The sequence below is a fragment of the Yersinia massiliensis CCUG 53443 genome, from assembly GCF_000312485.1.
GTDB lineage: Bacteria > Pseudomonadota > Gammaproteobacteria > Enterobacterales > Enterobacteriaceae > Yersinia > Yersinia massiliensis.
In genome coordinates this window covers 894,834-1,010,176 of the sequence record NZ_HE997643.1, presented here as the reverse complement: position 1 = coordinate 1,010,176, position 115,343 = coordinate 894,834, and the positions used below count along the sequence as shown (strand labels likewise).

Genomic DNA, 115,343 nt, shown 5'->3' with positions numbered 1-115,343 from the left:
CCTGGTGCCGTGATAGGTAACTAATGAAACGCCATTTCATGTCATAATTGCTACCGAGTTCCTTACCGGCAAACTCTTTATAGGCCCATTAAAATAATGTAGCGGAGATTTATGGAGACATTTTTTATTGATCGGATGGCAACCCCACAGGGTGAGCTGATACTGATCGCAGATGAAGAAAACCGGTTACGCGCCATTGATTGGACTGACCATTATGAACGTCTGATGAAGTTACTACGCAATCATTATCGCGCGGAGTCCTTCACGTTAGTGGAAAAACGCAACCCAGGCGGACTTAGTGAGAGTATGCAGCGCTATTTTGCCGGTGAGTTGGACATTATTGATCGTTTACCGGTGAAAACCGCGGGTACAGATTTTCAACGTCAAGTCTGGCACGAACTGCGGAAAATACCCTGTGGTGAAACTATCACTTATGGCGAATTGGCAAAAAGAATAAACCGCCCCACGGCTTCGCGAGCGGTCGGCATGGCGAATGGCCTCAACCCAATTTCGATTGTTGTCCCCTGCCATAGGGTGATCGGACAACAAGGAGCATTGACCGGCTACGCGGGGGGTGTCGAGCGAAAACGCTGGTTATTAATGCATGAGGGTTATCTTTTAGCACACTAACAATTCTTGCACTTATCAGAAGCAAGAAAAGATGTTAAAATTGACGCATATCAATATTAATGGGAATACCCTATGATCCCGGAAAAACGCGTAATCCGACGTATTCAGTCTGGTGGATGTGCAATTCATTGTCAGGATTGCAGTATTAGCCAGCTCTGTATACCGTTTACCTTAAATGAGAACGAGCTGGACCAGCTCGACAATATCATTGAAAGGAAAAAACCTATTCAGAAAGGACAGGCGCTGTTTAAAGCAGGTGATGAGCTCAAATCTCTGTATGCCATTCGTTCCGGGACCATTAAAAGTTATACCATTACCGAAGAAGGCGACGAGCAAATTACCGGCTTCCATCTGGCAGGTGATTTGGTCGGTTTCGATGCTATCAGCAATTTACAGCACCCAAGTTTCGCACAGGCGTTGGAAACTTCCATGGTCTGTGAAATCCCGTTCGATACGTTGGATGACTTATCCGGCAAAATGCCAAATCTGCGCCAACAGATGATGCGCCTGATGAGTGGTGAGATCAAAAGCGATCAAGACATGATTTTACTTCTCTCTAAAAAGAATGCTGAAGAACGTTTGGCTGCTTTTATCTATAATCTTGCTCGTCGGTTTGCTCAACGTGGTTTCTCACCGCGTGAATTCCGCCTCACGATGACTCGAGGTGATATCGGTAACTATTTAGGTCTGACGGTAGAAACGATCAGTCGTTTGCTGGGTCGTTTCCAGAAAAGCGAAATTTTGAGCGTGAAAGGTAAATATATCACCATCGAAAATACCGAAGCCTTAGCGAAATTAGCCGGCAATCCAAGACCTGGCCTGTAATGTCTCCGCAAACCAGATCAATTTAATTGTTCTGGTTTGTTCTCCCACCTATCCTCTTTCACTTTCATGGTTTACTCTTTAACTAACATACGGTTAATTCACTGTTGTAAGGAGACTCTATGGCAAAGTATCAGAATATTCTGGTTGCTATTGACCCAAATCAGGATGATCAGCCTGCATTAAGACGTGCTGTTTATCTTGTGCAGCGTAATGGCGGCACAATCAAAGCATTTTTACCTATTTATGATCTGTCATATGACATGACGACTTTGCTGTCACCTGATGAACGCACCGCAATGCGTAAAGGGGTTATCAGCCAACGGTCCGCTTGGATCAACGAACAGTGCCGTTTTTATCTTGATGCCGGTATTCCTATCGAAATCAAAGTGGTTTGGCATAACCGCCCCTATGAAGCCATTATTCAAGAAGTCCTGAAAGCCAAACATGACCTTTTGCTCAAAATGGCCCATCAGCATGACCGCCTTGAGTCCATTATCTTCACCCCAACTGACTGGCATTTATTGCGTAAATGTCCGTGCCCAGTTTGGATGGTAAAAGACCAACCTTGGCCGGAGGGTGGCACTGCACTGGTCGCCGTCAACCTTTCCAGCGAAGACCCGCTTCATGACCCGCTCAATCTGCGATTAGTCAAAGAAACCCTCGAACTTGCCGAGAATGTAAACCAAACTCAGGTTCATTTGATCAGCGCCTATCCAGTGACACCGATTAATATCGCCATTGAGTTGCCTGATTTTGACCCAAGTGTTTATAACGATGCGATCCGTGGTCAGCATCTAGTCGCCATGAAAGCCTTACGTCAGCAATTCGGGATTGATGAGAAATTCACTCACGTAGAAAAAGGGTTACCTGAAGAAGTTATTCCTGATCTGGCTGAGCATTTGCGAGCCGGTGTAGTGGTTCTGGGAACCTTGGGGCGCACAGGGTTATCCGCCGCATTTATTGGCAATACCACAGAACATGTGATCGACCATCTTAAATGTGACTTGTTGGCCATTAAGCCTGAAGGATTTACCTGCCCCGTAGAAGGTAATGAAGATCAGGATGATACCAAATAACTCCCTTCCCCATAACACGTCATTAAGCTAAAAAAAGGGCCACATTATGTGGCCCTTAATCGTCTAATCAAAACAATGGCATGATTACAACGCGCGTAAAATCGCTTCAACGCTGTCTTTGGCATCGCCAAACAACATCTGAGTATTGTCTTTAAAGAACAATGGGTTTTGTACGCCAGCATAGCCGGTGTTCATTGAACGTTTAAAGGCGATAACACTCTGCGCTTTCCACACTTCCAACACAGGCATACCCGCGATTGGACTACGTGGGTCTTCCAGCGCTGCTGGGTTAACGGTATCGTTGGCACCAATCACCAGCACGACATCTGTGCTTGGGAAATCATCATTGATTTCGTCCATTTCTAGCACCACGTCGTACGGCACTTTCGCTTCGGCCAGTAATACGTTCATGTGGCCTGGCAAACGCCCTGCAACAGGATGAATACCAAAGCGGACTTTCACACCACGAGCTTGCAGTTTTGCCGTGATTTCAGCCACAGGATATTGTGCCTGCGCGACCGCCATGCCATAGCCTGGAGTGATGATTACTGAACTCGAGTTTTTCAGCAGATCAGCCACTTCTTCCGCTGTCGTTTCACGGTATTCGCCCATCTCTTCAGCATCACCGGTAGAAGAACCATCAGTACCGAAGCCGCCAGCAATGACGCTGATAAATGAACGGTTCATTGCTTTACACATGATATACGACAGGATTGCACCTGAAGAACCCACCAAAGCACCGGTGACGATCAACAGATCATTGCTCAGCATGAAACCTGCCGCCGCTGCCGCCCAACCTGAATAGGAGTTCAGCATTGACACCACAACAGGCATGTCTGCGCCACCGATAGAGGCCACCAAGTGCCAGCCAAAGCCCAGCGCAATAATGGTCATCAATAACAACGCGACGACTTGTAGAGCAACGCTATCGGTTTTGACAAACATAATCATCAGCAAGAATGAAACAACCAACGCCACCAGATTCAGCTTATGACGTTGCGGCAGCATCAACGGTTTAGAAGAAATAATTCCGCGTAGCTTACCGAAAGCAACAATAGAACCAGTAAAGGTGACAGCACCGATAAAGATACCTAAGAACACTTCTGTCAGGTGGATGTTCACCATCACAGCGTCCATGACGGCTGGGCCGTGATCCAGATAGCTGTTAAAGCCAACCAGAACCGCCGCCAGACCCACGAAACTGTGCAGAATTGCCACCAATTCTGGCATTTCTGTCATTTCGACTTTCTTCGCCAGATAAATACCAATGGCACCACCGATGACCATCGCAATGATAATCCAGGCAACATTGCCGGAATCGGGGCCAAGAATGGTCGCGATAAGTGCAATCGCCATCCCTGTCACACCGAAGGTGTTACCTTGTTTGGATGTTTCGTGGCGCGACAACCCAGCCAAACTGAAAATAAATAAAATCGCAGCAACTATGTACGCAGCTGTAACGAGACCACTAGACATCAGTTACCCCTATATTTTTTGTGTCTACCCTTCCTACGTTGAACTGCACCTGTGTTCGATGGCGTTCAGTCATTCTCGGCCATTTGGATGCAACAACAACTCTCTGGGTATCACATTGTTTTTATCAAATAATTATGTTTATTAACTTGGTTTTTATATTAGCCTTGCGGGTATAAAAACCTAGTTTTTACGGAACATTTTCAGCATGCGCTGGGTGACAGTGAAGCCACCAAAAATGTTGATACTGGCGATCAGTACGGCAATAAAGGATAAGAAGCTTACCCAGCCGCCATGGCCAATCTGCAACAACGCACCCACAACAATAATGCCCGAGATAGCATTAGTGACCGACATCAGCGGTGTGTGTAGCGCATGGCTAACGTTCCATACCACGTAGTATCCAACCACACAGGCCAGTGCAAAGACCGTAAAGTGAGATAAGAACTCTTTCGGGGCCACATTCGCTAACCAACCAAACAGGATGACGACCAGTGCCATAATGATGTATTTGGGCCATGGCGAGGTGGGTTTAGCGTCTTCTTTCACAATGGGTGCAGCTTTCGCAGCTTGAGGCTGTGCTGACACTTGGATTGGTGGCGCAGGCCAGGTGATTTCACCCGTTTTAACCACGGTGACACCACGAATAACGGTATCTTCAAAATCGATGTCAATCTCACCGTTTTTCTCTTTACAGAGCAACTTCAGCAAGTTAACCAGGTTGGTACCGTACAATTGAGATGATTGTGTCGGTAAGCGGCTAGGCAAATCGGTATAACCGATGATCTTTACGCCATTCTCGGTGATGGTCACTTTATCGGCGACGGTCAACTCACAGTTACCCCCTGTTTGCGCCGCTAAATCGACAATCACGCTGCCCGATTTCATTGATGCCACCATCTCTTTGGTGATCAACCGTGGCGCTGGTTTGCCAGGAATCAATGCCGTCGTGACGATGATGTCAACTTCCGCCGCTTGCGCTGCAAACAGTTCCATTTCAGCTTTGATAAAGGCTTCAGACATCACTTTCGCGTAGCCATCACCACTGCCCGCTTCTTCTTCGAAATCCAGTTCGAGGAATTCAGCACCCATACTTTGAACTTGTTCTTTGACTTCAGGGCGGGTGTCAAATGCACGAACGATGGCCCCAAGACTACCTGCTGCACCTATCGCCGCTAATCCGGCAACACCAGCACCAATAATCACGACTTTAGCCGGTGGGACTTTACCTGCTGCGGTAATTTGCCCAGTGAAGAAGCGACCGAATTCATGGGCGGCTTCAACAATGGCACGGTAACCTGCAATGTTCGCCATGGAGCTGAGGGCATCCATAGATTGTGCGCGAGAGATACGCGGTACCGAATCCATCGCTAATACGGTCACTTGACGCTCTGCCAGCTTTTGCAGCAAATCTGGGTTCTGTGCTGGCCAGATAAAGCTGACCAGTGTGCTACCGGCACGCATCAGCGCAATTTCTTCCTCAAGGGGCGCATTCACTTTGAGGATAAGGTCGGATTGCCACACATCGGTGGTATCCGTAATGGTGGCACCCGCTTCTTGGTACGCTGCATCGTCAAAACTGGCTAAATGCCCAGCTCCGCTCTCAATCGCCACGGTGAAGCCTAATTTCAGCAGTTGTTCCACCGTTTTCGGCGTTGCTGCGACACGGGCTTCATTGGCCAACCGCTCTCTTGGTACACCAATACGCATAATGTTCCCTTTTACCTGTCTTTGATGATGAGTATTGCCCTATCCCTCTTGATTGACACCGCCGGTTCACATTCAACAACACCCTTGAGTCGAATTAACTCATCGGGCTTATTTTCATGCTACCTGCCTGCAACGCCAATTCATTAGGATCTGCTTCAGTTCTATTTGGTTACTGACAAACCTGCTAAGTTACCGCTCCCTATAACCTACTGAAAATGTGACCGATGATCCATATCTGTATGTGCTTCTGCGACAGTTTTTGCACTAAAACTGGCTGACTGAAAGAACTCTGTATAATTCACTATAAAAATAATATTTACTAGCCGCTTGTCCTGCAACTTTGCGCAACAATAATAAGTCACGCGATAATATGGCAGCCCAGTCATGGCGCGGCATCAGGTTAGAAAAATGTAAATAACTCACGCTTATGACGTTAAAGCCATTATTCGTAAAGCTTATCCAGATTCTTAATGTAGTGTACTAGTGGCGAAACTTCAGCATTCATTGACTAAGTCATATAAATTGCTGAGACACCCGCCATTATTACATGTAATAATCATCCGCTATTCTGTTACACATCAATTGTTCCGCACGTATAAACGTTAATGCGCAAGGCGAAAGGATTTTTTATGAAGCTGAAATACACGATCATCGCGTCGGCATTGCTATCACTCACTGCGTTTTCTGCTGCACATGCGGCAAAAGAACTCGCACCAGAGCAAGCAGCAGCCATTAAGCCATTTGATCGCATTACCATTACTGGCCGATTCAATGCAATCAATGAAGCAGCTGACGCGGTTTCACGTCGCGCTGACAAGTTGGGCGCAGACTCCTTCTATATTCAGGATATCAACAGCAACAACAATGGCGGCAACTGGCGTGTAACAGCCGATGTTTATCATAATGATGCACCGGAAGTGAGCAAAGAAACCCAGTATCGCGTGTTTAACGGTGTTAAAGAGCTGCCAAAAACAGAAGCTTACGCGTTGCAGCCTTATGACACTGTTTCAGTCAGCGGCTTCTTCCGCAGCCAGCCTGATATTAGTGATGCCATTTCGAAAGCAGCAAAAGAGAAAGGCGCTTACTCTTTCTATATCGTTCGCCAAGTTGACGCGAACCAAGGTGGCAACCAGTTTGTGACGGCTTATATCTACAAACAAGATGCCGCTAAGCGTGTGGTTCAAAGCCCAGATGTTATTCCTGCGGATTCCGATGCAGGCCGTGCTGCTCTTGCAGCCGGTGGGGCAGCCGCCGCGAATGTTGAAATTCCAGGCGTGGCTTCTTCAGGTACACCAAGTGCCGATGTGGGTCGTTTCTTTGAGACGCAATCTTCAACGGGCAAGCGTTACACTGTAACCTTACCAGATGGCACTCAAATTCAAGAGTTAAATAAAGTCACTGCCGCTCAAATGGCTCCGTTTGATAGTATTAGCTTTAACGGCCACTTTAACAGCATGACGGACGTTTCTCATGAAGTCGCAAAACGTGCAGCGGCAAAAGGTGCGAAGTACTACCATATCACTCGCCAATGGCAGAACCAGAGTGGTGGTAACCTGAGTGTTAGCGCTGACTTGTTTAAATAACACGATTCTATGACTACAGTTCACTTCGCATAGCGACGAGAAAGCTTAGTCAAGACAAGCTTAACCACGATTAAGAGGGCAACGCTATGTTGCCCTTTTTTATCTTTCCACTCTGGCGTACTCCCTATCGGAGTTAACTGAATAATTTTTTGTCTATATCGCATAACCAATCATTGCATGATGCCCCATCACTCCGTAAAATCCCCTTCCAAATTTGGCCTATTATCTGTTAATTATTGATAAATTCGCCTCACATAATGCTAGTAACAAGCCAGTAACCACTCATTAAAACTCTTATAATCAGGAAACCTCATTGGAAAGAAAACTTGGCCTGACCGCGCTTACTGCGCTGGTTCTCAGTTCTATGCTGGGCGCAGGTGTTTTTAGTCTGCCGCAAAATATGGCAGAAGTGGCCAGCCCAGCGGCATTGCTCATTGGTTGGAGTATTACAGGCGTCGGGATTATCTTTCTTGCTTTAGCAATGTTGCTTCTGACCCGTCTTCGTCCTGATCTAGACGGCGGAATATTTACCTATGCTAAAGAGGGATTTGGCGATCTTATCGGTTTCTTTTCGGCATGGGGTTACTGGTTATGTGCCGTGATTGCCAACGTATCCTATTTAGTGATCGTTTTTGCCGCATTGAGTTTTTTTACCGATAAGTCGGGTCATGTTATTTTTGGCGAAGGTAACACTTGGCAGGCATTGTTAGGGGCTTCATTTCTACTGTGGTTAGTTCATGCTTTGGTGCTGAGAGGCGTTCAAACGGCTGCCAGCATTAATTTGGCTGCAACACTGGCAAAGTTATTGCCCATCGGCGGCTTTATTATTTTAGCCGGCTTAGCATTTAGTCTCGATACGTTCAGTTTTGATTTTACCGGCATTGCCCTGCACACCCCCGTCTGGCAACAAGTGAAAGACACCATGCTGATTACGCTATGGGTGTTTATCGGCGTGGAAGGTGCCGTCGTAGTGTCGGCCAGAGCGCGCAATAAGAAAGATGTTGGGCGGGCAACCATGTTAGCGGTCATCTCCGCACTTTGCGTTTATTTGCTGATCACACTTTTGTCTCTCGGGGTAGTGCCTCGGGCAGAATTAGCAGGCATGCGCAACCCATCAATGGCAGGCATCATGGTCGAAATGATCGGTCCTTGGGGTGAAGTCATTATTGCCACTGGCCTGATCATTTCCGTGTGCGGCGCCTATCTGAGTTGGACCATTATGGCCGCTGAAGTGCCTATGATTGCCGCTAAAAATGGTGCTTTCCCCAAAATATTTAGCCAACAAAATCAGCACAACTCCCCTTCAAAATCACTGTGGTTAACTAACAGTGCCGTACAAGTGGCGTTGATTCTGATCTGGTGGACTGGCAGCAACTACAACACATTACTGACGATTGCATCAGAAATGATTCTGGTGCCCTATTTCTTGGTTGGCGCATTTTTATTCAAAGTCGCGTTAAAACGCCAAGATTGGCGATTAATCGTGGCCGCAAGTGGTGCATGTCTGTATGGGTTATGGCTGATTTATGCTGCTGGGCTAGTCTATTTGCTGTTATCAGCGCTACTCTATGCCCCTGGATTACTGGTGTTTATTTATGCACGTAAAGGTCACGAAGGCCTTAGGATATTAAACACCGTGGAACGTTTTGCTATTGGTGTGGTGCTGATGGCAACGATCCCAGCGACTTGGTTCATGATGCACTGAGTGAAATGCTAAAGTCTGATGACTCAAATGGGCAAGCTGTCTGACCTTACTGCCTGCCCTTTGGGTATCGAATATCAGTGATTCTCGACTTCAACTAGACTCACTGATAAACATTCGTCTTTCTGGCTGAGCCCCATTGATGGCGGGAATTTTTGCTTAATCATCCCCAACTGCATGGTTTCCAAAGGATAAGGCAGTTGGATATCGAGCAGAGTTATGCCTTGCTGTTCTGCTAATCGAATCAATCTAATGATGTTGGTTTCATCACTAAGCTGCGTAGACAGCACCTGCAATGCGAGAGCCGTAAGTCTCTCTTGCGGCGTTTTTTCTAACGCATCCTTCGATCTAACGACCATGCCAAAAATAGGCATAACACCATAGATAGCATCAATAAAACTCCATCGTTTTTTACACGATGCTGCTAGAAAATCCGTGTAATCGAAGCAGACTTTTTCACTGTGCACAGACGCACTGGTGTTTTCGCCACTCATCCTTCAATCCTTAGCTGAACGCTACAGCTATTCATTAATCATAGATATTGATATATAAACGATTGGCGCAACCAAATAGAGATGACGATATAATCACTTATATTAATATAATGAAATGATTAACCGGTTGTCTAGCAGTCAGTCATCGGCATTAATAACAACTTTAATAAATTACGTGCATAGTATTGCGTCCAACAGCGCGCTATGCTGAATTCCGGCAACTTTTATAAACTGAAAAACATGACTAAAATTGTTTTTGTGGAAGATGACCCGGAAGTCGGGAAACTGATTGCGGCCTACCTTGGCAAGCATGACATTGATGTATATGTAGAACCTCGCGGCGATACTGCACAAGCGGTCATTGAGCACCAACAACCTGACTTGGTGTTGCTCGATATTATGTTGCCGGGTAAAGATGGGATGACGCTCTGCCGTGACCTACGGCCAAACTATGATGGCCCAATTGTATTATTAACCTCGCTGGACAGTGATATGAACCATATCCTGTCCCTCGAGATGGGTGCTAATGACTACATTCTGAAAACTACCCCGCCAGCCGTCCTGCTGGCAAGGCTGCGTTCGCACTTACGCCAGCATAATCAACAACAGCCGAAGGACACCATTAGTCCACCACTGACTGGGCATAATGCTATTCATTTTGGCTTACTTTGTATTGACCCTGTCAATCGACAAGTCAATCTCAGTGACGAAGAAATTACTCTATCGACCTCTGATTTTGATTTGTTATGGGAGCTAGCAACCCATGCAGGCATAATTATGGATCGCGAAGCACTGCTGAAAAATTTGCGTGGGGTCAGTTATGACGGCATGGATCGTAGTATTGATGTCGCTATCTCACGTCTACGCCGCAAACTCTATGATAACGCTCTTGACCCCTTCAGAATAAAAACAGTACGTAATAAGGGCTATCTATTCGCCCCAAATGCTTGGGAGTCTGTGCAGCAATGAGAAAACTATTTATTCAGTTTTTCTTATTGCTATTCGTCTGTTTCATGGTCATGGCCATGCTGGTTGGGCTGGTTTATAAGGTCACGGCTGAACGCGCTGGACGGCAGTCATTGGATGACTTGATGAAAAGCTCCCTGTCATTAATGCGCAGCGAACTGCGGGAGATACCGCTCAAAGATTGGAACAAAACTATCGCAACATTGGATTTAAATCTTTCTTTTCAATTGCATATAGAACCTCTCGATAAGCGAGATTTAGGTGAACGATTAAATAAGCGCCTACGCGCGGGCGAAATTATTGCTTTAGATGATGAATATACCTTTCTACAACGCATTCCCCGCAGTCATTATGTTCTCGCCGTAGGGCCGGTTCCCTATTTGTTCTATCTGCATCAAATGCGATTGTTAGATTTAGCGCTACTTATCCTAATTGGCATGTCACTCGCTCTACCCGTCTTTTTATGGATGCGTCCCCACTGGAAAGATTTACTTAAATTGGAAAATGCGGCCCAACGCTTGGGCGCGGGTCACCTTGATGAACGTACTCATTTTGATCCCACATCCAGTTTAAATCGCTTAGGATTAGCGTTTAACCAAATGGCCGATAACATCAGCAAATTAATTGTCAGTAAAAAAATGCTGATTGATGGAATTGCCCACGAACTACGCACCCCACTGGTACGACTGCGTTATCGGTTAGCCATGAGTGATAACCTTACCGATAACGAGCAACAGGCGCTAAATCATGACATTGGCCAGTTGGAGGCGTTGATAGACGAGTTATTAACTTATGCCCGTCTAGATCGCCCACAGGTTACCCTCCACCTTGAACCTATTGATTTACCCGGCTGGCTAACGACAAAAGTCATGGATATGCGCTTAATTCATCGTGAACGAGAAATTGCTCTCGATATTCCGCATCGTGGCGATTTTGGGGTCGTTGATCTGCGCCTATTTGAACGGGTATTAGATAATTTAGTCAATAATGCACTGAGATACTCCAATCAGCGTTTGCGAATTGGCCTATGGTTTGATGGCGACAGTGCATGTCTGCAAGTTGAAGATGATGGCCCAGGTATCCCACTCGAAGAGCGCGCTCGCGTTTTCGAGCCTTTTGTTCGTCTAGACCCAAGTCGAGACCGTGCAACGGGGGGATGTGGATTAGGGCTGGCCATCGTTCACTCCATTGCGTTGGCTTATCAGGGGAGTATTTCAGTCGATGCCAGTTCATTAGGTGGAGCTAGTTTCCGCTTTTGCTGGCCAGTGAAAAATGTTCACTCGCTGCCGATACCCCACAGTGAATAAAGCGATTAACGCGGTAACCGCCAATGAGAACGCCATTCACATTAAAACGGTTATTCGCTATAAAGCTGTTATCAGCAATAAAACGGTTATCCACAACAAAACCGTTATCAACAATAAAACCCGTTCCGATTTATGGAGTTTTCTATGACCACTGCTTATCAGCATCTGTGTAAGACTTTCACTCGCCTTTCCCGTTTCGAACATTTGTCGGCTATTGCTGGATGGGATATGCAGACCATGATGCCAGCTAAAGGCAATGTGGCTCGCGCTGAAGCGATGGCGGAACTGAATGTGTTACAGCATCAGATTCTGACGGCCAAAGAAGTCGGTGAATGGTTAAAACAAGCAGAGCATGAAGCTCTAAATGACATTGAACAGGCGAATTTGCATGAAATGCAGCGCCATTACCGCAATGCTGCGTTGTTACCTGAAGTGTTGGTTGAGGCAAAATCATTGGCTGGTGCCAAATGTGAACATGCATGGCGTCAACAACGTATTGCGAACGACTGGGCGGGCTTTGCAGAAAATCTTCGTGAAGTGGTCAAACTGAGCCGTGAAGAAGCCACTATCCGTGCTCAAGCTGCTGGCACATCAGGTTATGATGCGCTACTCAATTTGTATGAGCCTGGGACAAACAGTGCCGATTTAGACCGTATATTTGGTGATCTTAAACAATGGTTACCTGCACTTTTGCAAAAAGTTAGCGCAAAGCAAGCCAATGAATCTTGCTTGGTCCCACAAGGGCCATTTGATCTGACGAAGCAGCGCCAATTAGGGCTGAGTGTCATGAAAGTGCTGGGTTTTGATTTTGAGGGCGGCCGAGTAGATGTCAGTGTTCACCCCTTCTGCGGTGGCGTACCTCAAGATGTTCGTATCACTACTCGCTATAATGAACAGGAATTTCTTAGTGCATTAATGGGGATCGTACACGAAACAGGCCATGCACGTTACGAGCAAAATCTACCACGTGAATGGTTAGGGCAACCCATCTCTCATGCCCGTTCAACTGCCATTCACGAATCCCAAAGCTTGCTGTTTGAGATGCAATTAGCGCGCAGCAACGAATTCCTGCAAGTCATTCGTCCACTCGTGATTCAACAATTTGGTGAGCAACCAGCCTTACAGGAACAGAACTTCATTGCCTTGAACCAGCGCGTCAAGACAGGGTTCATCCGTGTTGATGCCGACGAGGTAAGCTACCCTGCTCATGTGATCTTGCGCTATGAGATTGAAAAAGCGTTGATCGGTGGTGATATTGAAGTGGACGATATCCCTGCACTCTGGAATGAAAAGATGCAGCAATATCTCGGGATAAATACGGAAGGTAACTACCGTAATGGCTGTATGCAAGATATCCACTGGACAGACGGTGCGTTTGGTTATTTCCCAACTTATACCTTGGGAGCAATGTACGCAGCGCAGTTATTCCAATCAGCCCGTGATGCTATCCCAGGGCTAGATCAGCACATCTCTAATGGTGACCTCAGCCCCCTATTCAACTGGTTACAACAGAATATCTGGCAACATGGCAGCCGTTATTCAACAGCAGAGCTGATTACCAAAGCGACGGGGGAATCGCTTAATCCACGATTCTTCCGCCAGCATTTAGAACGTCGCTATTTGTAATCCTCACGATATAGATGCCTACCTACCCGACTTTGAGCTTAAGGTCGGGCCTTTTCACACTGCAAAGCTCATATTATGTGGTACATCCAAACAACATCATTGTTGCATAGAGCGTTTTTATTAAAAACATATTATGTATGTTGTAACTAAAGTGACAAAAAAAGTACCAGCAACGTAACTATCTTCTTCTGTACAATCGGTTACAAGCCGAAACCAATGACTCACGGAAGCTATCACTGAATTCCTCTACTCTTATTTCAACGACCCAACGGGGCCGATATACAAACAGAACACTGAGGATTAAATCATGAAAACAGTACTCGCTCTGATTGTTGCTGCATCTCTGGGTATGTCTTCTTTGGCATTCGCCGCTGATGCCGTTGCTCCACCTTCTGCGCCAATGGCGACAGCACCAGCAGCGCATAGCGCCCCAGTAAAAACAATGCATCACAAAAAAGCTAAAAAAACCGACTCGATGAAAAAAATGGACAAAGCTGCCCCTGCTCAAAAAGCACAGGCCACCCAAAAACATCATAAGAAAGCGGCGCACAGCAAGTCTGCTCCGGCCGTTGTACCTGCCGCAAAATAACAGCACTGAACTTGAGAAAGCCGACATTTGTTTCTCAAGTCACCCGCAACAGCTTATTCACACGACACCCGGTTTACCGGGTGTTTTTTATCAGGAGTGCTGATAATGCTGCGTCGTTATTTATTCGAAATCACATTGGCAACATTAGTGATGTGCGGTTTGGTCACATTGTTTTTTTATTTATAGACAGATGAGCTAATGTCGTTAAAAAATTATCGAAAAATCAATTGCTGACAACACACAGCATGGTTAATTATGTCTATAGTTAGCGGGAGCAAAACCTGTGATGACACGCATTAGCTGCAAGATAGCAGGCGTGTTACTGGATATCCTCTTAGTCAGAACATAAAGGCAAGGCTAATAATTTATGCGTTTAACTTCGTTGTTACTTTTGAGCCTATTACCTCTTTCTATCTCCACAGCTTATGCCCTCCCTTCTGCGGATAAATCAGACAATGACAATTCGATTGCTGATCAAACCACACTCTTCTTCGGTAAAGATGATCGAACAGCAATAACAAGTAGCGCTGAATGGCCGTGGCAGGCTATCGGACAAATCGAAACTGCCAGTGGTAACCTTTGCACTGCAACATTGATATCCCCTCGGTTGGCGCTCACCGCAGGACATTGTGTGTTAGCCCCGCCGGGTAAGATTGATCCCGCCATTGCCTTACGATTTATTTCCCATAATGGACAATGGAAGTATCAAATAACAAAACTAGAGACATTAGTTGATGCTAAGTTGGGAAAAAAGCTTAAACCTGATGGTGATGGTTGGATAGTCCCCCCTGCGGCTGCGGCTTATGATTTTGCGCTTATTCGTTTAACGGCAAAAAAACCGGTTCCGATTAAGCCATTGCCACTGTGGAACGGCACAGCTAATGAACTCACTCAGGCACTTAAACAAGTGAAACGTAAGATAACTCAGGCGGGTTACCCTCTCGACCATCTTGAAACACTCTATAGTCATGAGGATTGTTTAGTGACCGGCTGGGCTCAGCAAGGTGTGCTGTCACACCAATGTGATACATTGCCCGGTGATAGTGGCTCGCCACTAATACTAAAGAACGGCGAAGATTGGTCTTTGATCGCGATTCAAAGTTCCGCACCCGCCGCTAAAGACCGCTATCTAGCCGATAACCGAGCATTGGCCGTCACTGCCATCAAAGGCCGGTTAAAGACGGTAATCGACAAAGCAGCCAAGGCTGCAAAGTAAATATTGCTATCAATAGGGCTAAGATAGTGAGTTTTTAGTATTACCCTTTACTGACAGATTGGGACTCTTGATTGAATTTAAAAACGAAAGTCCCTCCTAATGCTGCGGCATATCGACTTAACGTCGTTAAATTTGGCGAAATAATGCCTTTTTCCATTCGGCTGATATTTTGCTTTTTAAGCCCCGCCCGTTGAGCAACCTCTTCTTGCGTGAGATTACATTGCTGACGAGCTGTTTTCAGCTCAGTCATCATGGCTTGTCGAATCTGCAAATCACTATAGGCCTCATTAACTTGAGGATGATTTAGCGCGACAGCTTTAACTTTTGAAAATGGAATAAGGTCAAAATCATCTTGCTTCTTCATGGCTGCAATCTCCGTTTGAGTTCCTTCATACGCTGATAGGCTAGTATCAGTGTCCTTCTTGGTGTTTTTTGCGTCTTCTTTTGTAAAAAATGAATGATATAAACCTGCCGACCCGCCTGATGAAAGAAAAATCCCCGACCGAGCACCTCACGTGCACTGACGCGCAGTTCTTTTAACCCCCGCCCAATATCCCGAATCGCCGGTTCTCTAAGCTCATGGCTATAAGCTTCAAGTTCATCCATAGCCTTAATCAAGGCTGCCTGTATGCCGACCGGCAATTTAACTAACTCTCTCTGTGCTAATCTCAACAAACTAATGTCATACATAAGCCATCCATGCTCCGGAAAAAACTCTACCAAACTCACCATGGGTAATCAAATATGGTGACCTAAAATCAGACAAACTTTGAACAAGCCGCAAATTTTCAAAGGCAGATATACCGGTAAATCACGAGGCTGAGCAATGAGACTTTGGCTGTCAAGGAAAGTAATGTTAGAACACTCGATATGCTGCGCATCAAGAATGGAAAATTGCATCAGTTACATATAATCTGGATATATAACCGATTGGATTTATTAAGTTAACTTGAGAATTTAGGGCGGGATTTAAAGCATAAAAAAACCCGTATTCAGCTCAATTAATGGCACAAATACGGGTTGATACTCATCATTTATCAGGCTGAAAGTTGCTCGATCGTTTGGAGGATCCGCTTATCAGAAATAGGATAAAGCGTCCCGAGCTGTTGGGCGAATAAGCTGACACGTAGCTCTTCAATCATCCAACGAACTTCTTTCACATCATCATCTTGCTGGCGTTTGGGTGGTAGTTTAGTGAGCCATTGCTGCCACATCTGTTGTACATGCTCTATGCGTTGCATTTGCGCTCGATCACGATGGGGGTCAATCGCCAATTTTTCCATACGACGTTCGATGGCTTGCAAGTAACGCAAGGTATCCGGTAAACGCTTCCAGCCATTATTGGTCACAAATCCACGATAAATCAGCCCACCTAGTTGTGCTTTGATATCAGAGAGTGCCAATGCCTGCGAGATATCTACCCGCCCCTTCAACCGCTTATTAATGCTGAATACGGTGGTCAGGATCTGTTCAACTTGTTTGGCAATTTCGACGACTGTTTCATTAAGCTCAGCGCGAACCTTTTCCTGTAACCGAGCAAAATCAGCTTCTTGCCACACTGGCCCGCCATACTGAGCGACCAATTTATCCACCCCGCAAGCAATGCAATCATCAATCAGATCCATCACTTTGCCATAAGTATTGAAATAAAGGCCGAGTTTGGATTTGTTCGGCAACTTTTCATGTAAATATTTAATTGGCGAGGGAATATTCAGTAACAATAACCGCCGAGTACCTTGCCACATGGCCTGTTGCTGTTGGGTTTCAGTATCAAATAAGCGGATCGCGACACTGTCTTTCTCATCCACCAGTGCCGGATAGGCTTTGACCTCATACCCACCACGGCGCTGTTGATAACATATGGGAAGATCGCCAAAACTCCAGATATGTAAGTCGTTTTGCTCGATACCGTCATCAGCAACCGCCGAAAGGGTTTCCTGCACTTTAGCTTGTAGCTGTATTTTCAAGGCGGCCAAATCTTTGCCTTCGCGTAGTGTGCGGTTCTTATCATCCAATACACGGAAAGTTATTTTTAGGTGATCAGGCACCTGATCCCATTGCCAACTATCACGTGACACCGTCACACCGGTCATTCGCCGCAACTCACGTTCTAATGCATCTAACAGATCCGTTTCCAGTGGTGTGACCCGTGCAAGGAACGCTTCTGCGTAGTTAGGGGCGGGAACAAAATTGCGCCGCACTGGCTTTGGTAATGATTTAATCAATGCAATGACTAATTCACGGCGTATGCCTGGAATCTGCCAATCAAAGCCCTGTTCTTGCACCTGATTTAGAATAGGCAACGGAATATGAACCGTTACCCCATCAGCATCCGTGCCCGGTTCAAATTGATAAGATAGTCGCAGCTTGAGATCACCTTGATACCAAAAGTTGGGATAGTCCAACGGATTAACTTTGTTCGCACCATCCTTAATCAGCATGGTTTTTTCAAAGTTCAGCAACTCCGGTTGCGTTTGGCTGGTTTTTTTCCACCAATTGTCAAAGTGACGAGCAGAAATAACCTCCCGACCAATTCGCTGATCATAGAAGTTAAACAATGTCTCATCATCGACCAGAATGTCACGCCGACGAGATTTATGTTCGAGTTCTTCAACCTCAGCCAGCAACTTGAGGTTGGCGCGGAAGAAGGCATGGCGCGTTTGCCAATCCCCCTCCACCAACCCGTGGCGGATGAATAACTCACGGCAAAGTGGCGGATCTATCGGGCCATAATTGATTTTACGCTCAGTGACTATAGGTAAACCAAATAAGGTGACCTTCTCACTCGCCATTACTGCGCCCTGCGCCTTCTCCCAATGGGGATCGCTATAATGGTGTTTCACTAAATGCTGAGCCAAAGGCTCTATCCATTCCGGCTCAATACGCGCTGCAATACGGCCCCATAATCGGCTGGTTTCAACCAATTCAGCCACCATGGACCATTTCGGCGGTTTTTTGAATAGGCCGGAACCTGGGAAGATAGCGAATCGCGCATTACGTGCACCGGTGTACTCTTGCTTATCGACATCTTTCTGGCCAATGTGAGATAGCAAACCCGTTAATATCGCGGTGTGCACGCTACGGTAATCCGCAGCAACACTGTTCACCGGGATCCCCAGTTCCTTCACCACCTGACGCAGTTGGGTGTAAATATCTTGCCACTCACGTACACGCAAATAGTTCAGGAAATCGCTGCGACATAATTTGCGAAACTGTGCTGAGGACAGCTCTTTTTGCTGCTCTTTCAGGTAATCCCACAGATTAACAAAGGCAAGGAAATCAGAGTCTTTATCTGCAAAACGACGGTGTTTCTCATCCGATGCCTGCTGTTTATCCATCGGGCGCTCGCGAGGATCTTGGATCGATAATGCCGATGTGATAATCATCAGTTCGCGCACACTGCCACTTCGCTGCGCTTCCAGCACCATCCTTGCCAAACGAGGGTCGACTGGTAATTGCGCGAGCTGGCGACCTAACGGAGTCAATTGTTGATGCCCGTTTTCGGCAGTTTTTATCGCACCTAACTCTTCTAACAGCCGGACACCATCCTGAATATTGCGCTTATCTGGGGCTTCCACAAACGGGAATGCCGCTATATCCCCTAGGCCCAGTGACGTCATTTGCAAAATAACGGATGCTAAGTTAGTACGCAGAATTTCCGGATCAGTAAATTCAGGACGTGAGAGGAAATCTTGTTCGGAATAGAGGCGTATACAGATGCCGTCTGAGACACGCCCGCAGCGGCCCTTACGCTGATTCGCTGACGCTTGAGAAACCGGCTCAATTGGCAATCGCTGCACTTTAGTACGGAAGCTGTATCGGCTAATGCGTGCGGTACCGGGATCGATAACATACTTGATACCTGGTACCGTCAGCGAGGTTTCTGCCACGTTGGTGGCCAGTACAATTCGCCGCCCATGGTGAGACTGAAACACCCTATTCTGCTCACTATTAGATAAGCGCGCATAGAGTGGCAGTACCTCGGTGTGAGGCAGATTTTGCTTCATCAGCGCATCAGCGGTATCACGAATCTCACGTTCACCGCTCATAAAGATCAATATATCGCCAGGACTTTCATGGCCCAGCTCATCGACCGCATCAAAAATGGCTTGTAACTGATCTCGCTCAACGTCATCGGCATCATCCACGATGGGCCGATAGCGAACTTCAACCGGATAGGTGCGACCAGAGACCTCAATAATCGGCGCATTATTGAAATGCTTAGAAAAACGCTGAGGATCGATAGTCGCTGAAGTAATAATAACTTTCAGATCTGGACGCTTAGGCAATAACTCACGTAAATAACCTAAGATAAAATCGATATTTAGGCTGCGCTCGTGAGCCTCATCAATGATCAAGGTGTCATACTGCATTAGTAGACGATCTTGTTGTATCTCGGCGAGCAAGATACCGTCGGTCATCAGCTTAACCAGCGTATTTTCACCGACCTGATCGTTGAAACGGACTTTATAGCCGACGCAGCCACCCAACGAAGTGCTCAATTCATCCGCAATACGATTCGCCACGGTTCGCGCAGCCAGTCGACGAGGTTGTGTGTGACCGATAATACCTTTAACGCCACGCCCTAGTTCCAGACAAATTTTGGGCAATTGCGTTGTTTTACCCGAGCCCGTTTCACCTGCGACAATCACCACTTGATGGTCACGAATGGCATTGAAAATGTCTTGTTTCTTCTGACTGACTGGCAAGCTTTCAGGATAGGTGATAGCCGGACAAGCTGCACGGCGGTGGGTAACCCGTTGCGTCGCGTTGGCGATTTCAGCCTCAATCTCGCGCGTAATGGCCTCAACAGCTTCTGGATTATTGACTTTTCGTGCGCCTTGCAGTCGACGCCGCAGGCGTTGTTGGTCACGGAGCATCAACTCCCCAAGTTGGGAGGATAATGCTGCGAGAGAAGATTTCACGTTCAGTATTCCTTGTTACGATGTAGCTGAAGCCTGAAGCGCCAGCCCAATGAATTTATGCTATGAATTTGATTAGCGGATATTTTTTATTAATCAGCACCAATTATCATCCGCCGAAACTCAGCCATAAACTATGCGTTTTGATTTCATATACCTTTGCTCAATATGGTAACACAGGCAAGGTTTGTGCTGTAACCCAGCCTCTGTTTGCTAATGGATTAACATCATTCAATAAAATCGAACAAAGAACGCAAAATATTGCGCTATCCATGATAGAAAAATATGAATAGAGTGTATTCCATTGAAAGGGCGAATCGCCTAAGTCTCTGTTACCTGTTAAGGAATTACGATGAGCAAAGTTCTGGTTCTGAAATCAAGCATTCTGGCAACCTATTCTCAGTCCAACCAGTTGGCTGACTTTTTTGTTGAACAATGGCAAGCTGCCCACCCTGGCGACGAAATTACCGTGCGCGACCTGGCTGCTCAACCGATTCCTGTGTTAGATGGTGAACTGGTTGGCGCTCTGCGCCCTTCAGATGCGGCGCTGACACCACGCCAACAAGAAGCTTTGGCGTTATCTGATGAGTTGATTGCAGAATTGCAAGCCAACGACGTCATCGTTATGGCAGTACCAATGTATAACTTCAACATCCCAACTCAGTTGAAAAACTATTTTGACCTGATTGCTCGTGCTGGCGTGACCTTCCGCTACACAGAGAAAGGTCCGGAAGGCTTAGTTACCGGTAAGCGTGCCATTATTCTAACCAGCCGTGGCGGCATCCATAAAGATACCCCAAGTGACTTGGTTGTCCCTTACCTGCGTCTGTTCCTAGGCTTTATTGGCATTACAGAAGTTGAGTTTGTGTTCGCTGAAGGGATTGCTTATGGCCCTGAAGTTGCCACTAAAGCACAAGCAGATGCTAAAGAGCTGCTCGCTCAGGTTGTTAGCGCTTAATCAGTGACTTTCACGCACCGATGGGTGTCTCCGTTGATGCGTGACTGGAAGTAACCTTGTATTACCCTCGTTTTACCCAATAGTGTGATTATGTTAATGCCAGTCCGTTACCTAACAGGCTGGCATTTTTTATGTTGATGTTAATCAGGTAGCAGTGCCATCGCGCTTTCTTCATCCGTCACCAAAGCATTCACCCAATGCCCGCTGAGCGCAGCTTTGATAGCTTGATGTTTCTCTTTTCCACCCGCAATCGCGATGACAGGTTTGACTGGTTCGATATGCAGGCTGGCACTGGTTAAACGCTGATCTAAGTTATAAGCAACACGTTGGCCATTGATATCAATAAAGTTGCCGAGCATTTCGGCCACCACATTTGAAGCCAACAATGCCTCAACATCTTGCGCGGTGATAAACCCATCTTTGTGCAATGGGCAGTCATAACCCATCGAACCAATCCCAATGAAAGTGACATCCGCTTGTGCCGCTTTTTCAGTCACCATGCGATAAATTCGGTGGTTACACCATAAATCACGATCTACAGCGCTATCAGCAAACAAAGGCGCTGGCAAAATAAAATATCGGCCCTGTGTCTTCTCTGCCATCCACAGCGGAACGTCGTAGCGCGTGCAAGACCCATCTGCGGCGATAGCCCCAATCAGCGAAACACAACTGTGTTGCGGACGCTCGAAATCAGGTAATTCATCAATGGCGGCTTTCAAACTGCGCCCAGAACCCACCCCTATCACCAGCGGTTGCTCTTGCCGGAGAAATTGCGCCATCACCTCCGCGCCGGCGACCGCGATCGCCCGCTGAATACCGGTACTGTCCATGCCCAAACTCGGCACCACTTGGCACTGCTGCAACCCATAATGTTGTTTTACCCGTTCAGCTAACGCCATACAGCGACCGACTGGATGCGCAATATTCACGCTGACCAGCCCATTATCAATCGCACATGCCACCAGCCGCTGTGCTACCTGCCGTGAAACACCCAGCGCATCTGCAATTTCATGTTGGGTCTGCCCGGCAACGTAATACATCCAGGCCGCTCTGGCCGCTTGGTCTAATTTCTTGTCACTCTTTTGCATGGGTTATCTGCATGAGGGAATTGGATTATCAATGTTACTGAGTTTACGCCGCTATCGAGCAGATTTTTATCTTCGCTGTCGTTTCTGTGAGCTAAAGCTCAACTAAAGGGCAAAAGTTACACTAACCTATCGACATTAGGGCAAATGCTCACCAAAAGGGCTTATGCTCAAGAATAATCTTAATGCCTACTGTGACTGCGGAGAACATATGAATACTGAGACGAAATCGACCCCTGCTGTATGGCTACATATTGGTGCCGGTTCTTTCCATCGCGCCCACCAAGCCTGGTATTTACATCGCTTATTAGCTGCTGGTGATGATCGATGGACTATCTCACTAGCAAATATTCGCGATGATGCCGCCCCCTTATTGGCCGCTCTTCAAGCACAAAACGGCGAATACGTTCTAGAGACCGTGACCCCAGCGGGCGAGCGCAAATATGAAAAAATCACGTCGCTACGCAAGATAGTTCCTTGGGACAAGGAGCTGAGTCAGTTGGTGGAACAAGGGAGTTTGCCAGAGACTCGTGTCATCTCCTTTACCGTCACCGAAGGTGGCTACTATCTCGATAACCAATTTAACCTACAACAAGACAACGCCGATATTCAGGCGGACCTTAAAGGTGGCTGCCGAACGATTTATGGCGCGATCAGCCGTATCTTGCAGGAACGCCAAGAAAAGCACAGCGGCCCAGTCACGTTGCTGAATTGCGATAACCTTCGCCATAACGGTGAACGTTTCCGCCATGGTCTGCTGGCGTTTCTCGCCTTACGTGATCAACAAAGCTTGTTGCGTTGGGCGACCGACCAGACTCGTAGCCCCAATACCATGGTTGATCGAATTACCCCACGCCCTGCAGATGACATTGCCCCACGGGTGCTGGCACAGACCGGATTTGCCGATAAGGTACCGGTCATGGGCGAGTCATTCATCCAATGGGTGATTGAAGATGATTTTATTGCCGGTCGCCCCGCGCTAGAGAATGTTGGCGTTGAAATGGTGGCGTCGGTGCTGCCGTATGAAGAAGCTAAGATTCGTATCCTCAATGCTAGCCACAGTTGTATTGCTTGGGCTGGGAGTCTAATTGGGCAGAGCTACATTCATGAGAGCACGAAAACGGCATCGATCCGCCAGATGGCTTATGACTATGTCACTCAAGATGTGATCCCGTCACTGTCACCTAGCCCACTGGATCTGGCCAATTATCGCGATGTCGTTTTAGACCGTTTCAGTAATCCCTATATTCGCGATACCAACCAGCGAGTAGCCGCTGATGGTTTCTCCAAAATCCCCGGATTTATTACCCCAACACTAATGGAATGCTATCAACGAGGCTGCACCCCAACTGCAACGGCCATGTTACCGGCACTGTTCTTTGTCTTTATGGCGCGTTGGCATCAAGGCACCTTGCCGTATGAATATCAGGATGGCGTTTTAGATGCCCCTGCCGTACATGCCATGTTCGAATCCGCCGATCCGGTCGGTTTATTTGCCCGTGATAGCCAACTTTTTGGCTTACTCGCCCGTGATAGTCAGTTTGAAGCGTTACTGCGCCAATCGATTGATCAAGTTAACACTTGGGTTGCCGCTAACCGCTAATCTTCAACAAGGAATGACTATGTATCTTGGACTTGATTTAGGCACATCAGAAATAAAAGCCATGGTGATTGATGAGCGCGGCCAAATTGTGGCGAGCGAAGGCGAACCACTGACGGTGCAACGTCCTCATCCACTGTGGTCTGAGCAAAATCCAACTGACTGGTGGCAAGCGACGCAAAGAGTGATTGGCCGGTTGCACCATAAAATTCCGCAACGCTGGGGGGAGATCCTCGCCATTGGTCTTTCCGGTCAAATGCATGGCGCAGTATTGCTAAATCGTGAAGATCGCATTTTACGCCCTGCCATTTTGTGGAACGATGCCCGCTGCGCCGATGAGTGTGAAACGCTGACCCGTAATGCACCGCAGTTGCACGACATTGCCGGCAATCTGGCTATGCCCGGCTTTACCGCGCCGAAACTGCTGTGGGTCGCCCGCCACGAACCGGACGTGTTCGCTCAATTATCAACGGTGCTATTACCCAAGGATTATCTACGTTGGATGATGAGCGGCGATAAAGTCAGTGATATGTCAGATGCCGCGGGCACACTCTGGCTGGATGTGGCAAAGCGGGACTGGTCAGATACCCTGCTTGCCGCTTGTGGGCTAACGCGCGATATGATGCCACGTTTGATCGAAGGCAGTGAACCCAGCGGGTATTTAAAAGCAGATATTGCTCGCGAATGGGGCTTGTCCAATAAAGTCGTGATTGCCGGAGGGGGTGGCGATAACGCCGCCAGTGCTGTCGGTATCGGCGCGATTAATCCTGGTGATGGTTTTATCTCATTAGGCACGTCCGGCGTATTGTTTGCCGTTAACGATAGCTATCGCCCTAATCCGCAATCAGCGGTACATGCCTTTTGTCATGCGCTCCCCAATCGCTGGCATCAGATGAGTGTCATGTTAACGGCAGCCAGTGCGCTACGTTGGTTATGCCAATTATTGGGGACCAATGAAACCACCCTTCTGTCTGAGGTGGCTCAACTCAGCCGATCTGATCAGCGGCTGGCCCCGATTTTCCTACCCTATCTTTCCGGCGAACGTACCCCACATAACGACCCACTGGCAACGGGGGCTTTTCACGGTATGACGCATGCCACTGACCGCGCTGCACTGGGCTACGCGGTACTAGAAGGCGTCACATTCGGGATTGCTGACGGCCTTGCGGTATTGCAAGCCGCGGGAACGGTGCTCACCCAGGCGTCATTGATTGGTGGTGGCGCGAGAAGCGCGTGGTGGGGGCAATTGATGGCTGACACCCTCAATTTACCGATTGTGACTCACAGTGGAGGGGAATCAGGAGGCGCCTTGGGTGCTGCGCGTTTAGGGTGGATGGCCGTGGGCGGCCACGAGCAAATTGTTTGTACTAAACCACCGATTGACCAGCGTTTTATCCCCGATGTGAATCGGCAGGATGCCTTGTTCTCTCGCCTTGAACGCTTCCGACTGCTTTATCAACAACAGCGGCAGTTACGTCAACGCTGACCCTGTGACCGACAGACCTCACGAACCTAAAAATACGCTCGGGCGAGCAAATCGCCCTTTACATTCGCTGTCCCTACGCTCAGTTGCCGCGGCCACTCATGCGACCAAAGCATTGCCTGCCGCTAGCAACTCAACCAACCGGCGCTCGATCGCCAGAGGAAATGACCATGCAAAAAAAACCTAGCCATTGGTTTGGTTTGCCGATGAATTTGTTTTGGGGTTACATTGCCATCGCCATCTTTATGAGTGGTGATGGTTTTGAAATGGCCTTCTTATCCAAGCACATTACGGATATGGGCTTTACCCCAGCGCAATCCGCTTTTGTGTTTACCTTGTATGGCTTAGCCGCTGCGATTGCCGCATGGAGCTCAGGCGTGGTCGCTGAAATCATCACGCCACAACGGGCAATGCGGATTGGTTTCATTCTGTGGGTGGTGATGCACTGCCTATTTATGCTGTTTGGTTTAGGCATGAAAAGTTATCCGCTGATGTTACTGTTCTACGGCATTCGTGGTCTGGCTTATCCACTGTTTATCTATTCCTTTGTCATGCTGATCGTGCAAAACGTGCCAAAACAGCAACTCTCTTCGGCAATGGGTTGGTTCTGGGCGATGTACTCCATCGGTATCGGTGTGGTGGGTAGCTATCTGCCCAGTTTTACCATTCCAATGATGGGCGAAACGGGCACATTATGGTTTGCGATTGTTTGGGTGACTGTCGGCGGCCTGATGGCGTTAATACTGTTGCGCAATGTCGGCACCGCTAGCCCGAAAGCCTCGCTCTCCAATAAAGAGAAAATGAAAGAACTGTCGCGGGCGGTTACCATCTTATTTACTAACAAGAACATCTTCTTGTGTTGCCTGATCCGCATCATCAACACCCTGTCACTGTTTGGTTTCGCCGTTATCATGCCGCTGCTCTTTGTGGGCCGGCTTGGCTTTAGCATGTCTGAATGGCTACAGATATGGGCCGTCTTCTTCTTCGTGACTATTTTCACCAATATCATGTGGGGGATTTTAGGCGAGAAAATTGGCTGGATGCGCCAAGTCCGCTGGTTTGGCTGCATCGGCTGCGCTCTTTCTAGCTTGGCGTTCTACTATATTCCGATGCATTTTGGTCATAATTTCTGGGCTGCGCTGATCCCTGCGGTGATGTTAGGTATCACCGTGGCAGCCTTCGTACCGATGACCGCCGTCTTCCCTGTTTTGGAACCCGAACACAAAGGGGCGGCGATCTCGATTTATAATTTGTCCGCGGGTCTCAGTAACTTTGCCGCACCTGCAATTGCCTCGCTGGTGCTGCCGTTCTTCGATATCGTGGGGGTGGTGTGGGTTTATACCGCACTGTATCTGTTCGCTGCCGTGTTGACATTAATTGTCAAAGTGGAACAACCCGGTCATGAAGATACTTATTACCGTCAGTCATCCCGCGACAGTCTCGGCGGGCAACCTGCTGCGGCTAATTTACAGGCTGAGCGTTAAGTTCGAGGCGCTTTAATCTGAGTCAAACGCCTGCGTCAAAAGCGGGCGTTTGACCTAATCGTTTGACCTAAACCCTGCGGATAAAAATCAGCGTTTCATCCACTGACCATTAATACCACGGACATATTCCCCTGTAGCTGCACGGTTAACGAGTTTCTGCCCCGCCAACTTGGCCACATCTTCAGTGGAAATATGGTTTTTTTGCGCGACTTCCTGATATTTTTCAGCGCGAGCAATATTGATTTGTTCCACCAGTGCCAAGGTCTCAGGATCCTTTTTCACCGGAGCTAAATAACCACTCAGCGTTTCACCCACTCGACCTTGCTGCTTGGCCTGTTCTAATGACAGTGCGAAAGCCATTGAGCTGAAAAGCAGGCTCACACTCAGTATCACACAGCCCAAAATCGCCCGAACTCGCCCTTGTTTACCACCAATCCAGCCTAATGTTTGCTTTGTCATCTTGGCTCCTTAGAACAAGTTGGATTGATTTTTGAGCAGGTTTTCCACATCTTTATCCACTCTAATCTGAATTTCATGCTCAATCTTGACGTTCATATTAATCGTGATGGGTTTTTCGGGAGTTGCTACCTCGAGGCGCACACAGCCACTGAGCAGTAGAATACCCAGAGCTATCGCCATACATTCCCCTGTCAAGATCTTCATTCCTTCGTCCTCGCCTGTGTTGCTGCTGATTGTATTGTTGCTGATTGTGTTGCAGATGGTTGTGTTGCAGATGATGGTATAGAAAGTGTTTGTTGTAACCACTCTTGTAAATTGTCACCAAAACGCAGGCTACGCCAGAGTTGGAACACATTTTCTTGATGTTGATAATTCAAAATAACGGCGCGTTTAGCATTTTTCTGCGTATTCACACCATGAATCTTTGAACTTAGCGTTAATTGCCCCAGATTATCAAGATCCACTTTCGCATAGGATTGATAAATCTCCATATAACGTAGCCAATCTATCGCCGCGCCCGCGACAATATTGCTCTCCGCGATTGAGTTCGCTAAATCTTGATCCAAGCGTAACGTCACCATACCGTCGTTAGCCATCCAGCCATTACGCACGAGCCATTGCGGATTATTGAGATAGAGCGGAAGCTCGCCATTCACTTTACCTGACATCGCCAACTGCTTCGGTTGCAGCACCGTAAAAAGTTCACTGAGATCAATCGCACTTAACTTCAGCACTGCGGCATCATGCTGAGGTAAACGTAACGCAGACAAACTCATATGGCCGTTAAGAATATCCATACCGACATTGCTAAGTGTTAGCGGCGCATCTTCTGAGTAGGGATAACTGCCCTGCAAATCAGCGGTGATATTCTGCATCTCAAACAAATTGGTGAGCGAAGCAATGCGCAGCATAACTGGCTCTTTAGCACCTAACTGCCAACGATGATTCTCCAAGCGGTAAGACATGACAAAATCAAGCCCGCTCAATTCGCCGTCTTTTAGCCACATGCCACCATTATTCACCACCCAATGACCACCCGCCGTAAAACCTTGCTGACGGGCTGCTGAGAAGGCCGCTTGTGCATAAAAATGTCCATCACGTAATTTAATGCCGAGTTCTTGCGATATCAGTGGTTGGAATACGGCTAATGATTGTTTCGGCCACCAGCCTTCACCTCTTAAACGTTCACCATCCCAACGACCACGCAGCGAAATTGGCCCGATAGCCTGTGCTTGTAGCTGCCCCTGCCATAAGAAACTGTCCGGCTCGCGGCCATTCAGTTGCAATGATAATAGTGCTGGAGGTAAGTAACCGCCGCCATCACTGAACGATACTTTTTTCGCGCCTAACTCAAAACCAGCAATAAAGGCGGGATGATGGTTATCTCGCTGCCAAGTAAGAGGTTTAACCAAGGTTAACCGAGGGGCTTCGACTTTCACCAAACCGTACTGTAGACGATCAAACCCAGTCGATAATTTATCGACGGTGATCAACGTCCCCTGCCAATTTCCTGTACCACTCATATCCCAACGGGCAGCCAACGGCGGCAATTGACCATTCCCCCAGTAACGCCATTGCCATTGACCTTTATCTGGCCAAAACTCTTGCGCCTGACCATCTAGATGCACGTTGAAACGCCCCCAGTAACTGTCTTGAGCATCAACAATGGCTTGTAAACGCCCTGTGACACCTGCGGCAGTCACTTTGACACCGGCTAACGGCCATCGCGCATCTCGAATGCGTAATTCCGGCGTGACATTACCGTGCGCACGTAGCAACGCACCAGAACGTAAAACCCACGTGGGGTTCAGGACTGAGCCACTAAGAATGCCCGGTATCGTGGCATTTAATACGATATTTTCCAGATTAGCTTGCCCACTGATCTGGAATGCTAAGTCACTGTTTATCAGGCTCAGATTGCCGGGGCCGAGCGTCAGTACTGCATTGCCTTTGCCGCTCTGACCAGAGGTAATCACATTGATTCGAGCATCAACCGACGTTTGTTCTAGCCCTTGATCCCAGTCATGCAACGTCAGGTTAATGCCACCACTGAGGGGTTGCTGTGCATAGGGCCACTGCCATTGACCATTCACGATTTGAATTTGATTTATGGATGCATTCCAAGGTAAACGGGCTAGCGGGACATCATCGCCGCGCTCAGTCAGTGTCAACACCCCTTGCTGCTGCTGCCAACTTAAGTTCAATAACAGGGGTTTAGAGAGATAGCCGGTTGTCAGCACACCATCAAGCGCGCCCTGCTCAGGCCAATTATCCAATGACAGCGGAATTTTGATTTTGCCGCTCAGTTCGAACGGCTGCGAGGTACCGGGAACAGCAATCGAGAATTGATGTAGGCTAAGTTGCTGGTTTTCATCCAGTGTCGCGGCAAAACTCAATTGTTGCCCCTGATAATGCAACTCTTGGCTAAACTTCTTAGGTGGATTATCGCTACCGATACTCTGTGATGTCAGGGTCAATTTACCGGCGTATTGCTGCCATGGCGTTATCTGCAAATTGTCGATATTTAGACTCAGCACGGATAGCTGTTGTTGCCAATAGGCTAAATCTTGCGGAGTGCTTTCACCTTCGGAAGGGAATTGGCTAAGGCAGGCGGTATCCAATGCGACACTACCTGCCCCCACTTGCCAGCGTTTTTGATGATAACCCACACTCAAGTTATCAATATTGGCGATTGCACAGTCTTTTATTCGATAGCGCAGATGTGAGATACGCAACGCGCCATCTCGCCAGACAGGCGGTTTTTCGAGTGTTAATTGGCTACCAGCAGGTAACCAATATTGGGCGACTGGGGGTAACCATTGCGGCAGGGTTTTCCATAACACCATCAGTGAAATTGCGCTGACCAATAACAGCAAACTCACTATTTTTACGCATTTAGCCATGACTTGCCTTGTTTTAACACCGATCCAGCTCGGTATGTATGCTTTGATTTCATTCATTTAGACTACTGCAAGATAGCACAATAGAATCTTATATCCATGTCATGTGAATTTGGTTGCCACCCATAAAAAAGGACATAAAAACCTTTATTTTTATGGCAGAAGAACGTGACAAGTATGGCATTAGAACGTGACAGGTTATTTAGCTAACTTATTCTTGTGGCAAATTGTATGATTTATACAAATCTGTTAGATTGATCACATTATTTTGACGGAGATATCACGATGAAATTAGCCGTTTACAGTACTAAACAGTATGACCGTAAATACCTCGAATTGGTCAACAAAGATTTTGGCTTTGAATTAGAGTTTTTCGATTTTCTGTTGTCGCCGAGAACAGCAAAAATGGCGGCGGGCTGTGATGCGGTCTGTATCTTCGTTAACGATGATGCTTGTCGTGCAACCTTAGAAGAGCTGAAGAGCGTCGGGGTTGAAATTCTCGCCTTACGTTGCGCAGGCTTTAATAACGTGGATCTTGAGGCTGCAAAAGAGTTGGGCATTCCAGTGGTTCGGGTTCCTGCTTATTCACCCGAAGCCGTGGCTGAACATACTGTCGGTATGATGATGAGCCTCAACCGGCGTATCCACCGTGCTTATCAACGTACCCGCGATGCCAACTTCTCGCTCGAAGGTTTGATTGGCTTCAATATGCATAATCGCACCGCTGGGATTATCGGCACCGGCAAGATTGGGGTTGCCACCATGCGTATCCTCAAAGGTTTTGGGATGCGTTTACTGGCCTTCGATCCCTACCCAAGTGCTCAGGCACTGGAATTAGGCGCTGAGTATGTGGATCTTAAAACCTTGTATGCAGAATCTGATGTTATTTCGCTGCACTGTCCAATGACGCCAGAAAATCATCATTTGCTGAATAAAGCCTCTTTTGATCAAATGAAAGATGGCGTGATGATCATCAATACCAGCCGTGGCGGTTTGATTGATTCAGCGGCCGCGATTGAAGCGTTGAAACAGCAGAAGATCGGTGCGCTCGGTATGGATGTTTATGAAAATGAACGTGACTTGTTCTTTGAAGACAAATCCAATGATGTGATTCAGGATGATGTTTTCCGCCGCCTGTCTTCATGTCATAACGTGTTGTTTACCGGTCATCAGGCATTTTTGACCGAAGAGGCACTGACAAGTATTTCTGCTACTACTATGCAGAATATTGCTCAGTTGAAGAATGGCGAACCTTGCCCGAACATTATTACTGTTTAATGAGCCATTCCCGCAGCGCCGATACCCAATAGCTTTACAACCTGATACCCAATAGATTTCGAGTCGCAGGAAGGCGGCAAATAAGTGAATCCCGATGAGCTGACACTAGTCAGTGATTCGGGTGAGCGAATGCAGCCAACACACCTGCGGCTTGAAAGATGAAGGGTATCAGGTTGCTGGGCAAGCACCACGCAACAACGCCCACTCCTCACAACGCTTACCATCTGGCAACTGACACATCCCGACACTACTGCCATTGAGCTGCTTGGCTAAGGTCAATACCCCTCCGGCATTAGCGCAATTGACAGACGCCGGATTCGCCATCGTGACTTTAGCGTGGGCACTGGTCGCTTGCTGTACAGGCTCATATGTTTCGTTATTATTTGATGCGGTATTCGCTGAATCATTGCTGCTGCAAGCGGCTAAAAAGAACATGGCACCGCCCACAAACCATGATGATACTTTCATTCTTTTACTCCGGCATGAGAAATATATAGCGCTATAATGGCGTTATATAATATCGGTTAGAATTAAATTACAACAGAAATAGTATAATGACGATAATTTAATTTAACCGCGGCAAAACTACCGGCCTAATTATTGGCGTGCCTTGCTACTTCAAGCCTAGGAAAATAATTAAATTGATATTAATTTGGCGGCGTTCCCCTGGCCGATACTGCTGGTCACGCTACCCGAAAGGTGTTAACACGAGTTTTACTGCACAGTGATGAAAATGCTTGAAGATCATCATTTTGATTGTCAATTATTAGGATAAAATAATGGCGATACGTGTTCCTCGTATCGCTTAGTTGTTATTAATGTTAGCGGTTATTAATGCTAGACGTTATTCATGCTAGACGTTATTCATGCTAGTCGTAATTAGTGCATCGGGGTTTTAGACAATAAGTTAATCACCAATACGCCCGCGACAATCAGCGTCATGCCAACGATTGCCGCCCAATCCAATTTTTGTTGATACAAAAAAGTGGCTGCCACTGACACGATAACAATCCCTAACCCTGACCAAATGGCATAAGCGATACCTAATGGCATGGTTTTCACCACCTGCGAAAGTCCCCAAAAAGCAATACAATACCCAATCACCACCACAATAGAGGGGACTAAGCGGGTAAAACCCTCAGAGGCTTTTAACATCGTGGTTGCGACGACCTCAGCCACTATTGCCATCATTAAGTACATGAAACCGCTCATCGTTATCCTCTCATTTTGTTATTAAGTGAGCATTATGCCCGCCCAATGTTAAATCTTCATTCATTCTCATTCCACGTCACAATTATTTCACAAATTAACTTAACCGATGCGCAATAAGCGTTCTGCCATCATGTCAGTGACGGCTTTTCGTTGTCACAAATAGTTTTCTAATTGTAATAATGATTATCTAAATTGACGGATTATCTCCCCAAGCCCCCTGCTCACGTCATTCAATGTCAGTGACCGCCACACAAATGCGATAACTGGCAAAAATGCGCTCTGCTAGAATTTCGTCATTAGTTCAAATAGCCAGTTCATCCCCTAAGGCTGTTCATTATCCTTTTTCTGTGCGTAACGCGCGTTTATGCATAATAAGCAATGTGAAGGTACAATTTAATGATTACTACTGACGGTAACAGTGCCGTTGCTTCTGTGGCCTATCGTGCTAGTGAAGTGATTGCAATCTACCCTATCACGCCGAGTTCGACCATGGCTGAACAAGCTGATGCTTGGTCTGGTGATGGCAAAGTGAATATCTGGGGTGATATCCCCCGCGTGGTGGAAATGCAGTCTGAAGGCGGCGCGATTGCGACCGTCCATGGCGCGCTACAGACTGGTGCGCTATCCACCTCATTTACCTCCTCGCAGGGATTGCTGTTGATGATCCCAACACTTTATAAGTTGGCTGGCGAGCTCACACCTTTTGTGCTCCATGTCGCCGCGCGGACCATCGCGACCCATGCGCTGTCTATCTTTGGTGATCATTCTGATGTCATGGCCGTGCGTCAAACCGGTTGTGCCATGTTGTGTGCCAGCAGCGTACAGGAAGCACAAGACTTTGCTCTGATCTCCCAAGTGGCAACGCTGAATAGCCGTATACCTTTTATTCATTTCTTTGATGGTTTCCGTACCTCGCACGAAATCAATAAAATTGTTCCGCTGAGTGATGACACGCTGCGCCAACTGTTACCGCAAAAAGGAATCGATGGTCATCGCAGCCGCGCACTTTCCCCTGATCATCCGGTGGTTCGAGGAACCTCAGCTAACCCTGATACCTATTTCCAGTCCCGCGAGGCAACGAATCCTTGGTACAACAGTACCTATCAGCATGTCGCTGATGCCATGCAAGCCTTTGCCGAAGCAACTGGGCGTGAATATAAGCCTTTTGAATACTACGGGCATCCACAAGCAGAGCGAGTAATCATTCTGATGGGCTCGGCTATTGGTACCTGCGAAGAAGTGATTGATAGCTTGCTGACACGTGGCGAAAAAGTCGGTGTGCTTAAAGTGCGCTTATTCCGCCCTTTCTCTGCTGAACATTTATTAAGCGTACTGCCGCAATCGGTGACCAAAGTGGCGGTCTTAGATCGCACCAAAGAACCCGGCGCTTTAGCTGAGCCCTTATACCTTGATGTGATGACCGCCTTGGCAGAAGCCTATAGCCGAGGTGAACGTGAGACATTACCGAAAGTCATCGGTGGCCGCTACGGCTTATCGTCTAAAGAATTTGGTCCTGATTGTGCGTTGGCCATTTTCAAAGAGCTGAGCTTGGAAAAACCTCGCCCACGCTTTACCGTCGGCATTTTCGATGACGTGACCGGTTTGTCATTACCGCTGACCGATGAGAAAATCGAGCAACGCGCTACGCTGGAAGCCCTGTTTTATGGCCTTGGCAGTGATGGTTCGGTCTCCGCAACGAAAAATAACATCAAGATTATCGGAAACAGCACCTCGCTCTATGCGCAGGGCTATTTTGTTTACGACTCAAAAAAGGCCGGTGGCCTGACCGTCTCGCATTTACGCGTCAGTGAAACGCCGATTAACTCGGCTTATCTGGTTAGCCACGCTGATTTTGTTGGTTGTCACCAATTGCAATTCATCGATACTTACCAAATGGCTGAACGGCTAAAACCAGGCGGCATTTTCCTGATTAATACCCCGTTTAGTGCCGATGAGATGTGGTCACGTCTGCCACAGGAAGTTCAGGCAGTACTGCACCAGCGCAATGCACGTCTGTTTGTGATTAATGCCGCCAAAATCGCCCGTGAATGTAAGCTCGGGGCGCGCATCAATACCGTGATGCAAATGGCGTTCTTCCACCTGACGCAAATATTGCCTACCGAGATGGCTCTCGAGCAGTTGCGTGCTGCCATTGATCGCAGCTACAGCAATAAAGGGCCAGAAATTGTCATCCGTAACTGGCAAGCACTGGATGCTACCCTCGAAGCGCTAGTGGAAATTCCGCTGCAACCCATCGATGAGCATAGTCCGATGCGCCCACCGATCGTCTCGGATCAAGCGCCCGATTTCGTCAAAACTGTCACGGCAACCATGCTGGCTGGCTTAGGTGATGCGCTACCTGTTTCAGCCTTCCCTCCAGACGGTACTTGGCCAGTGGGCACCACTCAGTGGGAAAAACGCAACATCGCCGAAGATATTCCAATTTGGCAGCCTGATTTATGTACCCAATGTAACCACTGCGTAGCCGCCTGCCCGCATTCGGCAATCCGTGCCAAAGTGGTACAGCCCGACGCGATGTCTGGCGCGCCTGATAGCTTGCAATCACTCGATGTCAAAGCGCGTGATATGCGTGGTCAGAAATATGTGTTGCAAGTCGCGCCGGAAGATTGCACCGGATGTAACCTGTGCTACGAAGTTTGTCCGGCGAAAGACCGCCAGAATCCTGAAATCAAAGCCATCAACATGAAGCCACGGTTGGAGCATCTGGTGGAAGAGAAAGCGCACTATGATTTCTTCCTCAAACTGCCTGAAATCGATAAAACAACGATGGAGCGTATCGATATCCGCACATCACAATTGATTTCGCCGCTGTTTGAATATTCCGGTGCGTGTTCCGGTTGTGGTGAAACACCGTACATTAAGTTGCTGACCCAGTTGTATGGCGATCGTTTATTAATCGCCAATGCTACCGGTTGTTCTTCTATCTATGGCGGCAACTTGCCGACGACGCCTTATACCACTAATGCCGATGGCCGCGGCCCTGCGTGGGCTAACTCACTGTTTGAAGATAACGCCGAGTTTGGTTTAGGCTTCCGTCTAACGGTTGATCAACATCGCCAGCGAGTTACTCGCCTAATCAATGAACTCGCACCGCAACTGCCATCCGATTTGGTTAGCCAACTGCTCACTGAAGAAGCCACACCGGAAGTTCGACGTGAGCAGGTAACGCAACTGCGCCAGCTATTGCTTGATATTCCCGGCAATGATGCGCAGCAGTTAGCTACCGATGCCGATTACTTGGTGGATAAATCCATCTGGCTTATTGGCGGCGACGGCTGGGCCTATGATATTGGTTTTGGCGGCCTTGACCACGTGCTGAGCCTGACAGAAAACGTCAATGTATTGGTGCTAGACACCCAGTGCTACTCTAATACCGGTGGTCAGCAATCTAAAGCTACACCACTTGGGGCCGTCACTAAATTTGGTGAGCATGGTAAACGTAAGGCGCGTAAAGATTTGGGTGTCAGCATGATGATGTACGGTCATGTTTATGTGGCGCAGATTTCATTGGGTGCGCAGCTCAATCAAACAGTGAAAGCCATTCAGGAAGCAGAAGCCTACCCAGGCCCGTCACTGATTATTGCTTATAGTCCTTGCGAAGAGCACGGTTACGATCTGGCCTACAGCCATGACCAAATGAAGCAATTAACCGCGACCGGTTTCTGGCCACTTTACCGCTTCGACCCACGCCGTACCGATGAGGGCAAAGCCGCCTTGGCGCTGGATTCTCGCCCACCGAGCAGTGACCTGACCACTACACTGCTTAATGAGCAACGTTTCCGCCGACTCAACACCCAAGAACCAGAAGTCGCCGCGCAGTTGTACGCTGCCGCGGAAAAAGATCTGCAAAAACGCTATGACTTCTTGAGTTTGTTGGCCGGAAAAGCCGAGAAAACGGCCGCGGAATAATAAGTTAACCCATAACGTTAAAAGCCAGTCAGCGGATACTGACTGGCTTTTTTTATGATGGGCTATTAGAGATTTTCACCATTAGTTTCAATGACATTTTGATACCAATAGAAACTTTTCTTACGAGAGCGTTCCAGAGTACCTTTACCGTCATTATCTTGATCAACATAAATGAAACCATAGCGCTTGTTCATTTCTGACGTTGAAGCACTGATCAGATCGATAGGTGCCCAAGAGGTATAACCCATCAATTCAACACCATCTTTCACCGCTTCTTTCATTTCTTTCAAATGAGAACGGAAGAACTCAATGCGATAATCATCATTGATTTGGCCATCGTCATCAATGTGATCGACCGCACCCATACCATTTTCTACTACAAATAATGGGATTTGATAGCGGTCATACATATCATTAAGCGCAATCCGCAAACCTACGGGGTCAATTTGCCAATCCCAATCAGTTGTTTTCAGATGTGGGTTTTTAACGCCACCAGCAATATTCCCGCCCACTTTATCCATTTTGTCGGCATTAACACTGGTCACCAGAGACATGTAGTAGCTGAACGACAGAAAATCAACGGTGTGTTGTTGTAGGATCTCCTCATCACCCGGCTGCATAACGACCTTAATGCCCTTCTCTGCAAAACGCCGCGTCATATGACGTGGATAGCGACCCCGAATTTGGACATCAGAGAAAAAGTAATTTAGCTGGTTTTCTTGGTGGGCCAGTAACACATCTTCTGGTGCACAACTTTCCGGATAGGTCAGCAAACGTGTCAACATGCAGCCAATTTTTGCATCTGGTGAAATGCGTTTACAGTGTTTGACGGCTAATGCACTGGCAATAAACTGATGGTGCAGTGCTTGATAAATCACTGATTCAACTTCATCAACGGGGAAACGTTCGGTGACAATCCCGCCCGACGTAAATGGATGACGAATTAAACTATCAATCTCATTAAACGTTAGCCAATATTTGACTTTTTCTTGATAACGCTCGAATACAGTGATGGCGAACTTCTCAAATAAATCAACCGTTTTACGATTACTCCAGCCACCATAGTTATTAACCAAGTAGATCGGCATTTCGTAATGAGAAAGCGTCACGAGCGGCTCTATGCCATTCTTATGCATTTCATCGAATAACTCATCGTAAAAACGCAAGCCAGCTTCATTGGGTTGTTCTTCAATACCATTTGGGTAAATTCGGGTCCAAGCAATAGATACGCGCAATACTTTGAAATTCATCTCGGCAAACAAAGCCATATCTTGTTTAAAACGATGATAAAAATCGATACCCCGACGCTTTGGATATTGACTGGCATCTTGGGTAACAATCGCTTCTTCTATTTGTTGATTAGTGATTTTATAATGTTTTTCGTATTCTTCACGCTTGAGATCTTTTTTATGAATCGCCATATCGGCTGTCGATAACCCTTTGCCACCGACATTCCAGCCGCCTTCAACCTGATTCGCTGCGACCGCTCCCCCCCATAAAAAACCCTTAGGGAAACCTTTAATTACTGAATCTGTCATTTTAACTCTCCAACGTGTATTTAAATTGAGGCAGGAATAACCGTTATTAATATATTGCCACGATCAACACTAACTTTTTCCGTCGCCAAGATATTGCTATAACTTTCAGTATTGGCAATGACTATCGGAGTTGTCATATCAAAGCCTCTGGCAACCAGTTCATCCAGATCGAAGGTCAATAATAATTGCCCTTGAGAGACAATATCGCCTTCTTTAATATGACTCGTAAATAACTCACCATTTAATTTAACCGTATCAATACCAACATGAATTAATATCTCCATTCCATTATCTGAAACGATACCTAAGGCATGATGGGTATGAAATAATTTTGATACGACGCCATCTACGGGGGAATACACCGCACCTTCCGTAGGATAAATAGCAATTCCCTTACCCATTATTTCACTGGCAAATACACCATCTTTTACTTCTGTCAGCGGGATGACTTTGCCATTAAGTGGTGCTGATAATAAAAGCTCGCTTACCCCTTGAGCTGATTTATCTCGCCTAACCGGGTTATTATTAAGTGGTGAAATTGAAACATCCGAGACGTTATTTTCATTTTTTTGCTCATCGAACCCGAGGAGATAGGTCAATATCGTAGACAGAGCAAATGACATCGAAATTCCAATCACATAATAAGCAAAAGTATTTGTCATAAAAGCAGGTAGTGTGGTCAATGCTGGGAAAACATAAGCCATCACGGTGGTACCCATCGCACCAACAAATCCCCCTGCAATGGTGCCGGCAATAAGAGATGCGATCAGCGGGCGTTTATACTTAATAGAGATACCGTAAACAATCGGTTCGGTCACGCCAGCAAAAAGGGCTGGAACCATGGTAGATAGCGCAAAGGATTTTAATTTCTTATCCTTGGTTTTCAGGAAGACACCAAATGCGGCACCGGCAGAGGCAAATGTAGCGGTGGCCGCCGCAGGCTTAATGGTATCGAAACCATGTAATGCCAGATTATTGAGCATCACTGGGACTAAGCCCCAATGCAAGCCGAACATGACTAACAATGTCCAACCGCCACCAATGATCGCCCCAGTCAACATACCGCTCACACTGTTCAGATAAGCGATGCCTGCCCCAATACCATCACCTAAATACACGCCAATTGGCCCAACGGCGATAACAATAACCGGTACCATGATGAGCAAGCCCAACATAGGGACTGCAATCATTTCAATACTTTGATGGATAAATCGTTTCAAAAATCGTTCGAGATAGGAATAGGCCCAAACAGCAAGTATCGCGGGAATGAGCGTGGATGAGTATTTCATCAGCACGACTGGAATACCCATAAACTCAACAATATCGCCTTGGTTCTGCATCAATCCAGTAAACGTGGGTTCGAGTAAGGCCCCCACAATGGCGACTGAGACAAAGGGATGGGCATTAAAAGATTTAGCACATGAAAATGCCAGTAAGAGAGGCAAAAAGTAGAAAACACTGTTACTGGCCGCAGCAAGAATTTTATACGTGCTACCGGTAGGATCGACAAATTGATAAGTGGTTAGGATAACCAGTAACGCTTTTAACATCCCAGCACCGGCAAGAGCGGGAACAATGGGGACCAAAATAGAGGACATTTTATTAAAGACACGACCGACTATATTGCCTTTCTTTTCTGCCGATTGATGCGTATCCGCTGAGGATGAGTCACCTTTAATGCCAAAATCGTCAATCATCACGTTATAGATTTTGGTGACATCATTACCTATCACAACTTGATATTGCCCATTACTTTCCACGGCTAAAATAACACCATCAAGCTTATCTAATATCGTTTTGTTAAATTTTTTTGAATCCCTGAGAGAAAATCTCAAACGTGTAATGCAATGAGTGAGTGATATAACATTCTCTTTCCCACCGACATGTTTGATTATTTCCCCTGCCAGCATGTGATATGCATTCATGGGCTAACCTCAATTTAAATAATAATCGATTGAATCCATTTATTTTTATGGATAAAGTATTTTATTGCTTAACAACAAACCAATTAGATTGGTTTCCTCACATGCTCAATATGAATGGAGAGAAACATCATTTCATCATCGGTTAACGAACGTCCATATTCATGCTTAATGAATTTATTTATTTTCTTCGCACACTCATAAGAAATAGCATACTTTTCTGCAACAATATCATGGAGAGAATTATCGTCGGTAGAAACATAGGTATTGCTTAATAACCGATGTGAAAAGAACTTCAAATGAGTCACAAAGCGCTGGAAATTAATCGACTCTTCTTCATACTCTATATTGAAGTGATACTTCACAATATTTAATATATCTTGAATCACTTTTGACACATTCTCAATATCAGGCATCGTGCCATCTTTTTGTGAATTCAACAGGTGTAACGCAATAAACCCCGCTTCATCTTCAGCAAGTTCAATATTGAGATTTTGTTTAATACTTTCTAGTGCAGCAACACCAATAATGAACTCATTTCGGTAAAGCCGCTTAATATCCCAAAGGAGCATATTTCTGACATGAACGCCCTGCTTTGCTCTTTCAATAGCAAAACTGATGTGATCAAGTAATGAGGCATACACACTTTTATGAATTTTTCTGTCTAATTGTGTCGTGGCTTGTTTAACAATCTCTAAAACAATATCAAATAGTGCCTCGGGCACATCCTGAAAAGCATCATTTGCTTTACCGAAACTGTTATCTTCATCAAGGCGGAATATTTTTTGAATGCAGGCGTCATCGACAAGATCACTGGCTTTTTTATTGAATCCGACTCCTTTTCCAATAACAACGCATTCTTTCCCACTAAAATCGTGGGCAACAACAACGTTATTATTCAGAACTCTCTGTATTCGCATATTCCACCCAAAAAAAAAGGCAAAACGTAAAAGAGTTCATTCTCTTTTAGGTTTTGCCTGTTATTACACAGTAACAATCCGATAGGCTCAATAAATCATAATGGCTGGGTTGTTGCAAGTGACCTTCATTATTCTTCCTTTTTTTGTGAGCTATTTCACAGCCCATAGTCAATATGTTTTCCCCACGTAAGGTGTATCCTGCCACTACGCCATAGATGAAAACACTAATATATATGCTTGTTGAATGATAAACTGACGCCATAGCAGCCATGCCCTGTCATGCCATAACTGGATATGAGTCACGTACAAATGCAAGAGAAACAAGTGGTTAATCAAAAGAAACAATATGATTTGAATAAATTGCAAAAACGCTTACGCCGCAATGTGGGTCAGGCGATTGCCGATTTTAATATGATTGAAGAAGGTGATCGGGTCATGGTGTGCCTGTCTGGCGGCAAAGACAGCTTTACCATGCTCGACATTTTGCAAAACCTGCAAAAAAGCGCACCGATTAGCTTCACTTTAATTGCCGTCAATTTGGATCAGAAACAACCTGGTTTCCCCGAAGACATTCTGCCTGCTTATCTCGATAAACAGGGCGTCGAATACAAAATTGTGGAAGAGAACACTTACGGGATAGTGAAAGAAATTATCCCTGAAGGCAAAACCACCTGCTCACTGTGCTCGCGCTTACGCCGCGGAATTCTGTACCGTACAGCCACAGAATTAGGGGCAACCAAAATAGCATTGGGTCATCATCGTGATGACATTCTGCAAACACTTTTCCTCAATATGTTCTACGGCGGCAAGCTAAAAGGCATGCCACCTAAATTGATGAGCGACGACGGTAAGCACATTGTCATTCGCCCATTAGCCTACTGCCGCGAAAAAGACATTGAACGGTTCGCTGAGGCCAGAGAGTATCCTATCATTCCTTGTAATTTGTGTGGCTCGCAGCCTAACCTGCAACGTCAGGTGATCAAGGACATGCTACGTGATTGGGATAAGCAGTATCCGGGACGCATTGAAACTATGTATAGCGCCATGCAGAATGTTGTGCCATCGCATCTGAATGACCACAATTTATTTGATTTTAAAGGTATCCAGCACGGTAGCGAGGTGGTTGACGGTGGTGATTTGGCTTTTGATCGCGAAGAATTGCCGCTGCAACCTGTCGGCTGGCAACCTGAAAGTGACGATGAGAACGAAAGTCAGCCGTTAGTACGTCTTGACGTGGTAGAGATTAAGTAAGCTTAGTCGAATCTTCCGCCTCACCCCATGTCACACTTGGGATGGGGCAAACCACTCGTCTTTGCGCCATCTATGGTGTTTCAAAAAAAGCAAAAAAAATGCCGATGTTGATATAACATCGGCATCGTAACAATTATGTGCTATGCAGTAATTCAAAAATAAAAGTATTACAAATATGGAGCGCAACGCCCATCGCTTGACGTTGCATTCACCTGCAAAGTGATAATGCCTGAGTCATTACTGCCAATACTTGATATCGCTCAATTTTGCAGTGATTAACCTGATCGCAGCCCGACACTTTTGCTCATCTATACGTTACCAACTAGAGCCATTTACTGTGTTTTAACCACCAAGCAACACCTAGCACCAAAGCCACTAACATCATGCAGAATGTCGCAAAACCAAAAGCGTCAGTATTGCCGGGAATGCCCCCTAAGTTGACACCAAATAAGCCCGTCAAAAAAGTGGTTGGTAAAAACACCATAGCCAATAGCGACATGGTGTACGTCCGCCGGTTCATTGCATCGGCCATCAATGAGCTAATCTCATCCGACAACACCGCAGTTCGTGCAATGCTAGAATCTAAATCTTCTAAACCACGGCCTAGGCGTTCTGAAATCTCCTGCATGCGCCGACGATCATCGTCGTTCATCCACGGCAACCGCTCGCTAGCCAGTCGCGAGAACACGTCCCGCTGAGGCGCCATATAGCGACGCAAGACAATCAATTGTTTACGCAGTAACGCCATTTGCCCACGTTGTGGGATCTTTTGCTCCAGCAGGTCGTCCTCAAGATCGATAATTTTATCGTGCAAATCCTCGATAAACTCACTGGTATGGTCGGTCAGGCCATCAACAATCTCCACCAGCCAATTACCGCTATTTGTTGGGCCAGTGCCACTTTGTAGATCATTCAGCACATCATCGATGGAATAGACTTTGCGATGGCGAGTGGAGACGATCAATTTGTCCGTCATAAAAACTCTAAAAGTGACTAATTGGTCTGGGCGGGCGTCGTTATTAAAATTAATCCCCCGCAAGGTAATCATTGTACCGTCTCCCAGTCGGGTGACTTTTGGCCGTACACTCTCACCTGCCAGCCCATCACGGACGACTTCGGGTAACAATGGGGTGTTTTGTAACCAAGCGGCGCTTTCTGGGTGAGTGTAATCCAGATGCAACCAACAAGGTTGCTCCGCAGTGGCGACCGCATCAGTACTGATTGATGTCACGCCACCCTTACCGTCCAACTGATAGGCATATACGGCATCAGAAACTTGAAGCGCTTTCCCTTCTACTGCATCCACAACACTGTCCTCAATTCGACTTTTATCATGCAATTAGCTCAGTGTAGCGCTAGCTACCTGATCTTTAAAGGCGATAGCTCGGATAAGCCGCTCTAAGGAAACATAATGTTAAAGGCTGCGAGAGAGTCGACAGTTTTAGGTACAAAAAAACCGCCGGTAAATATCGGCGGCATATTTGCTTTATCATCACCGTTATCAAAAGATAGATAAAGGTCAATGCTTGATAATATACATTGTATGACTGTAAGCGACGTCTTCAGGATTGGTTATTGGATAGCCTTTCACCCATGGTTTAATTAATCGCCCATTGGTAAATTGATATATTGGGGCGATTGGCACCTGTTCTGCAATAATTTGCTCGGCCTTATTGTAATCATCATTTAATAACTTAGGATTTGTTTGTCTGCTGGCTTCATTCAGCACGTGGTCGTAATTTTCGCTTTTAAATTTCGCGATATTCCCACTGTGGGTGGAGGTCAGTAGAGACAAGAAGGTCGATGGTTCATTGTAGTCACCCACCCATGACGCACGTACCACATCGAAATTGCCGGTGTTACGGCTATCAATATAAGTCTTCCACTCCTGGTTAATCATCTGAACATCCACACCCAATGTTTTCTTCCACATGGAAGCAATGGCGATGGCTAACTTCTGGTTGTTGTCAGAAGTGTTGTACAGCAAGGATAATTTGAGTGGCTTATCTGGGCCATAACCCGCAGCATGCAACAACGCTTTGGCTTGTGCATTCAGCTCATCTTGATCTTGTTGCTGCAATGCATTGGCTACTGGGTGGTAACCTGCGGTGACATCCGGCGTAAAGTGATAGGCTGGCTTTTCACCTGTACCCAATACTTTTTCAGCGATAATCTTGCGATCGATAGCATAAGATAACGCTTTGCGGACACGGACATCATTCGTAGGCGCACGTTGCGTATTAAAGGCATAATAATAAGTGCCGAGTTGATCTGGCGTATAAACTTGGTCAGGAATATCTTTTAATAGTTTCTGATATAAATTCTTCGGGAAGGATTCGGTAATATCGATATCGCCAGCCTGATAACGTTTAGTCGCATTCGCTTCCTGATTGATGGGGATAAACGTGACCTTAGTCAGTACAGTATTGGCATGATCCCAATAATGTTCGTTCGGTACCAATACTAATTTTTCATTGACCACTCGGTCTTGTAATTTAAATGCACCATTTCCAACCAAGTTACCGACTTTCGTCCAATCACTGCCGTGCTTTTCAACCACAGATTGCGGCACTGGGAATAAACTAAAGTTTGCAGTCAAACTAGGGAAATAAGGCACCGGTCTATTGAGCTTAACTTTTAGGGTATATTGGTCAACCGCACTCACCCCCAAAGTATCTGGCGACATCGTTCCCGCAATTATTTGTTGTGCATTCTCTACACCGGCCAATTCAGCAAACCAGGCAAATGGAGACAAACTTTTGGGGTCAACTAAGCGACGCCAGCTATAAACAAAGTCCTGCGCAGTGACTGGATCACCGTTTGACCATTTTGCATCTCGGCGTAACGTAAAAATATAAGTTTGATTATCAGCGGTTTGCCAATGAGAAGCGACACCGGGAATCACCTCCCCTTGCGCATTCTGGTTGACTAATCCTTCGAATAAATCTCGGTCAACCTGCGCCTCAATCAACCCGACAGCTTTTATAGGATCAAGGGAAGCTGGCTCATCTTTAATATGACGTACAATTTCTTGTTTCTCAGCCAGCACGGTACCCGCAGGAACTTGTGCGGCATTTGCCGTGCCTAACGCTGTGCCAACTAATGCGGCACACAATGCAAAACGGAAATAGCGCATAATTAATAACCTTTTCGTTGTTGTTCCATTTCAGCGAAAGTAAAAAAGTCGAATAAACATAAACTAGCAGATTAAATGCCATCGTGACGATGAGAAAATAAAAATACTGCCATCCATTGCTTTACGGTATATCAGCCTGAGTTAACACCCTAACCAGCAGACCGAATTTAGCTGTATTTCTCTACCAATGACGATTTTATCTAGCGAAAATAACTTATCTTATTGATTCAAGATAATAATATTAGATGATATGTTAACGACAGTAATTATTGTTCAGGATCACGAGAAACGTCATGAATCAACATCGGCCCCGCTCAGCGCGTGGGAACCTAACGACTTTAGGCCAGTCCTACGGCATATCGGCATTAGGCGCACCACTACTCTATTTCCCTGCCTCTCATCCTTGCGCGGATACTGGGCTAATCATTGCCGGTACGCACGGCGATGAAAGTGCAGCAATCGTTGCTCTATCATGTGCACTGCGCAGTATTTCGCCGCAACAACAACGCCACCATGTTGTGTTAGCGGTCAATCCTGATGGCTGCCAACTAGGGCTACGGGCGAATGCCAATGGTGTTGATCTTAATCGTAATTTCCCTGCACAAAATTGGCTAGCTGGGGAAACAGTGTATCGTTGGAACAGTGCTGCTGATGCACGAGATGTCGTGTTATCAACAGGTGAACAGGCTGGTTCTGAACCAGAAACGCAGGCTTTATGTGAACTTATCAACCAATTAGCACCCTGCTGGGTTGTGTCATTCCATGAGCCTCTAGCCTGCATTGAAGATCCCGATAGCTCAGTGTTAGGTGCTCGTTTGGCCACTCACTTTAACTTACCGTTGGTCACCAGTGTGGGTTACGCTACCCCCGGTTCCTTCGGCAGTTGGTGCGCTGATCGTCAGTTACCCTGCATCACCGCTGAATTACCGCCGATATCAGCAGATGCAGCCAGTGAATGTTATCTCGCTGCATTGATTGATTTATTAACGATGAGTGACTTATAGCACTAACGGATTAAGCCGATAAATCAATGGCCCCAATTGAAAAGTGCAATCCGCCCTCAACATCTTGCGCTAACCATGTCGGGCCATCCAAATCGACAAAGCGAGCCCCCGGCACTAAAGGCAATGCGGCTTGAATCGCACGGGAGGTACACAGCATACAACCGAGCATAATAGCGAATCCCATCGATTTAGCCTGCTCGGCCAATAATAGTGCTTCGGTTAACCCACCCGCTTTGTCCAACTTAATGTTGACCATATCATAGCGATCCACCAAACCTGCCAAATCATCTCTGGTGTGGCAGCTTTCATCAGCGCAAATCGGCAATGGATGGATGAAATTTTGTAACCCCTCATCCTGACCCGCAGGCAAGGGTTGCTCGAGCATCGCTACGCCGAGATCAGCCAGTAATTGGCAGCGAGCCGCCAAACCTTCCGTTTGCCAAGATTCATTGGCATCAACGATCAATGTCACTTCCGGTGCGGCACTGCGGATAGCCACTAAACGCTCAGCAATCAGGTGGTCATCAAGTTTTATCTTCAGCAAACTGGCACCTTGCTGCGCCAACGCTTTGGCACTGTAGGCCATCGCTTCAGGGGTACCAATGCTAACGGTCTGGGCCATGGCAATATTCGTGACGGCTGCTATCTCGCTTCTGTTCCATATACTTTGCTGATGCTGTAAGCATTCCAACTGCCACAATGCACTGTCTACTGCATTTCTCGCCGCACCTGCCGGCAATATCAGTTGCAGCTCATCCCGAGAAACACCGGACTCTATGGCACTCACCACTAAGCCTAGTTGGGCCATCACAGAAGATTCACTTTCACCATAATGCGGATATGGCGTACATTCACCAACAGCCAGAATGCCGTTTTCTTCAATCTCGACCACCACTACTTTTGCTTCTGTGCGGCTGCCTCGCGAAATGACAAACGCTGAATGTAAAGGCCAAGCCTCAGGGTAAAAACGCATTATTCTCAATTATGGCTCCTTGGCAGGAATCAAGCATTGGCGCTCGACGTGAGTTTCTAACCTAAACAAAATCTTCGGTATTTGGCAAATTTCTGATACCCAAGCTGCCATTGTTACCTTAAACTGAACTTCGTGTTACACATCTGTAAAAATGGAGAAAATAATGACACAGACCGTACATTTTCAAGGCAATCCTGTGACCGTCGCCGGTCAATTGCCACAAGTGGGCGATAAAGCGAAAGACTTTACTTTGGTAGCGAAAGATTTATCTGATGTTGCTTTGAGCAGCTTCGTTGGCAAACGTAAAGTCCTGAATATCTTCCCAAGCATTGATACCGGTGTTTGTGCTGCATCTGTCCGTAAATTCAATCAACTGGCTGGCGAACTTGAGAACACCGTTGTTCTTTGCATCTCTTCGGACCTGCCGTTTGCCCAATCACGTTTTTGCGGCGCTGAAGGTCTAAGCAATGTGGTCACTTTGTCTACATTGCGTGGAGCTGACTTCAAACAAGCTTACGGCGTCGATATTACTGATAGCCCATTGGCAGGTTTGACCGCTCGTGCTGTCGTGGTTCTGGATGGTCAGGACAATGTTATTCACAGTGAGTTAGTTAATGAAATCACCACTGAGCCTAACTATGACGCCGCTTTGGCAGCGCTGAAATAAGCCAATAATTTTGGGTTATTAGCAAGCAAGAACACAAAGCTAAACGGCTGTTCCTTCTGGGTTCAGCCGTTTTTTTACGTCTAATTTCAACGTCAGCAGCTTAGTGAATGTTAACCCATCATTCTCAAGCTAATTTGCTGATTACTCTTCTTCACCTTCATCATTTGCAGGCCGCTTACTGCTCAAGCCATATTCACGTAGCTTATTTGCGATCGCGGTATGGGAAACACCCAGCCGTTTGGCCAGTTTCCGGGTGCTTGGATAATTGCGATAAAGTCTTGTCAGAACGGAACGTTCGAATCGCTTGCTGATGTCATCGAGCGAGCCATCAAGTACCTCATCCCCTAGTGCAGCTTCAATCTCAAACTCAGGTAAGATGATATCTTGCGGTCTTAGCTCTGAACCTTCCAACTGAGTTAAAGCACGATAAATGGCATTTTTCAGTTGTCGCACATTACCCGGCCAACCATAGTGAGTCAGGAAATTACTGAGTTCAGGGGCCAGTTTTGGCCGAGGTACACCTTGTTCGTCAGAGAAACGCGCCACAAACAACGCAGTAAGCGGCATGATATCAGCCTGACGTTCACGTAACGGCGGCAAAGTGATAGTCAGTACATTGAGGCGATAATATAAATCCTCGCGGAATTCCCCACGCTGAACCAACTCCACTAGATTTTTCTGCGTCGCGCAGATGACCCGCACATCGACATGAACTTCATGTTCTTCACCCACTCGACGGAAAGTGCCATCATTGAGGAAACGGAGCAGCTTAATTTGCATGCGTGGTGACATTTCGCCGATTTCATCGAGCAATACCGAGCCACCGTTAGCCTGCTCAAAGAAGCCTTTTTTGCCTTCTACTGCATTAGGGTAAGCTCCTGCCGCATAGCCAAACAGCTCGCTTTCCACGACATCGTCTGGCAATGAAGCACAGTTAAGACCGAGAAAGGGCATTTTCCCGCGCGGGCTACGCAAGTGGCAGGCTCGCGCTAAAAGGTCTTTGCCTGTTCCTGTATCACCGACTAATAACAATGGTGCATCCAGCATGGCTAGCTTGCGCGCTTGTTCAAGTACTTGCCGCATTTTCGTGCTGGTGGCGACAATTTGCTTGAATTCACTGTCATCGGTAACCGACAAGAATTGAAGTTGTTGCCCCATGCGAGCAGTAGACTTGAGCATCACAACAGCGCCAACAGTCTGATTTTGTTGGTTTTCATCTTCTAGTTCGATAGGGGTGATCTCCATCAGATAATCCTGATTGTTGATCAACACACGCTCGGTATGAGGAGCTGTTCCCCCCTCTTCGAACCAGCGAGCAAAGTTGTAGCCGCCCAGTAAACCAGCCGCTGTTTTATGGCGGATCTTATCCTCATTCAGGGAAAATAGATCACGTGCTGCGGGGTTGGCTAACTCAAGATTGCCTTTTAAATCGATGGAAAAGACGGGTTCCGGCATGGATTCAAGCAACGCACGTAGAGAGCGATGCTCGCGTTCTGATGGCATAAAAGAGACTGTCCGGACATCTGTTACACCGTCAATACGACGTATGTCCATCATTAGTGCACTGAATACGCTGAAATCTAATTGTGAGAAATTCAGGTAAATGCGACCAATTGGATCAATTTCGATCCCCCGTAAATCAATGCTGCGTAAAACCAAGAGATCAAGTAATTCTCTTGTGAGACCGATTCGGTCTTCGCAAAAAACTTCCAAGCGCATCAGTATCGACCTTATATATGGCAGGTGCGGAATTCTGCCTAAGATAATACCCTGTCCCTTCTCACTGATGAAGCAGTCTGTCAGCAAAAGTTGACAGGAATCGGCTTTTTGCTATTTTTTTACCCCTTTGTTGGAATAAATAGGAAATTATCAACTAACCATGCCAGATTATTTAGTTGCATATTATTTTTTCAATGAATTATTTAGAATAAAATAATGCTCAGTCACGTCAACTTCTTGCGTCAAGGTCCAGTGACACTTTGCTTTGTTTCGGCCAACTGGCTATAGTATAGGTAGCCATATGACCGAGGAGGTTACATGAGAGCATATCACCCCACCCCAACAGCCAAGACGGGCGCGCTATGGCGTGAAATCGGCCTGCCCGCCAGCCGCGGCACCGTCTTGGTCGACAGCATAAAATTAGGCTTTTCTGTTGATGTTATCGATAGCATTCACCTTTGGGCTGCGATACCTAAGTCTGAGATTCTACGCGCAACAGGGATCCCCAGCCGTAGCCTAACCCGCCGGCGCACTCATGATGGCCGTTTCACGCCGGAAGAGAGTGAGCGCATTGCGCGTTTTGTACGTGTCATGGATGCTGCTGTTGATCTTTTTGGTGGCGATAAAGGCAAGGCTATCACTTGGATGTCAACGCCGATTAAAGGTTTGGGTCACCGCAGTCCCGACTCATTATTAGAGACAGAAACCGGCGCCTTAGAAGTTTCTGATTTAATTGGGCGGTTAGAACACGGCGTATTCTCTTAATCGCGCAATCTGCGGGAATAGAGCGTGGGGAAGCGAAATAAAGGGGTATGGATACAATGACAGACAACTCGATGGACCGACATTTATGATGCTTTACCGCATAGTGATGCGCCGTTATTTGGCGTCAACTTGGACTGGTTATGGCGCTGAAATCTATGGTGGCCGCTGGAACCATAAGGGCCACTCCGCGATTTATTTAGCCAGCAGCGTATCGTTAGCAATGTTAGAAACGTTGGCGCATATTCAAGACAGTTCAACTCTCAGTGAGTTTGAGCTATTTCAAATTGAGATTGATGACAACAATATTATGCTGTTGCATCCAACAGATTGGCCCATTGATTGGCGCAACGACCCCGCTCCCGCCACCACAATGGATGTCGGCACTGAGTGGTTAGAATCAGAATCCTCCGTTGGATTACTGGTACCCTCCACTCTGGTGCCTTCAGAAAATAATATGCTGGTCAATCCGCGCCACAAAGACTTTCAGATTTGCTTGAACAGTGTCAAACCGCTTCCGTTCTCTTTTGATCCACGGCTGAAATAACCATCGCGGTAACCCTGTTTCTCGCCATTCTGTATCTCACTACTATTGGCTCGACTTGTCTTTCTTCGGCAACGTATTTTTCAACTGGCTGACCAATTGGCGGCGGAAATCGCCTAACTTGGGTTTATCTCCCTCAAGCCAAGGCAATGGGCGGCATAGTTCCATCGCTTTGATCCCCAATCGCGCAGTGAGTAGCCCTGCTCCGATCCCTTGTGCTGCACGAGCAGATAAACGTGCAGCCAGATCCTGCGATAACCAGTCCATCCCAACTTCTCTGACCAATTCAGAAGCACCTGCAAAGGCAATATTCAGCAAGACTAAACGGAATAAACGAATACGGCTGAAATACCCTAATTCGATACCATAAAGAGCAGCAATACGGTTAATCAGTCGAATATTGCGCCAAGCAATAAATGCCATATCCACCAATGCCAACGGACTGACGGCGATCATTAAAGCGGATTCGGCTGCATATCGGCTAATTTCAGCTCTCGCCTGATTATCGAGCGCGGGTTGCACCAATTTCGCGTAAAGCTCGACCACTTCTCTATCATTATGCGTTTCATGAAGCGAGGCTTGCCAGCGCTGGAGTGCCGGGTGTCCTTGATCCAACCCTGCTTGGCGAGCTAATTTTTCACAAAAAACACGCCCCTGACCGATCCCGTGGCTGACTAACAATTCACGCGCAATATCTCGCTCTTCCGCCCGCTGCCGTAGGCGGTATAAACGTCGCCATTCCGTTAGCACCGATCCCACGCCTGCCAGTACAATCAGCCCACCAGCGGTCGTCGCACCCAATGCTATCCAGTCCTGTTGTTGCCAGGCCTGATTAACCCACTGCACAGACTGCGCAATTACACTGACGCCAAAGAGTGCCAGACCTGCGGTCACCATTTTGCGCCACAGGCTGCGCCTCGGTTTTAACGCGGCATTGACCAGCCCTTCCACTCGGCCATCTTCAGCTTCCGCGTCCAACTCGGGGGCTGCAGGATAAAAATTCTCCGCAGCTTGATGATCAAAAGCTTGCGCGGCTTTTAGGACCGGCTCATCCAACGGTTGCAAAGGCTGTTCAAAATCGATCCGTGGTTTCAATGGTTCGCTCATCGCAATTTATCTCCCAATAAAAACTCCATCACTGCATCCAGCCGGATATGGGGTAATGGGCTATCGACATTCACCGCTTGTGGGCGAAATTCATCAAAATGAAATCCCTGCTGTTGCCAGAATGCAGGCCCCGGCAAGCGGGCTGGTACATCACCAGGAAAGACGGTCAGCGGCGCACCATCAAGCAAGCGGTTCCCTCGTAGCGCGGGTATTTTTTGTCCTTGATGGTCGACTATGCCACTTTCCGTTGCCTGTACCGAAGCCAACCCAACACAATCCATGCTGATGCCTTCAAATGCGGCATTCTGCCAAGCCTCCTGCACGAGTTGCTGTAATAGCGAAACCAGATTTGCATGTTGGTCAGCAGTAACATGGTCCGCTTTGGTGGCTGCAAACATTAATTTATCAATACACGGCGAGAATAAGCGTCGGAATAAAGTGCGCTTACCGTAATGGAAGCTTTGCATCAGTTGTGTCAGTGCCAAACGCATGTCATTGAATGCTTGCGGTCCGCTATTCAAGGGTTGCAGGCAATCGACCAAAACGATTTGCCGGTCAAAACGTACAAAATGTTCTTTATAAAAGCCTTTGACGACCGCGTTGCAGTAATAATTAAAACGAGTGCGCAACATGCCTAAATTGGAGTGTTTATCCGCCTGTGCTAGTCGAGACTCGCCTAAGCCATTCACGTCTGGCCAAGGGAAAAACTGCAACGCAGGCGCACCCGCCATATCACCAGGCAATACAAAGCGACCTGGTTGTATGAAATGCAGCCCTTCATTTTTGCAGCGAACCAGATAATCGGTATAGGCCTGAGCAATGGCGGCCAACTGATTCTCATCTGCTGGGGCGAGAGGATCACACTGCTGGCATAGCGTTAGCCAAGGTTGAGCCCAAGTTTCGCGATCCCCTTGTAACAGACCAGCCATCTGGCGCGACCAGCTTAGGTAGTCTTGTTCCAACATGGGAAGGTCTAACAGCCATTCGCCCGGATAATCGACAATCTCTAAATATAATGTCGATGTTTCTTTAAAATGGCGTAGCAAAGAATCGCCGGATCGAAAACGCAGCGCTAAACGAATCTCGCTGACACCGCGTGTCGGCGTCGGCCAATTAGGTGGAGTGCCATACAGCGCCGCCAATCCTTCATCATAAGTAAATCGCTGAATACCGAGATCGCGCTGCGGTACGCGTTTAACGCCCAGTAACCGCTCCTCACGCGCAGCAGAAAACAGCGGCAAACGTGCGCCGCTGTGAATATGAAGTAATTGATTCACTAAAGAAGTGATGAATGCTGTTTTACCGCTACGACTCAGACCTGTTACTGCCAACCGGAGATGACGATCCATCCCACGGTTAACCAATGATGTGATCTCATTTTGCAGTCGTTTCATGCTTCTCCTTAGCAAATTTACCCGCCGTTGCCGCCATTGCACGTTTTAGCATCGGTTCCAGCATGATTAGCAGCAACCAGCGCAGAGGCTTACGGCTGACATTCTTAACAATAAAACCCGCGGCGCCTGCTGGGCCATAGGTCAATGCAACAGTAAAAATAATCTTCATCAATGTGGTTAATACTACACCTGCTCGAGTACGGGCGGGATTATTGTTCATCGATTGCCCTCCGGCAGGGGTGATTATATTGATTTTGTCAGCATGGTACTTTCAGCATTACAACTGACGAAAACGGCGTTCCACCACAAATGTATCTGAAGTGACATAGCGTTCAACTTGACGTAAACGCTGCTCCCCTGCACCTAACTCATACTCGAGTTGATCTAAAAGTTGCCGAGGTGTCGCTTCTCGATGCTCACTGAAACTGGCTGCGGGTGCAGGTTCTAGCATAAACGTCAGTACGATATAAGCCGCAATGGTGAAGACGAATAAACCGAAAAATAGCGATAACACCACCATCACTCGAATCAATCTTACTGGGATATCAAAATAGTGTGCCAACCCCGCGCACACCCCTTTGACCATGCCCTCTTCTGGCACCCGATACAGTTTCTTGCTGCTTAATACATTACTTTTAAAGTTATTACTCATTATGACTGCCTCCAGTTCGGATGCTGTGCATCAAGGATCTCTTCCAATGACTGGATTCGCTCACGCATCTGGCGCGCATCATCTGTCAACTGAGACAAACGTTGCATATCCTGATGGCTCAACTGAGCACCGCTTTGCTGGCGATTACTGTAGTGTAACCATAACCAGATGGGGGCCACAAAAAGCACAAAAATTGTCAGCGGTATGGCAAGAAACAGGATACTCATTCGTTCCCCTTAATCCTTTTGTTGCGGATATCTGCATTTTCATTATGGCAGGCCGTCATTTGGCGATGGCCTGCCTGTTTTTGTCACTGTGCTGAATTCATTTTCGCTTTCAGTGCAGCCAATTGGTTATTGATTTCATCATCAACTTTGAGTTCAGCAAATTGCTGATCCAATGACTTTTGTTTACCGACGCCCACGGTTTCCGCTTCGGCTTCCATATGATCAATACGGCGCTCAAATTGCTCGAAACGTGCCATCGCTTCATCCAGTTTGCCGCTGTCTAACTGGCGACGAACATCGCGGGATGATGCCGCAGCTTGATGACGTAAGGTCAGTGCTTGCTGGCGGGCTCGGGTTTCAGTTAATTTACTTTCCAGCTCTGTGATTTCATGCTTCATCCGGCTGAGCGTTTCATCCACAGTGGCGACTTCATGCGTTAATGTGTCGGTGAGTGCCGCCACTTTTTGCTTTTCAATCAGTGCTGCTCGCGCTAAGTCTTCCTTATCCTTACGCAAAGCCAGCTCGGCTTTTTCCTGCCACTCTTGCTGCTGGCTTTCGCTGTGATCAATGCGACGCAGCAGTTGTTTTTTCTCAGCCAAAGCACGGGCAGAGGTTGAGCGAATCTCAACCAGCGTATCTTCCATTTCTTGAATCATCAGCCGGACTAATTTTTGCGGGTCTTCCGCTTTGTCCAGTAATGTATTGATGTTAGCGTTCACGATATCGGCAAAGCGTGAAAAAATACCCATAATTAATATCCTCTTTGACGTGTTAACTCTCTGACGTAATAGTGCTTGCTGACGTAATAGCGTTCGGCGGTGTGACTCGTAGACGCTTAATCATGCTAAACGCTATCCGCAGAGAAATATTCATTCACGTAGACAATATCAAGAGTCGTGCCAACTTTTCATAAAACATAATTACATGAAAAATAACAGAAAAATATTTTTTGCCTATTTGGCATAAAAATGTAGAGTGATTATATTAACCAATAATTGGCGAATTTCATCATGATCGAGCAATTAGATAACCTCTTGGGCGAAGCAAACTCATTTGTCGAAGTGCTGGAACAAGTTTCAGGACTGGCGAAACTGAATAAGCCTGTATTAGTGATTGGCGAGCGCGGTACCGGCAAAGAACTGATTGCCCACCGCCTCCATTATTTATCCGAGCGCTGGCAAGGACCTTTCATCTCATTGAACTGCGCGGCTCTCAATGAAAATCTGCTCGACTCTGAACTCTTTGGCCATGAAGCGGGTGCCTTTACCGGCGCGCAAAAACGCCATCTAGGTCGCTTCGAACGCGCTGATGGCGGCACGCTATTTCTGGATGAGCTGGCAACGGCCCCGATGCTGGTGCAAGAAAAACTATTGCGGGTTATTGAATATGGTCATTTGGAACGTGTTGGCGGCAGCCAACCGCTGCAAGTCGATGTCCGGCTGGTTTGTGCGACCAATGACAATTTGCCAGCATTAGCCGCTGCCGGTAAATTCCGCGCCGACCTACTGGATCGCCTTGCCTTCGATGTGGTGCAATTACCGCCGTTACGTGAACGTCAGCAGGACATCATGTTATTGGCTGAACATTTTGCCATCCAGATGTGCCGTGAGTTAGGTCTACCTCTCTTCCCCGGTTTTACGCCATCGGCAAAAGCGCAATTATTGGCGTACCTCTGGCCGGGCAATGTTCGTGAGTTGAAAAATGTGGTTGAACGTTCTGTGTATCGTCATGGAGACAACCTTCAGCCGCTGGATAACATCATTATCAATCCTTTCGCCGCCCGCTCAAGCAATGAGCACTCGGCGATCGAACCGCAGGCTTTAGCGACCACAGCAGATGAATCTCCCGCACTTCCGGCACTGCCTATCGACCTGAAACATTGGCTGCATGATAGCGAGCAGCAGATGATCAAACATGCATTGGAGCAGGCGCGTTTCAATCAGCGCAAAGCTGCAAGTTTGCTAGGGCTAACGTACCATCAGTTGCGAGGCATGCTAAAAAAACATGCCATATTAACGGGCGAGTGATTCCGGAGTGCCGCTAACGCGGCTGCGGCTTCAAGGACGATAGAAAGTTTACCCAAAGTCATTGGAGTTGCAGCAAGGCAGCAAACGATTGAATCCCGATGAGCTTACTCAAGTAAGTGATTCGGGTGAACGAGTGCCGCTAACGCGGCAGCGGCTTCAAGGACGAAGGGTAAAAAAAAAGCCAGCACCCGAGCTGGCTAAATAATACTGGAAGCAATGTGAGCAATGTCGTGCTTTCCTATCAAAAGCCTGAAACCGTTGGCTTTATCCCGAAGAGCAAAGCAATGATAATAGTTATCAATAGCACTTGTAAATAGTTTTATTGAGAATTTTTCTCATTACCATATAAATAATGATGGAATTATCATCAACTGATGCAACAACCAGCAGACAGCGCAGTAGTTTTGCTCAATGGATTGGGGGCGCTGTCAGATTACGGTACACTGAGTGTATTGCTTACTGACTGCGAAGCGTTTATGCGTGTTTTACTCATTTGGATGCTGTCGCTGGCTTGCCTTGCGACCCCTGCGTTGGCGCAAACTGCCCCAGCGCCCTTACCTGACCAACCGCTGCCCGATATTCGCCAGCGTGGATTTGTCTATTGCGTTAGCGGGATACTGAATACTTTTAATCCGCAGATGGCCAGTAGCGGATTAACTATTGATACGTTGGCAGCACAATTGTATGACCGCCTGCTGGATGTTGATCCTTATACTTATCGACTCATCCCTGAATTAGCCGAGAGCTGGCAAGTGCTCGATAATGGGGCTACCTACCGTTTTCATTTACGTAAAGACGTCCCGTTTCAGACCACCGACTGGTTTACCCCTACGCGAATGATGAACGCCGATGATGTGATATTCAGTTTCCAGCGAGTCTTTGATCCGAAGCATCCTTATCACGACGTCAATGGTGGCGAGTACCCTTATTTTGACAGTTTACAATTTGCCGATGCAGTAGAAAGCGTCAAAAAGCTGGATGATTACACGGTCGAATTTAAGCTGAAAGCGCCCGATGCCTCGTTTCTCTGGCATTTAGCTACCCACTATGCCCCCGTGCTGTCTGCTGAATACGCCGGTGACTTAACAAAGAAAGGCCGCCAAGAGCAGATCGATCGCGAGCCTGTGGGAACCGGCCCTTTCTTATTAGATGAGTATCGCTCCGGGCAATATATCCGCTTGTTCCGTAATAGTGACTACTGGAAAGGTTTACCACGCATGCCTCAAGTCGTTATCGATTTGGGTGCAGGTGGGACGGGACGTTTATCCAAATTACTGACGGGCGAATGCGATGTGTTGGCTTACCCTGCTGCTAGCCAGTTGTCGATTTTACGTGATGACCCTCGCCTACGCCTAACACTGCGCCCTGGGATGAACGTCGCCTATTTAGCATTCAATACCCGTAAACCGCCGCTGAATGACCAGCGCGTGCGTCAAGCCATAGCGCTATCGATTAACAACCAACGATTGATGCAGTCAATTTATTACGGTACGGCTGAAACGGCCGCCTCTATCTTGCCGCGTGCGTCATGGGCTTACGACAATCAGGCTCAGGTTACCGAATATAATCCTGAAAAAGCCAAAGCCATCCTTAAAGAATTGGGGCTAACTAAATTACAGCTTAATTTATGGGTACCAACAGCATCGCAATCTTACAACCCTAGCCCACTAAAAACGGCGGAGTTGATTCAGGCAGATTTAGCTCAAGTCGGTATTACGGTCAATATCGTCCCGGTCGAAGGCCGTTTTCAAGAAGCCCGCCTGATGGAGATGAATCACGATTTAACCCTGTCGGGTTGGTCAACGGACAGTAACGACCCAGACAGTTTCTTCCGCCCACTTTTAAGCTGTGCAGCAATTCGTTCGCAAACAAACTATGCTCATTGGTGTGACCCTGAATTTGATGAACTGCTGCAAAAAGCACTACGTTCTCAGCAACTATCGGCGCGTATTGAATATTATCAGCAGGCTCAGCGTATTCTTGAACAGCAATTACCGCTGCTGCCATTAGCATCATCGTTACGGCTTCAGGCATACCGCTATGATATTAAAGGTTTGGTATTAAGCCCGTTTGGCAATTCATCTTTTGCTGGTGTATTCCGCGAAAGCGATGAGGGCAAAAAGCCATGATTATCTTCACATTGCGGCGCTTATTGCTGCTCGTGATAACACTATTTATGTTATCGCTGGTTAGTTTTAGCTTGAGCTACTTCACCCCTCACGCGCCTTTAAACGGTGTGGCGTTGCTGGATGCTTATCGTTTCTATTTCAGCAGCTTACTTCAGTGGGATTTCGGTGTATCCAGCATTAACGGCCAACCGATTAGCGAGCAACTGCGTGAAGCCTTCCCCGCCACGATGGAATTATGTGTTCTGGCCTTTTCATTGGCACTGTTTATCGGTATTCCCTTGGGGATTATTGCGGGCGTGATGCGCGGTAAATGGCCCGATATCGCTATCAGTTCCATTGCATTGGTCGGCTTTTCTGTCCCCGTTTTTTGGTTGGCATTGCTGCTTATGTTGTTCTTTTCTCTGCATTTAGGTTGGTTACCTGTTTCTGGTCGGTACGACTTGTTATATCAAGTCAAACCCGTCACCGGACTGGCTTTAGTGGATGCTTGGCTATCCCCTTCGCCGTACCGAGAAGAGATGATGCTCAGTGCAATTCAACATATGATCTTGCCTATCACGGCACTGGCTGTCGCCCCAACGACCGAAGTTATTCGCCTGATGCGTACCAGTACTGATGATGTCATCGGGCAGAACTACATTAAAGCGGCCGCAACACGGGGTTTATCGCGGTTCACTATTATCCGTCGCCACGTTCTTCATAATGCATTACCCCCGATTATTCCGAAGTTAGGCTTGCAGTTTTCCACCATGCTGACATTGGCGATGATAACCGAAGTGGTCTTTAACTGGCCGGGCCTGGGCCGCTGGCTGATAAACGCCATACGTCAACAAGATTACGCCGCTATTTCTGCTGGTGTGATGGTCGTCGGTTCATTGGTGATCGTTATTAACGTTTTGTCAGATATTGTGGGCGCAATGATGACGCCGTTAAAGCATAAGGAATGGTATGCCCTTCGATAATGTTTATCGCGAAAAGAAGATGCCAAGCCCACTGCTGTACACTTGGCGGCTTTTTTACACAGATACCTTAGCCATGGTCGGTTTCTATGGCGTCCTCGGCTTGCTACTATTGTGTTTGCTGGGGAGTACACTGGCCCCCTATGCCCTCGACCAACAGTTCCTCGGCTATCAACTGCTTCCGCCTTCTTGGTCACGCTACGGCAACGTTTCATTTTTCCTCGGCACAGATGATCTCGGCCGCGATATTTTAAGCCGCTTATTAGCTGGCGCCGCATCCACTTATGGCTCGGCATTGTTGGTGACTCTCGCGGCAGCACTGTGCGGCGTGATACTGGGTGTTTTCGCGGGTATCACCCACGGTTTTCGTTCGGCTATTCTCAATCACGTGCTGGATACATTGCTTTCTATCCCGTCGCTGCTGTTGGCCATTATCGTTGTCGCCTTTGTTGGCCCCAGTTTAGAACATGCGATGTTTGCGGTTTGGCTGGCTTTATTGCCGCGAATGGTTCGCACCATTTATAGCGCAGTACATGATGAGTTAGATAAAGAATATGTGGTTGCTGCTCGCCTAGATGGAGCCTCCACCCCACATATTTTGGCTTATGCCATTTTTCCCAATATTGCTGCGGTGTTAGTCACTGAGTTTACCCGTGCTTTATCGATGGCGATTTTAGATATTGCTGCATTAGGTTTTCTAGATTTAGGCGCACAGTTACCCTCACCAGAATGGGGGGCAATGCTGGGAGACTCGCTGGATCTCGTTTATGTTGCACCTTGGACGGTGATGCTACCGGGGGCGGCTATTTTAGTGAGTGTGTTGCTGGTAAATCTGTTAGGTGATGGCATGCGTCGCGCCATTAATGCAGGGGTGGAATAATGCCGCTACTTGATATTCGTAACCTCACCATAGAGTTTATGACCGCCGAAGGGATGGTCAAGGCCGTTGACCGCATCAGTATCACCCTGACGGAAGGTGAAGTCCGTGGCCTGGTTGGGGAGTCTGGCTCAGGTAAGAGTCTGATTGCCAAAGCCATTTGTGGCGTCAGTAAAGATAACTGGCGCATTACGGCTGACCGTTTCCGCTTTGATGATATTGATCTTCTGCAACTGACACCCCGCCAGCGGCGTAAAGTGATTGGCCACAATATTTCGATGATTTTCCAAGAGCCGCAATCTTGTCTGGACCCTTCCGAAAGTATCGGTCAGCAGTTGTTCCAAGCCATTCCGGGTTGGACATACAAAGGCCACTGGTGGCAACGTTTTCATTGGCGTAAACGGCGAGCAATAGAATTACTGCACCGTGTTGGCATCAAAGACCATAAGGATATCATGCGCAGCTATCCCTATGAGTTGACGGAAGGTGAATGCCAAAAGGTGATGATCGCTATCGCATTGGCTAACCAGCCAAGACTACTGATTGCCGATGAGCCGACGAATGCGATGGAACCCACCACACAGGCGCAGATTTTCCGCCTGTTGGCTCGGCTTAATCAGAATAACAACACCACCATTTTGCTGATCAGTCATGATTTGCAAATGATGAGTAAATGGGCTGATCGGGTGAACGTGCTTTACTGTGGCCAAACAGTAGAAAGTGCTGTTTGTGAGGATCTGCTGGCTGCGCCGCATCACCCGTATACCCAAGCGCTTATTCGCGCAATGCCGGATTTCGGCCGCTCTTTACCGCATAAAAGCCGCTTGAATACATTGCCAGGCGCAATTCCATCACTTGAGCATTTACCGATCGGCTGTCGGCTTGGGCCTCGTTGCCCCTATGCGCAGAAAACCTGTATTGAAACACCCCGTTTACGACTGGTCAAAAACCACGCCTTTGCCTGTCACTTCCCCTTAAATTTGGAGGAGCAATAATGGCCGAGACGCTGCTCGAAGTCCGTAATCTAAGCAAAACTTTCCGCTATCGCACTGGGCTGTTTCGTCGTCAGCATGTTGAAGCTGTCAAATCAGTGAGCTTCACGTTACGCGAAGGCCAAACATTGGCGGTGATTGGTGAGAACGGATCAGGAAAATCAACCTTGGCAAAAATGTTGTCAGGCATGATTGAACCCACAGAAGGCGAGCTATTGATTGACGATCATCGTTTGGTCTACGGCGATTATGGCTATCGTAGCCAACGTATTCGCATGATTTTTCAAGATCCCAGCACTTCGCTGAACCCGCGTCAGCGTGTCGGTCAATTGTTGGATGCGCCCTTGAAGTTGAATACCGATTTAGACGCCGCAGCGCGTGAACAGCGCATTTATCAAACGCTACGACAAGTAGGGCTGCTACCCGATCACGCTAACTATTATCCTCACATGCTTGCATCAGGCCAAAAACAACGCATCGCACTGGCACGAGCGCTTATCCTGCAACCTAAAGTGATTGTTGCCGATGAAGCACTCGCTGCGCTGGATATGTCTATGCGCTCGCAGATCATTAATCTGATGCTGGAATTACAAGAAAAACACGGCATCGCCTATATCTATGTCACCCAACACTTAGGCATGATGAAACATATCAGTGATCAAGTGATTGTGATGCATGAAGGCGAAGTGGTCGAACGTGGGAGTACAGCAGAAGTGTTGGCGTCCCCACTGCATGATTTAACTAAGCGCCTCATCTCTAGCCATTTTGGGGAAGCATTAACCGCAGATGCTTGGCGTCAAGACAGTGGCCATTTTTAGCGTATTCGCTTGGTTGGCTATTTTCATCCCCTGTGCAACCTGTATGAAAACGGAGGTGGATGGCAACTTTAACGTCGCCCATTCACCTCGTTAGCTAAATCTTGTCTAACGTAGCAACATTTTTGTTATATATAATAATATGTTATTACGTTTAGTTATGGATTATGGCTTAACATTATTTTATCTCGCCAACTCAATCAGCAATGATATCCACTGTGTACATTCCCTAAAACAACAGGATATCTTGCCGATGTTAAAACCTGCCTCTTTTCCATGCTTCCGGTCCGATAGCCCCATTGTCACCCTTCATTCGTTGCCAGAATTTCAACTAGCTATGCTTAACCCACATTTATCATTAACGCTCGCGCGTTGCTGTCCCTAACGGAGGTCATTATGGTGCAATTTCGACAGCAGGATAATGCCCATTGGTATCATGAGACTCAACGTAGCGGCAGCCTGGAGATTAATGCGGCGCAGGTCAATGATGAAGGTGACAGCGTCACAAAAAATACAGTCAGTTACCCACAAAATAGCGACCAAGGAAACTTTTTGCTGGGGCTAAACGAGGCTATTCCCGCCGCACTCTCAGATAATTTGCGGCAACACAGCACGGTCTTATCTGCCTCAGAAACACTGTATCAGACACTTTTCCCGCCGACAGTCGAACTCAGCAACGATAACCAATTTTCATTGTATGACCGCTTAAGTAGTGCGTTGACCGTCGCACAGGTAACCGGTGTGCAACGACTCTGTAGCCACTATGCGGCACGACTCACACCACTTTCCAGTCCTGATGCTTCACGGGAAAGTAATATGCGGCTTACCCAAATTACGCAATATGCTCGCCAACTCGCCAGTCAGCCAACGTTGATCGATAAACATGCGCTACAGCAGTTATCAGATGTGGGCTTAACCGAGGCTGATATCATTGTTTTAACACAGATTATCGGTTTTGTGGGCTATCAAGCCAGAGTGATTGCGGGGATTTCAGCATTAGCCGGTTATCCGACCGTCATACTTCCAGGGTTCCCGCGAATGGAAGACGCCAGCGCAAGTTTGTTATCGACAAAAGGGTTGCATTGGCAAGGTTGGCTACCCACATTGGCGGCAAATGATGGTACCGCCACTGAGCAGCAATCGGATGAAACGTTGCTAACCTTACACGGCTTACTGGCACGCCACCCTGCAAGTTTGTCGAGCTACACCTTAATCGCGCAACAGAAAATGCTTCAACAAACAGCAACAGAGTGGTTTGCACTAGTGTCATTAGTTTCATCACGCATCAATGGTAGCCCCTATTGCCAGGATCACTACAAACAGCAACTAAGCACCTCTTTAACAACAGATTACGCCGCAGTCACGGCAGCTATCGACACTGACATTGCAAGTGCGTTGACGATAAAATCAGGTGAACCCGTTACCCTGCCGCTTATTCATCTTGCGGCGGAATTGACCCGCGCGCCGGAACGTTTTAGCCACCAATACTTCACCCCACTCATACTCATTGGGTTCGGTGATCAGCAGTTACTGGGGATAATTATCAGTACCGCCGCTGCCGGATGGACCAATCGTTTAAGGCAAGCATTGGGAGAAGTGGTTTAAATCGTTTATCCGATGCGGCTATCAACGTGCTGCCCATTAGCAAAATATTTCTACTCATATCACCTCGGGATATCGATACGCAGTGATGTATTGGTATCCCTTAAACTTCCTTAGCGAGTATCAATCGGCCTAAACTTAGCTATCTCAATCTTTTTCGTGCAAAAAACTGACACAACACCCTTATCACTACCTCAGCTTGTCTAATGACCAATGTGTTTGACTGATTAACATTTAATCGATCTTTTGATAATTTCAGAATATTCACCATAAGCACAACATTGGTTTACTTATTCACTTACAATCAATCATATGCACCGAAAAATAACAAAATAGAAGAATATATCACTAAATAAAATCAGCTCAGCTTTTAATCAAAATAAAAGTTCGCCAAATTGCCAAAACATAAACGTTAATACTGCATAACATTTGTAACATGGCGAATTTGAACTGCATAAGTTATATGTAACAGATCATTACAAAACACTTGTCTCATTGACAAAGATAGTGAACATTAACCGCCGCTAAACATCTTATAACAACGCAAAGGGATGCCAGTTCAAGCATTCACTTTTGCCAATCCTGCCATTTATGGTAGGGCGTAAAATACAGAGGTCCCAGTGTCAACAGCAAACAACAGTCAACAACCACCAAGTAGCGAACAACCCGAAAACATCAGTATGAATGCTTTCAAACAACCGAAGGCATTTTACCTGATCTTCTCTATTGAGCTTTGGGAGCGCTTTGGTTATTACGGCCTGCAAGGGATCATGGCCGTTTATCTGGTCAAAATGCTCGGGATGAGCGAAGCAGATTCAATCACCTTATTCTCTTCCTTTAGTGCACTGGTCTACGGCTTTGTCGCTATTGGTGGTTGGTTAGGTGATAAAGTTCTCGGTGCGAAACGCGTGATCGTACTCGGCGCGCTGATTCTCGCTGTGGGCTATTCCATGATTGCCTATTCTGGGCATGATATTTTCTGGGTTTATCTGGGTATGGCGACCATTGCGGTCGGTAACGGTTTGTTTAAAGCGAACCCTTCCTCCCTGCTTTCAACCTGTTATAACAAAGACGACCCGCGTTTGGACGGTGCATTTACTATGTACTATATGTCCGTCAATATCGGTTCGTTCTTCTCTATGCTGGCAACGCCTTGGTTGGCAGCCAAATATGGTTGGAGCGTCGCGTTCTCACTCAGTGTTGTCGGGATGCTCATCACGCTGGTGAATTTCTGGTTCTGCCGTAAGTGGGTGAAAAACCAAGGCTCTAAACCTGACTTCGCGCCATTGCAGATCAAAAAATTACTGATGGTATTAGTCGGTGTTGTCGCGTTGATCACACTGTCGAGCTGGTTGCTGCACAACCAAGTTGTGGCACGCTGGGCCTTGGCGTTGGTCTCACTGGGTATCATCTTTATCTTTGCTAAAGAAACCTTCTCACTGCACGGCACGGCTCGTCGCAGAATGATCGTGGCGTTTCTGCTGATGTTAGAAGCCGTTGTGTTCTTCGTACTGTACAGCCAAATGCCAACGTCGCTGAATTTCTTTGCTATCCATAATGTTGAGCATTCCATCTTTGGCATCGCGTTTGAACCAGAACAATACCAAGCACTGAATCCATTCTGGATCATGGTGGCTAGCCCAATTTTGGCTGCTATCTATAACAAGATGGGTGACCGCCTCCCTATGCCGCATAAATTTGCTTTTGGTATGGTACTTTGCTCTGCTGCATTCTTGGTTTTACCATGGGGCGCAACAATGGCGAATGAGCACGGCATTGTATCCGTCAATTGGTTAATCCTGAGCTACGCGCTTCAAAGCATCGGCGAACTGATGATTTCCGGCTTAGGCTTGGCCATGGTTGCGCAGTTAGTCCCTCAACGTTTGATGGGCTTCATCATGGGTTCATGGTTCCTGACTACGGCTGCTGCTGCACTGATTGCGGGTAAAGTTGCGGCATTGACCGCGGTGCCAAGTGATATCACTGACGCCCATGCATCACTGGCAATCTATAGCCACGTGTTTATGCAGATTGGTATTGCTACCGCTATCATTGCAATCTTAATGATGCTGACCGCACCAAAGTTGTATCGTATGACATTAGCACCGACAGAGTCGAAAAAATCGGTCTCTGCCACGGCAGCTTAATGTGCTAGCCAGTGATAAAAAGAGCGCCTTACGGGGCGCTTTTTATTTTTCTCTCCGACACGAGTTAATTCTTAAATTTCCCCTCGCCTGAATCCTTTACAGACAATCAAACATTTAGAACGTACATTGGATAATCTTGCTTATTATTTTCATCGATATAGTTTGAGTATCATTCACAAGAACATGTTAAGGCTCGTTATTCACTTCTGGAGGGAATTTATGAAGGCGTTTCCACTGAAAAAGTTACAACTCCGTAAAGCATTACTGGCGCTGACGGTGGCGAGTGCCTGCGCTCTGCCCCTGAGCTTCTCGACGGTCAGTATGGCGGCTGCCCCCGCGCAGCAACAGACACAGGTTCCCGGTTACTACCGAATGGCGTTAGGTGATTTTGAAGTCACTGCTATCTACGACGGTTATGTCAAACTTGGTACCAATCTACTAAAAGATATCAATGAAAAAGATATCCAGACATTGTTGTCTAGTATGTTTATTGATAGCACCAATGGGGTACAAACTGCAGTCAATGCCTTCCTAATCAATACCGGAACTAACTTAGTCTTAGTTGATGCCGGCACAGCACAATGCTTTGGGCCAACACTGGGGGCGGTAGTCGATAATATTCGCGCGGCAGGCTACCAACCTGAGCAGATAGATACGGTTCTGTTGACCCATTTGCATCCAGATCATGCTTGCGGTATTAACGATCAAGGCAAAGCAGCATTCCCTAACGCTACCGTGTATGTCTCCAAAGGCGATGCTGATTTTTGGTTGAGTAAAGATATCGCCAGCAAAGCTGCGGCAGAACAGCGCCCGATGTTTGAAAAATCAATGGAAGCTGTCGCGCCTTATGTGGCAAACAATAAGTTAAAAATTTACGCGGCTGGTGAAACCTTACTACCGGGCGTGAAAGTGGTACCGACACCAGGCCATACGCCGGGGCACACCTCTTATCTCTTCACGTCAAAAGGTGACAACTTGCTGGTGTGGGGCGATATCGTACACAGCCATTCCATCCAATTCGCGCGACCAGATGTCTCTTTAGAGTTTGATACTGATAGCAAGCAAGCCATTGCTACACGCAAAGCCATTTTTGCTGAAGCGGCGAAAGACAAACTTTGGGTGGCCGGTGCTCACCTTCCGTTCCCAGGTCTGGGCCATGTTCGGGCAGATAAAGTGGGTTACACTTGGGTGCCAGCAGAATACAGTCCGTTGATTGAAAAGAAATAAGACTTCAGAACTAAATTGACCATAGTGAAAATCTATGGTCAATTCACAACGCATAAAACCATCCCTGTATATTTAACTATTTTATAAACTAAATATCAGTAGGCTCGTTATCTGACCATACCGCTAACTGGTAACCATCTGGATCGGTGAAATGAAAACGACGGCCACCGGGAAAAGGAAAAATAGGCAGCACGATAGTAGCCCCTGCCTCTTCCAAACGTTTTTGCGTCTGCTCAAGATTATCTGAATAAAGAATGACCAGCGGCCCGCCATTGGACTGAACCTCACTCAACGTGGTAAGCCCTCCTTCCAGCCGGCCATCAGTGAAGCTGCAATACCTCGGCCCGTAATCGGTAAACTGCCAATTGAAAACCTTGCCGTAGAAATCTTTCGAACGCTCAATATCACTAACAGCAAACTCTATGTAATCTATCCGATTATTATTTCCCTGAGTACTCATGGCTTGCTCCTGATTTAATGATTAACTGACTCATTTATAATAAACATTTCTAAATGTGATGGATAATGTGAGCCTAATCATTGATACCGCCGTCACACTATTTGTGTTCAGAAAATAAACTATACTGTATTAAGGCCGTACAGTATTCACAGCATCCAAATGATAAATGAGGATGAGACCCATCTGTTATCGGCGGCCAATAACAGGTACGGAGGTGATGTATGATCAACCATGTTTGGGGACTTCTGACTCATCCCAGTCAGGAACTACAACAAATCAAACGTGAGGGTGAGAGTGTCCAACACCTGTATGCACATCACGTCCTCCTAATGGCGGCCATTCCGGTGATTTGCGCGTTTATCGGCACCACACAAGTGGGTTGGAACTTTGGTGATGGTCAGGTCATAAAATTGACAGTCTTCACTGCTCTTTATTCCGCCGCTATTTTCTATGCTTTAATTCTGGCTGCCGTTGCACTGATGGGCCGCGTGATTTATTGGATGGCCCGCCGCTATGAAAACCGCCCCAGCTGGCAAAGTTGTACCCTATTCGCGGGTTATACCGCTACCCCCCTATTTTTAGCCGGAATGGTTGCTCTCTACCCTGCCATCTGGTTATGTCTGCTCGTCGGGATTATTGCCCTTTGTTATGCCGGCTATCTGATGTATATCGGGATCCCTAGCTTTTTGAATATTGACCGGCGAGAAGGGTTTATTTTCTCAGGCTCTACCTTTGCCATTGGTGTACTGGTTTTAGAGTTATTGCTGGGTCTGACAGTTTTGCTCTGGGGCTATGGTTCGCGATTACTGTGATTTTTGGGGATTAACAGGCTTTAATCGTGATTAATGTCGCCTAGATCGCAATCTCTTACATCCCCATGCAGAATAAGGTTGTACACTGAGTAGGAATGATGCAAACAGGGCGAAAAAATGAAAAAGCTGACATTAAAAGAAATGACTGAAAGTGAACAACGTGATGTCAAAACGCAACTCGACAGAGCCAGAATAAACTTAGGAAGAGCATTAACCAATTCAGAGCAAAATAAAGTTAAAGACGAAGCCATCGAAAAAATCATGCAAGCCCGAGAAAAAATCGCCAAGTTAACGCGCGTAGAAAGAAAAACCAAAAAAACCGCACCCAGTACAACCACTTTTAGCTGGTCATCCTCGATTAGCACTCGCCCACCACGGTAATAATGATCACTGCCAGAAAATACTGGCAGGAATAGGAATAACCTACAGCGGTGAGTATTCACCGCTGTAGCGCCATGATTCACATTTTGCGTAATAATTTACCCTTTAAGTAGCAATTCGTTTTTACACAATCGTTAGCTTCCTAGATTCTTATTCATTTCCCTTACAATTTTCTGATACTGCTTGCTGTATTTTTTACTCGTCTGCCTTAGGATAAGGAAGCTTAATTCTTTCAGTGCGTTATTAAGGAGTGTGTGATGAAATTGTTCTATAAACCCGGTGCCTGCTCTTTGTCTCCACATATTGTCTTACGTGAAGCGGGATTAGACTTCAGTATTGAAAGCGTCGATCTGGCAGCTAAAATCACTGAGACGGGCCAAGACTATTTAAGCATCAATCCAAAAGGACAAGTCCCTGCATTATTGCTAGATGATGGCAGTCTACTCACCGAAGGCGTTGCGATTGTGCAATATCTGGCAGATAAAGTGCCAGACCGTCATCTGATTGCCCCAGCGGGTACGCTCTCGCGTTATCATGCCATTGAGTGGTTAAACTTCGTAGCGACTGAATTGCATAAAGGCTTTAGCCCGTTGTTTAACCCCAAAACACCGGAAGAATATAAAGTGATCGCCCGCGAACGATTGGATAAGCAATTTAGTTATGTCGATTCAGTGTTAGCCGATCATGATTATCTTTTGGGCAAGAAATTCAGTGTAGCCGATGCCTATTTATTCACAGTTACCCGTTGGGCTAATGCACTGAATATTAAAATAACGCAACGTATCCATTTGGACACATATATGGCGCGAGTTGCAGAGCGCCCAGCGGTCAAAGCGGCATTGGCAGCGGAAGATATCAAGAAGTAAAAAATTGAGGCATTGATTGGTCGATTAGTTATTTAAAGTGCCCCGCTATTCAGGGGCACTTTACAATAAAAGTTATCGCTTGGGCGCAGTTAAAAATATAGTTTGGTCGCAGTTAAAACTTATAGCTTGATCGCATTAAATTGGCAGGTTGGATTAACAATTTCATCCTGCGCCGCTACGACCTGAAGCTCATATTCACCCATGGCTTGAGTTTTCAACATCACTTCATATACCGCAGCGGTAACGTGCTCTAATGCTTTATCCAGCGGCTCACCTTTTAGTAGATTCACCAACAACAAGCCGCTGGTTAAATCGCCCACACCGACGGGTTGGCGTGCGCCGAAATCCACCAGCGGGCGACTGATATGCCACGCATCTTCAGCCGTCACCAATAACATCTCAAAACAATCAGCGTGATAACCTGCACGGCTTAAATGTTTCACCAAGACGACTTTTGGCCCTTTGGCACACAGGTCGCGAGCAACGTTGACAGCTTGCTCAACATTTTCAACCCGTATGCCACTAAGTTGTTCTAGCTCCAACAGATTTGGGGCAATGATATCACTGGCTGGCAGGGCTTCTTTGCAGAAAAACTCGGCAACACCTGGGGCCACTATACAGCCTTTCTCAGGGTGGCCCATCACCGGATCACAAAAATACCACGCGGCGGGATTAGCTTGTTTTACCCGAGCAACTGCAGCCAGAATATGGCCACCCTGCTCCGGTGAACCGATATAGCCACTCAAAACCGCATCACAAGCTTTTAGCCGATCGATATCGGCAATGCCTTGAACAATCTCAGTCAAGTGACTAGCGGGCATTACACAACCGGTCCAGTGACCATATTGCGTATGATTCGAAAACTGGACAGTATTCAGTGGCCAGACATTCACGCCCATCCGGCGCATCGGAAATTCAGCTGCACTATTCCCAGCATGGCCAAAAACAACGTGTGACTGAATTGAAAGTATATTTTTCATTGGTACGGCCTAAAAGTGAGCGACTAATTTATAAGCAAACAATAAGCAGCAAGCAAAAAATAAGGGACATCTCTGCCCCTTATTTATTTCATTCTTATAGCCAGCTAATCAGGCAATAATGTTTTTTGCCGCGGCGCAGTAAAGTATAACGCCCAAACAAGCGGTCAGCGTCAGTAAAGACATATTCTGGATCTGCCTGTTTTTCGCCATTAAGGGCGACAGCGTTAGAGCTAATCATCGTGCGCGCCTGACCACGGGAAGGCACCAATTCAGCATTGACCAAAGCCTGCTGCAAATCGCTATCACGGGCGAGTTCAATTGTTGGCATACCATCTTGCGCTAATTGGGCAAAGTCCGCTTCGGTCATGTCATTTAAGTCGCCGGAGAACAAGCTGGCAGTAATACGTTTTGCGGCCGCCTGCCCCTCAGCACCATGTACCATACCGGTCACATTTTCCGCCAACACGTATTGCGCACGTGGCGCTTTGCCACTGTTTTTGTCTTCTTCTTCCAGTGCGTTTATCTCTTCCATACTCATGAAAGTAAAGAATTTCAGGAAACGATAAACATCAGCGTCAGCGGTATTAATCCAGAATTGGTAGAATTTGTAAGGGCTGGTTTTCTTCGGATCAAGCCACACCGCACCACCTTCGGTTTTACCGAACTTAGTGCCATCCGCTTTGGTGATTAAAGGCACCGTTAAGCCATAAGCTTGTTGCTGGTGTAGACGACGCGTTAAGTCGATGCCTGAGGTGATGTTACCCCATTGATCAGAACCGCCAATTTGTAGCACAACGCCGTGAGCCTTGTTCAAGCAAGCGAAATCATAAGCCTGCAACAAGTTATAGGAAAACTCAGTAAAGGAGATGCCGCTGTCATCACGATTCAGACGCTGCTTGACCGCTTCTTTGTTGATCATCTGATTCACAGAGAAGTGTTTACCGATGTCACGCAAGAAGGTCAGTACATTCATGCCGCCAAACCAATCGTAGTTATTGGCAGCAATAGCGCTATTTTCGCCACAATCAAAATCCAAGAATGGGGAAACCTGGCGGCGGATTTTCTCAACCCACTCATTGACCGTGTCTTCGGTATTCAGTTTACGCTCACTAGCCTTAAAGCTAGGGTCACCAATCATACCCGTTGCACCGCCAACCAATGCAACTGGGCGATGCCCTGCTAACTGAAAACGCTTCAGGCATAACAACGGAACCAGATGGCCCAAATGCAAGCTGTCTGCGGTAGGGTCGAAACCGCAATACAGTGAAATTGGCCCTTGCGCCAGTCTCTCTGCTAACGCGTCTTCATCCGTCACCTGGGCAACGAGGCCCCGCTCTTGCAATTGTTTAATCAGGTTGCTGCTGGTCATCAATGACTCCATTGTCTTTTACAAAAAAACTCGCCCATAGGGGTGTTCAAGGAGGGTATAGGATAAAGCGCCCGCTGCACGAGCGCTAGGTTTAACCTCAATTATTTCATCGTTCTCAAGGGGCTAAACGGTCAATTTTCCATCCATCTGCTTCCCGTTGATAAATAAAACGGTCATGCAGGCGATGTTCACCGCCCTGCCAAAACTCAACAGAATCAAATTTTACGCGGAACCCGCCCCAGAAGCTGGGTAATGGCACGTCACCTTGCTGGAATTTTTGCTTCAGTTCGAGGAACTTACTTTCCAACACGCCACGCGCTGAAATTCGGGAGGATTGCTGAGACACCCAGGCACCTATCTGGCTATCTTTGGGGCGGGAATGAAAATATTTGAGCACTTCCAGCGTCGACAATCGCTCAGCTTTACCGAGGAAAATGACTTGCCTGTCTAGCATGTGCCAAGGGAAGAGTAAGCTAATATGCGGGTTTTCAGCCAGTTGCTGCGCTTTTCGGCTACCCAAATTGGTATAAAACACCATACCTTGCTCATCATAATGCTTCAGCAATACAATGCGCTGGTAAGGTTGACCATGACCATCCACGGTTGCCACACACATTGCGGTTGGATCCGGTAATCGAGCGTCGCACGCCTGTTTCAGCCAACGTTCAAAAAGATCCAATGGCTGTTCAGTTAAGTCACTACGGCGTAGCCCGCCGCGAATATATTCACGACGTAAATCTGCAACATCAAAATTGTCAGTCATATACACTCTGTATCGCGCAGGAAAGCAGTGAGGATTATTCTGCCCTTGCCGCACCAGAATCACAATCACCCTGAGCGAGTAACGACCTGATTACTTGATCAAAGTAATCATTTTATTAAGACACTCACTTTATCAAGACACTCGCTTCATTAAGACAATGGCTTGATCAACACACAGTCATTGATGATGACTTTGTCATCACGCTCGACAAACGCCGTATTCCCTTTCGACCAGAAGGTATATCGGCCATCACTGTATTTAACACCCGAAGCCGCGCGCACCTGCGGTAATGTCAATTGTTCGCCATCTAGAATTAGACTGACTTTTTCGTGTTGATTATCCTGCATTACTGTCAGTTGAGTCGTCCCGCATTGATAATGCAACGTTTGGTTTTTCGGTTGCACTAAGCTGCATCCCGCCAGCACCAATACAGTGGTGGCAGATGCAATAGCGAATAAATATTTCATGATGTCGCCCTCTCTGATGGGCTAAGCTGCCCTGTTCAATGGAAGCTTAGCACCCTCATCGTGACGATACAGGATAGACTGCTCCTAAAATGGTCTCACAGCTAGCTCCCGTCACAGAGGGCAAATTACCGGATTTACCGGATAACGTGCGAAAGGCTAACCAAGCAAAAGCCAGTGCCTCCATATCGTCACCACTGACACCAAAATCATCCGTCACACAGACTTCAGTCCCCGGTAGTAATGCGGACATACGCGACATTACCAGTGGATTTCTCGCCCCGCCACCACACACGAGCAGCCGTTCACAGCCCCCTGCCAATTGCACCTGTTCGGCAATAGAGACGGCCGTTAATTCAGCTAACGTGGCTTGTACATCTTCAGGCTTGATTCCCGGTATTTGAGCCAATTGCCTGTCCAACCACCCTGCGTTGAAGTATTCACGCCCCGTACTTTTAGGTGCCGGCTTGGCGAAATAGGCGTCGCTGTACATCAATTCGAGTAATGGTTGATGAACCTCCCCCGATAATGCCCAAGCCGCATTTTTATCGTAAGGTTGGGTCCGGTTACGCCAAATCCAACTGTCCATCAACATATTACCCGGCCCTGTATCAAAACCACGCACAGGTAAATCAGGTAATAGCATGGATAAATTCGCAATACCGCCGATGTTTAACACCATGCGACGTTCGGTGGCATGGGCTAAAAGTGCATGATGAAATGCAGGAACCAGCGGTGCACCTTGCCCGCCAAACGCCATATCCCGGCGGCGGAAATCCCCCACAGTAGCTATTTGAGTCATCGCCGCGATGCGGTTGTTATCACCTAATTGCGTCGTAAAAGCAGGATCGCCTAGGGGTTCATGCCACACCGTTTGCCCATGACAGCCAATCGCCGTAATGTCCTGTGCGGTAAGCCCTTCTTGGTTCAATAAGCCCAACACGGCCTCGGCAAATAAAATCCCTAATTGAGCATCGAGCTTCCCCACCGCAGATAAAGTGGTTGACTGGCCCTGACACATTCCAAGGATATCTTTTTTCAACTGTTGCGGCATCGGATGAGAATAACTGGCCTGCTGCGCGACCATACGCTCATCAATGGCGGCCAACACGACATCAATCCCATCAAGACTGGTCCCAGACATCACCCCAATAAAACGGCCTGATTTCATAGCAATGACCTTATTTCCTCGTTGAGGAACAAAATAGCGATAAGGCTCTTCATAAGCCAGATCAGAATAATAAAATTAACACCATGAAAAGATATACTTTTTTAAGTGTATACCGCCATAAGGGTCTATCTTAAAGAATGCGTTCTATTTGCAAGAAAGGTCACATAAAAGTCACTACTGCTAACACTTTTGCTTATGGCGGCTAATTTTCTTACTTTAAGAAAACTAAACCACCGTTTAATATTGGTTGAAGTTTGAGGCGCTAAGCTGCGAGCCAATCAACGTTAGCCTAATTTTTCAGCTTATGACCGACACTCTGTATATAGGGATGTTACGAAGTAAGTAGTGAAATAAACATTTGAGTAAGCCATACTTTACGCAAAGACTGAACCGTCAATGGACTGAGTTTGGATGTCCTCGGCAGGCTAAACCGTAATGCGGTAATGTATTTTTAATAGGAGTTTTTATGATCAAGCCATTAATTGCCGTTGCTATTGTTGCGGTAACTTTAACCGGTTGTGCCAATAACAACACACTGTCTGGTGATGTTTTCACTGCATCGCAAGCTAAACAAGTACAAACCGTCACTTACGGCACATTGCTCTCTGTTCGTCCTGTCACCATTCAAGGTGGTGATGACAATAACGTGATGGGTGCTATTGGTGGTGCAGTACTGGGTGGCTTCCTCGGGAATACCGTCGGCGGCGGAACAGGCCGTAGCTTGGCAACAGCAGCCGGTGCAGTGGCTGGTGGTATGGCAGGTCAAGGTGTTCAAGGTGCAATGAACCGCACTGATGGTGTACAGCTTGAAGTCCGTAAAGACGATGGCACCACTATTCTGGTTGTTCAAAAACAAGGCCCAACCCGTTTTAGCGTTGGCCAACGTGTCATGCTCGCAACGAGCGGCAGTACTGTAACGGTTAGCCCACGTTAATAATCTGTTTTCCGTTAACGTAATATTTAAAAATGTCAGGGTTCATTACGAACCCTGACTTGTTATTACTGTGATACTTTTTCTTTCTGCTGTGAATTGAGTCTAAAACGTTCTAATTTACTTTGTTTGTAATTGAATAATATTTCTCTCAAGCTTATCTATCAAATCCGATAACATTTCAATCTCATCTGTAGAAATACCACCGAGAATTTCTTTACGAGTGGAACATATCACACCATCAACCTGCTCTATTATCGGTGAAGACTGTTCCGTCAGTTTTATCCTCTTTGCCCGACGATCATTTGCACAAATATGCCGTGTGATTAAACCTTTCTCCTCCAGTTGATCTAAGGTTCTAACCAATGATGGTTGTTCGATACCAATCGCCTTTGCCAATTGAATCTGTGACTGCTCAGGTGGTAAACGATTAATATTATGCAAGGTAACCCAATGTGTTTGAGTCAGTTCCAACGGCTTTAACCGATGGTCGATAAGTGCGCGCCAAACGCGAACTAATCGTGCTAAATCAGATCCTAATGTCGATTCCAATTGCCCCTCCTTTTATTTAGCGTGCTAGCATAACTCCCAGAGTCCTGTCTATTTTGGGTAATTAACATTAAAAACACAAATGTATATATACCGTTGATACTAGGGCAAAAGCAATAAATACGGGAAATACTTTAGAAAAAATTATGTTTTAACTAAAACTACCCCTTAAGGATTAACCTTATGTACGTAGCTATTTTACCCGTTGGTGCACCACTTACCGACTTGATATTAGGTGCCTCTATCTATTTTCCGCCAATGTTTAAGGCCGTCATGCTAGGTTTAGTGTTGTGGCTATTGATCCATCATATGCTACGGAATTGGATCTACTCTGGTGATATCTGGCATCCGATATTAATGGATCTCTCAATTTTTGTCATTGCAGTCAGTCTTTCTTTATGGGTCTTAGCCAGTTGGTAAATTGACATGAATCATAAATCTCTTAAGTATTTTGCCTCAGTCATCATCTTCTCCATTGCACTGTGTGCGGGTTGGTGGATGTGGAATTATTACATGCAATCGCCTTGGACTCGCGATGGTAAAGTCCGAGCAGAATTGGTCAGCATTACCCCGGAAGTTTCCGGCAGGCTGGTAAAGATATTAGTCCATGATAACCAATTGGTGAGCTCTGGTAGCCTTTTATTTGTCATTGACGCACAACCCTATCAATTGGCGCTAGATAATGCCCAAGCGGCTGTCACCCGCGCGCAGACTGACTTAGCCAAAGCAAATCACGAAGCTGAACGCCGCCGTAATTTACCTAAAAATATTATTTCGGGTGAAGATCTCGATATTGCTAATTTAACAGCCGATAGCATGAAAGCAGCCTATCAAGGCGCATTGGCAAACCTTGAACAAGCTAAATGGAATCTCAGTAAAACGCGTATTTATGCCCCAGCCAATGGCTATATCACCAACTTGAAAACACGAGTCGGTGACTATGCAACTACTGGTACTCCATTAGTCGCGCTTATTGATACCGATTCATTCTATGTCATGGGCTATTTCGAAGAAACCAAACTCAGACACATTAGAGAAGGTAATGACGCCAAAATAGTTTTGTACAATGGCAACATTCCATTACGTGGCGTCGTACAGAGCATTGGTCGCGCGATATATGATCAAAGTGTTGATACCGGTGATGATCTGTTAGTTGATGTGAAGCCTAATGTACCTTGGGTTCGTTTGGCACAACGGGTTCCTGTGCGAATTAAACTGCTGGATGTCCCGCCTGATGTCACGCTAATTGCGGGCACCACCTGTACTATTTCAGTGGCCCGTTAACATGCGCTTTTCTTTTCCCTTGTGGCACCAAACCCCATGGGGCAAGGCCAATGCTGGGCAGTGGCGTTATGCCCTGCGTAACTCTTTGGCCATGTGCTTATCATTGTGGATTGCTTTTGCACTAAATTTAGATGAACCCTACTGGGCGATGACGTCCGCTGCGGTGGTGAGTTTCCCCACCGTCGGCGGGGTCATCAGCAAAAGTATCGGTCGGGTTATCGGAAGTTTATTGGGCGCAGCGGCATCATTGATGATTGCAGGTCATTGTCTCAATGATCCTTGGCTATTCACTTTTGTCATCGCAACATGGATCGGCTTGTGTACTTTCATTTCTAATCATTATCAAAATAATGTTTCTTATGCATTTGCTCTGGCGGGCTACACCACAGCAATCATCGCATTTTCAACCGTGAACACCACTGACACCCAGCAGATTTTTGATATTGCCCAAGCCCGTGTCTGCGAAGTGATAACCGGTATTCTTTGCGGTGGCTTGATGATGATGCTGTTGCCCAGCACGTCAGACGGTGAAGCGCTCCTCACCTCTTTACGCCGGATGCAGTCTCGGTTACTGGAACATGCGGCGCTATTGTGGCAAACCGAACAAACCCCAGCGCTTCGCAGCTCGCATGAGGGATTGATTGGACAGATCCTCACCATGAATCTGTTGAGAATTCAGGCATTCTGGAGTCATTACCGCTTAAGACGGCAAAATAATGTCTTAAATTTTATCTTGCATCGTCAGTTACGGATTACCAGTGTAATAACCAGCTTACGCCGCATGCTAGTTAACTGGCCCACACCACCAGCAAAGCTGGCCGATGTGCTGTCAGAGCTACTGGCGGCATTGCAACAGCCTGATTGCGATAAATATCAGGTGGCTAAAATATTGCAGCAAATCGCCCCACAGCCAGATGCCGATTATCGCCATCAAGCCTTCTGGTTACGGTTGAAGCATTTTTGTTGGTTATATTTGCAGGTGAATAAATGGTTGGCGCGACTAGATAAAACCCAAGAAGACACAATGCAGTCACCGCCCTCAGTCGCATCATTAGCGCGTCATACTGATACCTATGAAGCTGCCTATAATGGGCTTCGTACTTTTGTTTGTATTGTCATCGGCTGCGCATTTTGGATAAACACGCAGTGGAGTTCAGGTAGCTCCGCCTTGGCATTGGCCGCCGTGAGTTGCGTACTCTACTCAGCCACGCCATCGCCAACAGACAGCATTGCTACGCTCTTAAAAGCTATCGTTTTACTCTCCATTGGCTGCTTCATTTTAAAATTTGGCGTGATGGTGCAAATCGATGATTTCTGGCAATTTGCCGTGCTGCTCATGCCCATTTTGATCACCATGCAAATGATGAAACTCCAACACCCTGCTTATGCGTCACTGTGGGGGCAATTAATTGTCTTTATGGGATCGTTTTTGAGTGTCACCAATCCTCCGAGTTATGATTATCAAGCGTTTCTGAACGACAACATTGGCAAGTTAGTGGGTGTTATGTTGGCCGGTGTCGCATTTCAGGTACTTCGGCCTAGTTCAGATAAACGTAAAAGTCGCCGTATTATCCGTATGTTGCGGCGCGATTTTATCGATCAACTCAGCAGCTTCCCAAGGCAAAACCAACACCAGTTTGAATCACTCATCTATCACCGCATCAATCAACTGAACCTCAGTAAAGATCAAACTGCGCGAGTATGGCTACTCCGCTGGGGGATGGTACTGCTTAATTGCAGCCACGTGGTCTGGCAGCTACGTGATTGGCAAACTACCTCCGCCCCCTTGTCTGCGGTACGGGATGTCTGTATTCACTGCCTTAAAGGCTGTATGACGGAGAAAGGTGTACAGCCCACATCACTACAGGCGACGCTACAAGAATTACAGAGAATGAGTACGATTTTAGGGCAATACCCTGATGCGTCTGGACGCGAACTAGCAGGATTAATCTGGCGGTTATATTGTTCACTCACTCAGCTTCAATTAGCGATACCGGATGCAGGAAGTCAAGCTGCGCCAGCATGATACTCGCTGGCGCATAAAAAACATTTAAGGCACATCATAGCCAAGGGCAGCGCGACGAATGCGGAACCATTGTTGACGAGTCATGGTGAGAGAAAGTGATGACCAAGCGGCCTTAACACGTTCTATCTTGCCAGAACCAATGATCGGTATGGGTGCTGAAGGTAAGCGTAGGATCCAGGCATAAACCACTTCGTCAATGCTTTCAGCGCCAATCTCCTCGGCAACGACCTGCAATTCATCACGCAGCGCTTGGAATTCCGGGTCGCTGAACAAACGCCCGCCCCCCAAACATGACCATGCCATTGGTTTAATACGTAACTGCTGGCAAGCATCAAGGGTGCCATCCACAATCGCCGGTTGGTGAAGCGGTGAGATTTCAACCTGATTTGTGACCAACGTGAAAGGCAAACGTGATTGCAGCAAACTGAATTGCGCCGGCGTAAAGTTCGATACGCCAAAATGTTTTACCTGTCCACTTTTATGCAATTGAGTGAATGCTTCAGCCACTTCATCTGCATCCATTAAAGGGTCGGGACGATGAATCAGCAGCAAATCAAGATAGTCAGTATGCAAATGCGTTAATGACTGTTCAGCGCTTTTAATGATATGGGTACGATCTGTAATGTAATGCCCCAGCGCATGCTCTGGTTTCGCCGTGGTGGCAATCCCGCACTTACTGACTAATTCAAGTTGATGACGTAATGACGGCTTCAAGCGCAATGCTTGCCCGAAAGTTTGCTCACATTGGTAACCACCGTAGATATCCGCATGATCCGTTGTGGTAATGCCCAATTCAACGTGTTGCTCAATGAACGCCAACAACTGTTTGGGCGTCATTTCCCACTCCATCAAACGCCAATAACCGCAAATCATGCGAGAAAATTCAGGCCCAAGCGGGGCAAGTTGGGTACGTGTATCCATTATTAGCTACCTCATTTATTAATATGCCCTAAGCATACACAACCAGCAGAAAGGTGAAATCCTCCCTGAGCAACGAATTTAGGGTCAATTGGGGGCTGAGGGGACAAATAGCCCAAAAGGCTAATTTTAGTCAATCGATACGTAGAACACGATAATCAAAATAGCGAGGGTTGATCTTGCAGGGGTTCATCCGGTTGTTTATTCGCGCGCTGCAATCGCAATAGGCGCTGGCGGCATAGGCGTAAGACATCCCGCTTTTGCGGGTCGCTCATTTTGATCCAATTAAATCGCTCATCGCGGCTGCGCATACATCCACGACAGAAGCCACGATCATCTGTTTGGCAGATACCTCGACATGGGCTGGGAATGTCAAAAAACTCAAGCTGCTGAGCCATACTGCCTCCCGCGGTTAGCATACCTAATTGGCGTTGTCACAAACACAACTCATACCCTGTATTGACTGAGAGGTTTACCTTAATTGAAGCCTGATTCGCCCTCGCTGGCAAGCCACTCTTGTTAGCGACAGAAAGCCTCCTGATACCACTAAGGTTATCTTAAGTTTCACTCGATATCATTCGGGCAATTAGTGAATTCTAGGATTTAATTTTCACAATGAATGTTCGAGATAAGTTACAGTGTAACAGTCTGAGTTTTATTTTGCTCTGCTCACTGTTTTTTACTGTCAGCCACAATGCCTTGTTTATCAGTAAAGCCTGGTCGCTGATTCGTTTTGATAATAGCGATAGCTACTTTTTTGCTGCCACCATTCCACTGGTCATTTTCTTCGCCCTCAATATTATCTTCAGTTTGCTCGCGGTGCCGGTATTGCGTAAGCCCATCATTATTTTATTTCTCTTAGGAGGTGCGGCGACCAACTACTTTATGTTCAGTTATGGTGCCGTTATTGACGGTAATATGATGCAAAATGCCTTCGAGACTAATTCCCAAGAAGCCGCCGCACTCTTCACGCCGCGTATGGCTATTTGGCTACTCGTATTGGGGATTATCCCTGCCATCATTATTTGCTTCGTCCGTATTCAGGTGACCCGACCTTGGTGGTATATGCTAGGGCTGCGTGCGGCTAATATTCTGGTGTCAGCGGTGATTATCATGCTCATCGCGACACTTTTTTATAAAGATTATGCTTCGCTAATTCGTAATAATAAAAGCATCGTTAAAATGCTCACACCCTCCAATTTTGTCAGCGGCAGCTTTCAATTTGCGAAACATAAGTATTTCGCCAGTAATATGTCTTTAGTGAAGATTGGTGAAGATGCCCATCTAGGGCCGTTAATCAATCGTCAACAGAAGAAAACGCTGGTCGTTTTAGTCGTCGGAGAAACCGCCCGCGCCGAGAACTTCTCTTTAGGCGGTTATCAACGCGAAACAAATCCTCGTCTGCAAAAACAAAATGTGACCTATTTTAAGAATGCCTCATCTTGTGGAACTGAAACCGCCGTTTCTGTGCCTTGCATGTTCTCAAATATGCCACGCAAAAATTATGATGCCACGTTAGCCAGCCATCAGGAGGGTTTGATGGATATTCTTGCCCGTGCCGGATTGAATGTTTTATGGCGAGAAAACGATGGTGGCTGTAAAGGGGCCTGCGACCGTATCCCTCATCAAGATGTGACGCAGTTAGAATTAACCGCCGATTGCCAAAATGGCGTCTGCTTAGACAATGCCTTGCTCTATAAACTAGATAATTATATCAATGGATTAAAAAGTGATGGCGTCATAGTGTTGCACCAAATGGGTAGCCATGGCCCCGCCTATTATCGCCGGTCAAATCCTGAGATAAGGCAATTCGCCCCAACCTGCGATAGCAATCAAATCCAAGATTGTACCTCCGAAGAACTGGTGAATACTTACGATAACTCGATTCTCTACACCGATGCGATGCTGGATAACACGATTAAACTGCTGCAACAACAGAGCAATAGATTTAATACTGCGATGGTTTATCTCTCAGATCACGGGGAGTCATTAGGTGAAAATGGCATTTATCTGCATGGCACACCTTACATATTCGCACCGACTCAGCAAACGCATATTCCATTTCTAATGTGGCTATCGCCCGAATACACAAGAAGTTATGGCATTGATAACCAATGCTTAGCCAAGAATGCAGAGCATGATGACGTTTCGCAGGATAACTTATTTCATACCCTACTGGGCATGATGAACGTGCAGACTTCTGAATATCAATCTGGCTTGGATTTACTGGATAAATGCCGTATTCAGGGCTAGGACACCCTTTCAAAAGGTCAATGCCGACATCACAATCTTATGATATTGGCATTAACCACTTGACCTAGACCAATCGGTCTATTAGTCTCTGCTACATGAACAAAATACAGCACCCACATGTCGATACTCGAGAACACCTGTTAGCTACAGGTGAGAGCCTTAGCCTGCATCTTGGTTTTAATGGGATGGGTCTGAGTCAATTACTCACAACCGCCGGTATTCCAAAAGGCTCGTTTTATCACTACTTTCGCTCAAAAGAAGCCTTTGGCGAGGCGATGTTACAGCGATACTTTGACCGTTATGAAGCAGCCATGGTCAATCTGCTGACGGGTTCACAAGGTGATAAACGTCACCAACTACTGCAATATTTTGCTCAATCAATTGCTAACTATTGTGGCAGTGAATGCCACAACGCTTGTCTATCGGTTAAACTTTCAGCGGAAGTCAGTGATTTATCCGAACCCATGCGCCATGCGCTGGATGCCGGAACTGCACGAGTGATTGGCCGTTTGCAAGATGCTATCGAAGCCGGTACTAAAGAAGGCTCGCTACGCATCACTCTCTCAGCCGCCGCCACTGCAGAAACACTATACACCTTGTGGCAGGGCGCCGCATTGCGGGCAAAAGTAAAACGCTCTGTAACACCGCTGACCTGTGCGCTAGAAAGTATCGAATTGATGTTACAACCGACCCAATAATTCCATGAACTTGATAGTCCATTTTTTGATGGCTACAGGTTTTACCCAGCGACTAGTCGACTGGTCTATTAATATAGGATGCACCATGAAAACTGCTAAACTGTTCTCCCCGTTGAAAGTTGGCGCACTCACTTTGCCAAACCGTGTATTTATGGCACCGCTCACTCGCTTGCGCAGCATTGAACCAGGTGATATCCCAACGCCATTAATGGCAGAATATTATCGCCAACGGGCCAGTGCTGGTTTAATCATCACTGAAGCCACTCAGATTTCTTTCCAAGCCAAGGGCTATGCCGGCGCACCAGGGTTACACACTCAGGAGCAACTCAATGCGTGGAAAAAAATCACTCAGGCGGTGCATGAAGAAGGTGGACATATCGCCGTTCAGCTCTGGCATGTAGGCCGTATTTCACACAGCAGTTTGCAACCAAATCAGCAAGCACCCGTCGCTCCTTCAGCCATTGCCGCTGATACCCGCACCACCGTACGTGATGAATCCGGTGCGTGGGTACGTGTTCCCTGCTCTACTCCACGAGCGCTGGAAACAGAAGAGATCCCTGGCATTATTAATGATTTCCGTCAGGCGACCGCTAATGCTCGTGAAGCCGGTTTTGATTACATTGAGCTGCACGCGGCCCATGGCTACTTACTGCATCAGTTCATGTCTCCCGCGTCCAATCAACGTACCGACCAATACGGTGGCAGTATTGAAAACCGTACTCGCCTAACACTGGAAGTGGTTGATGCAACCGTTGCAGAATGGGGCTCAGAACATATTGGCATCCGTATTTCACCTTTAGGGCCATTCAATGGCTTGGATAATGGTGAAGATCAGGAAGAAGCGGCGCTTTATCTGATTGATGAATTAAACAAACGTAAAATCGCCTACCTGCACATTTCCGAGCCAGATTGGGCGGGTGGTAAACCTTACTCAGAGGCATTCCGTGATGCTGTTCGCGCCCGTTTCAAAGGCGTCATTGTGGGTGCTGGTGCCTATACCGCAGAGAAAGCCGAAGACCTGATCGAAAAAGGGTTTATTGATGCCGTGGCATTTGGTCGCAGCTATATCTCTAATCCAGACCTAGTTGCTCGTCTCCAGCAACATGCCCCACTGAATGAGCCAGATGGCGAGACTTTCTACGGCGGCGGCGCGAAGGGTTATACTGACTACCCAACGCTATAACGCAGTCTTTCTCCATTTAACTATTGCCTCCCCAACATAAATAATACTGTTGGGGGGGTTATTTATTTTCGGGCTTAAATTACCACCGCAGCATATCATCTAATCCAATGCCACTATCGCCTATAAATCGAAATTACGCCCTCACCTAGACCGTAAAAATTGCCTTAAATATCAGGGCTGCAAAACTAGTGAGCGGCATGATATTGCGTTATGATGACGACTGTCTTTTGATTTATAATGACTTTTAACTTTTAATCTACTGATTATAAAGAGGTATTATGAAGCGCCTACTCCATACCATGATCCGTGTCGGTGACCTGCAACGTTCCATCGACTTCTACACCAAGGTATTAGGGATGCGTTTACTGCGTACCAGCGAAAATACCGAGTATAAATATTCGCTGGCTTTTGTCGGTTACAGCGATGAAAGCGAAGGCTCAGTGATTGAGTTGACTTATAACTGGGGCGTAGACAGCTACGAAATGGGAACGGCATTCGGCCATTTGGCACTGGGTGTGGACGATGTTGCTGCGACCTGCGACCAAATTCGTCAGGCGGGCGGTAAAGTGACCCGTGAAGCTGGCCCAGTTAAAGGCGGTAATACCATCATTGCCTTTGTTGAAGATCCTGATGGCTACAAAATTGAGTTAATCGAGAATAAAAGCGCCGGACATGGCCTTGGCAACTGATTAACTGAAAGGCACCGACAAGGTGCCTTTTTCTTATCATGATACCCTCCTGCATCCTGCGCCAAAATTTGGCATAATGCGTGCTGAATTCGATGAAGATAAGAAACTGATGGCAGATAAAAGTGATCTTAACGCCCTGAGTGGCCGTTTTCGGGGATATTACCCCGTCGTAATTGATGTTGAAACCGCCGGTTTTAATGCTAAGACTGATGCATTATTAGAAATTGCCGCTGTGACCTTGCAGATGAATAAAGACGGATGGCTGCTGCCAGATGAAACGCTGCATTTTCATGTTGAGCCATTCGAAGGTGCCAACCTACAGCCCGAAGCTTTGGCCTTTAATGGGATTGACCCGACTAACCCACTACGAGGTGCAGTGAGTGAACACGACGCTTTGCACGCCATTTTTAAAGCGGTACGTAAGGGGTTAAAAGAGCAAGGTTGTAACCGCGCGATTATTGTGGCGCACAACGCTAACTTTGATCACAGTTTCGTGATGGCTGCGGCTGAACGTGCTAGTTTGAAGCGTAACCCATTCCACCCATTTGCGACCTTTGATACAGCCGCTTTGAGCGGTCTGGTGCTCGGGCAAACCGTGTTGGCAAAAGCCTGTTTGACTGCAGGGATTCCGTTTGACAGTAGTCAAGCGCACTCAGCATTATACGACACGATGCAAACGGCAAAGCTGTTCTGTGAGTTAGTGAATCGTTGGAAAAAACTGGGGGGTTGGCCAGTACCGGCAGGTGAGTCCGAGTAACTTTATCCTCATGAATAAACTCACGCGCTCAATATAAAAAGAGGTGGCTAATAAGCCACCTCTCCGACTGCTGACACTTTGTTGTGCCAATGAGCGCTCAGGGCATTACTCTGCCGTTGGTTTATCTTCTTGTGAGCGGTATTTATCTGCCGTCTCTTTCAGTAACTGTTGCAGTTCGCCACGCTGATACATTTCCATCAGAATGTCACAACCGCCAACCAGTTCGCCATCTACCCAAAGTTGTGGGAATGTTGGCCAGTTAGCATATTTTGGCAACTCCGCACGGATATCAGGATTTTGCAGAATATCAACGTAAGCAAAGCGTTCGCCGCAAGCGGACAGTGCCTGCACAGCCTGAGCAGAAAAACCACAGTTTGGCAGTTTCGGTGAGCCCTTCATGTACAGCAGAATTGGGTTCTCTGCTATCTGGCGCTGAATTTTATCAATCGTCGTCATTTTTTTGCTTCCTCAAGCCATATTGTGGCTACAAACTTTTACTCAATATTATTATTGCGTCCGGTCTATTGTAGCGACTGTCACTGCTGGAATAAAACGCCATTTTTTGCAGGGATTTTACTGCTCTAGGCATGATGATAGATCGGCTACAAATATGTATCTTTAGAATAACATTTTTGACCCTATATCTTCACTATTATCTTCGTGATCAAATAATGGCAGCTTATCGCCGATCGCCTCTTGTGACTTCAAGAACAGAGAGATAACTCGTTGACGAATGATTGAATTAAGTCCATTGCCTGCATAAAAGATCAACAATTGTGAAGCCATTAACGTTTTCTCACAATATCGACTAAAATCCTGTCTGTCTTCGCTTTTTTATATTCTGAGTTTCGGCAATACTGTGACTCTTCTTATTCATATCAGGGCTAAGGTTGGTAGCGATATTATGCGTTTAATATTTACGCTGTTTGTGCTGCTGTTTACCCAACTATTTTTAAATTTGGCGCATGCTTCACCGCAGGCACACGTGTCGGCTGAGCAAAAGAAAGGTCAAGTCAGCCAAGGCAGCCCTGATGATCGGAAGAAACGCAAAGTCGATAAAAGCACCAAAAAAGCGAAAATAACCAGCGATAAAGCGAGCCCAACTAAAGTGACCGCCCGTAAAACCGCAGCCAACGCTGATAAAAAGAAGATGACCACCAGTACGGGCAAGAATATCAAAAAGAAAGCACAAGAAATCAGTAAAAAGACGACGACAAATACTCGTACGACTAAAAAGATAAATACTAATACGGCAACCAACAAAAATAGAGCTGGTGCTAAAAAAACAGAAAAAATCGCTTATGGTCGGCAGCGGATTAAAGCTCAAGGTAAAGCCGGCACAGAATTAATCGCGAATAATAAAATTAAACTCAGCCCCGCCCATAAAAAGCGCTATCAACATGCAAAGCAAACTGCAATGAGTAAGCTGATGAAACAAGTCGGTAAACCTTATCGTTGGGGGGGCACCTCTCCGAATACAGGTTTCGATTGTAGTGGGCTTATTTATTACGCATATAAAGATGTCATCAGAATAAAAATGCCACGTACTGCTAACGAAATGTTTCATTTACGTGATGCCGCGCCAGTGAAACGGGCAGAATTAGAGAGCGGTGACTTGGTGTTCTTCAATATTGCCAATCGCGGTGTTGCCGATCATGTCGGTGTTTATTTAGGTAACGGCAAGTTTATTCAGTCACCTCGTACCGGTGAAGAAATTCGTATTAGCATGATGGATAACGACTACTGGCAAGATCATTATGTGGGCGCGCGTCGCGTGGTCACACCAAAAACGATTCGCTAAATCTTCAATCTCCCAACACCCAGCAGCTTTTTGCTGGGTGAGTGACCGCCAATGCCCTCTCGATAATGATAATTATTTGCGGCTATTTCCCACCCAATAACCACTTTTATATTATGGTTATAACTGTCATTCCTGTTGAAAGTTGCTAAAATTAATACCCACAACAAAAATACAACAATTACGGTTTTATCCGCTCTTCGCCGCATCATAGCCAATAGTTTTTGATGAGATTTGAGGAGCAAACACCCTGAGTAATCCCGAAAGGAGCAAGCAATGTCATTTGAATTACCGGCATTACCTTATGCGCAAAATGCGCTGGAACCACACATTTCGGCTGAAACGCTGGAATACCATTATGGAAAACACCACAATACCTACGTGGTCAACCTCAATAATCTGATTAAAGACACCGAGTTTGCTAATAAAACGCTGGAAGAGATCGTGAAAACATCCAGTGGCGGTATCTTTAACAATGCGGCTCAAGTTTGGAACCATACCTTCTATTGGCATTGTCTATCGCCGAATGGTGGCGGTGAACCTCAGGGTAAAGTGGCTGACGCCATAAATCAGTCATTTGGGTCTTTCGCTGATTTTAAAACGCAATTTACCGATGCTGCGGTTAAAAACTTTGGTGCAGGTTGGACTTGGCTGGTCAAAAAAGCAGACGGTGCACTGGCCATTGTCAGCACATCGAATGCGGCTACCCCACTGACCACCAACGATAAACCGTTACTGACGGTGGATGTATGGGAACACGCCTATTATATCGATTACCGCAATGCGCGGCCTAAATACCTGGAAAACTTCTGGGCGTTGGTTAATTGGTCTTTTGTTGAGACGAATTTAGTCTGAGCAGGCCAATAAGAGAAAGAGTGAAGATCTGTTAATACATCGGTATCCATAAGATCGATAGCAATAAAATCGGTAGCGATAAAAAGGGCGGGTAAACCGCCCTACTTGTCACGCTATACCGGCAAGCGGTTGACTTAATTCATTACCGCCACGAAGCTAAAGGCAATAATCATCGCTAATGCACCAACAGTCGTAATCAGCGACATTTTCAGATTGGTATCCATAAAAACTCCTCAGCCGGTCAGTTTGTAGTAGGGAAAAGGCACATAGTTAGTGTGTTAAATTATCTTCCCACAATTCAGAAAAAAAATCTTGTGCTCATTACTCACTTTATAACTTTGATTACCTCTTCCACTTTTCCTCCAGATCAGCCAAAATTCGCAGTTCATAACTGCATACTGCCAATAACGTCCAACAATTACTCTCAGGCAGCCCGCTGATTCCATTTTCCAGCCTAATAACATGCTTCTGTCTGAATGGTTTCGAGTATGTAGGCAAACGATTAACAAAATACTTACCTGCTGTAACAGGTGAGCTTAGGAGTTATTTTTTATATGGCAACGATTAAAGATGTGGCCAAACACGCGGGTGTGTCCACCACCACCGTTTCGCACGTGATTAACAAAACTCGTTTCGTCGCCGAAAATACTAAGGCTGCCGTGTGGGCTGCCATTAAGGAACTGCATTATTCGCCCAGTGCTGTGGCCCGCAGTTTGAAAGTGAATCACACAAAATCCATTGGTTTGTTGGCAACTTCCAGCGAAGCACCCTATTTTGCCGAAGTGATCGAAGCGGTTGAAAACAGTTGTTATAGCAAAGGCTACACGCTGATTTTATGTAACTCCCATAATAATCTGGATAAGCAAAAAGCGTATTTGGCGATGTTGGCGCAAAAACGTGTCGATGGGCTATTAGTGATGTGTTCAGAATATCCAGAGCAACTTCTTGGGATGCTGGAAGATTATCGCAATATCCCGATGGTGGTGATGGATTGGGGTACAGCGCGGGGCGATTTTACTGACTCAATTATTGATAATGCCTTTGAAGGCGGTTATTTGGCCGGTCGATATCTTATTGAGCGCGGCCATCGTGATATTGGTGCTATTCCGGGGCAGTTATCTCGTAATACCGGCGGAGGTCGCCATCAAGGCTTCCTTAAAGCACTAGAAGAAGCGAATATCGAGCTGCGTGATGAATGGGTGGTTCAGGGCGATTTCGAGCCAGAGTCGGGCTATAAGGCCATGCATCAAATTCTGACACAAAAACATCGTCCAACAGCGGTGTTCTGCGGCGGTGATATTATGGCGATGGGCGCAATTTGTGCTGCTGATGAATTGGGCCTACGGGTGCCGCAAGATATTTCGGTGATCGGGTATGACAACGTGCGTAACGCGCGCTATTTCTCACCGGCACTGACCACCATTCATCAACCTAAAGAACGATTAGGTGAAACGGCCTTCGCCATGTTGCTCGATCGTATCGTCAGCAAGCGCGAAGACCCACAGACCATTGAGGTTCACCCGAAACTGGTTGAGCGACGTTCTGTTGCTGATGGTCCGTTCCGCGACTATCGCCGTTAATCAACTATCGCGGTTTATCAACTCTGCCGGCAATGGCTCATCTGCCGGCGCATAAACCATCTATATGGTAACCCCTACCGCCAGTAGCAAATTTCGCTACCGGCGGCGCTATTGGCGGTCAATCACAGCGCAATAACTCATTTTCGTCTTTCAGCCACTCGTCATTCAATGTGACACTGTCACCCAAATATTCAAGTAACCAGGCCAACGCGGGTGAATGGTTATTCTGCTCCCAAGTCATGCAACAAGGGCTATCTGGTAAGGGTTCAGTCAACGTCAAGACAGCCAACTTCCCTTGTGCAATCAGTGGTGAAACCATATGTGTCGGTACCATGCCTACGCATAAACCTGCACACAGACAATCAATCCCTGTCGCCCAGTCCGGTACCACCAGCCGCTGCTGATTATCAAGTGTCCAAGTGTCCCGCTTGGGGAGATTCCGCGCGGTATCCTCTAGACATAATGAGGGAAATGGCCGTAACTGGTCATCGGTCAATGGCCCAGTTAACTGGGCCAACGGATGTTCAACACTCACCACACACTGCCAGCTCAAAAAACCCATATCGCGAAAAACAAACCGCCCGCCAACAGGCACAGCGCGAGTCGCGCCAATGGCCATTTCTGCTTGCCCGTCGACTAACACATCCCATACACCATTGAACACTTCATAACGTACCCGCAATTCGATATCAGGAAAATGTCGATAGAAATCTGAGATTAAGCGGCGGCTGCGATCTGGCTTAACGATTTTATCTATCACGATGGTCAATTCCCCCCGCCAACCATTCGCGACTTGCTGGCACTGTCGACGTGTGCCATTCATTTTTTTGATAACATCACGCGCTTCTTTGATAAAAATTGCACCTGCGGCCGTTAATTCGACGTCCCGATGCCGCCGTTCAAACAGGGGGACTGCGAGCCACTCTTCAAGTTGGCGCACCGTATAACTTATCGCCGAGGGTACACGGTGCAATTCTTGTGCAGCCGCACTGAAACTTCCGGTACGCGCAACAGCATCCACTACATCCAATGAGTATTCAGACCACATGAACTCCGCCTCTGCTGCTTAGCCATTTAGATATCAAATTTATTGATAGCATGGTGCAAATATTACCGTTTCACAACAGATTATCTTGACGGATAGAATGCCCACCGCAATAAATTGCCTGCAACAAAACATTTACAACAGCATTAGTCACAAAAGAAATAACAACAACAGCCATTTTCTGTCGCGCCTGCAAAAATGTTCCCATCGAGATATCAAGAATGAAAACAACGTCTAGCTTTATGTTCTATCTGGCCGGTTTAAGCATGTTAGGTTACCTGGCTACCGATATGTATTTACCTGCTTTCGGCGCAATGCAACAAGAATTACAAACCTCAGCGGGGGCCATCAGTGCCAGTTTGAGTATTTTCTTGGCGGGTTTCGCGATAGCTCAGCTTATTTGGGGACCAGTATCGGATAAATTAGGCCGTAAACCGGTGCTGTTAGCGGGTTTAGGGCTGTTTGCCATTGGGTGCTTAGGGATTTTATGGGTTGAAACCGCCACACAACTATTGATCCTACGTTTCATTCAGGCAGTGGGAGTCTGTTCTGCAGCCGTAAGTTGGCAGGCTTTAGTGGTAGATCGTTATCGCGATGGTAAAGCCAACCGTGTGTTCGCGACCATTATGCCGTTGGTGGCGTTATCTCCGGCATTGGCCCCTCTTCTGGGCGCATGGCTGTTAAATCACTTCAGTTGGCGCTCTATTTTTGTAGTGCTGCTGGTCGTGACATTGTTGCTCTTGATCCCAACGGTACGCCTTAAAGAACGCAAGAAATCTGTCAACGACAAGAATCAACTATCTATCACGACAATCAGTTTCTGGCAGTTGCTGAAATCACCAGTATTTAGCGGTAACGTCATGATGTTCGCCGCCTGTAGTGCCGGTTTTTTTGCTTGGTTAACCGGTTCACCTTTTATTCTGGGTGACATGGGCTACGGCCCGAATACCATTGGTTTGAGCTATGTACCGCAAACATTAGCGTTCCTCTTGGGTGGGTTCAGTTGTCGTAGCGCACTCACACATATCAAGGGAAATACGTTATTACCTTGGTTATTGGCGGGATATAGTGTCAGCATGATCGCGCTGTATTTCATCGCGACTTTAACCACCCCCTCACTGCTTAGTTTACTTATTCCTTTCTGCATAATGGCGCTTGTCAATGGTGCCTGCTACCCTATTATCGTAGCAAATGCGTTAATGCCCTTTCCTTCGAATACTGGGAAAGCAGCCGCGCTACAAAACACGCTTCAGCTAGGTTTATGCTTTATTGCTAGTATGCTGGTTTCAGCCTTTGTCAGTCGCGCGTTATTGGCCACTGTCACTGTCATGCTGTCGACGGTGGTATTAGCACTATTGGGATATAGCATTCATTGCTACGCATTGCGAAAAGATAAAAAGATATTAATTACCAATAAAAATAGTCACTAAGCGGCATAAATGCCGAGTACGATTTAGTATTGAGAAAGCGACTCGGCAAGCCTATACTCGATTAAACCGAATACAATATCATTAAAAAAAAGCACTATCTTAAGTAGTTTCTGTGCGCGTGGATTGCGTCACATTTAACCTTATGGATGAGTCACCCTAAACCAAAACATAATTAGGGTTTCTTCGTAATCTTCCTCTTTACCCAACGTATTGGCGTTGCAGTGATTTTAGTTCGTACCGCGACACCGCTGCAGCATCAAGTACAAAGGGTATATCCGTAACGGATATCAGACACCAAGGTTCATCAGCCGAATTGGTATGTCCTCGCGCATATAGAAAATTATCGCGGGGCATAAGTCAGAAGAAAGTGATGGAGAAGCTATGAGTTCATCCTGTATAGAAGACCAGAGCATTCAAGAAAATCCGTGGTTTCGCATTGTGCAAGAAATGCTGAGCCAGGCTGATATTGAAATCAATGGCTCACGCCCTTTCGACATTAGAGTCAATAATCCAGACTTCTTTAAGCGAGTATTACAAGAAGGATCTTTGGCATTAGGTGAGAGTTATATGGATGGTTGGTGGGAATGCGATCGCTTGGATATCTTTTTCCAACGCGTTATCCGTGCTGGCCTAGAACATCAACTCCCACACCATCTCAAAGATACTTTACGTGTTGCTGCCGCTCGCGTGATCAATCTGCAATCAAAGAGACGTGCATGGATAGTGGGCAAAGAGCATTATGACTTAGGTAATGACCTCTTTAGCCTTATGCTTGATCCCAATATGCAATATTCCTGTGGCTATTGGAAAGACGCCACGACCCTAGAACAAGCACAAGAAAACAAGTTGCGGATGATCTGCGAGAAACTGCAATTAGCACCGGGTATGAAGTTGCTCGATATTGGTTGTGGTTGGGGGGGACTTGCCGCTTATGCTGCCCGTCACTACGGCGTGTCGGTCTCAGGCGTAACCATTTCAGCCGAACAACAAAAGCTGGCGCAAAGACGGTGCGAAGGATTGGATGTCACCATTTTGCTGCAAGACTATCGTGACTTGAATCAGCAGTTTGATCGTATTGTGTCCGTTGGGATGTTCGAGCATGTTGGGCCAAAGAATTATCACACCTACTTTGATGTGGTAAACCGCAACTTGAAACCTGATGGTTTATTTTTACTGCACACCATTGGCGCTAACCGGACTGACCTGAGCATTGATCCTTGGATTAATAAATATATCTTCCCTAATGGCTGCTTGCCGTCAGTAAAACATATCGCTCAAGCCAGCGAACCTTATTTCATTATGGAGGATTGGCATAATTTCGGTGCAGATTATGATCGAACTTTAATGGCTTGGTACGCCCGTTTTCAAGCTGCGTGGCCAAGTCTGGCAGAGAATTACTCAGCTCGATTTGAACGTATGTTTAGCTATTATCTAAATGCTTGCGCAGGGGCATTTCGAGCCAGAGATATTCAATTATGGCAAATTCTGTTTAGCCCCAATGGCATAGACGGTGGTATCCGAGTTCCCCGCTAAAACGACATGTCATATGAGGCAGGGGGAATTCCCCCTGCCTCAACGTTAACTTTTCTTCTATGCTGGCATTATTCTTAAGCTATTAATTCTTAAACTATTCGCGAACTGCTTTTTCTGCCAATTCAGTTGCCTGTGCGCTATCACGCTGCGCCAGTACCCGCTCAACGGTATCAACCACAGCTTGAGTTTGCGGGTCTATCTCGATATTGACTCGATTCCCTAACCGTTTCTTACCTAATGTCGTACGCGCCAAGGTTTCCGGTATCAAATGCACGCAAAAACGATTGTTCACGACTTCACCGATAGTCAGGCTGATGCCATCTATGCCAATAAAACCTTTGTGTAACACATACTTCATCAAATCATCGCTGGGCATGCGAAACCAAATCTGACGATTATTTTCTGATGTGTAGATTTTGGCGATTTCAGCGGTGCAAATAATATGGCCGGACATAAGATGTCCGCCAATTTCATCACTAAATTTAGCGGCGCGCTCCAGATTAACCTGATCACCCACCTTAATATCACCCAAATTAGTAATACGCAGTGTTTCCTTCATTAAATCAAAGCTAACATGATTCCCCTCAACAGCGGTGACGGTTAAGCAGCAACCATTGTGGGAAACCGAAGCGCCTAAGGCCAAACCAGGCAACATCTCTGTTGGCATTTCGACTACATGCGTGCGGAAATTAGATTTTTCCTCGATGGCTACCACTGGCGCGGTGCCTTGAACTATACCGGTAAACATACGCCATGCCTCTTAGTTAGTTTTCGGTAAAAAGAAATGCTCTCTGCGCTGATTTTGCCTCAGAAAATACGGAAAACCAAACCACTTAGGATAAAAACCTACTTACAGGGTATTTTGCTGATATTTAATGACAAGGATTGCTTAAGCTCAACGAGAAGGTACAATCTTTTATACCCTTATTTCTTGACGTTGTAGGGTTGCTAGCGACTCTCTCTCACCCGACTTACTGACCAGTGTCAGCCCAGCGGGATTTGCCTGCTACCTTCCTACAACCCCAAGCATGTAAGTTATAACCTGTGTGTAATAACTTGTAGGTCATAAATCAATTCCCGCTATTTTATTTAACGCTTCATTGCGATAAATAGCCTCAATCAATAAAAAGGTGCATACGTGCAGAAGTATATCGTCGAGGCGCGTAGCTTATTGGCTCTCGCTATTCCCGTCGTCATCGCGCAGTTGTCTCAAACCGCAATGGGCGTGGTCGATACCATCATGGCCGGTTCTGTCAGTGCCACTGATATGGCCGCTGTCGCGGTGGGGACATCTATTTGGCTGCCGGCAATCTTATTTGGCCATGGTTTACTGTTAGCGCTGACCCCAACGGTTGCTCAACTTAACGGCTCTGGGCGTCGAAGCCAGATCGCTCATCAAGTGAGACAAGGGTTTTGGCTGGCATTATGTGTTTCATTGCTCATTATGTTGGTTCTCTATAATAGCGACCACGTTATTAAGCAAATGCATAATATTGACCCGGTATTGGCTGATAAAGCCGTGGGATTCCTGCATGCCATTATGTGGGGCGCGCCGGGTTATCTGTTCTTCCAAGTACTCCGTAACCAGTGTGAGGGGTTATCCAAAACGAAACCGGGGATGGTGATAGGTTTTATCGGTTTGCTCGTTAATATTCCCATTAACTATATTTTTATTTACGGTAAGTTTGGCGCGCCAGCATTAGGCGGCGTCGGTTGTGGGGTTGCGACAGGCACTGTCTACTGGGTCATGTTCTTGATGATGCGTTGGTATGTTTCTCGCACCCGTTCTCAGCAGGATATTAAACTGGAAAAAGGCTTTGCAGCCCCCGACTGGCAGGTTATGAAGCGTTTGGGAGGGCTTGGGTTGCCTGTTGCTCTGGCACTGTTTTTCGAAGTAACACTCTTTGCTGTGGTGGCATTACTCGTTTCACCACTCGGCATCGTCGCTGTTGCTGGACATCAGATCGCGCTCAACTTCAGCTCATTAATGTTCATGTTACCCATGTCGCTCAGTGTAGCTGCCACGATTCGTGTCGGTTTCCGTCTTGGTCAAGGGTCAGTTGAGCAGGCGAGAGTCGCGGCTTATACCAGTATTGCCGTCGGTTTAATGCTGGCGTGCGTGACGGCTATATTCACCGTTATCTTCCGCGAACACATTGCCCTGCTGTATAACAAAAACCCTGAAGTGGTGATGATGGCCTCCCACTTAATGTTGCTGGCCGCGCTTTATCAGCTATCAGATGCTATCCAAGTCATTGGCAGCGGCGTATTACGTGGCTATAAAGATACACGTTCAATCTTCTTTATCACGTTTACCGCCTATTGGTTGCTAGGCCTGCCAAGTGGTTATCTCTTGGGGCTAACTGACTATTTCGTCCCGGCTATGGGACCAAGTGGCTTCTGGATAGGCTTTGTTATCGGCCTCACCGCAGCGGCGATATTAATGGCAGTACGCATTCGTTGGTTACAAAAGCAGCCACCCGCACTTATTCTGCAAAAAGCGGCGCACTAGTTTTAACAAAATTGGGCGTTAATCGCGGTGAATGAAGCTGGCGATTAACGCTGAGATAAGACAATCGCGAAAGAAAACAATAAAAGGTGGAGAAAAAAACAGCGCAATGGGTAAAAGCGCAGCAATTACGTGAGTTTGCGATAAATATTGTGTTTTTCTCCTTGCCAGCGGACGGGCAGCTCGTTAATATTCGTCCCCGCTGTCAGCGATGATTCTTGGTAATAAGATTGTTGTCGGTAATAAGATTAAGGTATTGCGTCCGTAGCTCAGTTGGTTAGAGCACCACCTTGACATGGTGGGGGTCGATGGTTCGAGTCCATTCGGACGCACCAATCTTATCACCTGTCGCGTTTGTATTATCATCGTTAGCTGCTTCAAATTTGAGTAATGTGCGTCCGTAGCTCAGTTGGTTAGAGCACCACCTTGACATGGTGGGGGTCGATGGTTCGAGTCCATTCGGACGCACCACTCTCTCTTCTGCTCCCTTCAACGTTAGTTCTTTCTTATTAATTCGTAATACTATTTATTGGCAAGACTATCCACTTACTGGACTACCAGATTATCGCGTCTATTCGATAACAAAATTGTTCACCTACCAGACCATCCACACCCTGATGATGTTATAGGGTTATTGATGCTAGATTTATGATCGAAGAATTTGTTAGAAAATGTTAAAAATAAAATTTGTTGCGCAACAAATAACGTTTTATGTTCCTCGTTTGCGCGACAAAAACTCCGTTTTTATAAAAAACGGCAATGAGTTCCTGTTTTCTATTTCATTTCCCGTTACTTACCGCTTATAATACGAACCGTCGTTTCAGTTGAATGGTTTCAGCATCTTGATCTGTGGATACGCTAAAAAAATACAACTCCCCTTTACGCCATCGTCTACCGATCATGCGTTTAGCCTTGTGCTAAAGTTTTCCGCTCAACTTCCACTGCTGTCATCTATTCTTAGTAATGTTTTGCTTCTTAGGCATGTTTCTTTACACCAGACACACATCAGATTCCACTCCGTTGAGAGACTTAACGGAACATTCGCTTTTTATCCATCACAACTTGTAGAAAAAATCCGTCATGAAAAAGACTAAAATTGTTTGTACCATCGGTCCAAAAACCGAATCCGAAGAAATGCTGACAAACCTGCTGAATGCAGGTATGAATGTTATGCGTTTGAACTTCTCCCACGGTGACTATGAAGAACACGGTCAGCGTATCAAGAATATTCGTGCAGTGATGGCAAAAACCGGCCTGAAAGCAGGCATTCTGCTGGATACCAAAGGCCCTGAAATCCGTACCATGAAACTGGAAGGCGGCAAAGATGCTGCTCTAGTTGCAGGCCAGACATTCACTTTCACGACTGACCAAAGCGTTATTGGTAACAACAGCATCGTTGCAGTGACCTACCCTGGTTTCGCCGCTGACCTGAAAATCGGCAACACGGTGCTGGTTGATGATGGTTTGATCGGCATGGAAGTGACTGAAGTCACCGAAAACACCGTTGTCTGTAAAGTGCTGAACAACGGTGATTTGGGCGAAAACAAAGGCGTTAACCTGCCAGGCGTGTCTATCCAATTGCCGGCATTGGCTGAAAAAGATAAAGCTGACCTGATCTTTGGTTGCGAGCAAGGCGTAGACTTCGTTGCAGCTTCCTTTATCCGTAAGCGCTCAGACGTACTGGAGATTCGCGAACATCTGAAAGCACACGGTGGCGAGCATATCCAAATCATCTCTAAAATCGAAAATCAGGAAGGTCTGAATAACTTCGACGAAATCCTGGAAGCATCCGACGGTATCATGGTTGCCCGTGGTGACTTGGGCGTTGAGATCCCAGTAGAAGAAGTTATCTTCGCGCAGAAGATGATGATTGAAAAATGTAATCGCGCACGCAAAGTTGTTATCACTGCAACTCAAATGCTCGATTCCATGATCAAAAACCCACGCCCTACCCGTGCAGAAGCTGGCGACGTTGCTAACGCCATTTTGGACGGTACAGATGCCGTGATGCTGTCTGGTGAAAGTGCTAAGGGTAAATACCCGTTAGAGTCTGTCACCATCATGGCAACCATCTGTGAGCGTACAGACCGTATCATGCCTAGCCGCATTGAATCACTGAACGACAACCGCAAAATGCGTATCACCGAAGCGGTTTGCCGTGGTGCTGTTGAAACCGCAGAAAAACTGGAAGCGAAAGTGATTGTTGTCGCCACTGGCGGTGGTAAATCTGCAAAATCCGTTCGTAAATACTTCCCAACAGCCACTATTCTGGCGTTGACCACGAATGAGACCACCGCTCGCCAGTTAATTCTGACAAAAGGTGTTATCACTCAATTGGTTAGCGAAATTGCTTCAACAGATGATTTCTATCGTATCGGTAAAGAAGCAGCACTGGCCAGCGGCTTGGCGCAAAAAGGTGACGTTGTGATCATGGTCTCTGGTGCGTTAGTACCAAGCGGCACCACCAATACTTCATCAGTCCACGTGTTATAATCCTGACTGGCGCGATTGAACGTTAATTAAAAAACACCGCTTCCAATAGCGGTGTTTTCTTTTTCTAAGGGTGCCAAATAAGCTTTCGGAAAAATCCAATTTATCCTAACCCCTCCATCGTCATTTTTTCAAATAAGACTTGTCCCATATAATCCGGCTGTTTTGCCTCGTTTTTTTAACTTTTTTTTAAAACAAGATGCTTCTTTGAGCGAACGATCAAAATAAACCCCTCTAATACTAAAAATTTATTCTCTTTCGAAAAAACTTTGTGTAATACTTGTAACGCTACATGGAGATTAACTTAATCTAGAGGGTGTTAATAATGAATCGTACTAAACTTGTACTGGGCGCGGTAATTCTGGCTTCTACTATGCTGGCTGGTTGTTCAAGCAATGCTAAAATCGATCAACTGTCTTCTGACGTTCAAACTCTGAACGCTAAAGTTGACCAACTGAGCAACGACGTGAACGCAATCCGTTCTGACGTTCAAGCAGCTAAAGACGATGCAGCACGTGCTAACCAACGTCTGGACAACCAAGCTCACGCTTACAAGAAGTAATATTACTTCCTGAATGAAAAATGGCGCACTTTGTGCGCCATTTTTTTTGCCCCTTAAAAGCGCCCCGCTCGTCTGTAAGATACTTATCCGACATAACCTTACCATTTAGCGGCTAAACGCCGTAGCAAGGCTGCCATGCGCCATATTGGGCACTCGTCGTGTTTGTCTTACATGATTGATTTAAATAATTCAGGCGGGAACTGAGAAAAAACAGACTTTACCATGACTGGCATGCAGCCATGGTAAAGGTAGGGCTGAAACTTAGTTGGCTGCGGAGTAAACCGGGCCTGGTTGAACAAGCTTAGGAATAGGCTGTTCAGACGGTTGTAGCTCTTCGACCTGCGGTTGACTCTGAGGTGCAACATCCGCTGGTGCTTGCTCTGGGGCTGTTTCGCCAACCGTCACAATCACAGGCATACCAGCACGACGTACCATCGCACTTTGAACGACTTGTGCATCAGTCTGGCTATCATCGATAAACTTCTGCAGGCTGCTGCTGATGGCAATTGGCATTGTTTGCGGGTCATCACTGTCTACGCGAGACAATGGCTGATGAACTTCCACATAACGTTTACCATCTGGCTCAACTGAGTATTTAACTGGTTCATTGATGATCTGTACGCGGGTGCCTTTAGGAACAGACTTGAACAGCGCTTCAATATCATCTGGGCGTAAACGAATACAACCGGAACTAACACGCATACCAATACCGAAGTTGGCGTTAGTCCCATGAATCAGATACTCACCCGCGCCGGCGGACAGACGCATGGCAAACAGACCCATAGGGTTTTCAGGACCCGCAGGAACAACACCTGGCAAGGTGACGCCTTGAGCCAAATAATGCTTACGGATGTTCGCTGTTGGTGTCCAAGTTGGATTCGGGATCTTTTGGCTGACAGAAGTTGTCATCGTTGGGGTATTACGCCCTAACTGGCCGATACCGATTGGGTACACGATGACTTTATTCTGGCCTTTCGGGTAATAATAAAGGCGCAGTTCAGCCAAGTTGATCACGATACCCTCACGTGGGGTATCAGGCAGCAACATCTGAGTTGGAATCGTTAATACTGAACCCGGCATTGGCAGATACGGATCAGCACCTGGGTTAGCTTCCAGCATCCCCAGCAAGCCGATCTTGTAGTCGGCAGCAATAGCCTCAAGCGGGCGGCCATCGTTTGGAACAACATAGGTCGTATTTTCGCCAATCAGACGGCTATTGGCTGGTGGTAGAGGATACTCAGTCGCATTGGCCGCGGTGATACTTCCCGCCAGACAAGTTGCGAATAACATACCAATCAAAGTTAATGCACGTTTCATGCTTAGTTCCTACATCACTTCTTCAAATTCGGTTTACACGGCGATACCCAATTAGCCTCAAGTTGCAGGAAAAGCGGCATTCCGCCTCACTTACGTCTGTAAGTGACTCGGTTACACAGATTCTGCCAACACACCTGCAGTTTGAAAGATGACGGGTATTTCTACGTTAATTTTAGCAGCCAATAATAAGGCCACCATATAGTAACAGTCCTTATTATAAAGGCAATTTATATCTCTACAAATCAAGGTGTTACAATGTAATTTATTGTGCTTTATCTGGTCTTGCTGACGATTTAACCTGCTGAAATATCACCATTTTAAGACTGTGACACATGACACAGAAATGTTCAGCTAACGATGAAAAAAGCACAAAATGTTGACGTGACTCATCGCATTGACAAAGCTTCTGCTTTCGCGCGGATAGCACGAATCATGGCTTCCAGACCTTGTGAGCGCGAAGGTGTCAAATGCTGGCTGAGGGCTAAGTCGGCAAAGAAAGGACGAACATCCAAGCTGACTATCTGTTGCGGGGTTAAACCTTGATAGAGGATAAATACAACGGCGACGAGACCTTTAACGATAGCCGCATCACTGTCACCAGCAAAAATCACTTGGCCATCGGCAGTGGTGGTCATCGCTATCCACACTTGACTTTGGCAGCCTGATATCAGGTTCTCTGGTTGACGCTGTTGTTCAGTTAACGGAGATAATTGTGCACCGAGCTCAATCACATACAGGTACTTCTCTTCCCAGTTCAAACAACGGGAAAAGTTACGAATCAACTTCTCTTTATCGGGTAGACCAGCCATAACATGCTTCCTAAATAGGTAAATATACCCTTTTGCATTGACGCGACAAGTTGAGTGACAACCGATTTGTAACGCCAATGAGATGAGGTATAACCCGTTAGATGCGACGCTGCCGCTAACGGTTGAATCTTAGCCCAGCAATTTTTCGATACGCTGTAGCCCTATCACTAGTCGGTCAACTTCTTCATGGGTGTTATACAGCGCCAATGATGCGCGGCACATACTCGGTACCTGATAAAACGCCATTAGTGGCATCGCACAATGGTGACCAGTACGAATTGCAATGCCATATTGGTCAAGAAAACTACCAACATCATAAGCGTGGTGCGGCCCCAAATTAAAAGCGATCACACCTGCTCGGTCGGTTGGGCCATAGAGTGTCAGGCTCGAAATTTTGCTCAATTGTGCTAATGCATACTGCATCAGCGAATGTTCATATTGCTGAATCTGCGCCAAACCCAGCTCATTCACATAGTCAATTGCCGCGCCAAGCCCCATAATCCCTGCCGTATTAGGGGAGCCGGCTTCAAACCGCCAAGGAGCATCAGCAAAGGTAGTACCTTGCGTTAAGCTCACGGTTTTGATCATCGAACCGCCCCCTTCCCATGGCGGCATCTGTTGTAACAATTCACGCTTGCCATACAAGACGCCAATGCCGGATGGGCCATACAGTTTATGTCCAGAGAAGGCATAAAAGTCGCAACCCAATGCCTGCACATCGACCCTTTGATGCATGACGGCCTGCGCGCCATCCACCAGCACCACTAAGCCAGCAGCCTTGGCTTGAGCAACAATCTGTTGGATAGGGTTTACCGTCCCTAGCACATTGGAGACCTGAGTGATCGCCAGCAATCGCGTCGTGTCATCAATCAAATTGTCCAGCGCATCTGGCACCAATTCACCTGTCTCGGTCAAGGGCCAGACGCGAATTTCAACACCGCGATCTTGCGCTACCATCTGCCACGGAACGATATTGGCGTGATGCTCCATTTCAGTAATGATAATACTGTCGCCAGCCTTTAAGAAATGGCGACCATAGCTGTTTGCAACGAGATTGATAGCCTCAGTGGTGCCTTTAACAAAGACAATTTCTTCAACTGACGCAGCATGAATGAAGTCAGCCACTTGGCTACGTACCGCTTCCATCTGCTGCGTCGCATCAGCACTCAGCGTATGGATACCACGATGAACAGCCGCGTAACCATCACGGTAGAAGTTAACTTCCCTATCGATAACCACTTGTGGTTTCTGCGCACTGGCTGCGCTATCCAGATAGGCTAACGGTTGCCCGTTAACCTGACGACTGAGTAAGGGAAAATCCGCTCTAACACGATCGATAGGAAAACTCATCGCGACTCCCCTGCTAACCTTTCAGCGATACGTGCTAGCACTACTTTACGGATAGTTTCGTTGTGAATGGCTTCCGTTAACTCTGCCGCAAACGCAAAAATAATCATCTGTTGTGCATCGTCTTGATGGATGCCACGCGATTGCAGATAAAACAGTTGCTCGGCATCGATACGCCCGACCGTTGCACCGTGGCTGCATTTCACATCATCGGCATAAATTTCCAACTGGGGCTTGGTATCCACCTCTGCTAATTGACTGAGTAGCAGATTATTGTTGGTCATCTGACCATCCGTTTTCAGCGCATGCTGGGCGACTTTTATCATGCCATTAAAAATAGCTTTACCCCGTTCGCGCACGATGGTTTTGTGCAATTGGCGACTTTCACAATACCCTTTGTTGTGCTCTAGATAAGTGCGGGTATCACAGATTTCACGCCCTATCGGTAGCAGCAGGCTATTGATAGATAGCGTTGCGCCTTCACCATTCAATTGAGCACTGGTGTTATGACGCGTCAAACCTGCGCCAAGTAAGAAACAGTCGCTGCGTACTCGCGCGTCACGGCTGAGCACTAAATCATTATGTGCAAAGTGGTAGCTTTGAGGTGTCTCAAACGCCAGTTTGTAATGACTCAACTGCGCATTATCACCCACGCTAATCGTGAGCCGAGCACCGGTATAATGTGGCTGTTCATTGAGGCTGACAAAATGCTCAATGACATCTGCCTGAGCATTAGTTTCAATGGACAAATGATGGCGATAATGACTGGTATTCACTTCATCGCCATCTTTACCTGAACTGATATGCAGCAGATACAGTGGCTTATCGCTCTGTTTCCCTGCGGGCAAGCGAATATGCAAACTTTCTTGCGCCAAACTCTCAGTCAGATGAAGAAAGACTTCTGATCGTATAGCGTCTGGGAATTGCGCGTCCTCTGTGACGTGAGTAAGCTGATAAGGGCCACAATCACCATCACTGAGTGAAGGGGTATATCGGCCATCAATGAAAACTAGCCGATGTGCATCTTGCACCAATGACAACGCATCTCGCTGAGCAGCAGTCACGTTTGGTGCATCCGCGAAACTAAAGCGATGAGCTAAGAGTGTTGCTAGCGGCGTATATTTCCAATCTTCATGTTTAACGCTCGGAAAACCTAATGCCAGCACTTGTTGCCAATGTGCCGATGCCTCTTCCCCCTGACCACTTTGGCGCTGCTTAAACAGCACACCAAACTGCTTCAGGGCATCAACACGTTGCTGTTCCAGGATACGTTGTTGTTCTGGAATAAATGGTTGTTCTGGAATAAATGGTTGCCCAGGAACAGATCGCTGCTTCGGCGAAGATTGCGGATCTAATGTTTTACTGTTGGTCGGTAAGCCAGCCATAGCCTTGCTCCTCCAACTGTTTTACTAGCGTGAAATCACCCGATTTAATGATTCGGCCTTGGTACAGCACATGCACGAAATCAGGTTTTACGTAGTCAAGGATGCGCTGATAGTGCGTCACAATAATAAATGCGCGATCTTCATTACGCAGTGAATTCACACCGTTTGCGACAATTTTCAGTGCATCGATATCCAGACCAGAATCTGTTTCATCCAGAATACATAAAGAGGGTTCTAGCGCAGCCATCTGCAAGATATCATTGCGTTTCTTCTCACCACCCGAAAAACCCACATTAACCGAGCGCGTCAGAAGATCTGCTGGCATTTTGAGTAACTCAATCTTCTCTTCGATAAAGTCAGAGAAATCAAAACGATCTAAAGGCTCTTGCTGGCGATATTTTCGCACTGCATTAACGGCGGTTTGCAGGAAGAAATGATTACTGACCCCAGGAATCTCTACCGGATATTGGAAGGCCAAAAATACGCCTTCGCCCGCACGGTCTTCCGGTGCCAACTCCAACAGATCTTTGCCATTAAAGGTGACACTCCCCTCGGTAACTTCATACTCTTCACGCCCAGCCAATGCCGCTGATAAGGTGCTTTTCCCCGAGCCATTTGGCCCCATGATGGCATGCACTTCACCGGGTTTGATCTCCAGATTCAAACCTTTCAGAATCTCGTTACCTTCAACACTGACTTTCAAATTCTTAATGCTTAACATAGGTTTCCTTGGTGCGCAAAACGCTGCAAGTACGTGTTCAACTCATGCTTAACCAACACTGTGTTCCAGACTTATCGCCAATAACTTCTGCGCTTCGACGGCAAACTCCAAGGGTAATTCAGAGAATACATCCTTACAGAAGCCATTAACGATCATGGAGATAGCGTCATCTTCGCTGATCCCCCGCTGCAAGCAATAAAACAGTTGGTCATCGCCAATTTTTGAGGTGGTCGCTTCATGTTCCAATTGTGCCGAATTATTGCGCACTTCGACGTACGGAAACGTATGTGCGCCGGAGTCAGGACCAATGAGCATCGAATCACATTGCGTGAAATTGCGGGCGTTATCCGCGCCGGGCAAAATTTTCACTAAACCACGATAGGTATTTTGGCTATGACCCGCTGAAATCCCTTTGGCAATAATGGTTGATTTGGTGTTTTTGCCAATGTGAATCATTTTGGTGCCCGTATCGGCTTGCTGATTGCCGTTGGTGAGCGCCACTGAGAAGAACTCGCCAATGGAGTTATCGCCCTGCAAAATGACACTCGGATATTTCCACGTAATCGCTGAGCCAGTCTCGGATTGAGTCCAAGACATCTTCGAACCCGCGCCTTCACAGAGCGCGCGCTTAGTAACGAAGTTCAAAATGCCACCCGTGCTTTCCGTACCAGCAAACCAGTTTTGGACGGTGGAGTATTTCACTTCAGCATTTTTATGCAAAATCACTTCTACCACGGCGGCATGCAACTGGTAAGTATCACGTACTGGCGCTGAACAGCCTTCGATGTAGCTGACATAACTGTCTTCGTCGGCGATTAAAATCGTGCGCTCAAACTGGCCTGTTTTAGCCGCGTTGATTCTAAAGTAAGTGGACAATTCCATTGGGCAACGCACCCCTTTGGGCACGTAAACAAAAGTGCCATCAGAAGCGACAGCGGCATTGAGTGCCGCAAAGAAATTATCTTTTGCTGGCACCACAGACCCCAGATACTTGCGCACTAAATCCGGATATTCCTGGATGGCTTCCCCGAATGAGCAGAAAATAATCCCTTGTTCGGCTAGTTTGCCGCGATAGGTCGTTGCGACTGATACGGAATCAAAAATGGCATCGACCGCCACCTCTGCCCCTTCACGTACTGGCACCCCAAGCTGAGCAAATGCAGACTCGACTTCTGCCGTCAGGTATTCATTCTCGCTGCTTTGAGGTTCGTTATGCGCGGCAACCCCCGATGACTGCTGCACTGCACCTGGTTGTGAATCACAGCTATCATCGCAACTGCCACAAGATGGCGCGGAGTAATAGCTATAATCTTGGTAATCCAAGCTCTTATAATGTGCTTTTAACCAGTGTGGCTCTTCCATCTCTAGCCAGCTACGATAGGCCCCGAGGCGAAATTCCAGCATCCATTCAGGTTCATTGCGCTTCGCAGAGATAGCACGGATCACATCTTCATTGATGCCTTTGGCCAGTTCATCTGTCGCTAACTGGGTAAAAAAGCCTTCTTTGTAACGACCATCGCTGACCCAAGCCTGCACATCATCAGGAACTTCAACATTGCTTCGTGTCATTTCGTTTACATCGCTCAAACGCCAAAACTCTCGCCACACCCACAGGAATGCTGAGCTTTAGGATTATTAAATTTGAAGATCTGGTTTAGCCCTTCGCGGACATAATCCACCTCGGTACCATCGATAAATGGCATCGCTTTGAGTGGCACATAAAGTCTGGCATTACCATGCTCAAAAACCAGGCAGTCATTGGCGGGTTCTTTCGCCATATCCATCACGTAGGCAAACCCTGCGCAACCTGATTGCTTGACCCCGAGTTGCAACCCCTTAACTTGAGGATCTTGCTGCATGAGCCGCGTAATTTGCGCCGCTGCGCTGTCCGTGATGGTGACGCCTTGCCAGACATTATCGTCGAGTGAAAAAGTGCCGACTGATTCCTGTTGCATATGCCCTACCTCATATTTCTCAATCACCCAATGATGTTGGATGCAGTCCATTTCAGGTTAAAGATTTGCTGGCTGATTATGAGTGAACCAACACAGAATGTTCACAATGGTAGTGATAATAATTATCACTTCAACCGTTTGTTTTGCAGGGATATTAAGAAAAGTGCCGTTTTAACCTTGAAAGAGGCGGCAACGAAAGGAACATGCTGCGATGGCCGAAGAGGTCTAGCGGAACAAGTGCACTTTTATCACGCTGAAATTAATCAATAAATTTCGCAGCGATGCTCATATCCCTTGCTATATCAAAGGCTAATCGCAGTCAGCCTTTGCGTTTTTAAACATTCATAGAAAATACCTATTTCTAAATTAATTTTAGCTGAAAACACCTCTGGGGGAAACCTATCAGAGTGATTCGATGTATTTATCGAATTGATATCCCCTCAAACGATCACCGGTCGAAGTATTAACAGTGCCGAATCGCCAAGCATTGAAAGCACAATGAACCTCAAAGCATTCAAGCGATAAGAACGGGATATTTTGAGTGGCTCAAGGCCATTATGGCCCTGAGCGAGGTCGCGGTAGAAATCGAGGAATGATGGATACTAAGGTTAGCGCGTCAGTACTGCGGTCGTTAAGCGAGAGGTACAACACAGGTAGTCCTGCTCATCGTAAATCTCTATTTGCCATACCTGATGGCTACGGCCCACATGGATCGCGCGGCAACAACCACGCACTTTGCCAGAACGCACCGCTTTCAAGTGGTTAGCGTTAATTTCTAACCCAACAATCTGCTGGCCCTCAATGGTGCACAAGTAGCCCGCCATCGAACCGAGCGATTCTGCCAGCACCACAGATGCCCCGCCATGTAAAAGACCAAAAGGCTGAGTCGTCCGGTGATCAACTGGCATCGTCGCCTCCAGTTCGTCATCGGAGAACCGAGTAAACTCAATACCCAGGTGCCCTAGCATACAGTCTTGGCTTTGTTGGTTGAGTTGTTCGAGTGTGGCCGTTCGTTTCCAAAGCATTCATCCTCCCCTTCCTAATTGAAGTTGCAGCGGTGTTAGCTACTTTCTCTCACCCGCATCACTGACCAGCGTCAGCTCAGCGGGATTCGTTCATTTGCTGCCTACCTGCAACTCCAATTAGTTTGGGGTATCCCTTCCTGTTGAAGTTGCAGCGGTGTTAGCTACTTTCTCTCACCCGCATCACTGACCAGCGTCAGCTCAGCGGGATTCGCGGCTTTATTACAGCGCGTTAAACTAATTCGAGTAAAGCCTGTAACGGATGCCGCAACCCATTACCCTCAATACGTTTGACCTGACTGCGGCACGAATACCCAGTAGCTAAACAACGTTTACCCGGCAGCTTTTGCAGTGCTTGCTGCCAAGACAATGCGTAGATACCCAGCGAGTTATCAATGTTCTTCGCTTCATGACCATAAGTGCCCGCCATGCCACAGCAACCCACACTGACATTTTCTAGCTTCGCACCATAGCGGGAAAAGATCGATGCCCAATGTTGGCTACTGGCTGGCAACGCGGTGCTTTCAGTGCAATGACCAAACAAGTACCAAGACTCACCACTCATCTGCTGTTCTGGTTGTTCGGCCAATGCCACCTGTAGCCATTCATGCACCAATTGCACATTAAAATTACCACGGGCATCGCCCAAAATTTCTTTATACTCATCGCGATAACAAAGCACCAGCGCGGGATCTACCCCGACCATTGGCATGCCCAATAACGCGACACGATTTAGAAAATCAGCCGTCTTACGCGCAGTTTTGGCAAAGCGTTGTAGGAAGCCTTTAATATGCTGTGCCTTGCCATTGGGCGAAAAAGGTAACAGCACAGGATTAAAGCCTAGCTTTTCTACCAGCCGAACAAAGTCGGCAACCACTTGCGCATCATAATAACTGGTGAAAGGATCTTGTACGATCAACACGTGCTGACGCCGTTCAGACTCAGGCAATTTTTCCAACTGTTCCAACGTCATGGTACTGGCATAGTGACCCGATAATGATTGCTTCAGTGAAGGGCTGGACAGCATGGGTAAATCTACCATCCCGATACTCTTGCGGCTTAACGCCCCCACCCACGGTTGTTTCAAGAAGAAATTAAAGACTTTCGGTGTCTTCGCCATTAATGGTGCGTAGCTCTCGACGCCAGCCACCACATAATCACGCAGCGGTCGATGATAACGAGTGTGATACAACTGAAGAAAACGCGAGCGGAACCCTGGTACATCAATTTTTATCGGGCACTGTGTCGAACAGGCTTTGCAGGCCAGACAGCCCGACATCGCCTCTTTAACTTCATGGGAAAAATCATAATCCCCTTTGCTGGCATGCCACGTATTACGGGTTTTATCAATTAGACCCCGCAAGCTAGGCCGTTTAGTAGCAAGGCCTTGCTCCAACGCCACGGGGTCAACCCCTTGTTCGGAAAGTAATCTTAACCACTCCCGAACCAGTGCGGCACGGCCTTTGGGGGAATGAATGCGATCACCGGTAATCTTCATTGACGGGCACATCGGGCTACGGGCGTCAAAGTTAAAACACAGCCCATTACCATTACATTCCATTGCGCCACGAAATGACGTTCTTATCTCTAACGGAATACGACGATCCAGCGTGCCACGCTTATCGGCGGTATCCACTTTCATCATCGGAGCATCACTGGCTAATGGTGAGCAAATTTTCCCAGGATTCAAACGATTATCGGGGTCAAAAGCAGACTTGATACGTCTTAATTCGCTATACAGCTCTTCGCCGAAGAAATCAGGGCTATATTCTGCGCGGAAGCCTTTACCGTGTTCCCCCCACAGCAAGCCACCATAACGCGCCGTCAGTTGCACCACTTCATCGGATATCTGTTTCATCAGCATTTCTTGCTGCGGATCGCACATATCTAACGCCGGACGCACATGCAATACACCTGCATCCACGTGTCCAAACATGCCATATGTCAGGTTATGGCTATCCAGCAATTGGCGAAACTCAACGATATAATCAGCTAAATGTTGCGGCGGTACACAGGTATCTTCCGCAAATGGGATCGGTTTGGCCTGCCCTTTGCTGTTTCCTAACAGACCTACCGCTTTTTTGCGCATCGCATAAATACGCTCAATCCCTGCCAACTCACTGCAAATCTGATAACCAATCACCCCACCTTCTTTAGCAGAGATCAAATCATCCAAACGCTGACAAAGTGATTCCATTTGTCCGTCGATCAGAGCCTTATCATCACCCGCGAACTCAACAATATTCAGCCCTAACATCTCTTGGTTCGGCACATCAGTAATCAACTCATTGACCGAGTGCCAAACAATGTCTTCTTTCGCCAGATTGAGAACTTTAGAGTCCACGGTTTCCACTGACAACGCTTTAGCTTCGACCATAAATGGCGCATTGCGTAGTGCAGAATCAAAAGAGTCATACTTCACATTGACCAAACGACGCACTTTAGGCAGTGGCGTAATGTCCAATATGGCTTCAGTAATAAAGGCCAATGTCCCTTCAGCACCCGTTAAGATGCGTGTTAAGTCAAAGGTTTGCAGATCATCACTGAACACATGACGCAAATCATAACCGGTTAGAAAACGGTTTAGTTTGGGGAATTTCTCCAGAATCAGTTCACGCTGATCACGACATCGATTGAGCACAGTCTGGTAGATTCTCCCCGCGACAGAATCCTCCTGAGCAATCGTTTCCGCTAATTCTGTCGGCATGGCGCGGGTGTCCAGCATCTCACCACCGAGTAAAATAGCCCGCAAGCCCAGCACGTGATCGGAAGTTTTGCCGTACACCAAAGACCCCTGCCCAGAGGCATCGGTATTAATCATGCCCCCCAAGGTGGCGCGATTACTGGTCGACAATTCTGGCGAGAAGAAATAGCCAAATGGCCGCAGATATTGATTGAGCTGATCTTTAATCACGCCAGCTTCAACCCGCACCCAGCCTTGCTCCACATTGATCTCGATAATACGATTCATATGGCGCGACATATCCACCACGATGCCGGTGTTCAACGCCTGACCATTAGTGCCAGTGCCACCACCGCGCGGTGTAAAGACCAACGACTTGAAACTTTCTTGCCCAGATAAGCGGCCAATCAAGGCCACATCTGCCGTCGAACGAGGGAAAACAACGGCATCGGGCAGCAGTTGATAAATGCTGTTATCCGTCGCCATCGTCAGGCGATCGGCATAATTCGTGGCAGTATCGCCGGTAAATCCGTTTTGCTTCAAAGCATCCAAAAAATCCAGCACCAACTGAACGACACCCGGCGCTTGAGAAATATGTGGGATCATTAGTGTGACCCTATCTATAGGTATGTGTGTTTGTTGTTCCGCTCAAAGATTATCTGTTCGTGATCACCTTTGTCGAATAATTTATGCCAATTCAGCATGATGGGAAAGTGATGACGAGAGGCCAAGGATAAATACGACAACAACCCATTGAGTTTCAAAATTTTATATTGCATCAATAATAGCCATACCTGATAGAAAGTGGATTTTTTCAGAGTGACCTCGACCTCCGGATATTGATGACTTTATGGATGCCATTTTTTTCCTAAAATCATAAGTAAAATTAAGTGGTGTCTGTTAAAAGTTGAAGAAATACACCATGATTAGGGCTGAAATAGTCTTTTCGATACAGAAATAAATCGTGCCATGGCCACCTTGCCATGACTTTCGAAGTGAGAACCCACTGATGAACTACCCGCAGCAACGTCGTTTCGATTTACCTAGACTGATGTTTGGGGTGATTTTCATTATGATAATGATCATCGCCAGTTTTTGGGTGGTACAGCCTTTTATTATGGGCTTTGCTTGGGCTGGCATGGTAGCGATTGCTACTTGGCCACTGTTGGTTCGGTTGCAAAAACTCCTCTGGGGTAAACGATGGCTCGCAGTGGTCATCATGAGTCTACTGCTGATTCTGCTCTTTGTTATTCCCCTCGCGCTATTGGTCAGTAGCTTGGTGGAAAATAGCGGTCCACTTATCCAATGGGCATCTAGCCCTTCTAATTTACGCATGCCGGATGTCACTTGGTTGCAGTCGGTCCCGATGGTGGGAGATAAACTGTACAGCACTTGGCATACACTCATTGCTGGCGGCGGCAATGTATTAATCGCCAAAGCTCAACCTTATATCGGTGCAGCCGCGACTTGGTTGGTGGCCCAAGCTGCTCATGTTGGTTATTTTTTAATTCATCTGGCATTAATGGTGCTGTTTAGCATTTTACTTTATATCCATGGTGAGCAAGTTGGTTTGGCTATCCGCCATTTCGCCGTTCGCGCCGCAGACAAACGAGGGGATGCCGTCGTGGTATTGGCCGCGAAAGCCATTCGAGCCGTCGCGTTAGGTGTGGTAGTTACGGCGCTAGTGCAAGCAATATTGGGAGGGATTGGTCTAGCCATTGCGGGTATTCAATACGCTACCCTCTTAACGGTGCTCATGTTTATCTGTTGTGTCGCGCAGCTTGGCCCCCTGTTGATACTGGTCCCCGCAATTATTTGGTTGTACTGGACCGGTGATACGACTTGGGGCACGGTATTGTTGGTATGGAGTTGTATCGTCGGGACCATGGATAACTTCTTGCGGCCATATCTTATCCGTATGGAAGCCGATATGCCGATGATCCTCATCCTCTCAGGTGTCATTGGCGGCTTACTTTCATTTGGTATGATCGGGTTATTTATCGGCCCCGTCGTATTGGCTATCTCTTACCGCCTCACGGCAGCTTGGGTCAGTGAAGCCCCTGAACCAGAAGAGAGCCTTAAAGAAGTTGCCAAGCATTTGGACGAACTTTAATTTTTATGGGGGCGTATTATGCTACTCCCCCTCTAATATCCAGCACCATTCGCTATTATATTAAGTCACCGCTTCGCTAATTCCCGCTTTCTTATTCCAAACCGCCAATAGCCATAATATTAAATAAGTTAATTATTAATAACACTCCGAAATCACTTCATCATGAAGTATTTGTTTTATCTATCTTATTCAGATGATTCTTAATGACTAATTCATGGGATTTTCATATTATTATTATGAGATATCGCTTTCCCCAAGGCGTTTAAATAAATCATAGCACGATGCTTTATTTAAATATCTGTAATCGAATATACGTATTGCTGTGTGTAGTCTTTGCCTGTCACCTAAGACGGGCTTTTTTTTTATTACAATGTTTTCAATTCTCATTATCGTTAATCCTACCAAGTTAATTATCCTACTAGCGTTATTTTCAATTGACTTGTATTAGATACAGATAAAAAATCCGCAGCTTGGACTGCGGATCATTAGTGTTAGATAACGGATAGCACAGTGATTAATCAGTGCTTCGTTTGTTGCGGCTTAGTTTGTTGCGCCAAACTCAACCACGTTTGCACGACGGTATCAGGGTTAAGGGATAAACTGTCAATCCCTTGCTCCATCAACCATAACGCAAAGTCTTCATGGTCCGACGGGCCTTGGCCGCAGATACCGACATATTTATCTTGTCGTTTTGCCGCCTGAATCGCCATTGATAACAGAGCCTTGACTGCCTCATTACGTTCATCAAACAACTCAGATACCACGCCTGAATCGCGATCTAGCCCCAACGTCAGTTGAGTCATATCGTTTGAGCCAATTGAAAAACCATCAAAATGCGCTAAGAACTGGTCGGCTAACAGCGCATTAGACGGAATTTCGCACATCATAATGAGCTTCAAACCATTTTCACCACGTTTCAGCCCTTGGCGCGCTAATTCAGCCACAACAGCCTCTGCCTGCGCCACAGTACGAACAAATGGCACCATCACTTCGACGTTGGTCAACCCCATCACATTGCGCACCCGTTTAACGGCTTCGCACTCCAGCGCGAAACAATCGCGGAAACTGTCTGCGACATAACGCCCTGCGCCACGGAAGCCCAACATCGGATTCTCTTCATGGGGTTCATAGGCTTCACCGCCCACGAGATTTGCGTACTCGTTAGACTTGAAATCTGACAAACGCACAATCACACGTTTAGGCCAGAATGCCGCCCCTAACGTTGAAATTCCTTCTGTCAGACGGCCCACATAAAACTCAACCGGATCGTCATAGCCATTCATTAACGTTTTGATTTCAGTCTGAATGGCTGGTTCTTGCTTGTCGAACTCAAGCAGCGCTTTCGGGTGCACACCAATCATACGGTTGATAATAAATTCCAAACGCGCCAAACCTACGCCCTCATTCGGCAAGCGGGCAAAGTCAAACGCGCGGTCTGGATTACCAACGTTCATCATTATTTTGAGGGGTAAATCTGGCAGCTCAGTGACCTGCGAGCTTTGAATTGAGAAGTCGAGTAACTCGTGATACACGTAGCCCGTATCCCCTTCAGCGCAGGAAACCGTGACATTCTGCCCCTCTTTCAGCAAGTCTGTGGCATTGCCACAACCCACAACAGCAGGAATGCCTAACTCACGGGCAATAATTGCCGCATGGCAGGTACGACCGCCACGGTTAGTAACAATGGCCGCTGCTTTTTTCATGATCGGTTCCCAATCAGGGTCAGTCATGTCCGTCACCAGCACATCACCAACCTGAATGCGATCCATCTCACTGATATCATGAATGACCTTAACTGGCCCAGCCCCAATACGGTGGCCTATTGCTCGCCCTTCGACCAACACATTGCTGTGATGATTCAACTGGTAACGTTCCATCACTTGCTCGTTGGAACGCACCGTTTCGGGACGCGCCTGCACAATATACAGTTTGCCATTATGACCATCTTTGGCCCACTCGATGTCCATCGGGCGACCATAATGCTCTTCGATCAACAATGCCTGCCGCGCCAGTGCTTCGACTTCATCGTCGCTAAGAGCGAAACGATTGCGTTGCGCCTCTGGTACGTCTTCTATCTGTACCTGCTTACCATGCTCCTGGCTATCGGCATAGACCATGCGAATCTTTTTCGATCCCATATTTCGGCGCACAATTGCAGGCTTATTATTGCGCAATGTCGGTTTGTGGACGTAGAACTCATCTGGGTTTACTGCCCCCTGCACCACCATTTCGCCTAAACCATGTGCCGCGGTGATAAATACCACCTGATCAAAACCTGACTCAGTATCAATGGTAAACATCACACCGGAAGAAGCGAGGTCTGAGCGCACCATGCGTTGTACACCCGCAGATAGCGCCACGCCACGGTGGTCGTAACCCTGATGCACACGATAAGAGATGGCACGGTCGTTAAACAGTGAAGCGAAAACATGCTTGATGGCAATCATCACCGCATCAATTCCCTGCACATTAAGGAAGGTTTCTTGCTGACCCGCAAAAGAAGCATCCGGCATATCTTCGGCGGTTGCCGATGAGC

General features: G+C 46.9%; 101 protein-coding genes, 2 tRNA genes and 1 other RNA gene (1 of these 104 only partly in view). 55 read left to right on the top strand and 49 right to left on the bottom strand.

Going from position 1 to position 115,343, the window contains the following annotated elements; all coding sequences use genetic code 11:
* The first annotated feature begins 111 nt into the window (after positions 1-111).
* From ogt to uspE, 3 genes are all read left to right on the top strand, one after another.
* Positions 112-630: a methylated-DNA--[protein]-cysteine S-methyltransferase gene (ogt, locus tag BN68_RS04560; protein WP_019209973.1), complete on the top strand. Its 519-nt coding sequence runs from the start codon at positions 112-114 to the stop codon at positions 628-630.
* A 72-nt stretch (positions 631-702) separates the two neighbouring features.
* Positions 703-1,455, top strand: a complete 753-nt coding sequence (locus tag BN68_RS04555) for an FNR family transcription factor (protein ID WP_019209972.1) — start codon at positions 703-705, stop codon at positions 1,453-1,455.
* Between the two features lie 119 nt (positions 1,456-1,574).
* Positions 1,575-2,531 carry a universal stress protein UspE gene (gene uspE / locus BN68_RS04550; RefSeq protein ID WP_019209971.1) on the top strand — a complete coding sequence of 319 codons (957 nt, stop codon included), beginning with the start codon at positions 1,575-1,577 and terminating at the stop codon, positions 2,529-2,531.
* A gap of 84 nt (positions 2,532-2,615) precedes the next feature.
* Here the strand turns inward: uspE and pntB are convergent, their stop codons facing one another.
* The 3 genes from pntB to BN68_RS24565 all read right to left on the bottom strand — a co-directional run bounded on the left by pntB (position 2,616) and on the right by BN68_RS24565 (position 6,100).
* Complete coding sequence (gene pntB / locus BN68_RS04545; RefSeq protein WP_019209970.1) at positions 2,616-4,007, bottom strand: Re/Si-specific NAD(P)(+) transhydrogenase subunit beta; 1,392 nt, start codon at positions 4,005-4,007, stop codon at positions 2,616-2,618.
* 180 nt (positions 4,008-4,187) lie between these two features.
* The gene (pntA, locus tag BN68_RS04540; protein ID WP_019209969.1) at positions 4,188-5,714 is read right to left on the bottom strand and encodes a Re/Si-specific NAD(P)(+) transhydrogenase subunit alpha; all 1,527 of its coding nucleotides are present in this window, start codon (positions 5,712-5,714) and stop codon (positions 4,188-4,190) included.
* A gap of 206 nt (positions 5,715-5,920) precedes the next feature.
* A complete protein-coding gene (locus tag BN68_RS24565; protein WP_042806396.1) occupies positions 5,921-6,100 on the bottom strand; it encodes a hypothetical protein in 180 nt (59 codons plus the stop codon).
* Positions 6,101-6,343: 243 nt separating this feature from the next.
* Between BN68_RS24565 and ydgH the strand changes: the two genes are divergently transcribed.
* Both ydgH and BN68_RS04525 read left to right on the top strand, forming a co-directional pair.
* Positions 6,344-7,297 carry a DUF1471 family protein YdgH gene (gene ydgH / locus BN68_RS04530; RefSeq protein WP_019209968.1) on the top strand — a complete coding sequence of 318 codons (954 nt, stop codon included), beginning with the start codon at positions 6,344-6,346 and terminating at the stop codon, positions 7,295-7,297.
* Positions 7,298-7,610: 313 nt separating this feature from the next.
* Positions 7,611-9,002: an amino acid permease gene (locus tag BN68_RS04525; RefSeq protein ID WP_019209967.1), complete on the top strand. Its 1,392-nt coding sequence runs from the start codon at positions 7,611-7,613 to the stop codon at positions 9,000-9,002.
* A gap of 74 nt (positions 9,003-9,076) precedes the next feature.
* Here the strand turns inward: BN68_RS04525 and BN68_RS04520 are convergent, their stop codons facing one another.
* A complete protein-coding gene (locus tag BN68_RS04520; RefSeq protein ID WP_019209966.1) occupies positions 9,077-9,493 on the bottom strand; it encodes a hypothetical protein in 417 nt (138 codons plus the stop codon).
* Positions 9,494-9,733: 240 nt separating this feature from the next.
* Here BN68_RS04520 and rstA point away from each other — a divergent pair, with 240 nt between their 5' ends.
* The 6 genes from rstA (at position 9,734) to BN68_RS04495 (ending at position 15,197) form a co-directional block, all read left to right on the top strand.
* Complete coding sequence (gene rstA / locus BN68_RS04515) at positions 9,734-10,462, top strand: two-component system response regulator RstA (RefSeq protein WP_042806518.1); 729 nt, start codon at positions 9,734-9,736, stop codon at positions 10,460-10,462.
* Positions 10,459-11,766 (top strand): two-component system sensor histidine kinase RstB, encoded by a 1,308-nt coding sequence (gene rstB / locus BN68_RS04510; protein ID WP_019209965.1) that lies wholly within the window; start codon positions 10,459-10,461, stop codon positions 11,764-11,766. Before rstA ends, rstB begins: the two co-directional genes overlap by 4 nt.
* A 144-nt stretch (positions 11,767-11,910) precedes the next feature.
* Complete coding sequence (locus BN68_RS04505; protein WP_019209963.1) at positions 11,911-13,392, top strand: carboxypeptidase M32; 1,482 nt, start codon at positions 11,911-11,913, stop codon at positions 13,390-13,392.
* Between the two features lie 307 nt (positions 13,393-13,699).
* Positions 13,700-13,981 (top strand): acid resistance repetitive basic protein Asr, encoded by a 282-nt coding sequence (gene asr, locus BN68_RS04500; protein WP_019209962.1) that lies wholly within the window; start codon positions 13,700-13,702, stop codon positions 13,979-13,981.
* Positions 13,982-14,086: 105 nt separating this feature from the next.
* Positions 14,087-14,167: a small membrane protein YdgU gene (ydgU, locus tag BN68_RS24645; RefSeq protein WP_455570242.1), complete on the top strand. Its 81-nt coding sequence runs from the start codon at positions 14,087-14,089 to the stop codon at positions 14,165-14,167.
* A 181-nt stretch (positions 14,168-14,348) separates the two neighbouring features.
* Positions 14,349-15,197, top strand: coding sequence for a trypsin-like serine peptidase (locus BN68_RS04495; RefSeq protein ID WP_019209961.1), 849 nt, complete (start codon positions 14,349-14,351; stop codon positions 15,195-15,197).
* Between the two features lie 40 nt (positions 15,198-15,237).
* Here BN68_RS04495 and BN68_RS04490 read toward each other — a convergent pair whose 3' ends face one another.
* The 3 genes from BN68_RS04490 to hrpA all read right to left on the bottom strand — a co-directional run bounded on the left by BN68_RS04490 (position 15,238) and on the right by hrpA (position 20,122).
* The gene (locus BN68_RS04490; protein ID WP_019209960.1) at positions 15,238-15,561 is read right to left on the bottom strand and encodes a helix-turn-helix domain-containing protein; all 324 of its coding nucleotides are present in this window, start codon (positions 15,559-15,561) and stop codon (positions 15,238-15,240) included.
* Positions 15,558-15,887 (bottom strand): type II toxin-antitoxin system RelE/ParE family toxin, encoded by a 330-nt coding sequence (locus tag BN68_RS04485; RefSeq protein WP_042806395.1) that lies wholly within the window; start codon positions 15,885-15,887, stop codon positions 15,558-15,560. Before BN68_RS04485 ends, BN68_RS04490 begins: the two co-directional genes overlap by 4 nt.
* A 347-nt stretch (positions 15,888-16,234) precedes the next feature.
* Complete coding sequence (hrpA, locus tag BN68_RS04480) at positions 16,235-20,122, bottom strand: ATP-dependent RNA helicase HrpA (RefSeq protein WP_019209958.1); 3,888 nt, start codon at positions 20,120-20,122, stop codon at positions 16,235-16,237.
* Between the two features lie 349 nt (positions 20,123-20,471).
* Here hrpA and azoR point away from each other — a divergent pair, with 349 nt between their 5' ends.
* Positions 20,472-21,077, top strand: a complete 606-nt coding sequence (gene azoR, locus BN68_RS04470) for an FMN-dependent NADH-azoreductase (RefSeq protein WP_019209956.1) — start codon at positions 20,472-20,474, stop codon at positions 21,075-21,077.
* Between the two features lie 140 nt (positions 21,078-21,217).
* Here the strand turns inward: azoR and BN68_RS04465 are convergent, their stop codons facing one another.
* Entirely contained in the window at positions 21,218-22,165 is a 948-nt protein-coding gene (locus BN68_RS04465) for a sugar-binding transcriptional regulator (protein ID WP_019209955.1), read from the bottom strand.
* Between the two features lie 208 nt (positions 22,166-22,373).
* Here BN68_RS04465 and dalD point away from each other — a divergent pair, with 208 nt between their 5' ends.
* From dalD to BN68_RS04450, 3 genes are all read left to right on the top strand, one after another.
* Positions 22,374-23,765 carry a D-arabinitol 4-dehydrogenase gene (gene dalD, locus BN68_RS04460; RefSeq protein ID WP_019209954.1) on the top strand — a complete coding sequence of 464 codons (1,392 nt, stop codon included), beginning with the start codon at positions 22,374-22,376 and terminating at the stop codon, positions 23,763-23,765.
* A gap of 19 nt (positions 23,766-23,784) precedes the next feature.
* Positions 23,785-25,248, top strand: coding sequence for a xylulokinase (gene xylB / locus BN68_RS04455; RefSeq protein WP_019209953.1), 1,464 nt, complete (start codon positions 23,785-23,787; stop codon positions 25,246-25,248).
* A 167-nt stretch (positions 25,249-25,415) separates the two neighbouring features.
* Positions 25,416-26,729: an MFS transporter gene (locus tag BN68_RS04450; RefSeq protein ID WP_019209952.1), complete on the top strand. Its 1,314-nt coding sequence runs from the start codon at positions 25,416-25,418 to the stop codon at positions 26,727-26,729.
* Between the two features lie 87 nt (positions 26,730-26,816).
* Here BN68_RS04450 and BN68_RS04445 read toward each other — a convergent pair whose 3' ends face one another.
* The 3 genes from BN68_RS04445 to BN68_RS04435 are packed head-to-tail and all read right to left on the bottom strand — an operon-like array spanning position 26,817 to position 30,091.
* A complete protein-coding gene (locus BN68_RS04445) occupies positions 26,817-27,188 on the bottom strand; it encodes a YdbL family protein (protein ID WP_019209951.1) in 372 nt (123 codons plus the stop codon).
* A 9-nt stretch (positions 27,189-27,197) separates the two neighbouring features.
* A complete protein-coding gene (locus BN68_RS04440) occupies positions 27,198-27,392 on the bottom strand; it encodes a YnbE family lipoprotein (RefSeq protein ID WP_019209950.1) in 195 nt (64 codons plus the stop codon).
* Positions 27,389-30,091 (bottom strand): YdbH family protein, encoded by a 2,703-nt coding sequence (locus BN68_RS04435; protein WP_042806394.1) that lies wholly within the window; start codon positions 30,089-30,091, stop codon positions 27,389-27,391. The genes BN68_RS04440 and BN68_RS04435 overlap by 4 nt, the downstream gene beginning before the upstream one ends.
* A gap of 282 nt (positions 30,092-30,373) precedes the next feature.
* Here BN68_RS04435 and BN68_RS04430 point away from each other — a divergent pair, with 282 nt between their 5' ends.
* Positions 30,374-31,366 (top strand): 2-hydroxyacid dehydrogenase, encoded by a 993-nt coding sequence (locus BN68_RS04430; protein ID WP_019209948.1) that lies wholly within the window; start codon positions 30,374-30,376, stop codon positions 31,364-31,366.
* Positions 31,367-31,534: 168 nt separating this feature from the next.
* Here the strand turns inward: BN68_RS04430 and BN68_RS04425 are convergent, their stop codons facing one another.
* Both BN68_RS04425 and BN68_RS04420 read right to left on the bottom strand, forming a co-directional pair.
* Positions 31,535-31,834, bottom strand: a complete 300-nt coding sequence (locus BN68_RS04425) for a putative hemolysin (protein WP_019209947.1) — start codon at positions 31,832-31,834, stop codon at positions 31,535-31,537.
* A 411-nt stretch (positions 31,835-32,245) separates the two neighbouring features.
* Complete coding sequence (locus tag BN68_RS04420) at positions 32,246-32,578, bottom strand: DMT family transporter (RefSeq protein WP_019209946.1); 333 nt, start codon at positions 32,576-32,578, stop codon at positions 32,246-32,248.
* A gap of 396 nt (positions 32,579-32,974) precedes the next feature.
* On the opposite strand from BN68_RS04420, the gene nifJ reads away from it, so the two are divergent.
* A complete protein-coding gene (gene nifJ, locus BN68_RS04415; RefSeq protein ID WP_019209945.1) occupies positions 32,975-36,508 on the top strand; it encodes a pyruvate:ferredoxin (flavodoxin) oxidoreductase in 3,534 nt (1,177 codons plus the stop codon).
* A gap of 65 nt (positions 36,509-36,573) precedes the next feature.
* Here the strand turns inward: nifJ and BN68_RS04410 are convergent, their stop codons facing one another.
* The 3 genes from BN68_RS04410 to licT all read right to left on the bottom strand — a co-directional run bounded on the left by BN68_RS04410 (position 36,574) and on the right by licT (position 40,888).
* A complete protein-coding gene (locus tag BN68_RS04410; RefSeq protein WP_019209944.1) occupies positions 36,574-38,046 on the bottom strand; it encodes a glycoside hydrolase family 1 protein in 1,473 nt (490 codons plus the stop codon).
* Between the two features lie 20 nt (positions 38,047-38,066).
* Positions 38,067-39,971, bottom strand: a complete 1,905-nt coding sequence (locus tag BN68_RS04405; protein ID WP_019209943.1) for a beta-glucoside-specific PTS transporter subunit IIABC — start codon at positions 39,969-39,971, stop codon at positions 38,067-38,069.
* An 83-nt stretch (positions 39,972-40,054) separates the two neighbouring features.
* On the bottom strand, positions 40,055-40,888 hold the full coding sequence (gene licT, locus BN68_RS04400) for a BglG family transcription antiterminator LicT (RefSeq protein ID WP_019209942.1): 834 nt from the start codon (positions 40,886-40,888) through the stop codon (positions 40,055-40,057).
* 309 nt (positions 40,889-41,197) lie between these two features.
* Here licT and ttcA point away from each other — a divergent pair, with 309 nt between their 5' ends.
* Positions 41,198-42,139, top strand: coding sequence for a tRNA 2-thiocytidine(32) synthetase TtcA (gene ttcA / locus BN68_RS04395; protein ID WP_019209941.1), 942 nt, complete (start codon positions 41,198-41,200; stop codon positions 42,137-42,139).
* 322 nt (positions 42,140-42,461) lie between these two features.
* On the opposite strand, the gene zntB is transcribed toward ttcA, so the two are convergent.
* Entirely contained in the window at positions 42,462-43,445 is a 984-nt protein-coding gene (gene zntB / locus BN68_RS04390; protein ID WP_042806393.1) for a zinc transporter ZntB, read from the bottom strand.
* Between the two features lie 213 nt (positions 43,446-43,658).
* Positions 43,659-45,275, bottom strand: a complete 1,617-nt coding sequence (locus BN68_RS04385) for a peptide ABC transporter substrate-binding protein (protein WP_019209939.1) — start codon at positions 45,273-45,275, stop codon at positions 43,659-43,661.
* A gap of 293 nt (positions 45,276-45,568) precedes the next feature.
* Between BN68_RS04385 and mpaA the strand changes: the two genes are divergently transcribed.
* Positions 45,569-46,279, top strand: a complete 711-nt coding sequence (gene mpaA, locus BN68_RS04380; RefSeq protein WP_019209938.1) for a murein tripeptide amidase MpaA — start codon at positions 45,569-45,571, stop codon at positions 46,277-46,279.
* Positions 46,280-46,289: 10 nt separating this feature from the next.
* On the opposite strand, the gene ycjG is transcribed toward mpaA, so the two are convergent.
* The gene (gene ycjG, locus BN68_RS04375; protein ID WP_019209937.1) at positions 46,290-47,261 is read right to left on the bottom strand and encodes an L-Ala-D/L-Glu epimerase; all 972 of its coding nucleotides are present in this window, start codon (positions 47,259-47,261) and stop codon (positions 46,290-46,292) included.
* A 154-nt stretch (positions 47,262-47,415) separates the two neighbouring features.
* On the opposite strand from ycjG, the gene tpx reads away from it, so the two are divergent.
* Complete coding sequence (gene tpx / locus BN68_RS04370; protein ID WP_019209936.1) at positions 47,416-47,919, top strand: thiol peroxidase; 504 nt, start codon at positions 47,416-47,418, stop codon at positions 47,917-47,919.
* 141 nt (positions 47,920-48,060) lie between these two features.
* On the opposite strand, the gene tyrR is transcribed toward tpx, so the two are convergent.
* Positions 48,061-49,638 carry a transcriptional regulator TyrR gene (gene tyrR, locus BN68_RS04365; protein ID WP_019209935.1) on the bottom strand — a complete coding sequence of 526 codons (1,578 nt, stop codon included), beginning with the start codon at positions 49,636-49,638 and terminating at the stop codon, positions 48,061-48,063.
* Between the two features lie 318 nt (positions 49,639-49,956).
* Between tyrR and xre the strand changes: the two genes are divergently transcribed.
* Complete coding sequence (xre, locus tag BN68_RS04360; RefSeq protein WP_019209934.1) at positions 49,957-50,403, top strand: type II toxin-antitoxin system antitoxin Xre; 447 nt, start codon at positions 49,957-49,959, stop codon at positions 50,401-50,403.
* A gap of 85 nt (positions 50,404-50,488) precedes the next feature.
* Entirely contained in the window at positions 50,489-50,947 is a 459-nt protein-coding gene (locus BN68_RS04355) for an RES family NAD+ phosphorylase (RefSeq protein WP_019209933.1), read from the top strand.
* Positions 50,948-50,989: 42 nt separating this feature from the next.
* On the opposite strand, the gene BN68_RS04350 is transcribed toward BN68_RS04355, so the two are convergent.
* The 6 genes from BN68_RS04350 to pspA form a co-directional block, all read right to left on the bottom strand.
* On the bottom strand, positions 50,990-52,051 hold the full coding sequence (locus BN68_RS04350) for a YcjF family protein (RefSeq protein ID WP_019209932.1): 1,062 nt from the start codon (positions 52,049-52,051) through the stop codon (positions 50,990-50,992).
* Positions 52,048-53,445, bottom strand: a complete 1,398-nt coding sequence (locus tag BN68_RS04345; protein ID WP_019209931.1) for a YcjX family GTP-binding protein — start codon at positions 53,443-53,445, stop codon at positions 52,048-52,050. Before BN68_RS04345 ends, BN68_RS04350 begins: the two co-directional genes overlap by 4 nt.
* Complete coding sequence (pspD, locus tag BN68_RS04340) at positions 53,426-53,665, bottom strand: phage shock protein PspD (protein WP_019209930.1); 240 nt, start codon at positions 53,663-53,665, stop codon at positions 53,426-53,428. Before pspD ends, BN68_RS04345 begins: the two co-directional genes overlap by 20 nt.
* A 57-nt stretch (positions 53,666-53,722) precedes the next feature.
* A complete protein-coding gene (gene pspC, locus BN68_RS04335) occupies positions 53,723-54,097 on the bottom strand; it encodes an envelope stress response membrane protein PspC (RefSeq protein WP_019209929.1) in 375 nt (124 codons plus the stop codon).
* Positions 54,097-54,324 carry an envelope stress response membrane protein PspB gene (pspB, locus tag BN68_RS04330; RefSeq protein WP_019209928.1) on the bottom strand — a complete coding sequence of 76 codons (228 nt, stop codon included), beginning with the start codon at positions 54,322-54,324 and terminating at the stop codon, positions 54,097-54,099. The genes pspC and pspB overlap by 1 nt, the downstream gene beginning before the upstream one ends.
* An 83-nt stretch (positions 54,325-54,407) precedes the next feature.
* Entirely contained in the window at positions 54,408-55,073 is a 666-nt protein-coding gene (pspA, locus tag BN68_RS04325) for a phage shock protein PspA (RefSeq protein WP_019209927.1), read from the bottom strand.
* A 261-nt stretch (positions 55,074-55,334) separates the two neighbouring features.
* Here pspA and pspF point away from each other — a divergent pair, with 261 nt between their 5' ends.
* From pspF to BN68_RS04275, 9 genes are all read left to right on the top strand, one after another.
* Positions 55,335-56,351, top strand: coding sequence for a phage shock protein operon transcriptional activator (gene pspF / locus BN68_RS04320; protein WP_019209926.1), 1,017 nt, complete (start codon positions 55,335-55,337; stop codon positions 56,349-56,351).
* Positions 56,352-56,827: 476 nt separating this feature from the next.
* Positions 56,828-58,480: an ABC transporter substrate-binding protein SapA gene (sapA, locus tag BN68_RS04315; protein WP_042806516.1), complete on the top strand. Its 1,653-nt coding sequence runs from the start codon at positions 56,828-56,830 to the stop codon at positions 58,478-58,480.
* Positions 58,477-59,442 carry a putrescine export ABC transporter permease SapB gene (gene sapB, locus BN68_RS04310; protein WP_019209924.1) on the top strand — a complete coding sequence of 322 codons (966 nt, stop codon included), beginning with the start codon at positions 58,477-58,479 and terminating at the stop codon, positions 59,440-59,442. The genes sapA and sapB overlap by 4 nt, the downstream gene beginning before the upstream one ends.
* On the top strand, positions 59,429-60,319 hold the full coding sequence (sapC, locus tag BN68_RS04305) for a putrescine export ABC transporter permease SapC (protein ID WP_019209923.1): 891 nt from the start codon (positions 59,429-59,431) through the stop codon (positions 60,317-60,319). The genes sapB and sapC overlap by 14 nt, the downstream gene beginning before the upstream one ends.
* Positions 60,319-61,311: a putrescine export ABC transporter ATP-binding protein SapD gene (gene sapD, locus BN68_RS04300; protein WP_019209922.1), complete on the top strand. Its 993-nt coding sequence runs from the start codon at positions 60,319-60,321 to the stop codon at positions 61,309-61,311. Before sapC ends, sapD begins: the two co-directional genes overlap by 1 nt.
* Positions 61,311-62,126 carry a putrescine export ABC transporter ATP-binding protein SapF gene (gene sapF, locus BN68_RS04295; protein ID WP_019209921.1) on the top strand — a complete coding sequence of 272 codons (816 nt, stop codon included), beginning with the start codon at positions 61,311-61,313 and terminating at the stop codon, positions 62,124-62,126. Before sapD ends, sapF begins: the two co-directional genes overlap by 1 nt.
* A gap of 393 nt (positions 62,127-62,519) precedes the next feature.
* Positions 62,520-63,728, top strand: coding sequence for a CMD domain-containing protein (locus BN68_RS04285; RefSeq protein ID WP_019209920.1), 1,209 nt, complete (start codon positions 62,520-62,522; stop codon positions 63,726-63,728).
* Positions 63,729-64,345: 617 nt separating this feature from the next.
* Positions 64,346-65,872 (top strand): dipeptide/tripeptide permease DtpA, encoded by a 1,527-nt coding sequence (gene dtpA, locus BN68_RS04280; protein ID WP_019209918.1) that lies wholly within the window; start codon positions 64,346-64,348, stop codon positions 65,870-65,872.
* A 219-nt stretch (positions 65,873-66,091) separates the two neighbouring features.
* Positions 66,092-67,099 (top strand): MBL fold metallo-hydrolase, encoded by a 1,008-nt coding sequence (locus BN68_RS04275; RefSeq protein WP_019209917.1) that lies wholly within the window; start codon positions 66,092-66,094, stop codon positions 67,097-67,099.
* Between the two features lie 88 nt (positions 67,100-67,187).
* Here BN68_RS04275 and BN68_RS04270 read toward each other — a convergent pair whose 3' ends face one another.
* Entirely contained in the window at positions 67,188-67,559 is a 372-nt protein-coding gene (locus BN68_RS04270; protein ID WP_019209916.1) for a VOC family protein, read from the bottom strand.
* 221 nt (positions 67,560-67,780) lie between these two features.
* On the opposite strand from BN68_RS04270, the gene BN68_RS04265 reads away from it, so the two are divergent.
* From BN68_RS04265 to gstA, 3 genes are all read left to right on the top strand, one after another.
* Positions 67,781-68,371 (top strand): Yip1 family protein, encoded by a 591-nt coding sequence (locus BN68_RS04265; RefSeq protein ID WP_019209915.1) that lies wholly within the window; start codon positions 67,781-67,783, stop codon positions 68,369-68,371.
* A gap of 117 nt (positions 68,372-68,488) precedes the next feature.
* The gene (gene yjbD, locus BN68_RS04260; RefSeq protein ID WP_019209914.1) at positions 68,489-68,752 is read left to right on the top strand and encodes a DUF3811 domain-containing protein; all 264 of its coding nucleotides are present in this window, start codon (positions 68,489-68,491) and stop codon (positions 68,750-68,752) included.
* Between the two features lie 257 nt (positions 68,753-69,009).
* A complete protein-coding gene (gene gstA / locus BN68_RS04255) occupies positions 69,010-69,618 on the top strand; it encodes a glutathione transferase GstA (RefSeq protein ID WP_019209913.1) in 609 nt (202 codons plus the stop codon).
* A gap of 119 nt (positions 69,619-69,737) precedes the next feature.
* Here the strand turns inward: gstA and pdxY are convergent, their stop codons facing one another.
* From pdxY to anmK, 5 genes are all read right to left on the bottom strand, one after another.
* The gene (pdxY, locus tag BN68_RS04250) at positions 69,738-70,598 is read right to left on the bottom strand and encodes a pyridoxal kinase PdxY (RefSeq protein ID WP_019209912.1); all 861 of its coding nucleotides are present in this window, start codon (positions 70,596-70,598) and stop codon (positions 69,738-69,740) included.
* 94 nt (positions 70,599-70,692) lie between these two features.
* Complete coding sequence (tyrS, locus tag BN68_RS04245) at positions 70,693-71,967, bottom strand: tyrosine--tRNA ligase (RefSeq protein WP_019209911.1); 1,275 nt, start codon at positions 71,965-71,967, stop codon at positions 70,693-70,695.
* A gap of 115 nt (positions 71,968-72,082) precedes the next feature.
* Entirely contained in the window at positions 72,083-72,730 is a 648-nt protein-coding gene (gene pdxH, locus BN68_RS04240; protein WP_019209910.1) for a pyridoxamine 5'-phosphate oxidase, read from the bottom strand.
* A gap of 149 nt (positions 72,731-72,879) precedes the next feature.
* The gene (locus BN68_RS04235; RefSeq protein WP_019209909.1) at positions 72,880-73,197 is read right to left on the bottom strand and encodes an MliC family protein; all 318 of its coding nucleotides are present in this window, start codon (positions 73,195-73,197) and stop codon (positions 72,880-72,882) included.
* Between the two features lie 55 nt (positions 73,198-73,252).
* Positions 73,253-74,365 carry an anhydro-N-acetylmuramic acid kinase gene (gene anmK / locus BN68_RS04230; RefSeq protein WP_019209908.1) on the bottom strand — a complete coding sequence of 371 codons (1,113 nt, stop codon included), beginning with the start codon at positions 74,363-74,365 and terminating at the stop codon, positions 73,253-73,255.
* Between the two features lie 466 nt (positions 74,366-74,831).
* On the opposite strand from anmK, the gene BN68_RS04225 reads away from it, so the two are divergent.
* The gene (locus tag BN68_RS04225; protein ID WP_019209907.1) at positions 74,832-75,299 is read left to right on the top strand and encodes an outer membrane lipoprotein; all 468 of its coding nucleotides are present in this window, start codon (positions 74,832-74,834) and stop codon (positions 75,297-75,299) included.
* Positions 75,300-75,416: 117 nt separating this feature from the next.
* On the opposite strand, the gene rovA is transcribed toward BN68_RS04225, so the two are convergent.
* Complete coding sequence (rovA, locus tag BN68_RS04220) at positions 75,417-75,848, bottom strand: virulence master transcriptional regulator RovA (RefSeq protein WP_019209906.1); 432 nt, start codon at positions 75,846-75,848, stop codon at positions 75,417-75,419.
* Positions 75,849-76,028: 180 nt separating this feature from the next.
* Here rovA and BN68_RS04215 point away from each other — a divergent pair, with 180 nt between their 5' ends.
* From BN68_RS04215 to BN68_RS04205, 3 genes are read left to right on the top strand one after another with little or no spacing between them, the layout of a single operon-like run.
* Entirely contained in the window at positions 76,029-76,265 is a 237-nt protein-coding gene (locus BN68_RS04215) for a DUF1656 domain-containing protein (RefSeq protein ID WP_019209905.1), read from the top strand.
* A gap of 6 nt (positions 76,266-76,271) precedes the next feature.
* Positions 76,272-77,129 carry an efflux RND transporter periplasmic adaptor subunit gene (locus BN68_RS04210; protein WP_019209904.1) on the top strand — a complete coding sequence of 286 codons (858 nt, stop codon included), beginning with the start codon at positions 76,272-76,274 and terminating at the stop codon, positions 77,127-77,129.
* 1 nt (position 77,130) lies between these two features.
* Complete coding sequence (locus BN68_RS04205) at positions 77,131-79,155, top strand: FUSC family protein (RefSeq protein ID WP_019209903.1); 2,025 nt, start codon at positions 77,131-77,133, stop codon at positions 79,153-79,155.
* A gap of 24 nt (positions 79,156-79,179) precedes the next feature.
* On the opposite strand, the gene BN68_RS04200 is transcribed toward BN68_RS04205, so the two are convergent.
* A complete protein-coding gene (locus BN68_RS04200) occupies positions 79,180-80,076 on the bottom strand; it encodes an aldo/keto reductase (protein WP_019209902.1) in 897 nt (298 codons plus the stop codon).
* 155 nt (positions 80,077-80,231) lie between these two features.
* The gene (locus tag BN68_RS04195) at positions 80,232-80,471 is read right to left on the bottom strand and encodes a DUF1289 domain-containing protein (RefSeq protein WP_019209901.1); all 240 of its coding nucleotides are present in this window, start codon (positions 80,469-80,471) and stop codon (positions 80,232-80,234) included.
* 217 nt (positions 80,472-80,688) lie between these two features.
* Between BN68_RS04195 and eptA the strand changes: the two genes are divergently transcribed.
* The 5 genes from eptA to rnt all read left to right on the top strand — a co-directional run bounded on the left by eptA (position 80,689) and on the right by rnt (position 85,653).
* A complete protein-coding gene (gene eptA / locus BN68_RS04190; RefSeq protein ID WP_019209900.1) occupies positions 80,689-82,326 on the top strand; it encodes a phosphoethanolamine transferase EptA in 1,638 nt (545 codons plus the stop codon).
* A 95-nt stretch (positions 82,327-82,421) separates the two neighbouring features.
* Complete coding sequence (locus BN68_RS04185) at positions 82,422-83,024, top strand: TetR/AcrR family transcriptional regulator (RefSeq protein ID WP_019209899.1); 603 nt, start codon at positions 82,422-82,424, stop codon at positions 83,022-83,024.
* 85 nt (positions 83,025-83,109) lie between these two features.
* Complete coding sequence (gene nemA, locus BN68_RS04180; RefSeq protein ID WP_019209898.1) at positions 83,110-84,207, top strand: alkene reductase; 1,098 nt, start codon at positions 83,110-83,112, stop codon at positions 84,205-84,207.
* 278 nt (positions 84,208-84,485) lie between these two features.
* Positions 84,486-84,896 carry a lactoylglutathione lyase gene (gloA, locus tag BN68_RS04175; RefSeq protein WP_019209897.1) on the top strand — a complete coding sequence of 137 codons (411 nt, stop codon included), beginning with the start codon at positions 84,486-84,488 and terminating at the stop codon, positions 84,894-84,896.
* A 109-nt stretch (positions 84,897-85,005) separates the two neighbouring features.
* Complete coding sequence (gene rnt, locus BN68_RS04170) at positions 85,006-85,653, top strand: ribonuclease T (RefSeq protein WP_072102455.1); 648 nt, start codon at positions 85,006-85,008, stop codon at positions 85,651-85,653.
* A 105-nt stretch (positions 85,654-85,758) separates the two neighbouring features.
* Here rnt and BN68_RS04165 read toward each other — a convergent pair whose 3' ends face one another.
* Positions 85,759-86,109: a Grx4 family monothiol glutaredoxin gene (locus BN68_RS04165; protein WP_019209895.1), complete on the bottom strand. Its 351-nt coding sequence runs from the start codon at positions 86,107-86,109 to the stop codon at positions 85,759-85,761.
* Positions 86,110-86,557: 448 nt separating this feature from the next.
* On the opposite strand from BN68_RS04165, the gene BN68_RS04160 reads away from it, so the two are divergent.
* Entirely contained in the window at positions 86,558-87,454 is an 897-nt protein-coding gene (locus BN68_RS04160) for a C40 family peptidase (RefSeq protein ID WP_019209893.1), read from the top strand.
* Between the two features lie 273 nt (positions 87,455-87,727).
* Positions 87,728-88,306 carry a superoxide dismutase [Fe] gene (sodB, locus tag BN68_RS04150; RefSeq protein WP_019209891.1) on the top strand — a complete coding sequence of 193 codons (579 nt, stop codon included), beginning with the start codon at positions 87,728-87,730 and terminating at the stop codon, positions 88,304-88,306.
* A 134-nt stretch (positions 88,307-88,440) separates the two neighbouring features.
* On the opposite strand, the gene cydH is transcribed toward sodB, so the two are convergent.
* Positions 88,441-88,530, bottom strand: coding sequence for a cytochrome bd-I oxidase subunit CydH (gene cydH, locus BN68_RS23835; protein WP_016266160.1), 90 nt, complete (start codon positions 88,528-88,530; stop codon positions 88,441-88,443).
* 330 nt (positions 88,531-88,860) lie between these two features.
* On the opposite strand from cydH, the gene purR reads away from it, so the two are divergent.
* Positions 88,861-89,886, top strand: a complete 1,026-nt coding sequence (gene purR, locus BN68_RS04145; RefSeq protein ID WP_019209890.1) for an HTH-type transcriptional repressor PurR — start codon at positions 88,861-88,863, stop codon at positions 89,884-89,886.
* A gap of 118 nt (positions 89,887-90,004) precedes the next feature.
* Here purR and punR read toward each other — a convergent pair whose 3' ends face one another.
* A complete protein-coding gene (punR, locus tag BN68_RS04140; protein WP_019209889.1) occupies positions 90,005-90,934 on the bottom strand; it encodes a DNA-binding transcriptional activator PunR in 930 nt (309 codons plus the stop codon).
* 218 nt (positions 90,935-91,152) lie between these two features.
* Here punR and punC point away from each other — a divergent pair, with 218 nt between their 5' ends.
* Positions 91,153-92,361 (top strand): purine nucleoside transporter PunC, encoded by a 1,209-nt coding sequence (gene punC, locus BN68_RS04135; protein WP_019209887.1) that lies wholly within the window; start codon positions 91,153-91,155, stop codon positions 92,359-92,361.
* Between the two features lie 381 nt (positions 92,362-92,742).
* Positions 92,743-93,894 carry a cyclopropane fatty acyl phospholipid synthase gene (cfa, locus tag BN68_RS04130; protein ID WP_019209886.1) on the top strand — a complete coding sequence of 384 codons (1,152 nt, stop codon included), beginning with the start codon at positions 92,743-92,745 and terminating at the stop codon, positions 93,892-93,894.
* Between the two features lie 94 nt (positions 93,895-93,988).
* On the opposite strand, the gene BN68_RS04125 is transcribed toward cfa, so the two are convergent.
* Entirely contained in the window at positions 93,989-94,642 is a 654-nt protein-coding gene (locus BN68_RS04125) for a riboflavin synthase (RefSeq protein ID WP_019209885.1), read from the bottom strand.
* Between the two features lie 390 nt (positions 94,643-95,032).
* Between BN68_RS04125 and BN68_RS04120 the strand changes: the two genes are divergently transcribed.
* The 5 genes from BN68_RS04120 to BN68_RS04100 all read left to right on the top strand — a co-directional run bounded on the left by BN68_RS04120 (position 95,033) and on the right by BN68_RS04100 (position 99,455).
* The gene (locus BN68_RS04120) at positions 95,033-96,406 is read left to right on the top strand and encodes an MATE family efflux transporter (RefSeq protein WP_019209884.1); all 1,374 of its coding nucleotides are present in this window, start codon (positions 95,033-95,035) and stop codon (positions 96,404-96,406) included.
* Positions 96,407-96,661: 255 nt separating this feature from the next.
* Positions 96,662-96,738 (top strand) — tRNA-Val (locus BN68_RS04115).
* Between the two features lie 59 nt (positions 96,739-96,797).
* Positions 96,798-96,874 (top strand) — tRNA-Val (locus tag BN68_RS04110).
* A gap of 609 nt (positions 96,875-97,483) precedes the next feature.
* Positions 97,484-98,896, top strand: a complete 1,413-nt coding sequence (pykF, locus tag BN68_RS04105; RefSeq protein ID WP_019209883.1) for a pyruvate kinase PykF — start codon at positions 97,484-97,486, stop codon at positions 98,894-98,896.
* A 322-nt stretch (positions 98,897-99,218) separates the two neighbouring features.
* Positions 99,219-99,455, top strand: a complete 237-nt coding sequence (locus BN68_RS04100; RefSeq protein ID WP_005165631.1) for a major outer membrane lipoprotein — start codon at positions 99,219-99,221, stop codon at positions 99,453-99,455.
* 261 nt (positions 99,456-99,716) lie between these two features.
* On the opposite strand, the gene BN68_RS04095 is transcribed toward BN68_RS04100, so the two are convergent.
* The 9 genes from BN68_RS04095 to ydiJ all read right to left on the bottom strand — a co-directional run bounded on the left by BN68_RS04095 (position 99,717) and on the right by ydiJ (position 111,300).
* A complete protein-coding gene (locus BN68_RS04095; RefSeq protein WP_019209882.1) occupies positions 99,717-100,772 on the bottom strand; it encodes a L,D-transpeptidase family protein in 1,056 nt (351 codons plus the stop codon).
* Positions 100,773-101,158: 386 nt separating this feature from the next.
* Complete coding sequence (gene sufE, locus BN68_RS04090) at positions 101,159-101,581, bottom strand: cysteine desulfuration protein SufE (RefSeq protein WP_019209881.1); 423 nt, start codon at positions 101,579-101,581, stop codon at positions 101,159-101,161.
* Between the two features lie 129 nt (positions 101,582-101,710).
* Positions 101,711-102,931, bottom strand: a complete 1,221-nt coding sequence (gene sufS, locus BN68_RS04085; RefSeq protein ID WP_019209880.1) for a cysteine desulfurase SufS — start codon at positions 102,929-102,931, stop codon at positions 101,711-101,713.
* Positions 102,928-104,313, bottom strand: a complete 1,386-nt coding sequence (gene sufD / locus BN68_RS04080; protein WP_019209879.1) for a Fe-S cluster assembly protein SufD — start codon at positions 104,311-104,313, stop codon at positions 102,928-102,930. Before sufD ends, sufS begins: the two co-directional genes overlap by 4 nt.
* On the bottom strand, positions 104,288-105,034 hold the full coding sequence (gene sufC / locus BN68_RS04075; RefSeq protein WP_019209878.1) for a Fe-S cluster assembly ATPase SufC: 747 nt from the start codon (positions 105,032-105,034) through the stop codon (positions 104,288-104,290). Before sufC ends, sufD begins: the two co-directional genes overlap by 26 nt.
* Before the next feature lie 48 nt (positions 105,035-105,082).
* Positions 105,083-106,603, bottom strand: a complete 1,521-nt coding sequence (sufB, locus tag BN68_RS04070; RefSeq protein WP_019209877.1) for a Fe-S cluster assembly protein SufB — start codon at positions 106,601-106,603, stop codon at positions 105,083-105,085.
* A 14-nt stretch (positions 106,604-106,617) separates the two neighbouring features.
* Positions 106,618-106,989, bottom strand: coding sequence for a Fe-S cluster assembly scaffold SufA (gene sufA / locus BN68_RS04065; protein WP_019209876.1), 372 nt, complete (start codon positions 106,987-106,989; stop codon positions 106,618-106,620).
* Positions 106,990-107,597: 608 nt separating this feature from the next.
* On the bottom strand, positions 107,598-108,014 hold the full coding sequence (locus BN68_RS04055; protein WP_019209874.1) for a hotdog fold thioesterase: 417 nt from the start codon (positions 108,012-108,014) through the stop codon (positions 107,598-107,600).
* A 229-nt stretch (positions 108,015-108,243) separates the two neighbouring features.
* Positions 108,244-111,300, bottom strand: a complete 3,057-nt coding sequence (gene ydiJ, locus BN68_RS04050) for a D-2-hydroxyglutarate dehydrogenase YdiJ (protein ID WP_019209873.1) — start codon at positions 111,298-111,300, stop codon at positions 108,244-108,246.
* Between the two features lie 403 nt (positions 111,301-111,703).
* On the opposite strand from ydiJ, the gene ydiK reads away from it, so the two are divergent.
* Both ydiK and rprA read left to right on the top strand, forming a co-directional pair.
* Positions 111,704-112,807 carry an AI-2E family transporter YdiK gene (gene ydiK / locus BN68_RS04045; protein WP_019209872.1) on the top strand — a complete coding sequence of 368 codons (1,104 nt, stop codon included), beginning with the start codon at positions 111,704-111,706 and terminating at the stop codon, positions 112,805-112,807.
* A gap of 260 nt (positions 112,808-113,067) precedes the next feature.
* An RNA gene (gene rprA / locus BN68_RS23165) (antisense sRNA RprA) lies at positions 113,068-113,172 on the top strand.
* A gap of 153 nt (positions 113,173-113,325) precedes the next feature.
* Here the strand turns inward: rprA and ppsA are convergent.
* On the bottom strand, positions 113,326-115,343 hold the 3' portion of the coding sequence (gene ppsA / locus BN68_RS04040; RefSeq protein WP_019209871.1) for a phosphoenolpyruvate synthase. 382 nt of this gene lie beyond the right edge of the window; 2,018 of the gene's 2,400 nt are visible here — the last part of the coding sequence; its start codon lies beyond the right edge, outside the window; it ends in the stop codon at positions 113,326-113,328.

Bases quoted from the DNA above. Each gene is read 5' to 3' on its own strand.
- ogt (WP_019209973.1), top strand. From the start codon at position 112: ATGGAGACATTTTTTATTGATCGGATGGCAACCCCACAGGGTGAGCTG.
- BN68_RS04555 (WP_019209972.1), top strand. From the start codon at position 703: ATGATCCCGGAAAAACGCGTAATCCGACGTATTCAGTCTGGTGGATGT.
- uspE (WP_019209971.1), top strand. From the start codon at position 1,575: ATGGCAAAGTATCAGAATATTCTGGTTGCTATTGACCCAAATCAGGAT.
- pntB (WP_019209970.1), bottom strand. From the start codon at position 4,007: ATGTCTAGTGGTCTCGTTACAGCTGCGTACATAGTTGCTGCGATTTTA.
- pntA (WP_019209969.1), bottom strand. From the start codon at position 5,714: ATGCGTATTGGTGTACCAAGAGAGCGGTTGGCCAATGAAGCCCGTGTC.
- BN68_RS24565 (WP_042806396.1), bottom strand. From the start codon at position 6,100: ATGACTGGGCTGCCATATTATCGCGTGACTTATTATTGTTGCGCAAAG.
- ydgH (WP_019209968.1), top strand. From the start codon at position 6,344: ATGAAGCTGAAATACACGATCATCGCGTCGGCATTGCTATCACTCACT.
- BN68_RS04520 (WP_019209966.1), bottom strand. From the start codon at position 9,493: ATGAGTGGCGAAAACACCAGTGCGTCTGTGCACAGTGAAAAAGTCTGC.
- rstA (WP_042806518.1), top strand. From the start codon at position 9,734: ATGACTAAAATTGTTTTTGTGGAAGATGACCCGGAAGTCGGGAAACTG.
- rstB (WP_019209965.1), top strand. From the start codon at position 10,459: ATGAGAAAACTATTTATTCAGTTTTTCTTATTGCTATTCGTCTGTTTC.
- BN68_RS04505 (WP_019209963.1), top strand. From the start codon at position 11,911: ATGACCACTGCTTATCAGCATCTGTGTAAGACTTTCACTCGCCTTTCC.
- asr (WP_019209962.1), top strand. From the start codon at position 13,700: ATGAAAACAGTACTCGCTCTGATTGTTGCTGCATCTCTGGGTATGTCT.
- ydgU (WP_455570242.1), top strand. From the start codon at position 14,087: ATGCTGCGTCGTTATTTATTCGAAATCACATTGGCAACATTAGTGATG.
- BN68_RS04495 (WP_019209961.1), top strand. From the start codon at position 14,349: ATGCGTTTAACTTCGTTGTTACTTTTGAGCCTATTACCTCTTTCTATC.
- BN68_RS04490 (WP_019209960.1), bottom strand. From the start codon at position 15,561: ATGAAGAAGCAAGATGATTTTGACCTTATTCCATTTTCAAAAGTTAAA.
- BN68_RS04485 (WP_042806395.1), bottom strand. From the start codon at position 15,887: ATGTATGACATTAGTTTGTTGAGATTAGCACAGAGAGAGTTAGTTAAA.
- azoR (WP_019209956.1), top strand. From the start codon at position 20,472: ATGAGCAAAGTTCTGGTTCTGAAATCAAGCATTCTGGCAACCTATTCT.
- BN68_RS04465 (WP_019209955.1), bottom strand. From the start codon at position 22,165: ATGCAAAAGAGTGACAAGAAATTAGACCAAGCGGCCAGAGCGGCCTGG.
- dalD (WP_019209954.1), top strand. From the start codon at position 22,374: ATGAATACTGAGACGAAATCGACCCCTGCTGTATGGCTACATATTGGT.
- xylB (WP_019209953.1), top strand. From the start codon at position 23,785: ATGTATCTTGGACTTGATTTAGGCACATCAGAAATAAAAGCCATGGTG.
- BN68_RS04450 (WP_019209952.1), top strand. From the start codon at position 25,416: ATGCAAAAAAAACCTAGCCATTGGTTTGGTTTGCCGATGAATTTGTTT.
- BN68_RS04445 (WP_019209951.1), bottom strand. From the start codon at position 27,188: ATGACAAAGCAAACATTAGGCTGGATTGGTGGTAAACAAGGGCGAGTT.
- BN68_RS04440 (WP_019209950.1), bottom strand. From the start codon at position 27,392: ATGAAGATCTTGACAGGGGAATGTATGGCGATAGCTCTGGGTATTCTA.
- BN68_RS04435 (WP_042806394.1), bottom strand. From the start codon at position 30,091: ATGGCTAAATGCGTAAAAATAGTGAGTTTGCTGTTATTGGTCAGCGCA.
- BN68_RS04430 (WP_019209948.1), top strand. From the start codon at position 30,374: ATGAAATTAGCCGTTTACAGTACTAAACAGTATGACCGTAAATACCTC.
- BN68_RS04425 (WP_019209947.1), bottom strand. From the start codon at position 31,834: ATGAAAGTATCATCATGGTTTGTGGGCGGTGCCATGTTCTTTTTAGCC.
- BN68_RS04420 (WP_019209946.1), bottom strand. From the start codon at position 32,578: ATGAGCGGTTTCATGTACTTAATGATGGCAATAGTGGCTGAGGTCGTC.
- nifJ (WP_019209945.1), top strand. From the start codon at position 32,975: ATGATTACTACTGACGGTAACAGTGCCGTTGCTTCTGTGGCCTATCGT.
- BN68_RS04410 (WP_019209944.1), bottom strand. From the start codon at position 38,046: ATGACAGATTCAGTAATTAAAGGTTTCCCTAAGGGTTTTTTATGGGGG.
- BN68_RS04405 (WP_019209943.1), bottom strand. From the start codon at position 39,971: ATGAATGCATATCACATGCTGGCAGGGGAAATAATCAAACATGTCGGT.
- licT (WP_019209942.1), bottom strand. From the start codon at position 40,888: ATGCGAATACAGAGAGTTCTGAATAATAACGTTGTTGTTGCCCACGAT.
- ttcA (WP_019209941.1), top strand. From the start codon at position 41,198: ATGCAAGAGAAACAAGTGGTTAATCAAAAGAAACAATATGATTTGAAT.
- BN68_RS04385 (WP_019209939.1), bottom strand. From the start codon at position 45,275: ATGCGCTATTTCCGTTTTGCATTGTGTGCCGCATTAGTTGGCACAGCG.
- mpaA (WP_019209938.1), top strand. From the start codon at position 45,569: ATGAATCAACATCGGCCCCGCTCAGCGCGTGGGAACCTAACGACTTTA.
- tpx (WP_019209936.1), top strand. From the start codon at position 47,416: ATGACACAGACCGTACATTTTCAAGGCAATCCTGTGACCGTCGCCGGT.
- tyrR (WP_019209935.1), bottom strand. From the start codon at position 49,638: ATGCGCTTGGAAGTTTTTTGCGAAGACCGAATCGGTCTCACAAGAGAA.
- xre (WP_019209934.1), top strand. From the start codon at position 49,957: ATGAGAGCATATCACCCCACCCCAACAGCCAAGACGGGCGCGCTATGG.
- BN68_RS04355 (WP_019209933.1), top strand. From the start codon at position 50,489: ATGATGCTTTACCGCATAGTGATGCGCCGTTATTTGGCGTCAACTTGG.
- BN68_RS04350 (WP_019209932.1), bottom strand. From the start codon at position 52,051: ATGAGCGAACCATTGAAACCACGGATCGATTTTGAACAGCCTTTGCAA.
- BN68_RS04345 (WP_019209931.1), bottom strand. From the start codon at position 53,445: ATGAAACGACTGCAAAATGAGATCACATCATTGGTTAACCGTGGGATG.
- pspD (WP_019209930.1), bottom strand. From the start codon at position 53,665: ATGAACAATAATCCCGCCCGTACTCGAGCAGGTGTAGTATTAACCACA.
- pspC (WP_019209929.1), bottom strand. From the start codon at position 54,097: ATGAGTAATAACTTTAAAAGTAATGTATTAAGCAGCAAGAAACTGTAT.
- pspB (WP_019209928.1), bottom strand. From the start codon at position 54,324: ATGAGTATCCTGTTTCTTGCCATACCGCTGACAATTTTTGTGCTTTTT.
- pspA (WP_019209927.1), bottom strand. From the start codon at position 55,073: ATGGGTATTTTTTCACGCTTTGCCGATATCGTGAACGCTAACATCAAT.
- pspF (WP_019209926.1), top strand. From the start codon at position 55,335: ATGATCGAGCAATTAGATAACCTCTTGGGCGAAGCAAACTCATTTGTC.
- sapA (WP_042806516.1), top strand. From the start codon at position 56,828: ATGCGTGTTTTACTCATTTGGATGCTGTCGCTGGCTTGCCTTGCGACC.
- sapB (WP_019209924.1), top strand. From the start codon at position 58,477: ATGATTATCTTCACATTGCGGCGCTTATTGCTGCTCGTGATAACACTA.
- sapC (WP_019209923.1), top strand. From the start codon at position 59,429: ATGCCCTTCGATAATGTTTATCGCGAAAAGAAGATGCCAAGCCCACTG.
- sapD (WP_019209922.1), top strand. From the start codon at position 60,319: ATGCCGCTACTTGATATTCGTAACCTCACCATAGAGTTTATGACCGCC.
- sapF (WP_019209921.1), top strand. From the start codon at position 61,311: ATGGCCGAGACGCTGCTCGAAGTCCGTAATCTAAGCAAAACTTTCCGC.
- BN68_RS04285 (WP_019209920.1), top strand. From the start codon at position 62,520: ATGGTGCAATTTCGACAGCAGGATAATGCCCATTGGTATCATGAGACT.
- BN68_RS04275 (WP_019209917.1), top strand. From the start codon at position 66,092: ATGAAGGCGTTTCCACTGAAAAAGTTACAACTCCGTAAAGCATTACTG.
- BN68_RS04270 (WP_019209916.1), bottom strand. From the start codon at position 67,559: ATGAGTACTCAGGGAAATAATAATCGGATAGATTACATAGAGTTTGCT.
- BN68_RS04265 (WP_019209915.1), top strand. From the start codon at position 67,781: ATGATCAACCATGTTTGGGGACTTCTGACTCATCCCAGTCAGGAACTA.
- yjbD (WP_019209914.1), top strand. From the start codon at position 68,489: ATGAAAAAGCTGACATTAAAAGAAATGACTGAAAGTGAACAACGTGAT.
- gstA (WP_019209913.1), top strand. From the start codon at position 69,010: ATGAAATTGTTCTATAAACCCGGTGCCTGCTCTTTGTCTCCACATATT.
- pdxY (WP_019209912.1), bottom strand. From the start codon at position 70,598: ATGAAAAATATACTTTCAATTCAGTCACACGTTGTTTTTGGCCATGCT.
- tyrS (WP_019209911.1), bottom strand. From the start codon at position 71,967: ATGACCAGCAGCAACCTGATTAAACAATTGCAAGAGCGGGGCCTCGTT.
- pdxH (WP_019209910.1), bottom strand. From the start codon at position 72,730: ATGACTGACAATTTTGATGTTGCAGATTTACGTCGTGAATATATTCGC.
- BN68_RS04235 (WP_019209909.1), bottom strand. From the start codon at position 73,197: ATGAAATATTTATTCGCTATTGCATCTGCCACCACTGTATTGGTGCTG.
- anmK (WP_019209908.1), bottom strand. From the start codon at position 74,365: ATGAAATCAGGCCGTTTTATTGGGGTGATGTCTGGGACCAGTCTTGAT.
- BN68_RS04225 (WP_019209907.1), top strand. From the start codon at position 74,832: ATGATCAAGCCATTAATTGCCGTTGCTATTGTTGCGGTAACTTTAACC.
- BN68_RS04215 (WP_019209905.1), top strand. From the start codon at position 76,029: ATGTACGTAGCTATTTTACCCGTTGGTGCACCACTTACCGACTTGATA.
- BN68_RS04210 (WP_019209904.1), top strand. From the start codon at position 76,272: ATGAATCATAAATCTCTTAAGTATTTTGCCTCAGTCATCATCTTCTCC.
- BN68_RS04205 (WP_019209903.1), top strand. From the start codon at position 77,131: ATGCGCTTTTCTTTTCCCTTGTGGCACCAAACCCCATGGGGCAAGGCC.
- BN68_RS04200 (WP_019209902.1), bottom strand. From the start codon at position 80,076: ATGGATACACGTACCCAACTTGCCCCGCTTGGGCCTGAATTTTCTCGC.
- BN68_RS04195 (WP_019209901.1), bottom strand. From the start codon at position 80,471: ATGGCTCAGCAGCTTGAGTTTTTTGACATTCCCAGCCCATGTCGAGGT.
- eptA (WP_019209900.1), top strand. From the start codon at position 80,689: ATGAATGTTCGAGATAAGTTACAGTGTAACAGTCTGAGTTTTATTTTG.
- BN68_RS04185 (WP_019209899.1), top strand. From the start codon at position 82,422: ATGAACAAAATACAGCACCCACATGTCGATACTCGAGAACACCTGTTA.
- nemA (WP_019209898.1), top strand. From the start codon at position 83,110: ATGAAAACTGCTAAACTGTTCTCCCCGTTGAAAGTTGGCGCACTCACT.
- gloA (WP_019209897.1), top strand. From the start codon at position 84,486: ATGAAGCGCCTACTCCATACCATGATCCGTGTCGGTGACCTGCAACGT.
- rnt (WP_072102455.1), top strand. From the start codon at position 85,006: ATGGCAGATAAAAGTGATCTTAACGCCCTGAGTGGCCGTTTTCGGGGA.
- BN68_RS04165 (WP_019209895.1), bottom strand. From the start codon at position 86,109: ATGACGACGATTGATAAAATTCAGCGCCAGATAGCAGAGAACCCAATT.
- BN68_RS04160 (WP_019209893.1), top strand. From the start codon at position 86,558: ATGCGTTTAATATTTACGCTGTTTGTGCTGCTGTTTACCCAACTATTT.
- sodB (WP_019209891.1), top strand. From the start codon at position 87,728: ATGTCATTTGAATTACCGGCATTACCTTATGCGCAAAATGCGCTGGAA.
- cydH (WP_016266160.1), bottom strand. From the start codon at position 88,530: ATGGATACCAATCTGAAAATGTCGCTGATTACGACTGTTGGTGCATTA.
- purR (WP_019209890.1), top strand. From the start codon at position 88,861: ATGGCAACGATTAAAGATGTGGCCAAACACGCGGGTGTGTCCACCACC.
- punR (WP_019209889.1), bottom strand. From the start codon at position 90,934: ATGTGGTCTGAATACTCATTGGATGTAGTGGATGCTGTTGCGCGTACC.
- punC (WP_019209887.1), top strand. From the start codon at position 91,153: ATGAAAACAACGTCTAGCTTTATGTTCTATCTGGCCGGTTTAAGCATG.
- cfa (WP_019209886.1), top strand. From the start codon at position 92,743: ATGAGTTCATCCTGTATAGAAGACCAGAGCATTCAAGAAAATCCGTGG.
- BN68_RS04125 (WP_019209885.1), bottom strand. From the start codon at position 94,642: ATGTTTACCGGTATAGTTCAAGGCACCGCGCCAGTGGTAGCCATCGAG.
- pykF (WP_019209883.1), top strand. From the start codon at position 97,484: ATGAAAAAGACTAAAATTGTTTGTACCATCGGTCCAAAAACCGAATCC.
- BN68_RS04100 (WP_005165631.1), top strand. From the start codon at position 99,219: ATGAATCGTACTAAACTTGTACTGGGCGCGGTAATTCTGGCTTCTACT.
- BN68_RS04095 (WP_019209882.1), bottom strand. From the start codon at position 100,772: ATGAAACGTGCATTAACTTTGATTGGTATGTTATTCGCAACTTGTCTG.
- sufE (WP_019209881.1), bottom strand. From the start codon at position 101,581: ATGGCTGGTCTACCCGATAAAGAGAAGTTGATTCGTAACTTTTCCCGT.
- sufS (WP_019209880.1), bottom strand. From the start codon at position 102,931: ATGAGTTTTCCTATCGATCGTGTTAGAGCGGATTTTCCCTTACTCAGT.
- sufD (WP_019209879.1), bottom strand. From the start codon at position 104,313: ATGGCTGGCTTACCGACCAACAGTAAAACATTAGATCCGCAATCTTCG.
- sufC (WP_019209878.1), bottom strand. From the start codon at position 105,034: ATGTTAAGCATTAAGAATTTGAAAGTCAGTGTTGAAGGTAACGAGATT.
- sufB (WP_019209877.1), bottom strand. From the start codon at position 106,603: ATGACACGAAGCAATGTTGAAGTTCCTGATGATGTGCAGGCTTGGGTC.
- sufA (WP_019209876.1), bottom strand. From the start codon at position 106,989: ATGCAACAGGAATCAGTCGGCACTTTTTCACTCGACGATAATGTCTGG.
- BN68_RS04055 (WP_019209874.1), bottom strand. From the start codon at position 108,014: ATGCTTTGGAAACGAACGGCCACACTCGAACAACTCAACCAACAAAGC.
- ydiJ (WP_019209873.1), bottom strand. From the start codon at position 111,300: ATGATCCCACATATTTCTCAAGCGCCGGGTGTCGTTCAGTTGGTGCTG.
- ydiK (WP_019209872.1), top strand. From the start codon at position 111,704: ATGAACTACCCGCAGCAACGTCGTTTCGATTTACCTAGACTGATGTTT.